This window comes from Arthrobacter sp. AG367, assembly GCF_007828995.1.
GTDB lineage: Bacteria > Actinomycetota > Actinomycetes > Actinomycetales > Micrococcaceae > Arthrobacter.
Window position 1 is genome coordinate 1 of record NZ_VIVE01000010.1, and the last position, 83,954, is coordinate 83,954.

Genomic DNA, 83,954 nt, shown 5'->3' on the forward strand with positions numbered 1-83,954 from the left:
CGGGGTCGGTGGTGGTGGCTGCGGTGGTGAGGTGCTCTTCGATCCGGTCCAGGGTGTGGGGGGTGGTGTGGTGTTGGAGCCGGTCCAGGGTGGCGTTGATGAGGGTCGCGGCGTGGGAGGACACGGCCGGTGCCTGGAGGCTCCCGGTGGGCGGTTGCGTGGTGGTCCCGTCAGTGGCGGGGTGGGGTGTGAGGGCGGTGGCGAGGTGGGGCCGGGTTGGCGGGAGTGGTTCGCCGGTGAGGCTGGTGCGGGGCAGGGTGTGCTGGGCGAGGGTGAGGCGGCGGCGTGCTTCGCGGATGGGGATGCGGAGCCTGAGGCGTAGGAACTCTGCGGTGTTGCGGCAGCCGTCATCGGCAGGGGAGGGCACGGCAGGGTGGGTGGTCCTGGCCGCGGCCTGGGTGATGGCTTGGGTGCGGGTCCGGTCCACAGTCAGGGCTGAGATGAGTTGCAGGTACTCCACGGTGCGGGCAAGGTTCTCGACCCGGACGGCGTAATCGGCGGCCTCGACATAGGTGGCTGCTGCCAGGAGGTCCGGGGCGGCCAGGGCGGCGGTGGCGAGTTCTTCGGCAAGTGCCCCGAGGATGGCAGGGCCGGATCCCTCCCCGCCGGGGACGGCGCGAAGGCGGGCCGGACTCGTCCGCCGGCTGCCGGCGTCGTCAGCGTTCCCGCCGAACAACCCACCGAACAACCCGCCGAACGGCCCGTCCAGCTGCTCCCCAATGGCCTCCATAACCCAACTCTGCCAGCCACCACCGACACTCAAGAGCCCCCAAAACCCCTATGTGGAAAACCCAACCCCGGGTGCTCAGCTGGGGGCGGCGGCGGAGCCGGTACGAGCCGCGGCCGGCTCCTTTTGCCAGGGCCAGCGCCCCGTGATTTCCAATTCCAGGGAGAAGCTGAGGAACGTCCTGATCAGCACGATGATGGCCAGCACCCCAACGCTGGCGAACGTGGGTGTGACGGCAACGGTGCGGATGATGTCGGCGGCGACGAGCAGTTCAAGGCCCAGCAGGATGGACCGGCCCAGCAACTGGCGGTAGGACCGGTAGAAACCCAGCTTCCCGGCCCCCGGCGGAAGCTGGCGCGGCTGATGGCCACGGATCGCCAGCGGGAGGGACACCACGGCCCCGATCACCATCACCGCGACTCCCGCAAAGTCGACAAGCTGCCCAACTGCCTCAATGACCTGCCGAAATTCCATGCCCCGCCTTAGCTCGGGCCAGGCATCCCGCGGCCAACCTGGCTGTAACCCATTGGACGGCGGCCTTCGTCACGGATGGCGGATGCCGTTCCCTGCTATGACGTCCCTGTACCCTTCCCGGAACGTGGGAAACGTGAAGGTGAACCCGGTGCTTCGGAGCAGGTGGTTACGGCAACGCTTGTTGCCTCCACGAGCGGGACCGGCGTCACCCACCCGGGGTTCTGGAAGCCCAAGTTCGGCTGCAAGGAACCGCAACACGGAACCCAGCTCGGCCGGCTCATCATCCACGCCGATATATGCCGGCGCGGGCGCAGCCTCCATGGTGGCAAGGTGCACAATGGCGGCCGCTGCATCGTCACGGTGGATCCGGTTGGTGTAGCGCACGTCCTCGGGAACCACGGCCGAGCCTGTCTTCACCTGGTCAATCAGCCGCGTCCGGTCCGGCCCGTAGATGCCTCCCAACCTGAGCGCAATACCGGTGGTCCCGGTTCCCGCAAGCCTGTTGTGCAGGAGATCCTCGGCTTCCACCAGCACCCGTCCGGAGAAGCCGCCCGGATCCGGCGCCGTGGATTCGTCCACCCAGCCGCCACCCGCATCGCCGTAGACGGCCGTGGAGGAAACAAATAACACCCGGTCCGGGTGCACGCCGTCACGCTCGAGCGCATCCAGGACATGTGCCACACCACGTACATACGCCGTCCGGTATGCCTCTTCCGAGGGGGAATCGGCAGCGACGGCAATGACGACGGCGGTGGTGTCCGCAGGGACTGGCGGCAGTTCGGGCGAGCCCAGGTCCGCCGCAGCACCTTCAATGGCTGCCGGAAGCTTCGCAGGGGACCGGCGCCAGCCCACAACCCTGTGCCCCGACGCAGCGAACCTGAGCCCCGCTTCGGTACCCAGGTCGCCGCACCCTGCCAAAAGAATCGTCACGACCTACGGCGCCTCAACCGGGAAGAACACGCGCGGATCCTGCAACAGCGCCGGGTACGCGAACGCGGAGCGGTCAATGATCTCCATGACCTCGAAATTCCTGCCAAAGCGGCCGTCATCGAGGGTGATGGGGCGCCCCACGACCTGTCCCACGGCGAACCTGGCTCCGTTCTCGAACGGAACCGCAACCGGCGTCTTCCCCGGGAGGGTCCGGAACGCCTCCTCCTGCGCCGCGCGCTTGCGGGTGGGCTTCTTCTCCTGAGGCTTCGGGGGCGCCTTCTTGGGCGCCCGTGACGGCCGGCGGGACCCGTCGTCCACGTAGACAGGGGAGTAACCGTCATCTCCGGCCGACATCGCGGCCGCGGCAGCAGCGCTCCGGTTCACCGGCGGAAGCGCAACGGTCCTGAGCGACTGGGGGTCGACGTCGTCATGCGGCTCCCGCAGGATCCAGAGAATGTCCCCCTCCGGTTCCTGCGGCAGGAATTCGTGCCGGGGTTCGGGCCAGACGTAGTCCATGTCCGGAATGGCGTCCGGGAAAACGGACGTGTAGAACTTCGGTTCCTTGTGCACCAGCTTGGAACGGTGGCTCAGGTGGAAGTCGGGGTCCCCGAGCCAGGGCGGCAGGATGATCTTGGCGGCGTAGTCCGGATGGGCAGCCTGCGGCGCAAACTCGGCGATGTTCGCCCGGGTGTTGTCCGGGTGGCCACGTTCGATCCATTCGTCCACCATCGCCAGCCCATACATGGTGAGGGCCGGCACGTGGCCCATCCACATGCGGATCGCGGGGTGGGTCTGCCAACCGTACCCGGGAATCACCAGGGCGCGGAGGGTCTGCAGCGCTTCAACCCGCTGCTTGCCCAGCCGTGCAGTGTCCAGGGCTTTGGCGCTTTGGCGGAAGTCAGGGTACGGGAGGAAGGTTTGCATCTATTCAGTCTGACGGTCCCCGGCGGAAGTGCCAATTGCTGTGCCAACGGCCACATCGCGGAAAGGTTAATGTCCAAATAGTGGACGCATGCATACGACGTTCAGGTTAAACCACTAAGATCACCGCAACCCCAACCGCGTTTCGGAAGCTCTCTCATGACATCTACACCTGACAAAGCAGTCGCCCACGCCCGCACCGCCCTGCCCCGTTTCGGGCAGATGCTGGCCCCGGAAGCCCAGGGAATCCTGGTCCTCGACGAGTTCACCATCGATCCCGCCGCCGCGCGCAAGGACCAGCACCGGTTCCGCGACGGCATGGCCACCGTGGCCAGGACGGTCCGGCGGATCGCCGCCCTTCGCGTGGTCATCGCGCTTGTGGCCATTGGCAACCTGCCCCTGTTCCTGCTGTCCAGCGGCGTGTGGATCTACGGAGTCTCACTCGCCCTGGTCGTTGCGGTCCACGCAGCAGTGACGCTGCTCAACCGGCACGAACCGCGGCTCAAGCAGCGCTCCGCCCTGGAACTGCACATGCACCGCGAACGCAGCGCCAACTACCGCAAGGTGCGCGACGCCGTGAAATACATGATCGACACCCCCAGCCGCATGAACGAGCACCTCTACCTGGAGTTGCTGGCCGTCAAGCGTGTCGCCCTGAACCTTGCGCACGGCACGGTTGCCCTGCTGGACACCAGCGACGACTCCGCCTGGAAGGTGCGGATCGTCCGCGAACTGCCGGCCAGCTGACCGGCGGTTCCCTGCCGACTCCGGCAGCGGCCCGGGAATTAAAAGAACGACGCCGGCACATCCCTTGTGGGGGTGTGCCGGCGTCGTCTTTTGGTCAACGGAATTTGTCTATCGCCGACCTGTCTGTGTCGCCTTCCAAAAGGCGGGCGGCCAGGGGGCCGCTGGTGATGCCGCCTCAGGCGTTACGCGGGAAGCTGGATAACCTGTCCCTCGAACACGAGGTTCGGATCCGAAATAGTGTCCAGGTTGGCGTCGGCAAGATGCTGCCAGCCGCCCTGGATGCCCAGCTTGTCGGCAACAATGCTCAGGGTATCCCCGGCCTGCAGCGTGTAGGTCTCGCCGCTAAGGGCAACCGACGTAGCATGCCGCGGCGCCGGTGCCTGCTTAACCGGAGCACTTTGAGCCGGGGCACTTTGAACTTGGACGCTCTGCGTGGGAGCAGCCTGGACGGGCGCGCTCTGGACCGGGGCTCCGCCGCCACCGCTCAGGCCGAGCTGGGACGCGCAGGAGGGCCAGGCACCCCAACCCTGGGAGGCCTGGACCCGCTCCGCTACCGCGATCTGCTGTTCACGGCTGGCATCCGCGGGGGAGCCGGTTCCGCCGTAAGCGGCCCAGGTGCTGGAGGTAAACTGCAGGCCGCCGGAGAAGCCGTTACCGGTGTTGATGGACCAATTGCCGCCGCTCTCGCACTGGGCGAGTGCATCCCAGGTGGAGGTCGGGGTGGCTGCGTTGGCCGCCGTGGCTGAGAGGGCCAAACCTGCCGCGGAGACGGCGGCCAGGGTGACTCCACGGCGTGCGGCAGTACGGAATTTGGTGTTTTTCATGATGGTGATGCTCCTGAAGGCCACCAGCGCTGGTTCCGTCCCCGGAGATCGTCGCGCCACTGCCCGCCCCTGACAAATAGAGGTCACTGTCGGTGGCTGCCGCTGGGCAGTTCTGGTGGAGGCAGCACCGGGCAATCAAAGAGCCCGCCGGGCGGGCATGCATTTCACGCTAGGACATCGCTTTGGCGTTATCAAATCGAGATTCCAGCAGGGGTGTCGGGTAGGTGCAGTGCATCTGCGGGGAGCCGGCGGTCTTTAAGGCGTCGAAGTCCCGGGCAGGCGCAAAACCGGGAGGGGCACTATCCTGACCGGATGGACAACTTTGCCGGCGGCAGCACCATGCCCGAAACCGAAACGGACCCTGCGGAACCCGCAGCCCCTGCCAAGCCCCTCCCGGTGGCAGAACTGCACCTGCACATCGAGGGCACGCTGCAGCCCGAGCTCATCTTTGCCTTGGCCGAGCGCAACGGTATTGCGCTGCCGTATTCCGGTCTGGACGAACTCCGCGAGAAGTATGAGTTCACGGATCTGCAGTCCTTCCTTGACCTCTACTACGCCAACATGGCGGTGCTGCGAACCGAGCAGGACTTTGCGGACATGACCCGGGCCTACCTGGAGCGGGCTGCTGCCGCCGGGGTCCGGCACGCGGAAATCATGATGGACCCGCAGGCGCACCTCTCCCGCGGCATTCCCCTTGAGGCGTGCGTCAGGGGTGTGGCATCGGTGCTGGAGACCTCGGAGGAGGACTACGGTATCTCCACCATCCTGATCGCGGCATTCCTCCGGGACCTGCCGGAGGACTCCGCGCTGGAAGTCCTCGGCCGGCTGCTGGCCATGAATGCGCCCATCGGTGCCATCGGCCTGGATTCGGCCGAAGTGGGAAACCCGCCGTCCAAGTTTGAGCGGCTGTACGCGAAGGCGCGTGAAGCAGGCCTGCGGTTGACGGCGCACGCGGGGGAGGAGGGCCCGGCGTCGTACATCATCGAAGCCCTGGACCTCCTGGGCGTGGAGCGGATCGACCACGGGATCCGCTGCATGGATGACCCCGACCTGGTGGAGCGCCTGGTGGACGAACGCATTCCCCTGACGGTCTGTCCCCTGTCCAACGTCCGGCTCCGTGCCGTAGACACCCTGGCCGACCATCCGTTGCCCGCGATGCTGGCCGCCGGACTCAACGTCTCGGTCAACTCAGACGATCCCGCCTACTTCGGCGGCTACGTGGATGACAACTTTGCGCAGCTGACTTCGGTGTTTGAACTCTCTGATTTCGACAGGGCACGCCTCGCAGCGAACTCCATCCATTCCTCGTTCGCGTCAGAGGAGCGGAAAGCGGAGCTGCTGGCGGAATTGAACGGCAGGGAAGTGTCCGACTGACCGCTGCTGTGTCGGGGGCAACAGCCGGTCTTTCTGCCCGGTAAACTAAGTGCCGCAGGCGTGTCTGGGGAGTGCAGGGCAGCATCCATGCCAGCACTTGAGGGTTATGCAGACAGCCCTTACCCGAGACCTCCGCCTCACTTGCGGCACAATCCGCTTCATAGTCGGTCACGACACGCAGAATTTACCAATTAAAGTCGCGCGATTTAATGGGCTGTTGGCAAGATGCCTAAGACCGATCGCTTTTATATAAGGGGAATCATGGCCAAGTCCACCGCAGAAAACACCTACCTTCGACTCAAGACCGTGCTCGATGTCCTGACCGAAGGCGTGTGGTCCGGCGATGCACTGAATGCAGGCCAGGTCCTGGCGGAAGCAACTGCCCGCGTGCCGTTCAACGAGCATGAGGCAGAACTTCTCAGCGGCGGAATCCCGCGCGGCCACAAGACCCTCACCTCCGCCACCGCCAAGCTGGTCAAGGCCGGCTGGCTGATCAAGGGCCGCTCGGGCTGGACCATCACCGAGGACGGCATGCGCGCTACCGTCGCCTTCCCCGACGCTGATTCCTTCGCCGCAGCGCTCGACGCCGGCACTCCCGTCCCTGCCGATACTCCCGTTCCCACGGCTCCCGAAGGCTTTGTCCGCCCGGTCTCCGCCGCCGCGGCGACGCTGGAGGTTCCGGCCAAGGAGGAGGCTCCGAAGAAGACCGCCAGGAAGGCTCCCGCGAAGAAGGCCGCCTCGGCGGTGGGCAAGGCAGCCAAGGCGATCGAAGACGCCGTCGAACCCGTAGTGAAGGCAGTACGCAAGGGCAAGGCTTCGGCCAAGGACAAGGCAGCAGCAGCCCCCGCTGCCGAGACCTCCGCCGCCACCGAGCCGTTCGAGGGCCCGGACGTTGAAACCCTTCCGCAGCCCGAAGCTGTGGCCTTGGCTGGTGACTTCAACACCATCCTGGGTGCCCCGGAGAACTGGGCACCGCAGTACGACGAAGCGCAGATGGAATTCGATTTCCTGGACCAGCTGTGGAAGAAGAGCGCCGAGCTTCCCGCCGGGTTCTACACCTTCAAGATCGCCCTCAACCGATCCTGGACTGAGAACTACGGTGCCTTCGGCACGTTCGACGGTCCCAACCACGAGTTGCACCACGCCGGCGGCAAGGTGACCATCCGCTACAACCACGCCACCCGCGACATCACCATCAACTAAGGGATGCATCCGCCCGGCCGGGCCGCGCTGACTGTCGTTTCCAAACAACGGTGACAGGTAGCGCGGCCCGGCCGGGACGGCAAGCTGCGGACGAGGAGGTCCACCATGGGTAGGCACGCAGGGCCCGCGCAGGAAAACCCGGCGCAGGCCAATATCCGGCTGGACGCGCGCGTGTCCGGCATGGTGCAGGCTGTGGGCTTCCGCTTCCGGACCATGGGCCAGGCTGAGGACCTTGGACTTTCCGGCGAAGTGAAGAACCTCGACGACGGTTCGGTTTCCGTGGTGGCCGAGGGGCCCGAGCCGAAGGTGCGCCAGCTCCTGGAGTGGCTCAAATCCGGCCGCACGCCGGGCCGGGTGGACAACGTGGAGGCATCGATATCCGAAGCCTCCGGTCAATTCCGCGGCTTCCGGGCGCACTGAGTCGCTCCCGCGGCAGCGACGTTCCCGCGGCGCCGTCAGGGGGCCTGTCCCGCACTAATCCCGCGGACTAAGCCCGATGAAGGCCCCGAGTTCCTCCAGCCCCGCGGGCTTGTGCGGCATGTAGCTGGTGAGGTCGGGGGAACGGATGATGACCGCGCGCCACTGGCCGCGGGACACCGCCACGTTGATGCGGTTCCGGTTGAGCAGGAACTCCGCTCCCCGCGGAGCCTCTGAGACGGCCGAGCATGCCATGGAGACCAGCACTACGGGAGCTTCCTGGCCCTGGAACTTGTCCACGGTGCCCACCCGGACATCGGGCAGTCCGGCCTCCGCCAGGTGCCTGCGGATCAGGTGGACCTGGGCGTTGTAGGCGGCCACCACCAGCAGGTCCTGCTGCCCGAGGGGGCGGGATTCGGTGTCCGGGCCGCAGGTCCATTTCAGGCCCAGGTGCCGGCGGGCCTGGCTTACCACTTCTGTAGCTTCTTCTTTTGACGCGGTGGCGTTGCCGGTGTGGTTGACGAACACCGTCTCCACCCCGGGCGCCAGGACCTCCAGTTCGCGAAGGGACGCGGCCGGAGCCGATGCCAGCCTTCCCTCGTAGCCGAGGTTCGACACTGCCCGGCACAGGTCCGGATGCATCCGCCAGGTATCGGCGAGGAAGTAGCCCAGGCTTACGGGAAGGGTGGCGTGGCCGGCCGCGAGCCAGCCAAGCGCGGACTGGTCCACTGGTTCCGGGTGCGCGCCCTGGGTGACTTGCGGGAGCTGCTGGGGGTCGCCCAGCAGGAGCAGCCGCGTACCCGCGACGCTGACCGCCAGGGTGTTGGCCAGCGAGAACTGCCCGGCCTCGTCAATGACCAGGAGATCGAGGGACCCGGCGGGGACTTCCTTGCCGGTCATGGTCCACGCGGTGCCGCCCACCAGGCATCCGCCCGGGGATGCCAGCAGGCGGGACACGTCGCCTTCTGAGGTGAGGTTCCAGGGGACAGGATGGGGTGCGGCCAGTTTCTTGCCCACCACCTGGGGGTCCACTCCGCCGGTTTCGATTGCCCGGCAGAGCAGGTTTTCCACCACGTTGTGGGACTGGGCAACCACCCCGACCTTCCAGCCCTCGGCCACCAGCCTGCCGATGACGTGGGCACCAACGTAGGTCTTGCCTGTCCCTGGCGGACCCTGGACGGCCAGATAGGAGTGGTCCAGGTCCCGCAAAGATTCGGTGATGGCCCCCGCGTAATCGGCTGAACCATCGTCGCCATGCCGGACGTCCGCCGGCCCTGGCAGCGAGTGGAACCGCGGCGGCAACTTGCGCAGGATGTCCAGGCCCGGTTGCGCGGGGAGGGACGGCACCGAAGCCCCGACAGCGCTGGCGATGTCCGCGATGGCTGCTTCAATGCTGGCGGTGGCCAGGGGCTGGTCCTCCGTGAGTGCCACCGGAAGGTGCGGATAGGCGCGAACTTTGCCGGTCTCCCGCTCGGCAATGGTCACGAAGTGTTCCGGGCTGTCCGGTGCCGGCTCCAGTTCGCTGATCCTGGTCCCGAAGGAGTAGGCCCTGGTCCCCGGGGCAGCGTCCGGGGCGGTCATGCCATCAGGTCCCGGGGCGTCGTACAGCCGGCACCAGTTGGAGTCGGCGCGGAAATCGGAGCCCTCCGTCATGGTGCCTCGGAGCTTCAGGACGCGGGTTTGCATCCGTTCCCGGGGCTTGGCCAACGCCCAGTCCGAGACGACTTCCGCTGACGATACAACGAACACGTTCCGTTGGTCGGACCAGTTTTCCAGCGGCGCCTCGACCCGGTCGAAGTGTTGCCACCAGAACTGCTTGCGCTCACGCCGGTGATATCCGGTGGCTGCCGCAACCATGGCGATGGCACGCTCGTCGTCAGTCCACGGGCGGTTGTCCGGCAGGCCGGCAAGATACTCGCGGAGCCGACGTTCTTCGGCGGTTTCGTCCTGCGCATCCTGGCGTCCGTCGACTGCGGGATCTGTCGGGGGAGCAACGGTCAAAGCAGCCACCGCAGGGGCGTCCCCTGACGCTTGGGCGTCCGCAGGGGCCACGGAAGCGATTCGAAGCAACCAGTCACGCAGCCGAAGGGTGGAGAGGCAGTCGTACCGGTTGTAGTCGGAAATCGACGCCAGGATGGTGTCGGCCTCGTCCTGCCGCCCTTCATCGCGGGCGGCACAATAGGCGGCGTAGGCAACCACCGAAGCGCCGGCGTCCTTGACGTCCCCGGACCGGAGGTTGTCTCCCATGTACAGCGGTTCAAGCTTCTTGATGGAGTACGACGCCTCCGAGATCCGAAGGGAATGCCGCACCGTGGCGTACAGGTCCACCAGCAGCCCCTGCCGGAGCCAGTCATCCACCGTGTCCTCGCCCGCCTGGTGCGCAAGCGAAAGGTTCCGCAGCGCGGTCTTTTCGTACGGGGCGTAGTGGTAAACGTGCATGTCCGGGTACCGGGCGCGCCGCTTCTCCACGTAGTCCAGGAAGTCCAGGAAGGCGCGGCGCTCCCCGGAACGGGAGTGCGCCCAGAACGGGCGGAAGACGGGATCGCCTTCCGCACCAGGCACCGGGGCCTCGATGACGCCAAAGAGGTATTCAATGCCCCACGCGCCGGTGGCCGGGTCCTGCCACAGCGGATCGCCCTCGAAGTCGAAGAAGATGTCCCCGGCACTGGGGGCGGGCAGCGATCCGATGGTGTTGTCCGGAAGGACCGTGTAGGAGACCGTGTGCGGCTGGCCATCCTTGGTAAATGTCCTCGAGCCTGCGGGCTGGTCCAGGCCCAGCTGCATCCTCGCCTGGGCGCGGAGCCGGGCCACGGAGTTCCTGGCTTCGCCGGCCGGCATGGCTGCCAGTTCATCGATGCTGGTGATCTTCGCAGCATGAAGTTTCCGTCGCTGGACCACGGACATGCCCGCCACCATCAGCAGATCCCTGTGCAACTTCACCTGCTCGGCGCAGTAGTCGCAGCGCCCGCAATGCACGACGCCGGGCTGCTGCCACTGGACGGGACCATCGGCCGCCCGGTGGGTGGCTGTGAGTTGGCGGAAGCGCCGCCGTCGTTCACGGAAAACGGGCAGCAGGTCCGGCAGGGAATGGCTGCTCCGCAGCCAATCGTCGCCGACGCGGGTGCCGAGGACCAGCGTGACGGCGGGGGAGGGATCCAGCCCCATCCCGAGGAGCTGGTCGCCGTAGGCAGCCAGCTGCAGCAGGGCCCCCACCTTGGCGTGCCGGGCAAGTTTGGTGTCCCAGACCTCGTACCGGCCGGGGTTCCCGGTGCCTGCCGCCTCATTGACCAGGAAATCCGCGTAACCAAGGAACTCGCCGTCGAAGAAGGTGGCCTGGAACACGACGTCCGCCCCGGACCGCAGGGCAAGTTCGGTCTCTGCGTGTTTCGCCTGAAGCTCGCCCCGGAGGTTTTGGCCGCGGTCCAGTGAGTAGACGCCGGACCCGCGGCCCGCGTCCCATTGGCCGTACTTGGCCACCAGGCTGGCCAGCACGGTCTGTTCATGCCGGTCGCCCAGTTCGCCGGCGCGCTTCTGCATCTCATCGACCGGGAACTCTGCCTTGGGAGTACGCCCCAGCTTTTCGTCCAGGATTCGCAGCGTGCGGTACTCACACTCGGAAGCTGCCACAAGGTCGCTGGCGGAGAAGACCAGGTCCGGCGGCGCAGCGGATCCGGCATGATGACCGGCAGCGTCCAGCAGAAACACGGGGCCTCCCCAACTGTTTGCGGGCCCGGAGACGGTTTCCCTGGCCTGGAATCAAACCTAGCAAGAGGCACTGACAAACAGATGCCGGGTCAGTGGAATGGGTTTCTTGATCCGGGAGGAAACGGCGTGGGACGCCCGTTAAGTCAGGCGGGCAACGCTCCGCCGTGAAGGACGCCGGGCAGCCGCGTCGGAGAACAGCTCCGGGGTGGATTCCTGGATGCGCTGGACGTCCTCGAAGACGGCGCGAAGGTGAAGGCGCAGGCGGCTGTCCGCATCGGAAAGGTCGTTGGCTTCCAGTGCGTCCACCACGGCCGTGTGCTGCTCGATCAAGGTGGAAACGGGCCGGGTGTCCAGCAGGCTCATCCGGCGCGCCCGGTCCAGGTGTGCCTTGGCGGAGTTGACCGCACTCCAGGCGGATTCGTGTCCGGCCAGGCGCAGGAGTTCCCGGTGGAAATCCTCGTCCAGCCGGAAGAATTCCTCCACGTCGCCGCTGGCGTCAGCATCCGACTGCGCCTTGAGAATACCCCGCAGGACGCCGATGCCTTCCGCGTCCACGGCGAGATCCCGGAGCGACGCGCACTCGATGGCTTCGCGGATGAACTGCGCTTCGGAGACCCGCGCCAGGTCCACCAGCGAGACGAACGAGCCGATCTGGGGAAAGACCTGCACCAGTCCTTCCTCGCGGAGCAGGATGAGGCTCTCGCGTACCGGCGTGCGGCTGACGCCCAGCTCCTGCGCCAGCTCGTTCTCGGATAGGGGCTCGCCCGGCGGGAGTTGCAGCGAGATGATCCTGCTGCGGAGCGTCTCGAGGGTTTGGTCGCGCACCGAAAGCCGGGGGGAAGCACCTCTTTTGTCCGTTGCCATGCCATTAGTCTAGCCCGTTGACACACTAGAATGGTAGTGCTTGTATGGTAGTAGAAATCGAAGTGCTGCCGGTTCACTGATGCCCATCCGAGGGGCCCGGCCGGGCAGTCCACAGCTTTCCGCTGTTCAATCCCCTTCAACGTTTTTCCTCCCCCTAGACAGCATCACCTGCAAAGGAGCAACTGATGACCGAAAGCATTGCACCGCCTACCAGCAGCAAGGTTGAAGCCCGGAACACCCGCGACCTCGCAAAGGTGGCCGTCTCCGGCTGGCTTGGCACGGCCATGGAATTCATGGACTTCCAGCTGTACTCCCTGGCAGCCGCCATCGTCTTCAACAAGATCTTCTTCCCGGACGTCAGCCCCGTCATCGGCCTGATCGCCGCGATGGCCACCTACGGCGTGGGGTACGTTGCCCGCCTCTTCGGTGCTGTCTACTTCGGCCGCATGGGCGACCGCATCGGCCGCAAGAAGGTCCTGTACATCACCATCGCCCTGATGGGTGCCTCCACCACCCTGATCGGCGTACTTCCCACCTACGCCATGGTGGGCATCTGGGCACCCATCCTCCTGGTGGCCCTGCGCCTCATCCAGGGTTTCGGGGCCGGCGCGGAAATCGCGGGTGCCACGGTGATGCTGGCGGAGTTCGCTTCGGCTCGCCGACGCGGCATCATCTCTTCCCTGGTCTGCCTGGGCACCAACTCCGGAACCCTGGGCGCCTCGGCATTGTGGGCCATCCTGGTCAGTTCCCTTTCGCAGGAGGACCTGCTGAGCTGGGGCTGGCGCGTCCCGTTCCTTGCCAGCTTCGTGATCATGCTGTTCGCCGTCTGGATCCGCCGCTCCATCAAGGAAAGCCCGGTCTTCGAACAGCGTGCCGACGTGGTTGACGGCGTGGCACTCACCAAGGACAAGATCAAGAGCGCAGCCGCAAAGGCCCCCGAACTCGCGGGAACCAGCACCATCGAAGCTGCCCTGCACCAGAAGAAGGGCAAGGCGTTCCTGATCGCACTGGGCCTGCGCTTTGGCCAGGCCGGCAACTCCGGACTGGTGCAGACCTTCCTGGTGGGCTACCTGGCCACCGTCCTGATGACGGACAAGAGCGTGGGCACCAACGCGATCATGTACGGCTCGATCCTCGGCTTCGTCACCATCCCCTTGATTGGCCTCCTTGGTGACCGCTTCGGCCGCCGCCCCCTGTACCTGGTGCTCAGCGCCCTCACTGCCCTCTACGCCATCCCGATGATGCTCATGATCACCAGCGGCAATTCGGCGCTTATCACCATCGCCATGGTCATCGGCCTGAACCTGGGCGTGCTGAGCCTCTTCGCCATGGAAAGCGTCACCATGGCCGAGTTCTTCGGTGCCCGCACCCGCTTCACGCAACTGGCGCTCGCCAAGGAGATCGGCGGCATCCTGGCCACAGCCATCGGCCCGCTGCTGGCGGCAACGCTTACCGCAGTCACCGGACACTGGTGGCCGCTCGCCGCCATGGTCATCGGCTACTCGCTGATCACCCTGGTCTCCGCAGCTGTTGGCCCCGAGGTCCGCGGCCGCGACATGGTCCGCCTGGAGGACGCAGTATGAAGGCAGTCGTCGTCCACGGTGCCAACGACCTCCGCATCGATGACCGGCCCGAGCCCGTCGCCGGGCCCGGAGAGGTAGTGCTCGACGTCGAATGGGGCGGCATTTGCGGCAGCGACCTTTCGTACTGGCGCCACGGAGCGTCGGGTACCGCGGCGCTGAAGTCACCGCTCGTCCTGGGGCACGAGGTGGCGGGCCGGATCGCCAAGCTGGGCGCCGGCGTCGAACATCTCGAAGTGGGCCAGCCCGTCACGGTGCATCCCGCCGAACTGGTGGGGGACGGCGCGCTGCCGGAGCGGCTCCGGGGCCGGACCAACCTCTACCCGCAGATCCGCTACTTCGGCTCGGCGGCGTTCGACCCCCACACCGACGGTGGGTTCAGCGAACGGAAACTCGCCAAGGCATTCCAGGTCCGGCCGCTTCCGGACGGGGTGGACACCCTCCGTGGGGCACTGGCGGAGCCGCTCGCCGTCGCCATGCATGCCGTCAGCCGCGCCGGCAGCCTGCAAGGCCGGGACGTGCTGGTCAACGGTGCCGGTCCCATCGGGTCGCTGGTCACGGCGGCCGCCAAGTACGCCGGAGCCCGGACCGTGATTGCCACCGACATCAGCGACGCGTCCCTGCGGATTGCCAAGGCCATGGGCGCAGACGAGGTACTGAACGTCTCGGACACTGCGCTCCCCACGGACATGGAGCTCGTCTTCGAGGCCACCGGGATCCCTGCCGTTTTGGGCGGAGTCCTGCGCGCCACGGCCCGCGGCGGCACCGTCGTCCAGGTGGGCAACCTGCCCGGCACCCCTGCGGCCTCCGCGCTGGGGGACCTGGTCACCCGGGAAATCACCTGGATCGGGTCCTACAGGTTCGTGGATGAAATCACCGATGCCTTGCAGGCCATGAAGGACGGCCTGGACGTCTCGCCCATCATCACCCACAAGTTCGCCATCGAGGACGCGGCGCAAGCCATGCAAACGGCCGCGGACCCCGCGGCCGGCAGCAGCAAGGTCATGCTCCGCCTCAGCTCGGACTGACACCCACCCCCACCAAAACAGCGGTAAGTGCCCGTTCTGAACCCTCACAGCGGGCACTTACCGCCACCGAACATTGCATACCACCATGAGAAGGACTCCCAGTGAAGATCACCGACGCACGGGTTGTGGTTTCGTCGCCCGGACGGAACTACGTCACGCTCGTAATTGAAACCGAGGACGGCATCACCGGCATCGGCGACGCCACCTTGAACGGTCGCGAGCTGGCTGTAGCCTCCTATCTCTCCGAGCACCTCTGCCCGTTGCTCATCGGCCGCGATGCCCGCCGCATCGAGGATGCCTGGCAGTACTTCTACAAGGGCGCCTACTGGCGCCGCGGCCCGGTGACCATGACGGCCATCGCAGCCATCGACGTCGCACTCTGGGACATCAAGGGCAAGGCGGCCGGCATGCCGGTCTATGAACTCCTGGGCGGCGCGGCCCGCGAGGGCGTGATGGTCTACGGACACGCCAGCGGCACCACCCTTGAGGACCTCAGCGCAGACTTCCAGCATCACCTGGACCTTGGCTACAAGGCCATCCGCGCCCAGGCAGCCGTGCCCGGCCTGGACAAGACCTACGGGATCGCCCCCGTGGACGGCAGACTCTACGAGCCGGCCAGCGGCAACGTGCCCCAGGAAGACACCTGGGAGACCACCGCCTACCTGGACTTCGCACCGAAAATGATGGCCCACGTCCGAGGGGAGTTCGGCTACGGCGTCCACGTCCTGCACGATGTCCATCACCGGCTCACGCCCATCGAAGCAGGCCGGCTTGGCGCCTCCCTTGAGCAGTACCGGCCGTTTTGGATCGAGGACCCGACGCCGGCCGAAGACCAGTCGGCATTCCGCCTGATCCGCCAGCACACCACCACGCCCGTGGCTGTGGGCGAGGTGTTCAACTCCATCTGGGACTGCCAGCAGCTCATCACCGAACGCCTGATCGACTACATCCGCACCTCCGTCTCGCACGCCGGCGGCATCACGCACCTGCGCCGCATTTTCTCCCTCGCGGACCTCTACGGCGTCCGCTCCGGCTCGCACGGCGCGGGTGATCTGTCGCCGGCCTCGTTCGCAGCCGCACTGCACGTTGACATGAGCATCCCCAACTTCGGCATCCAGGAATACATGGGCCACCGCGACCCCGCCGGGGAAGTCTTCACCACCTCCTACACCTTCAGCGACGGCTACATGCACCCCGGGGACGCTCCCGGCATCGGCGTAGAGTTCAATGAGGAAGCCGCCGTACGCTTCCCCTTCGACCCCAAGTACCTGCCGGTGAACCGGCGCCTGGACGGATCGGTGCACGACTGGTGAACACTGCAGCCCACCAACCCTTTGACGTGGTGGTGATGGGGGAGATCCTCGTCGAAGTCGCCACCGACCTTCCCTTTGCCCACGGCGTTCCCGCGCAGCTTGGCATCTCCGGCGACGCCCTCAACGTCGCAGCCTCCGCCGCCGCCGCAGGCGCCACGGTAGGCCTGTTGTCCGTGCTGACCGATGACGAATTGGGCCACGCCATTGCCGCCCGTATCGCCGAACTGGGCGTTTCGACCGACCTTCTAAAGTTCCGGCGCGGCCAGCAGGGCGTTTACCTCGTCCACAGCGATCCTGCCGGCGAACGCGAGTTCTCCTACGCCCGCAGCGGCAGCGTGGGTTCCACCCTGGGCCCGGAGGACGTCGATCCCGAAGTTGTCGCGGCAGCCGGGGCCCTGGTGGCGGGCGGCATCGCCTGCGCCATTTCACCAACGTCGCGCGCCGCCGTCGTCAAAGCTGCCGGCCTGGCCACACGCTTTGTCTACGATCCCAATTACCGCCCCCGCCTCACCACCGTGGAAGAGGCGACGGCGGCACTCACCGCCCTGGCGCCGCAGGCCTTCCTGGTCACGCCGTCATTCCCCGGCGAGACGGATGCCCTGCTGGGCGTTGCCTCTCCGCAGGAGGCCGCGGCCAAGCTGCGCTCGCTGGGTACCGCCAACGTTGCCGTCACCTGTGGGGCGGAAGGGGTCCAGCTCGAATGGAGCGGCGACGCCGCCCAAGGTGCCGGCTCTGCGTGGGTGCCGGCGGTTCCCGCCCCCGCCGTGGTGGACCAGACCGGTGCCGGGGACGCGTTCGTTGGGACGCTCACCGCGCGTCTGGTGCTGGGCGACGACTTCCCGACGGCGGCACGTTTCGGGGCTGCCGCATCGTCGCTGGTGGTGGGCGGCAAGGGCGGTACCGGTTTCATCCCTACATTCGAACAGACCAGGGCGCACGCCTCCGGGAACTTCTCCGAAGGAGCGCAGCCATCGAACGCCTGACTATATCTTCCCTGGCAACCAGCGGACACCACGCCGGCATCAAGCGGGACAAACTGCAGCCCGGCATCGTCCACCTGGGCCTGGGAGCCTTCGCCCGCGCCCACACCGCGGTCTTCACGGAAGACGCAATGCTTGCCGCCGGCGACTTCGAGTGGGGGATCATCGGGGTCACCCAGCGTTCCAGCACCGTGGCCCGGCAACTGGCGCCCCAGCATGGCTTGTTCACCGTGGCAGAACGGGGAGGCAACGCCGCCCCGCTGCGTGTGGTCTCCAGCATCGTCGACGCCATATCCGGGCGCGACAACCCCGAACTGGTGGTCGAGCGGATCGCCGCACCGGCCACAAAGATCGTCACCCTCACCATCACGGAAAAGGGATACCGGTTCGATCCGAAAACCCGCACCCTTGACCTGCAGGACCCGGAAGTCCAGGCGGACCTCTCGGGACGCCCGCCGCGTACCGCCATCGGGCAAATTGTCCGTGGCCTGCAGCAACGGCCACTCACGGGTGCCGGAGCCATCACCGTGGTGTCCTGCGACAACCTGCCCGGCAACGGCGAACTGACCGGAACCCTGGTCCGGAATTTCGCGGCCGCCCTGCCCGCACCTGAAAGCGAACCCCTGCTGGCCTGGTTGGCAGGAAACGCAACCTTCCCCAGCACCATGGTCGACCGGATGGTGCCGGCCAGCACGCCAGGCGACCTGGCCGGCGTCGAACGTGAACTTGGCCTTCGGGACGAAGCCGCCGTGGTGGCCGAACCCTTCAAGCAATGGGTGATTGAGGACAATTTCGCCGCCGGCAGGCCGCGCTGGGAGGATGCCGGGGCGGTGTTCAGCACCGACGTCGCCGCGTGGGAGGCAGCAAAGCTGAGGCTGCTGAACGCCAGCCATTCGATGCTGGCCTATCTGGGGCTCGCCGCGGGCAAGGAAACCATCAGCGACGCCGTGGCCGTGGACGCGTTCCACACCGCCTGCCGGCGCATGATGCTCCAGGAAGCGCTGCCCACCATCACCCTCCCGGCCGGGCTGGGCGGGGAGCAGTACTGCGACGAGGTGCTCCGCCGCTTCGCCAACCCCGCCCTGGGCCACACCACCGCGAAAGTGGGCAGCGACGGTTCCCAGAAGATAGGGCTGCGCCTGCTGCCCACCATCAAGGGAACGCTCGACGCCGGCCGCGAACCCCGCTGGGCTGGGCTCGCCATTGCCGCGTGGATGCACCATGTGGCCACCACCCTGGAAACCGACCTCAACGATCCGCTGGCCGCGGAGCTGAACGCAACACTGCCGGCCGCCAGGGACGCCGACAGCGTGGTGCCTGCACTGCTGGGCTTCCGGCCCGTTTTTGACCAGGACCTGGCGGAACATGGCGGCTTCCGCAACCTGCTCCTGCACTGGTACCGCATCATCGAAACCAACGGGCCGGACGGCCTGGGAAATGAGATCAACCATGGCTGACGCATCAGGCGTCCTTGGCGTTTCACCTGTCATCCCGGTGGTCACCATCGACGACGCCCAGGATGCGGTGCCCCTGGCCCGTGCCCTGGTGGACGGCGGCGTGAAGACCATCGAGCTGACGCTGCGCACCGACTCCGCGCTGACCTCGCTGAAGCTGATCGCCGAGGAGGTGCCGGACATCCTGGTGGGCGCCGGCACCATCCTCACGCCGGGCCAGGCCGACGCCGCCGTCCAAGCGGGTGCCACATTCCTGGTCAGCCCCGGTGTCACCCCGGCCCTGCTCAAGCACATGCTGTCCCTGGACGTCCCGGTGCTGCCCGGCGTCGCCACCGTGGGCGAGGTAATGGCCGTCCTGGAAGCCGGATTGGATGCGATGAAGTTCTTCCCCGCCGGGCCTGCAGGCGGTCCGTCCTATCTGGCGGCCATCGGGGCGCCCCTCCCGCACGTGCAGTTCTGCCCCACCGGCGGCATCAGCCTGGCCACCGCCCCGGATTACCTTCGGCTGCCGAATGTGGCCTGCGTGGGCGGCAGCTGGCTCACTCCGGCGGACGCCGTCGCGGCCAAGGACTGGGCGCGGATCACCAGCCTGGCCAGCGGCGCGGCCGCGCTGGGCCGGTAACCCATCCCCGCAAGCCGGCCGGGCGTCAGCTCTCGGCTGCGGCAGCCCGGACCTGGGCCTTGTCGTGCTCCGCGTGGGCGTTGCGCAGCAGCTCCATGAACTCGGTTTCGTTGCGGACCAGCCGCTTGTACTTCTCGGGAAGCTTGCGGATCTGGTTTTCTTCGCGGCACATCTTGGCGAAGATCTTGTCGCGTTCGGCCATGTCCGTCTCGTAGTTGAGGTCCATGTATTCCGTGGCGTGGCGCCGCGCCCCGGACACCGCGTTCTTGGCCTTGCCCTTGGGGCTGAAGATGGACGCCAGGATGGTCACCACCAGGACACCCAGGATGACGCCCAGCGAGACAACGGTGCTGACCTCCACCACGTTGACGTGCTTGCCGTCGTTGATGAAGGGAAGGGTGTTCTCGTGCAGGGCGTGCAGGATGAGCTTCACGCCGATGAAACCCAGGATGACCGCCAGGCCGTACGAAAGGAAGATCAGCCGGTCCAGCAGGCCGTCAATCAGGAAGAACAGCTGGCGCAGGCCCATCAGCGAGAACGCGGTGGCGGTGAACACGATGAACACGTTCTGGGTGAGGCCGAAGATGGCCGGAATTGAATCCAGGGCGAACAGGATGTCCGTGCCGCCGATGGCCACCATCACCAGCAGCATCGGCGTCAGGACCCGCTTGCCGTTCTCCACTGTGAAGAGTTTGTCGCCGTCGTAGTGTTGCGACGCCGGCAGGAGCTTCCTGGCAAGCCGGACCACCAGGCCTTCGGAGTCGTCGTCGTGGCTGTCGGGTTTGAGCAGGTTGCCGGCGGTGAGCAGCAGGATGAGCCCGAAGATGTAGAACACCCAGGCAAAACTGTTGATCAGTGCCGCGCCCAGGAAGATGAACGCCGTGCGGGCGATCAGGGAGAACACGATGCCGAACAGCAGCACCTTTTGCTGGTCCGCGCGGGGCACCTTGAAACTGGCCATGATGATGAGGAAGACGAAGAGGTTGTCCACTGACAACGCCTTCTCCGTCACGTAGCCGGCAAAATATTCCGTCCCCATGTCGGGTCCGCCGAACACCAGTACGGCCAGCCCGAACAGCACGGCAATTCCCACGTAGATCGCGGACCAGGTGGCGGATTCCTTGAGGGAGGGCGTGTGGGCCTTACGGACGTGGAAGAAGAAGTCGAAGGCCAGCAGCCCCACGATTCCCGCAATGGTCAGGGTCCAGATATAAGCAGATACTTCCACGCGGCGGGCCTTTCGTCGGAGGGTCCCTCCAGCCTACCTAAGCGGGCTTCAGGAGTTCGTGCTCCATGACGGCGGTCCGGGACAGCGTCTTGTACCCCTCCTGTTCAAAGAGCACCGTGATGACGTCGTCCTCGTGCCGCATCACCAGGCCGGGCCCCCACTCCTTGTGCACCACCGCGGACTGCAGCGGGAAAGGCTCGGCGGCGGCGGAAGCCGGCCCGCCGCCGTCGGACGCCTTGCCCGGCTGTTTCTTCCCCTGCTTTTGCTTGGCGTGGGACTTCTTTCCCGCCTTCCCCTTGTCCGGCTGCCCCGCGTCCCCCGAAGCGGCAGCAGCGCACCCGTCGCAGTTTCCGCACGGCTCCGGCAGGTCCTCGCCGAAGTAGCCCAGCAGGAACTGCCGCCGGCAGCCGTCCGTCTCCGCGTACGCACGCATCATGGTCAGCCGGGACTGGTCCACGCGCTGCCGGGCTTCGGCGAGTTCGACGGCGTCGTCCACCAGGGCGGGCAGCTTGGCTTTGGAGGTCAGCCGGATGCCCCGCTTGCCTGTGCTGACGGCGCCAACCTCTTCCAGCTGGTTGATGAGTCCCGTGATGCGGCGGGCGGGTAACCCGGTGAGCTCGGCCAGGGACGCCTTCGGCGCGGGAGCCTTGGCGGCCTTGAGAATCTTCAGCACGGCCAGGAGGGAACCGGGGTCGGGGGAGTGGGTGCCGAAGAACTTCCGCAGGCCGAGGTCCTCGGAGCGGTAATGCAGCACGGCGGATGCGGGTTCGCCATCCCTGCCTGCCCGTCCGATCTCCTGGTAGTAGGAGTCCAGCGACTCCGGAATGTCGGCATGCACCACGAACCGGACGTTCGGCTTGTCGATGCCCATGCCGAACGCCGTGGTGGCAACCACGACGTCCAGCTGGTCAGCCAGGAACAGCTCATGGATGTGTTCCCGGTCCCTCGCGGAACGGCCGGCATGGTAAGCCTCCGCGCGCAGCCCCTCCTTGACAAGCTTGGCCGCGTATTTCTCCGTGTCCTTCCGGGTGGCCGCATACAGCAGGCCTCGACCCTTCCCGGCCAGCTCCGCCACCTGCTCAAGGACGGCCTTGCGCTTGCCCTTGTCCTCATGGTGGCGGACCACATCGAGGCTGATGTTGGGCCGGTCGAAGCCATGGACCAGGACCAGTGGCTGGTTCATGCCCAGCCGCTCCACGATCTCGTCCCTGACCGGCGGGGAGGCCGTAGCGGTCAAGGCAGCCACGGGCGGATTGCCCAGCTGTTCCCGGACATTGCCGAGGGCGAGGTAGTCAGGTCGGAAATCGTGGCCCCAGGAGGAAACGCAGTGGGCCTCGTCCACCACGAAGAGGGAGATGTTTAGGGCTTTGATCCGGTCCACGGTTGACTGCTTGGCCAGCTGTTCGGGGGCGAGGAACAGGAACACGGCCCGGCCATCCTCGGCGGCCTGCCATGACGCCTCGACTTCGGCGTCTCTGTGCGAGGAGTTGATGGCCACAGCGGCATCCGGCCCGAGCGCCTGGGCCAGGCCGTCCAACTGGTCCTCCTGCAGGGCAATAAGCGGTGAAACCACGACGGCGGGACGTCCGGTGGTCCTGTGCAGGTGCAGGGCGGCGACCTGGTAGATGGCGGATTTGCCATATCCGGTGGGCATCACGGCCAGGACGTCGCGGCCGTCCGCAAGGGCTGCCATGCCAGCCAATTGGCCGTCCCGCAGGTGGGGCAGCGAGAAGGGTGATTCAGCAAGGGCCCGGAGGGCTGGTTCGTCGGCCATGGAATGCGGCTCCGCACAGAAGAAAACTGCGGCCGCTTGCTTCAGCCGTAGGAACCACCCTACGCCAGCCCCGCGCCGCCGTCGTAAACCTTCGGGCGTATGTGGAAAAGCAGGCCGGACAGGGTGTCAGCCCACGGGCCTGCCGGCCGGCGGCCGTCCTTGACTTCAGGGGCAGCCTCAACAACTGTGGAAATTACCGAAACGGCTGGGCAGCAGGCGCATCTGGGACCGGCAAGCAAGGAGAACCCAACGTGGCGCGCGAAAACCCGAAGGTCGAAGAACCCGACGAATCCGAACTTGAGGTGAGCGGCCATCCCAAGACCTGGGCTGCCGGCGTGCCCGGCGTCTACCACTCGATGCAGCCTGCCCTCAAGCACATGGGCGTGGAGCGCTCGCGCAAGACCCTGCTGGCGCTGAACCAGAAGGACGGCTTTGACTGCATGAGCTGCGCGTGGCCGGACCCGGGCCACCGCAAGACCTTCGAATTCTGTGAGAACGGGGCCAAAGCGGTCACCTGGGAAGCCACCCCTGTGGTGGTCGGAAGCGAATTCTGGGCCGGGCATCCCGTCAGCGAACTGCGCCGGCGCACCGAGTACTGGCTGGGGATGCAGGGCCGGCTCACCGAACCGGTGTACAAGCCCGCGGGGGAGGACCACTACCGTCCGGTCAGTTGGGAGGATGCCTTCACGATCATCGCGGACAAGCTGAAGTCCTTGCCCAACCCCAACCAGGCAACGTTCTACACCAGCGGCCGCACCTCCAACGAGGCCGCCTTCCTGTACCAGTTGTTCATCCGGGCCTACGGCACCAACAACCTGCCCGACTGTTCCAACATGTGCCACGAGTCCTCGGGCTGGGGCATGGGCCAGACCATCGGCGTGGGCAAAGCGACCGTCTCCTACGACGACTTCGGCAAGGCCGACCTGATCATCGTCATGGGCCAGAACCCGGGCACCAACCACCCGCGCATGCTGACGGCACTGGAAGAAACCAAGGAGGCCGGCGGCCACATCGTCGCCATCAACCCGCTGCCCGAGGCCGGACTGATGCGGTACAAGAACCCGCAAAAGGTCAAGGGCGTCATCGGCCACGGCACCCAGATTGCCGACCAGTTCCTGCAGGTGCGGATCGGCGGGGACATGGCCCTGTTGCAGGCCGTTTCGAAACGGGTGCTGGATGCCGAGGATGCCAATCCGGGCAACGTCCTGGACCACGCCTTTCTCCAGGAACACTGCGAGGGGCTGGCAGAACTCCGGGCGCACCTGGCCAACCTCGACGAAGCTGCGGTCCTCGAAGCCACGGGTCTGCGCAGCGGGGAAATCGATGAACTGGCGGCCCGCTACCTGGCTGCGGACAAGGTCATCATCACCTGGGCCATGGGCATAACCCAGCAGAAAAAGGGCGTCGCCACCATCAAGGAGATCATCAACCTCCTGCTGCTGCGCGGCAACATCGGAAAACCCGGCGCCGGGGCTTCCCCAATCCGCGGCCACAGCAACGTCCAGGGTGACCGCACCATGGGCATCTGGGAACAGATGCCGCCTGCCTTCCTGGACGCCCTGGGCAAGGAGTTCAGCTTCGAACCGCCCCGGGAACACGGCGCGGATGCCGTGGAAACCGTCCGGCAGATGCGCGACGGTGGCATCAAGGTCTTTGTGGGGCTTGGCGGCAACTTCGTGGGCGCCATGTCGGACACCTCAACGGCCGAGAACGCCATGGAGAACACCGAACTTTCCGTGCAGATCTCCACCAAGCTCAATCACTCGCATGGAGTCACCGGGGCTGAAGCGCTCATCCTGCCAACCTTGGGCCGGACGGAGATCGACCGCCAGGAAACCGGGCCGCAGTTTGTTTCAGTGGAGGACACCGTCTGCGCGGTGCACTCTTCCCACGGCACGGTGGAACCGGTGGGACCCAACCTGCTGTCCGAGGTGGCGATCATCTGCCGGCTGGCCCAGGCGACGCTGGGAGACACCATCAACGCCGACTGGGCCGGCTTCGAGAAGAACTACGACCTCATCCGGGACCACATCTCCCGCGTTGTCAACGGGTGCGGGGACTACAACCGCAAGATCCGGCAGGACGGCGGCTTCGTGCTGCCCAACGGCCCGCGGGATTCACGGACTTTCCACACTCCCACCGGCAAGGCCATCCTGACGGTCAACGAACTTGAGCACGTGGAACGCCCCGCCGGCACCCTGATCCTGCAGAGCATGCGCTCGCATGACCAGTTCAACACCACCATCTACGGCAACAACGACCGTTACCGTGGCATCAGGAAGGGCCGCGAAGTGGTTTTCGTCAACCCGGCAGACCTTGCCGAACTGGGGCTGGCCGACGGGCAGCGCGTCGACATCCGCGGCGTAGACAGGGACAACGTGGAACGGGTCCTCTGGAACTACCGCGTGGTGTCCTATCCGTCCGCGAAGGGCTGTGCCGCGGCGTACTACCCCGAGGCCAATGTCCTGGTTCCGCTGGACAGCGTGGCCGAGGGCAGCCAGACACCCGTGTCCAAGGCGGTCATCGTCCGACTGGAGCCGGTGAAGGTACTGGAGGACGAGCCCACCGCCGCGGGCTGACTGTCCTCGCCGGCTATTGACCGGTGTCCGCCCACCCGCTGCCCGCCGGCCCGCCGCGGGCGCCGTCGTCGATCAGCTGGAACGCCACCTTGGCAGCCTTCTCGATGGCTGCACCAGCGGCTTCCCGGTTCCCGGCGCTGCCCGTGCCTGCCTCCAGCGCTGCGGCGTAGCCCACCAGGAACGTGGTGACGGGGGCGGCGGCATGGATTACGTTCTCGGAGGATTTGCGGGCCAGGTCAAGGAGCAGCTCCTGGTCCACGTTGAGGTCAAGGATCTGCAGTGCCTGGGCCAGCCGGTGGCTCCACTGGTCCAGCACCCGTGCTTCGTCGTCGTTCATTGCCATGGTTCTCCTTAGCGCCGTTGGTGCGTTTACGTGTCGATGGTGGACATATTGGGGTAGCGGGCGCCGGCAGTTGCCCCGGCCGGTGCCAGCTGGTCCAGCAGCTCAAGCTCGTCCTGGCTGAGCTCGATGTCCACGGCGCCCAGGTTCTCGCGCAGCCGTTCACGTTTCTTGGTGCCCGGGATGGGGACGATATGTTCCCCCTGCGCCAGCAGCCAGGCGAGGGCCAGCTGGCCGGGAGTGCACTGTTTTTTGTCGGCCAGCTCCCTGACCCGGTCCACGAGTTCCAGGTTGCGGGTGAAGTTGTCGCCCTGGAAACGCGGGGAGTGGCGGCGGAAGTCGTCCTCGGCGAAATCGTCCACGCTGCGGATCTGCCCGGTGAGGAACCCACGGCCCAGCGGGCTGTAGGGCACAAAACCGATGCCCAGTTCCGCGAGCACGGGGAACACCTTGGTTTCAGGCTCCCGCTCCCACAGCGAATACTCGGTTTGCAGGGCGGTGATGGGGTGCACGGCGTGGGCCCGCCGGATGGTCGCGGCGGATGCTTCGGACAAGCCAAGGTGCCGGACTTTTCCGGCCTGGACCAGTTCCGCCATGGCGCCAACCGTGTCCTCGATGGGAACGGTCTTGTCCACCCGGTGCTGGTAGTACAGGTCGATGTGGTCCACGCCCAGGCGCTGGAGGCTGGCGTCGCAGGCGGACCTGACGTATTCGGGGCGGCCGTTGATGCCCACCCAGGAACCGTCTTCGCGGCGCTCGTTTCCGAACTTGGTGGCCAGGACCGCTTCTTCGCGGCGGCCGGCGATGGCGCGGCCCACCAGTTTTTCGTTGGTGAAGGGGCCGTACATGTCCGCTGTGTCCAGCAGGGAGCCGCCGGCGTCCAGGAACTCGTGGATGGTGGCGATCGACTCCTGCTCATCGCCGTCGCCGTAAAATTCGCTCATGCCCATGCAGCCCAGGCCCAGGGCGGACACTGTGAGTTGTCCAATGGTGCGCGTTTTCATGGGTGCTCCCCAACGGTAGAACGTGTTCGGAAAACCAGCTGGCCTGCGCCGTTTCCAGGGCAGCGGAACCGGTTGGTGCAGCGTACGCCACTATAGGGGTTTCCCTCATGGATTGCTCCCCTAAACAAGGGGCTTCATACCCCTAGACCCCTTGGTGGGCCGTGCCTAGACTGGGCGAATCCCCACCCGGAACCGTTGCCTGACCACTTCACATATCAGGACGCACCAATCGGCCAGGGCTGTTCCCCTCGCGGGATGTGCCACCCAACCAGATCACGGCCGTCCCACCGGACGCCTGACTACAGGAGCGATAGATGACAGGGAACAAAGCCGTTGCCTACAAAGAAGCCGGCAAGGTGGAAGTAATCGACATTGACTATCCGACGTTTGAGCTCAAGGACGGGCCAGGTGTCAACCCCGCGAACGTGGGACGCCCGGTCAACCACGGAGTGATCCTCAAAACGGTGGCCACCAACATCTGCGGATCGGACCAGCACATGGTGCGCGGCCGTACCACGGCTCCGCCCAACCTGGTGCTGGGCCACGAGATCACCGGCGAAGTGGTGGAGGTGGGCCGCGATGTCGAGTTCATCAAGGTGGGCGACCTCTGCTCGGTGCCGTTCAACATCGCCTGCGGCCGCTGCCGGAACTGCAAGGAGCGCAAGACCGGCATCTGTTTGAACGTGAATCCCGCGCGCCCCGGAGCCGCGTACGGCTACGTGGACATGGGCGGGTGGGTCGGCGGCCAGGCCAACTACGTTCTGGTGCCGTACGCAGACTGGAACCTGCTGAAGTTCCCGGACAAGGACCGGGCCATGGAGAAGATCATGGACCTGGCCATGCTTTCGGACATCTTCCCCACAGGGTTCCATGGCGCAGTCACGGCAGGGGTGGGCGTCGGTTCCACCGTGTACATTGCCGGGGCCGGTCCCGTGGGTCTTGCGGCAGCCACCAGCGCGCACCTGCTAGGGGCCGCCGTCGTCATCGTGGGCGACATGAACGAAGACCGGCTGGCACGGGCGCGCAGCTTCGGCTGCGAAACCGTGGATCTGACCAAGGGCGATCCGAAGGACCAGATCGAGCAGATCCTGGGCGTCCCGGAGGTGGACTGCGGCGTCGACGCCGTGGGATTTGAAGCGAAGGGCCACGGCCACGATGCCAAGGAGGCGCCGGCAACGGTCCTGAACTCCCTGATGGAGCTCACGGCCGCTGGTGGAGCCCTTGGTATCCCCGGCCTGTACGTCACGGGCGATCCGGGCGGCATCGACGAGGCCGCCAAGAAGGGCGCACTGTCACTGAGCCTCGGCACCGGCTGGGCAAAATCGCTGAGCTTCACCACTGGCCAGTGCCCGGTGATGAAGTACAACCGGCAGCTGATGATGGCCATCCTGAATGACAGGGTCAACATCGCCAAGAACGTCAACGCCAAGGCCATCCCGCTGGAGGAGGCACCGAAGGGCTACGCGGAGTTCGACGCCGGCGCAGCCACCAAGTACGTCCTCAATCCCAACGGCTACTTAAGCTGACGCGGCGGCGGGCGGGGATGCCACCAAGGGCCCCTTGCTTGCGGAAATAACTGTTGCCCGGGCCGGGTTAGGCTTTGCACGGGCAACACAAACCGCAAACGAAGGAGTTTCCCTTGAGTGACATCACCGTCCGCCACAATCCCGGGCGCGAACGCTTCGAGATCCTCGACGCCGGCAACGTGATCGGCAAGGCGGTGTACAAGGAGTACGACGGCGGGGAGTCGCCGCAGCGGATTTTCTACCACACGGTGATCAACGAGGAATACGGCGGGCAGGGCCTTGCCGGGCGGCTGGCCACGGCTGCCCTGGACAGCACGGTCCAGGCCGGGAGCAGCATCATCCCGGTATGCCCGTTCATCAAGAAGTTCCTTGCAAAGCACCCGGAATACTCGGCCAACGTGGTGCCTGTGGCGCCGGCGCACCTGGAATTCCTGGACAGCGCGTTGTCCGCCCGCGCCCGCGGCTAGCGCATCCCTATTACAGCCGGCGGAACACCCCGCAAGCCTTCAGGAAGCTCCCAACCGCCGGTGATTTAATCAGCATCTGTCAGCGCGGCTCACCGCCGCGCTGGTGTTGTTTTTGATTGCCGAGGCGGGACAGGAGCCCTTGTATGTCCGTGCACCCCATGGTGCCCACACCAGGCCGCGGTGCTCCGCTGCAACCGCCGGGCAGGCCATCAAACGGCAAGCCAGCTCCGGGCAGGAACCGGGGCCACAGAAGGCTGCTGTGGCTGGCCCTTGCGGTAGTACTGGTCATCGTCGGGACCATCACCCTGGCCGTGGTCCGGTCCGAGCCACCCACCGGTGCCGTGGTCCCCACCCAGCCGGCCGTACCCGCAGCGCCGGTGGCGGCAGCTCCGCCGTCGTTGCAGGACAGCGTGGACGACATCCTCAGTGACGCGGCCGAATACCGGATTGGGCTGGCGCTCGCCGATGTGTCCGGAGGTGCGGAACGGACGTTCGGCGACCAGGACACGTTCACCGCGGCCAGCACGGCCAAGATCCTCACTGCTGCCGCCTACTATCACCTGGTGGAAAACGGGCAGGCGGGCCTGGAGGATCCCATGGGCGACTACGACGCCGCGTTCCAACTCAAGGCCATGGTCAACGACAGCAACAACGACTCCTGGCTGTTGCTGATGGATGCCGTGGGGTACCCGCAGTTGATCGCCTACGCGGGCTCCATCGGCGTCACCTACGACCCCGAAGAAAACCTCCTGACCGCGGCGGACATGGCCCTGATCCTGAAGAAGCTCTATGCAGGCGAACTCCTGGATAAGGACAACACGGCGCAGCTGCTCAGCTACATGCAGGACACCAACAACGAGGACCTCATCCCGGCGGGATCACGGTCCGGAGTGGACGTGTACCACAAGTACGGGGAAGTGTCCGGGGAACTGCACGACGCCGCGCTCCTGAGCTACCGCGGTTCGACCTTCGCCCTGGTCATCTATACGGAGAACCCCGCCGGCGGGGCGGATGAGGGCCAGGCCGAGGTGATCCGGGACCTGACCAGGGCGGTGGAGGACGCACTCTTCCCGGTGGGAGTGGCAGGAAAATAGCGCACGCCACACCGCCCGGGAGCCCGCCGAGTCGCCTGCGGTGGAAGCTTTAGGCCAGACTGTTACCGTGAGCAACAACCCCCGGACTGCCCTGGCCGTCGCCGGACTCAGCCTGGGCACGGCACTGAACCCACTGAACTCCTCCATGATCGCCGTGGCCCTGGTGGTGCTGCGCGCCGACTTCGGGCTCGACGTTGCTGCCGTCACCTGGGTGGTCACCTCGTTCTACCTGGCCTCCGCAGCCGGGCAGCCGGTGATGGGCCGGCTCGCCGACCGGTTCGGCCCGCGGCGGATGTTCATGCTGGGCATGGGGCTGGTAGCCGTCACCTGCGCGCTGGCCCCGCTGGCCCCGAACTTCGCGCTGCTGTGCGTGGCACGGGCGGTCATGGCTCTGGGAACTGCCACCGCATATCCCAGTGCCGTGGTGATGGTGGGCGCTCTGGCGCACCGGGCCAAGGTGGACTCGGCCCGCCCGCTGGGCCGGCTGCAGATGGCCAACACGTCCGCAGCCGCGGTGGGCCCGGTGGTCGGTGGCCTGCTGGTGGGCTTCGTGGGCTGGGAGTCGCTGTTCCTGGTCAACGTCCCGCTGGCACTCGCGGCGTTGCTGACCGTGCGGAAGGCCGCACCGCCGGACCAGGTCCGGGAGCGCGGCAGCGTGGCGGAACTGGTGCGGGACTCCGACGTCCCGGGGATTGCCGGGTTCATCGCCGCCCTTCTCCTGGTCATGATGGCTGCGCTGAACGTCGCGCCGGACTACCGGTGGTGGATGCTGGCCGCCGGAACCGTGGTCGCGGGGCTGTTTGCCTGGCGGGAGCTGCGCTTCGCCAAACCCTTCCTGAACCTGCGGCTGCTGGGCCGGAACCGGCCGCTGATGCTCGTGTACCTGGCGTTCGCCGTGTTCAGCAGCGTGTACTACTTCGTCTTTTTCGGCCTCCCGCAGCTGCTGCAGGAAGCCGGCGGTTACGACCCCGGCGTGGTGGGGCTGCTGATGCTGCCCCTGGCCGGCATGTCCGTGGTAGCCACCCCGTGGGCAGTCTCCGCCATGGGAAGGTTCGGTGTCCGGCGGGTGCTGCTTGCCGGCGTCGTCCTTTTGACCGTGGTGGCGGCGCTCATGTGGCTGCTGACCGGCACGCTGGCCATCCCCGTTGTGGTGGTACTAACCGCGTTGATGGGCATCCCGTACGGCACGGTCAGCATCGCCTCCAACCAGGGCATGTTCGTGTCCACCCGGCCGCAGGACCGCGGGGTGGCGGCCGGGATCTACCAGACCTGCCGCTACGTGGGCGCGATCACCGCCACCGTGATGATCGGCGTGTTCGCATCAAGCGGGGTGCACCAGGACAGCTGGATGCGGATGGTGCTGGCCATGCTGGTGCTCTGTGCCGTGACGTTCGGGATCTCCGTGTTCTGGCGGCAGCAGAAGGCCTAGGTGCCTTGCGCGGGTGCCCCCGGAAAGGTGTGTCCAGCCTGCGCTCACCTGCAGTAATACACCTCGCGGTTGTACAGGAGCCGGTCCCTGACCTGTTGGCTGTCTTCCCGGTCGGTGCACCGCCCGGTGGTCTGCGCGTAGTGCTGGCCCACTTCGATGGACTCCCCATTCCGATCGAGGCTATGGGTATTGATCCGGGTCCGGACGGTGGAACCGGCTGACTGATCGTCCGGATAGGTGCTGGAGGAGTTGTACGACGACGATTCCAGGCCGCTGGGTGTGGAGACGTCAGTGCTGACTGTGACACCTGAATGGCAGAACCGGGGATCGCTGTAAGTGCCGCATTCGCCGGGCTTGCTGACTTGCGCGCCATCGCTGCTTGCTGCCTGTGCCGGTCCCGCAAAAGCCGCAGCGGCCAGCGCCACTGCGGTGCCAATAAGGGCGGTGCGTTTCGTGAACATCGTGATTCGTCCTGCCTGCCGGGGGTATGGAGAGCTCCAATTCTGGCCGCCGCCCCATCCGCCCCCTAGGGCCATTGGTCCCCGATGCCGGCCCTTGGCGCAGGATCAGGCTGGGGTGAGCAGTCAGGGGCTAAGTGGGTGCCACCGGCGTGACCCGGATCCGGGCAATCCGTAACCGGTCCATGCTGAGGACCGTCAACACGTACCCCGGTATCTGCACCCGGTCGCCTGCCTTTGGGAGGCGGCCCAGGCGGTCCATCACGAACCCGGCCACCGTTTCGTAGTGCCCCTCCGGGAGTTCGATTCCGGCGGCGGCCTTGAACTCCTGCAGGATCAGGCCGCCGTCCACGTCGATGGTTCCGTTGGCCACGTTGACCCGGTCCTCGTGCTCGGCGCCGGTGTCGTATTCGTCGTAGATCTCGCCCACCAGTTCCTCCACCAGGTCTTCGAGCGTGACCACGCCGTCGGTGCCCCCGTACTCATCCACCACCAAAGCGATGTGCTGGTTGGTCTTGCGCATCCGGGAGAGGGAGGGGAGCACGCGGTTGGTGCCGGGCAGGGGCAGGATCTCCCGGGCGATGTCCCGCACGGGCGAATGGTCCTGCACCTCGTCGCGGGGCATCAGGTCGCGGATGTGGACGAAGCCCAGGACGTCATCCGGGCTGCGCCCGATCACCGGAAACCGTGAGTACGGGCCGTCCCTGACCATCCGGCGGGCGTCCGCCACCGTCATGGCACCGTCGATGAAGGTCACCTCCGTGCGCGGGCGCATCACCTCCTGCAGCGTCCGGTCCCCGGCGCCGAACACGTCGGCCAGGATGTGGCGGCTGCTCTCTTCGAGGAGTTCGTTCTCGGCCACCATGTCCCAGAGCTCTTCGGAACTGATGCTTTCCCGCTTGACGCGCGGGTCGCCGCCAAAGAGCCTGACCACGGCGTCCGTCGAGACCGACAGGAGCCAGATGACCGGCCGCATGGCATGCGACAGGGCAATCAGCGGCGGGGCCAGGATGCGGGTGAAGGCAACAGGGCTTTGCAGCGCCAGCCTCTTGGGGGCGAGTTCGCCCAGGACCAGGGAAAGAAAAGCCACCAGCAGGGTCATGCCGATGAAGGACACGGGCCCGGCAGCCGCACCAAGTCCGAGGGCTTCAAGGAGGGGTACGACGGCGGGAGCGATCGCCGAGGCCCCATACGCCGCCGAGAAGAATCCGGACAGGGTCACGCCGATCTGGACCGTGGAGAGGAAACGGTTGGGGTTGCGGGCAAGGGCGGCAGTCCGGGCGCCGGTGTCCCCGGATTTCTCGATGCGGCGCACCTGGCTTTCGCGCAGGGAGACCAGTGCGATTTCCGCCGCCGCGAACACCCCGCCCAGCAGCACGAAACCGAGAACCAAAGCGATATTAACCAGGGTGCCGCTGTCCATGACACGACCTTACCCAGCCGCGGACCCGCCGGCGCCTGCCTTCGTGTCGAAGTCAGGACGCCGCGGGGCGGGGCCGAAGCCGGAGTGCCTGCATACCGCCGTCAACAGCCAGGTCCACTCCCGTGGTGGACCCGGCGAGGGGGCTGGCCAGGTATGTGACGGCTGCAGCGACCTCTTCCGGGCAGACGAGCCGGCCGTGCGGCTGACGGGCCTCAAGGGCGGCCCGCTCGGCCTCGGGGTCTGCCGCTGTGGACAGCAGGCGAGCGATCCACGGAGTGTCAGCGGTACCCGGGTTTACGCAGTTGACCCTGATCCCTTCCTGAAGGTGGTCGGCAGCCATGGCCAGGGTGAGTGACAGCACAGCACCCTTCGTTGCGCTGTAGAGGGCGCGTTGGGGCAGGCCTGCGGTAGCGGCGACGGAGCAAGTATTGACGATCGCCGCGTGGGAGGACCGGCGCAAGTACGGAAGGGCGGCCCTTGAAACGCGGACTATACCCATCACATTGATATCAAACACACGGTGCCACTCGTCGTCGTCGTTGGATTCAATGGTGCCCTGTGCGCCCACTCCGGCGTTGTTGGCCAGGATGTCGATCCCGCCCAGCTGCTCTGCTGCCTGCCGTACGGCCCGCCGGACAGAGCTGTCATCCGAGACGTCGCACTGAATTGCTGTGACCCCTTTCGGCGCCTGCTCGGGGCGGAGGTCCAAAACCGCCACTGCTGCGCCGCGCTCCTGCAGCAATTGGGCCGTTGCGGCCCCTATTCCGGAGGCTCCGCCGGTGACGATTGCCTTAAGTCCCGCAAACTCCATTGTCTGGTCCTTTCGTGGTCGGGCTACCTAGCCCTGGAAGAATTCCTGGCGCTGGCGGCCGAGTCCCGCTACTTCAATTTCGACGACGTCCCCGGCCTTCAGGTAAGGAAAGCGCCCGGACAGGGCGACCCCCTCCGGAGTGCCGGTGCAGATCAGGTCCCCTGGCTCAAGGACCAGGAACTGGCTGAGATCGTAGATCACCTGCTCCACCCCAAAGATCAGGTCACGGGTGGAGGAGTCCTGGCGGATTTCACCGTTGACCCAGCTCCGTAACTGCAGGTCGCTGGCGTCCACTTCATCCGGGGTAACCAGGTACGGGCCGGTGGGGCAGAATCCGGCGCAGCTCTTTCCCTTGGACCACTGGCCGCCGGACACCTCCAGCTGGAATGTGCGCTCGGACAGGTCATTGACGGTGACGTAGCCGGCGATGTGGTCGCGAGCCTGTTCGGGGGACTGCAGATAGGAAGCCTGCCGCCCGATGACCACTCCCAGCTCGACCTCCCAGTCGGTCTTGGTGGACCCGCGGGGAATCGCCACAGCATCGAACGGGCCTGCCACCGTGTTTGGGGCCTTATGGAAAATGATGGGCACCGACGGAGGAGCGGCCCCTGACTCGGCCGCATGGGCCGCATAGTTCATGCCCACGCATATGACCGATGACGGCCGGGCGATCGGGGCGCCGATCCGGGCACCATCAACTGCGATCTCTGCCAGTTCCCCGGCGGCTAGCGCTGCCGCTGTGCGCACCGGTCCGTCGGATTCCCAGAAGCCGGCATCGATGTCCGCCGCCACCTGTTCGAGGGAGTAGTACTTCTGGTGGTGCAGGACGGCTGGTACTTCCTTGCCTGGCTCGCCAATTCGTGCGAATTGCATGGTCCTTCTTTCGCTAATTGATGCTGCTGGGTTGGGGGAACTACGTGATGAGGCCGCGGTTGCGCAGCTCGGCCCATAGCTGGTCCGGGACTGCCTGCGATGCCAGATCGAGGTTTTGCTTCACCTGTTCGGGCGTCCGCATGCCCAGGACCACGCTTGTCACGGCGGGGTGCTGGTACGGGTACCTCAAGGCGGCGGCAGGGAGGGTGGTTCCATGCGACTCGCAGATGTCGGCCAGCAGGTTTGCCCGGTCTAAAAGCTGCGGGGGCGCGGGTTGGTAGTTGTAGGTGGCGTCGCGCGCCGGACGGTCTTTGGAGAGCAGGCCGGAGTTGAAGACTCCGACGTTCACTACTCCCACTTTCCGCTGAAGGCACGCCGGCAGCAGATCCGCTGCTGCTCCCTGCTCCAGCAGCGTGTACCGGCCCGCCAGCATGATCACATCGATGTCCGTTTCGGTGACGAAGCGGGCGAGCATTTCGGACTGGTTCATGCCTGCGCCCCAGGCACCGATGACGCCCTCATCCCTCAAGGCGGACAGGGTGGGTGCGGCACCGTCGACAGCCTCGCTCCAGTAGTCGTCCGGGTCGTGGATGAAGACGATGTCGATCCGGTCAGTCCCGAGCCGCTGGAGGCTTTCCTCGATGGAGCGCAACACCCCCTCGCGTGAGTAGTCGCGGACCCGGACCAGATCATCGGGCACGTCGAACCCCTCGGTGTCCTTACCGTTCGGGGATGGGTTGGGTCGCAGTAGGCGCCCCACTTTGGTGCTGAGCACGTAGCTGTTGCGGTCCTGGCCGGCGAGTGCTTTTCCAAGGCGGAGCTCCGAAAGTCCCAGCCCGTAGTGTGGGGCTGTGTCGAAGTACCGGACGCCACCCTCCCAGGCTGCTTCAACGGCGTCGATCGCTTCCTGCTCCTGCACCTGCCGGTACAGGTTGCCGATGGGGGCGCCCCCGAACCCGAGGACGGGCAGTTGGATTGCGGTGCCGGGGATGGTGCGGGTTTCTGTTTGCATGGTTAGTCTTTCTCCTCTTCCGGGTGTGCCGGACCCCGGACTGCCTTGAGTCCGTAAGCGCGAACTGCGGTTCCACGGGCGACGTTTTCGCGTTCGTAAGAGGAGGCGTCGGACATCGCCTGCTCCACAGTGAGAATCCAGTCCTGGTACGCGGCCGGCTCCGTCAGAGAGACCGGCCAGTCACTGCCGATCATGCACCGATCGGCCCCAAAAACGTTTAGGGCTTCCAGGATGAAGGGCAGCGCCTGCGGCCCAAGTGGACGCGTGGGGTCAGCTTCCGCGCCCCCCCCTGAAATCTTCACGACGACGTTGGGCAGCCTGGCCAATCGACGCATCGCTGTGCTCCATTCGCTGAGGCTGCCGGCTGCAATGGGTGGTTTGCCCATGTGGTCCAGCACTATGCGCAGTTCCGGTATCCGGGCAGCAAAAGCTGCAAGTTCCGAAAGCTGCCACGAGCGGACGCAGGCGTCGAAGGCAAACCCGGCCCTCCCTACATGGCGGCCTCCGGCCAGTGTTTCCGCCGTCAGCATGAAACCGGCCTCCCTGTCCTGGAACAGCTGGCGCACCCCGCGGACCAGGGGCCGCTGACACAGCTCCGCAAGGTCTTCGGACACGCCGTCCCCGCGGTTGATGGGGGCATAGGCCACAATCGCCGCCAGCTCCGGCCAGGTGGCCCGGAGGCTCGCCACCCAGTCAACTTCCTTCAGCGCCTGGTCATCACGGCAATCGGCCTGCACAAAGACGGCCTGCGTCCCGGGCGCGTGTGGAAGTTCCCGTGGAAGGAAGGGCCGGTTCAGGGAAGGGGCACGGTTCAACCAGTCATAACTGAGCACGGAAGGGTCCCAGATGTGGACGTGTGAGTCTATTACCTGAAGCAACTGTCAGCCCTCATGCCTGTCCGTCGGGCCGAACGCCGATGGTCAGGAGCAGGTTCGCGTAGTGCCGGGTGTCCCCACTGGCGATGACGACGGCGACGTTCGGCGACCGCGCGGCATCGTAGAAGTCGAAGCGCTGGTGCGAAGTGATGGGAATTGCGGTGCCCAGCGCTCGTTCGTAGCCTTTGACTGCCTCCGTCCAGTTTCCGTCCGGAGGCGTCATTACCGCGGCGGCTTCGAGCGGAACGGCGTCGATCAGCACCTCCAGTACCTGGTCAATGGTCAGCAGGCCGGGCCGCAGATTCAGGGCTATCCGCCTCGCGGCTGCAGGGGCGCCGGTGTTGTGCGGGTAGTTTGCGTCCGCCAGGAGGATCTGCGAGCCGTGGCCGGATTCAGCGAGGGCTGCGAGCAGGCCCGGGTGGGTAAGTGTGTAGTTGATCATGCCTGTTCCCCTACCCTTTCCCCGGTCCCTGCCCGAGCGAAGGCGACACCGCGCTCAGCGCGGGCCGATTCCCATGCCTGTTCGGCTTGGCCGGCGTCGGTGCCGGCCCAATAACTGCCCCGGGGAAAGGAATACGCCTGCAACGTCTGCTCCTTCAGTTCCGACGAGTACCCAGGGTTCGCCGGCATGATGTAGGCGCCGTCCCGGATGATGCACGGATCCACAAAGTGTTCGTGCAAGTGATCCACGAATTCGGTGACCCTGCCGGCCAGGTCTCCGGAGACGGCAATGAAGTCGAAGATGGACAGGTGCTGGACGAGTTCGCACAGACCTACCCCGCCGGCATGTGGGCACACCGGGACACCGAACTTGGCGGCCATCAACTGGACGGCCAGCACTTCGTTGACGCTGGCGAGCCGGCAGGCATCCAACTGGCAATAGTCGATCGCCCCGGCCTGGAAGAGCTGTTTGAAAAGGACGCGGTTCATGCCGTGCTCGCCGGTGGCCACCCCGATCGGTTGGACGGCCCTTCGGATCTCGGCGTGGCCCAGGACGTCATCCGGGCTGGTGGGTTCCTCGATCCACAGCGGATTGAATTCAGCCAGCTGCTTGATCCAGTCGATGGCCTGCGGAACATCCCATACCTGGTTTGCGTCGATCATGAGGTTGCCCTCTGGCCCGATGACTTCGCGGGCGATCCTCAGGCGGCGAATGTCGTCCTCGAGGGATGCGCCAACCTTGAGTTTGATGTGGCGGTAGCCCTGGTCCACGGCCTCCTGGCAGAGCCGCCGTAGCTTCTCGTCCGAGTAGCCCAGCCAACCGGCCGAGGTGGTGTAGCACGGGTAGCCGTCCCGGGCCAGCTGGTGGATGCGCTGATCCCGGGTGGGGTCGAGTCGTTCCAGAAGCGCCAGGGCTTCCTCCCGGGTGAGGGCGTCTGAAAGGTAGCTGAGGTCGGCCGCGTCCACGATCTGTTCGGCGGTCATGTCCACCAGGTAACGCCACAGGGGCTTTCCCGAGCGGCGGGCGGCAAGATCCCAGACGGCGTTCATCACGGCTCCGAGGGCAAGGTGCTCCACGCCTTTATCGGGCCCCAGCCAGCGAAGCTGGGAATCACGTTTCAAGCTTCGGTACGCCTCGCCAAGGTTGCCGCAAAGGACATCCAAGTCTTGGCCTATGAGGGGCCTGGCGCGCAGTTCCATCGCGGCGGAGCACACCTCATTGCCCCTGCCGATGGTAAAGGTGAAGCCGCAGCCATAAAGGTCTGGGTCGTCCGTTTTCAGCACGATGTACGCAGCGGAGTAGTCTGCGTCATGATTCATGGCATCTGAACCGTCTGCGGAAAGCGACGTGGGAAACCGCACGTCGAAAATATCGAAACCGGTGATTTGTGGCAAGGTGAGCCCTCCAGGTTCAGGCCGTGAAGACGGCGCTCCAGCAACATCGCGAGCGTCATCTGATGTATGTGGAAGTATTTGATGAGAATATCGGAAGAAGCATCCCTTTCCAAGGGATACATCTGATGAAAGTGAATTGTGCGTTCAGCGTCACTAGACGATGCACTGGGAAAGGCGGCTGCGATGACCAACAGCAACTCCACTGGGTCGATGTCCCAAACCGACGTCGTTATTTCGGGCGTGAAGCAGATGCTGTCGTCCCGCAGGCTTCGGCCCGGCGACCGGCTGCCCATTGAGAAGGACCTGGCAGCAGAGCTGCAGGTTTCCCGGGGTTCGCTTCGGGAGGGCGTGCGGGCATTGTCCACTATGGGCATTCTGGAGACGAGGCAGGGCGCCGGCACCTTCGTGACCAGGCTGGAGCCGTCGGCTTTGCTCTCCGCGATGGAATTCTGGGTGGGCCTGCAGGATGGAGAGCGGGCAAACCAGGTGCACACTGTGCGGCGGGCCCTTGAGACAGAGGCTGCTGCCGCGGCGGCGGTTTGTATCGAAAGCTCGCAACTCGACGAGGCCGAAAGCATATTGGAGCGGGCGAACGCGGCCATTCAAGCATCGCCCATAGACCATGCCGGCGCCATGCAGTGTGACATCGAATTCCATCGGCTCATCGCCCATGCCTCAAGGAATCACGTGCTGTCAGCGCTGATCGAAACCGTCTCCACCAACACCATCCGCGGCCGGATGTGGCGGTCCATTCATGACAATGAAGGCCTGCTGGCCACGCATCGGGAGCACTTGGGAATCCTGGAGGCGCTCAGGCGGAATGACGTGGACAGGGCCAGAACCCGCATGGCGAACCACCTGTACGCGGTGGAGGACTACGTGACAACCATTCCCGCTCCCGAGCTTGAGGAACAGACGTAGGATTCGTCAGACCTTGTATTGACTATTTCCGACAAATAGCCGGTTTAGGGTCGATCCAGGAATTTTGGAGTCAAAAAGATCAGATGATTCCTTGACTTTCCAAACTGGGGCGGGTCATGCTGTTGGGGACAAGGGTTGCGGGAATTACAGCGGGCAGGCCACGAGGACGTCGCCGGGCAGCCTTTGTCCCCAGCTATTGAAAGGACGTTCGTTGTGTCGACTAACCGTGTTACCGGCAAGCTGCTGACAGCTGCAGCGGTTGCAGCCCTTGCCGTCGGAAGCCTTACCGCATGTGGTTCCTCAAGCGGGAGTTCATCATCGGGGGAGAGCAAGGAAGCCTCCGCCATGTACACCTGGATCACCAATGAAAACGACAGGGCCCAGTGGCAGGCCTTTGTGGACGCAGCCAAGAAAAAGGACCCTGCATTCAACCTCACTTTGGAGGGTCCGAGCTTCAACGATTACTGGACCAAGGTCAAGACCCGCCTCTCCAGTTCCGGAGCGCCGTGCATCATCACAACGCAGGCGGCTCGTGCCCAGGAGCTTAAGGACCTTACGGTGCCGCTGGACGACATGGTTAAGAGCAACAACATTGACGTGTCCATGTACAACAAGGCAATGATCGACGGCCTGACCGTTGATGGCTCGCTGCGGGGGATACCTTATGACGCCGAACCGGTGGTTCTTTACTACAACAAGGATCTCCTGGCCGCGGCCGGCGTGGCGCCGCCTACCACCAAATACACCACCAGCCAGTTCGCGGCCGACCTTAAGGCGCTGACAAAAGGCGGCGTGATGGGCCTCGCAGTGCCGCCGGGATTCGGCTCGGGCCCGGGGCTTCCCATGGCATTCGCCAACGGCAATGAACCGGTCAAGGATGGAAAGCTTGACCTCACCAACCAGGGCCTCGTCAACGACCAGCAGTTTGCCTTCGACCTTGTGGCAAAGGCGCAAGTAGCGAACCCGCCGCAGGCGTCGGACGGGACCGATGTGCCGGAGCAGCAGTTCATGAGCGGCAAGGCGGCGATGATCATCGACGGTCCCTGGATGTACGACACCCTGACCACCAAAACGCAGGGCAAGGTGGGCATCGCCGTCGTCCCTTCCACCTCGGGAGAGAGCATCGGCATGATCCAGGGGTCCGCGTTTGCCATCGCAGCGTCCTGTAAGGACAAAGAAGCTGCCTTCAAGAACATCATGAAGATCACCACCCCTGAGGTCATCGGCGCTGTTGGGGCCGCCCGTGGAACCGTTCCATCTGTTGAGTCCGCGGTGAAGGACTGGGCCGGGACCAAGCCGGCGGCTGACGTGGCAGTTGTCCAGGCCCTTCTGAAGAGCGGGCGTCCGCTGGTTACCACCCCTAGCTGGAACCAGGTGGAGACCAACTTCACGCAGTACTCCGGAGAAGGCTTCCGCGGCAGCAAGACCGCGCAGGAACTCCTCTCCACCATCATGAATTCAGCCAAGTAAACTCCCCGGGGGCAGGCTCCCGCACTGGAGCCTGTCCCCTTCATGGAACAGGTCAACGATGACTGCTTTACCCACACTTGCTGTCAAAGACGTGAAAAGGACCCCCGCCAGGGGCGGGCAGGGCCGGCTCGCAGCGGCTTACCTCGCTCCCGGGATGCTCGGGTTCCTGATTTTTATCGTGCTTCCGCTGGTGGCTTCGCTGGTCATCAGCCTGTTCGACTGGCCCTTGTTCGGGGCACCAAAATTCGTGGGGCTGGACAACTACGTTCGGCTGCTCACTGGTGACCCGGTGTTCTGGACGGTTCTGGGCAACACCCTCTTTTTTGCCGTCTCCTACACCGTGGTCAACCTGATCGCTGCCCTGGCTGTTGCCATCTGGCTTCACAACCTGGGCAGTTGGGGCCCGTTCTTCCGGGTGCTGTTCTTCATTCCGGTGGTGACCCCCATGGTCGCCAACGCGTTGGTTTGGCGCCTGATGCTGACCGATGACGGCGTCATCAACAGCTTTCTGGCCAACTTTGGCATACACGGGCCTTCCTGGCTCAGTGACAGCCAGCTCGCCATGGGGTCGTTGATCGCAATGTCTGTCTGGCAGGGGATCGGCTACAACATCATCGTTCTCGGCGCAGGGCTCAGCGGCATCTCGCCGAATTTGCTTGAGGCCGCCCGCATCGATGGGGCAGGAGCCTGGCAGCGGTTCTTCCGGGTGGTGCTGCCGATGCTGTCGCCGTCGCTCTTCTTCTGCACGGTCATGACCATCATCGGCTCTTTCAAGGTATTTACCCAGCCTTACCTGCTGACACTCGGCGGGCCGGGCGATTCCACCAACACGATCGTTCTGTACCTCTACCGCAACGGTTTCTCCTTTGACAAGCTCGGCTACGCGTCGGCACTCGCTTGGGCGTTGTTCGTCATCGTCATGCTCATCACCGCACTGCAGTTCTCGCAGCAAAAGAGGCTGGTCAACTATGACAACTGAAACTCTCGCCCAACCGGAAATCGACAAGGGCCTCGCGCACCGTCGGCACGCAACAGCGTCGCGGAAGAAGAGGCGGGCCGGCCGCCTCGTCAGCCGCATCGGCGTTGTCCTGGTCGGCGCTGCGTTCTTCTTCCCGTTCCTCTGGATGTTCGCCACATCGCTGAAGCCCACCTCCGAAATATTCTCCACCGGTGCCAGCTTCCTTGCCTCCCGCGTGGAGTGGTCGAACTACCAAACAGTGTGGACCGCTATTCCCTTCGGACGGGTCATCATCAACAGCTTCTTGGTGGCCGTCTCCGGAGCGGTGCTGACAACGGTCGTGTCATTGCTGTCCGCCTACGCTTTTGCCCGGCTGCAGTTCAGGCACCGGGAGAAGTTGTTCCTCGTTTTCCTTGGCACGCTGGTGCTGCCCCAGGAAGTCCTGGTAATTCCGCTCTACATCATGATGGCAAAGCTGGACATGATTAACTCCCTGCCGGCGCTCATCGTCCCTTTTGCTTTCGGTGCCTTCGGTGCCTTCCTGATCCGACAGTTCCTGCTGTCCCTGCCCGTTGAGTTTGAAGAGGCAGCCCGTATCGACGGAGCAGGTTCGATCAGGATCCTGTGGAGCGTGATCCTTCCGCTTGTCCGTGCGCCGCTGGCCGTGGTGGCTGTCTTCAGTTTCATCGATTACTGGAGCAGTTTCCTGTGGCCGCTGATCGTCATCAACGACGTCTCGCAGGCAACCATTCCACTGGGGCTCTCCATGTTCTCCGGTGAACGCGGAACGGACTGGGGACCGCTCATGGCGGCCGCTACTTTGGCGGTGATTCCCAGCCTGCTCGTCGTCATCCTCCTGCAGCGCCAGCTCGTGAAAGGCGTCAGCATGGGCGGCTTCGGCGGCCGCTGAGCACCGCCCTGACCCCTGGAATTCCCAAAATCAACCATCTGGAAATTGGAGTGCATTATGACTGACAGCACAGCTATGCCTGAAGACTGGAACAAATTGGCCAGGCCCGTGCCGGAGTGGTTCCAGAACGCGCCGTTCGGCATCTTCATCCACTGGGGCGCCTACTCCGTTCCCGCCTGGGCCGAACCCATCGGCGCCCTGGGCACCATCGAGGACCGCGAGTGGTTTACCCACAACCCTTATGCGGAGTGGTACTACAACACCATCCGCATTGACGGCAGTCCTGCCCAACAGCACCACCGGGACGTGTTCGGAGGCGAGGACTACGACGCCTTCCTGGACCAGTGGAAAGCAGAACAGTTCGATCCGGGGGACTGGGTGGAGCTGTTCAAATTCGCCGGTGCCGATTACGTGGTGCCCACCACGAAGCACCATGACGGCATCGCGCTCTGGGACGCTCCGGGAACAGGCGAACGGAACACGGTCCACCGCGGACCGCGCAGGGACCTGATCGGCGAAATCGCCCGGGCCGTGGGTGACAAGGGCCTGAAGCTGGGCCTGTACTATTCCGGCGGACTGGATTGGCATGTACGCCCCTTCCCGCCGCACGTCACCAGCGAAAGCGTCCACGACACTTCCCGCCCCAAGGACGCCGGCTACGCCGAATACGCCTACAACCACGTGGTGGACCTGGTGGACAAGTATCGTCCAGACGTCCTGTGGAACGACATCGAATGGCCCGACGCCGGCAAGCACTTTGGCGAGTACGGGCTCGGCCGGCTGTTCGAGCACTTCTACTCGATCAGTCCGCAAGGCGTGGTGAACGACCGGTGGGGCGCCACCCACAAGGACTATGCCACCAGCGAGTACGAAGCGGCCAGGGAGAACGAGTCCGAATCCGAGTGGGAGAACTGCAGGGGCATCGGATTCTCCTTCGGCTACAACCAGGTGGAAGGACCGGAGCAGTCGCTGACCGGCCAGCAGTTGGCCCGCCAGCTCACGGACGTGGTCTCCCGCGGTGGCCACTTCCTGCTGAACGTGGGACCGCGGGCGGACGGCACCATTCCTGAGATCCAGCGCCAGGCCTTGACCGATCTTGGCCACTGGATGGCTTCCGCCAAGCAGTACCTCGTGGGTGCCCGTCCGCTTCAGGATGGAACCGTGGCAAGCAGCGACGACCCCTGGATCCGCTGGGTTGACCGCGGAACGGAAGCCGTGGCCTTCGTTGACTTGCTAGGCGGGGGAACGGAAGCCGCCTTGAAGCTGGACGCGGGCAGGTTCTCATTGTCACAAGCGTCAGCGGCGGGTGACGGCGGAACGGTCGAGGCCACCGTGGATGGACTCAAAGTCACCCTGTCGCCTGACCGAACCGGGCCGGCCATCGTCCGCGTCCCCAAGGCATAGTCCCGGAAGTGCATCGACGGCGGCGGGCAGCACCCGCCGCCGTCGTGCGTTACCTCAAAATCAATGGCTTAGGTGTACATCAGCGAGCCGGGCGTAGTGAGTTTTTCGCCGGTTTCCAGCCATGTCTTCAGGCCGGAGAGGATCATCGGCCAGCCGCCGTAAAGCTGTTCGTTGGCACCCTCGCGCAGGTCGCTGTGGGTGACGGTGAGGTGGCAGGAATCGCCCACCGGTTCGATCTCCCAGGTGATGGTGGACGTGCCCTCGGCCTTGACGTCCTCGCCCCACAGGGCGCGCATGGTCTGGACCAGGCGGCGCGGCGGGTCCACCTCCAGGTTTTCGCCTTCGCCGAGGGCCTCCCCGGCCTTCGGGTTGCCCATCACGAAGCGTCCGCCCGGTGACCAGTCGGAATCGATGGTGTTGCCGAACTGGTACTTGCTGCGGATGTCGCTGTCCGTGATGGCTTCCCAGAGCCGTTCGGGCGTGGTCTTGATGTAGATCTCGAAGATTTTTTCCATGGGACTTTCCAATCTGGATTTGAGGTCGCTGAGGGCAGCGGCCCATGGTTCTGCGTATTTGCTGACCCAGCGGTCGTGGACCAGGCGGATGGGGACAGGATTGAGGAAGTGCAGCTTTTCCCGCCCCCGACGGCGGGTCACCACCAGGCCTGCGTCCTCCAGGATGCGGAGGTGCTTGGCGATCCCGAACCGGCTCATGCTGAACCGGGCTTCAAGGGCGCTCAGGGTTTGGCCGTCCTCGCGGTAGAGCTCATCGAGCAGGTCCCGGCGGGTGGGGTCGGAGAGTGCCTTGAACACGTCGTCCATGACAGCAATGATATGTGACCTAATGGTCACCTATCAAGGGGTCTTGCCTGCCTCAGTTGCGGGAGGCAAGGTTCCGGTCCCGCTCCTCGAACACTTCCTCACCGGGCCCGGTGAACGCGCGCGACCTCTCCACTGCCTCGATGGAGCCGGTGAACAGCTGCGATTCGTGCGGGTCCGCCGGGGGACGGGCACCGGCGGCCGGGGGCGACCCCAGCCCGCGCAGTGGTGCCCTGCGCCGTGCGGCCGTGCCGCCGTCGTCCGCTGCCTGCTCCCAGCGCTGGTGCGGCAGGGCCTCCGGATGGTTCTGCTGCAGGAACATGACCATGGTTTCCCGGACCAGGCAGCGCAGGTCGAAGAGCGCGGCACTGTCCGCCGCGCTGACCAGGATCCGGACGCGGACAAAGCCGCCGGTGGCGTCGGTGATCTGCAGGACGCCCACGCGCTCGTCCCAGAGCTCGGAATCCGCCAGGACGCGGCGCAGTTCGGTGCGCATGTCCTCCACGGGGGCGCGCCAGTCCAGGTCGAACTCCACGGTGCCCATGACCTCGGACTGGCGGCGGGTCCAGTTCTCGAACGGCGTGGTGGTGAAGTAGGTGGACGGCAGGATGAGCCGCCGGTCGTCCCAGAGGTGCACCACCACGTAGGTGAGGGTGATCTCCTCGATCCGGCCCCATTCCTTCTGCACCACCACCACATCGTCCACACGGATGGCATCGGTGAACGCCAACTGCATGCCGGCGAAGACGTTCACCAGCGACGTCTGCGCGGCGAGGCCCGCAACGATGGAAATCACCCCGGCGGACGCCAGCAGCCCCGCGCCCAGCGCCTGGATGGCGGGGAAGGTCAGCATCGCGGTGCCGACGGCGAGCACCACCACCAGTGCCACGGCGATGCGCCGTGCCAGGATCATCTGCGTGCGCAGGCGCCGTGCCCGCCGGTTGTCCGCCACGTCCACGCTGTGCCGGTTCAGCACCACGGCTTCCACGATGAGCAGCACCGCGACGGCGAGCCAGGCGACCGCGCCGATGAGGGCGATCAGCAGGAGATGGTCGACGCCGGCGTGCCAGCTTTCGTTGTTGGCCGTGAGCCTGAGGGCAGCACGGACGCCCACCAGGCACAGTGCCAGCCGCAAGGGCTGGCGGGCCACCCGGGAGGTTGCCTGCAGCTCGGGCCGGTTCCGGTTCAGATGGAGGACCACCTTGCGGAGCAGCCAGGACAGGACCAGTCCGGCGGCCACCGCCACGGCGACGGCAAGGAAGGGCATGGCGCGGTTAAGTAGGTCTGGCATCCGTTAACCACTACCAACTTCGGCGGCAGGACCGAAATCGCGCCGGCGCCTTGGCGTGCCCCGCTTATGGCCCCAGCGGCAGCAGGAGCAAGGCAACGAGTGCCGGGACGGTGGCCGCGAGGGTTCCCGGCACACTCTCCCATTTACTTGGGTAGTGGCCCTGGATGTCGGCGAGCAGCATGGTGGGGGCGGTGAGGACCATGTTGGCGCAGCAGTAGACCACCAGTGTGTAGCCCACCACGAGCTGCCCGGAGTTGGCGGCAACCACTCCGGCGATCACCCCCAGCGCAATCACCAGGTTCCTGTAACCGGTGGGGATGGCCCACATCATCACTGCACGCACATTTTCCGGCGGCGTACTCAGGAACTTCTGAGCCCACCGGTGACGGCGGAGGAGGAAGCTCTCCACTGGAAACACGACGATGTAGATGGCTGCGGCGAGTACCGCGAAGACCTGCGCTGCGGTGTTCATGCTTGCAGCGTAGGGCTGCGCCTGCGGGCTGCTCCATCCCCGGATTGGGGGATCTTGGACGCCCACGCCGACGCTGGCGCCCGCGCTCGCACCGGAAGGCCGTTTGGCACGTGTTCATCTCCCCACCACGTGGGTAGCCTTGGGCCCATGCAGAAGATATCGATTGACGCGCTGGCCCGGCAGCAGCTCGAAGCAGCCATCGGCTCCCCGAACGGAAGGGCTGCGGACACGGTGTACGGGGGCCACGAAAAGATCCTCCGGCAGACGGTCATGGCGATGACCGCGGGAACGCAGCTGAGTGAGCACCAGAATCCGGGCGACGCCACGGTGTTCGTGATCCGGGGCTGCGTCAGCCTCCGCGCTGGCGGGGAATCCTGGCAGGGCAAGTCCGGCGACCTGCTGATCGTCCCGCCCGGTCTGCACAGCCTTCACGCCGAGGAGGACTCCACCTTCCTGTTCACGGTGGCCAAGCACCGGGACTGACCCAGGGTCAGGCCGGGTCCTTGACGGTGTCCTTCACCGGCCGGGGCTCCAGCCAGATGCGTTCACGGGGGCCTGGTGGGTAGGCGTAGCGCTTACCGGCAAGGGTGATCACCAGGGCGGCAACCACAGGAATCGCCGCCGCCGCCGGGACCAGCAGCGGGCCGCCAACCACCAGGGCCGCGGAGCCGTAAAGTGCCCCGACGGTGATGCCCAGCTGGATGGTCAGGACGGTGAGCCCGTTCGCGGCCTCACTGTATTCGCCGCCGGCCCGGAGGATCGCCGACTGGTTGTAAATGCCGATCGCGCCCAGGCCGGCTCCCCAAATGGTCATCAGCACCAGGGCCGCGGGCAGGTTCCCCACGGCGAGGGGCAGGAGGAACATCGATGCTGCGATGGCCGCCGTCGTGATGAGCAGCGAGCGGCGGGGACGCGAGTCCACGGTGAGTCCAGCGATCCAAATACCCAGCAGTCCGGACCCGCCCAGTACCGTGAGCGAGAGGCTGATGGCGTAGTCCGGCAGGGCCGCCTCGCGGATGAACGGCGCGATATAGGTGAACAGCGCGAAGTGGGCCAGGACCAGCAGCGGCCAGGCGGTGGCCACCGACTTCACGCCGGGCTGGCCGATGGCCTTGCGCAGTGACGGCCGGACCGAATCGGTAATGCGCCGGACGCGGGGAAGCAGCCAGAACGCCAGCACGGTCAGGACCACGCCGAACCCGGCGAGCACCAGGAACGCTGCGCGCCAGCCCAGGAATACGCCCAGAGCCGTACCCACCGGAGCGCCGATGGCCAGGCCCAGGCTGTTGCCGCTGAACACGATGGCCAGGGCCTTGCCCACCTTGTCCGCCGGGACCACGCGGGATACGAACGGCGCCATGGTGGTCCACAGCAGCCCATGCGCCAGCCCGCCCACCAAACGCGCGATCATCGCGGCGGTGAAATCCGGTGCGAGTCCCACCATCGCGTTGCTGAGCGCGAAGGTCAGGACCAGCCCAACCAGCAGGGCGTGGCGGGGAATCTTCCCCAGCAACCGGGCGGCCGGAACCACCGTGACAACAATGACGGCGGCGTAGGCGGCGGCAAGGTAGCCGGCCACCGGCTCGGACACTCCCAGGCCGGTGCTGATCTGGGGCAGCAGGCCGGACGGCAGGAGTTCAGTGGAGATGGCCGTAAAAGCGATGGTGGCGAGGACCACCATCGCGGCATACGGAAAACGGGCAGGTTCCGGCGCAGGGATCGCGGAAGACATGGGGGAAGCGTCCATTCAAGGGGGAGGGTGTGGAATGCGGCGCTGCTCGCCTGACAATTCCTCCCTTAAATTTACCGGATCGAAGGGTCTGTCACAGACATGACACGTTGTCCGGATCGTGCTCCCGCTCCTGCCGTGCGGGACCCGCTGCCAGGCTCCCCGAACCTGGTCCCCGGCCGTGATCCCCGAACCGTGATTCCGGTCTGGAAGTCCTACCTGCGGCCGAAATCGGTGTCCGTGTACGACCCCGGCCGGCCGGACGCACTGCCTTGGCAGGTACAGGTGCCCTGCACTTCGATGCGCACCGCCGTCGGCCGCGCGGCGTCCAGGTGCAGGGTCACGGGCTCATGGTCCGCAGCGGCGACGCGCAGGAGTGATTCTTCGGGGGAGATGGCAGACATCGCTGTCCTTTCGGAAGGGGGTCGTTTTAGGGGGATTGTTCAGGAGGACTGTTTCCGGGGGCAAGCCGGGGGCGTGCCGCCCGGGACGAAGTGCCGAATCAGCGGCCGGCTGATTCGCTGGCCTGCAGGGTTTGGTTAAGGCGTATGTCCAGCAATCCTGCCGCGACCGCCGGTGCCAGCCCGGGGGCCAGCGGAAGGCGGGGGACCACCAGGCAGTGCCACAGGTGGTAGATGTCCGCCTTGCCTGACCATACGGTGGAGGAGACATTGCCGTTCTCGTCGAGTTCCTGCTTCCAGGACCCATGCTCGTAGTCGATGAACCAGTCACGGGCATGGTCCCAGATCCGCTCATACCAGTCCGCGTACTTCTGGTCCCCCGTGGCGATATAGAGGGCTGCCGCACCCCCGATTGCCTCGGCGGGCACCCAGCGGATGCGGGTGGTGACCACCGGCTTGCCCTCCCAGTCAACGGTGTACACAAAGCCGGGGTGGCCGTCCGGTTCCCAGGCGTCGCGGATGGCGGCGTCAAACAGGCCGCGCGCATCGTCGAGCAGCCAGGCCGGGACGTCCAGGCCGCGGGCTTCGAGCCCGGCACGGAGGTGGAGGAGCAGGCGCGCCCACTCAACCCAGTGGCCTGGGGTGCCGCCGTACGCCCGGAACTGGCTGGCCCGGTCATCGGTGTTGTACTCCGGCATGGGGTTCCACTCCGGGTCGAAGTGCTCGAACACCCGGTAGTTGTTGTTGCGGGCAAAGTTGTGGATGAGCACTTCGGCGATGTGCAGGGCCCGTTCGAGCCAGCGGTTCTCCCCGGTCACATCGGCCACAATGAGGTATGCCTCCACGGAATGCATGCTCGCGTTTCCGCCACGGTATGCCTCGGTTTCCGTGAATTCCCGGTTCCACGAGTCGAAACACATGTTGGCCTGGTGGTCCCAGAATTTGGTGTCAGCCACCCGGAGCGCCTCGTCCAGCAATTCGCGGGCCCCTGGCCGCCCTGCGGCGACGGCACTGGCAGCGGCGAGGAGCACGAAGGAATGCTGGTAGCCGGACTTCGTATCGTTCACGGGGCCGTTCGCGTCCACCTCGGCGTACCAGCCGCCGAACTCATCGTCGTGGAGGGGGCCGTTGAGCGCAGCGATGCCGTGGTCCACAAGGAGCGCGGCACCCGGCCTGCCCATCAGCGCGGCGACGGCGAAACTGTGCGTCATCCGGGCGGTGATCCACAGATGGGTGGGCTTGTCGGCGAACACCTTGCCGTAGTTGTCCAGCCAGCCGAATCCGGTGGGGACCTTGGAGGCCTCGGCAAAGCGGACCAGCCGGTCCGTCTCCGCCTCAAGCCATCGTGCGTGGGCGGCACTGTCGAGCCACGTCATGTTAATTCCTCTCTCTGGTGCTGGTGCAGGTGAAAATGTCGGATCAGGCGACGGCATCGGATATGCCGCGGATGATGGTGGCGGCCGCGCCCAGGTAGGCCAGGACGATCAGCAATATCTGCGCGGCGCGGGTGGGGACGTGCTTGGCGGCGAGGTCGCCAAGAACCAGGCCAGCCAGGCAGGCGACGGCGACGGCGAGCCACATCGCCAGGGGCATCACGGGGAACGTCTGGGGCGCGGTGATCGCCTTGGAGATGAGCGAGAAGACGCCGATGGTGAAGAAGTACGGTTGCATCGTGGCCGCGAAGGACTTGTGCTGCCACCGGGTGGCGATGGAATACATGCTGACGGCTGGACCGCCCACTCCTGCCGCTGTGTTCATGAACCCGCTCAGGCTGCCGGCGGTGAGCAGGTACCGCCGGCGCGCCGGCAGCGTGGCGGACTTCAGGGCCAGCAGGATGGTCAGTCCGGCGGCGAGGATCACCCCGATGGAAATTTCCAGGACCGCCGCCGGGACCAGCCGGATCAGGAATGCGGCCGGGACAATGCCGAGCAGCGCCGAGGCCGCGAGCATTAGGTACCGCTTCCAGTCGATGTCCCGCACCACCCGGAAGATGATGGCGCCCGCCGTCACGGCGCCGCACACATTCACCAGCACTACTCCTTCCACCGGGCCCAGGAGCAGGACCAGGAAGGGCGCGGCCACCAGGGCGAAGCCCATCCCGGTGATCCGCTGCATCCCGGCGCCCATGACGACGGCGCCCAGCACCAGTCCGGTGGTCAGCACTTACGGCCGCCAGGCCACGTACTGGACCTCCTCGAACTCTTCGAGGCCCAGGCTTGATCCTTCCCGGCCCAGGCCCGACTGCTTGGCGCCGCCCATGGGAGCGAAAGCAACGGAGGGCAGGGGATCGTTGACGCCCACGATGCCGGCTTCGAGGCGTTCGGGAATGTCCCAGCCGCGCTTGGCGCTGCTGGTCCACACGTAGGCAGCCAGGCCCATCTCGGTGGCGTTCGCCTTCCTGATGGCGTCCTCTTCGGAGGAGAAGGTGACGACGCCGGCCGCCGGGCCAAAGACTTCCTCGGTCACCAGGCGTGCGTCGTCCGGGACGTCCGCCAGCAGGGTGGGTGCCAGGAAGGACCCCTTGGCCGGGACGTCGGTGCGCTGGGTGACCTGCCGGGCGCCCCGGCTGAGTGCGTCGTCCACCAGGGACTGAACCGCGGCCACCCTTTCGGCGTCGATAACGGGACCGAGCTCCGGAACCGGTGCGCCGCCGTCGGGAACGCCGTGGCCGATGCTCATCGCATCAAAGCGGGCGCCCAGCCTCTGTGCAAACTCCTCCGCGATGCCCTCCTGGACCAGGAACCGGTTGGCGGCAACGCAGGACTGGCCCGTGTTGCGGAGCCGGCCCAGGACGGCACCGTCGACGGCGGCGTCCAAATCGGCGTCCTCGAACACGATGAAGGGTGCGTTGCCGCCCAGCTCCAGCAGTGGCCGGACCACGCGTTCCGAGGCTGAGGCCATGATCTGCCGGCCCACGCCGGTGGATCCGGTGAAACTGACGGCCCTGACCGCGGGGTGGGACATCAGGGCGGCGGTGATGTCACGGGAGGGGCCGTGGACCACGTTGACCACGCCGGCGGGGAAGCCGGCGTCGTGCAGGACTTCGAACAGTCCCGTGGCAGCCAGCGGCGCCTTCTCAGACACCCGGCCCACCACCGTGCAGCCTGCGGCCAGCATCGCGGCGAGCTTCCGCGCCTGGATGGAGACCGGGAAGTTCCAGGGGGTGAGGCTGAGCGCTACTCCGATGGGTTTGCGCAGGCTCAGATGGCGGCGGCCACGCAGTTCAGGCGGGCTGACGGTGCCGGTGGCCCGGCGCGCCTCCTCCGCGAACCAGCGGAAGTACTCCACGGAGAAGTCCACCTCCCCCTGCGCTTCGGGAAGCCGTTTGCCGGCTTCGAGTGCCAGGGTGTGGGCCAGTTCGTCGCGGCGTTCTGCCAGGAGGTCGGCGGCGTTGCGGAGCAGGTCTGCCCGGTGGCGGACGGTGGAGCCGGACCAGGAATTGAAGGCCTCCGCGGCGGCGCCGGCGGCCTTGGTGGCATCGTCGGCCGTGCCCCAGGCCACCTCTCCCACGGTGGTGCCGTTGCCCGGGTCAATCACGTCCTTGGCGGTTCCGGAGGTGTGCCAGGTGCCGTTAATGAGGTGCCGGGCGGATTTGAGGTTCATGGATTGTGCCTTTCGTAGGGCTGGGAAAAGATTCGACAGTTCCGGGCGGCCGCCAAAGCCGGGCCCGGGCCTGGTTCCTTATCCCTTGCTCGCGCCGGCGGTGATGCCGGCTACAAAGTAGCGCTGCAGGAAGACGTAGGCGATGACGACGGGCAGGGATGCCAGGATCACGCCGGCGAACAGCAGCGGGTAGTTGGTTTGGAACTCGCCCTGGAAACTCAGCAGAGCCAGCGGCAGGGTGCGGTTGCCGGGGGACTGGATGAACAGCAGCGGGTACAGCAACTCGTTCCAGTGGATGACGAACAGGAAGATGGCGGCTGCGGCGATGGAGGGCGCCGAGAGCGGCAGGGCGATGGAGAAGTAGGTCTTCCACGGTCCGCTGCCGTCGATGGAGCTGGCCTCGTAGAGTTCCTTGGGCAGGGTCCGCATGAACCCGCCCAGGATGAACACGGCGATGGGCAGCGTGGAGACCACGTTGGCCACGACCAGGCCGGCCAGGTTGTCCAGCAGGCCAAGCCGGCCGAAGAGCACATAGAGCGGCACCATGTTGGCCTGCGCCGGGATGGCCATGCCCAGGACCAGGAACCCGAAGATGGCCCAGGCCATAAATCCCTTCAGCCGGGACACGGCGTAGCCGGCCAGGCTGGCAAGGAACAGGGTGAGCGGCACGGAGATACCCGTGACGATCGCGCTGTTCATGAAGGATGAGCCCAGGTTCTGGCCGCCCACCACTTCCGCGAAGTTGTCGGCGGAGAGGGAGTGCGGCAGGCTGAATGGCCCGGCGAACAGTTCCTGCGTGGACTTGAAACTGCCGAACGCCACCACGGTCAGTGGAACGATGATGATGACCGCATAGATGGCCAGGATGGCGCGGCGGCTTAGTGAGGCGAGCATGCTGCTATTCCCCCTTCGGGGTCAGCCGGAGCAGTCGGCGCTGAAGCCAGGTGACCAGGGCGATCATCGCCATGAAGATGATCGACTGGGCGGCGGCGTAGCCGAACTCCGAGTTGGCAAAGGTGCTGTAAATGCGGGTGGACAGGATGTCCAGGGCAGCCTTGGGCGGGTTGCCCGCGATACCGAGGATCAGGTCGAATGCCTTGAACGATTGGACGGTGGTGTAGGCCACCACAATGGACGTGGCCGGGGCCACGAATGGCCAGGTGATGGACTTGAACTGCTGCCACTTGTTGGCGCCGTCCATTTCGGCTGCTTCGTAGAGTTCCCTGGGGATGGCCTGCAGCCCCGCGATATAGACCACCATCATCTGGCCGGAATGGAACCACACCTGGGTGACAGCAACCCAGTAGAGGGCCTGGGCGTCATTGCCGAGGTAGGCCCCGCCGTCCACCCCCACGGTTCTGAGGACCGAGTTGGCCAGGCCGAAATTGGGGTCGTAGATGAACTTCCAGATGAAGGCCACGGACACCGAAGACAGGATGGTGGGGAAGAAGAACAGGGCGCGGAGCAGGATGCTGCCGCGTGAGTTCCGGGTGAGGAGCAGTGCCAGGACCAGCGAGAACGCCGTTTGGGCGATGACCACCAGCAGCACGAACTTCAGGTTGTTGGTCAGGGCATTGGTGAACAGCGAGTCCTTGGTGAACGCACGGATGAAGTTGTCCAGGCCCACGTAGTTGAAGGCCGCCGAGAAGCCGTTCCAGTCCGTGATGGCGTACTGGAAGGCCTGCAGCGTGGGCATCACCAGGAAGAAGGCGACGACGGCGACGGCGGGCAGTGGGAAGAGGTACAGTGCCGGATTCACCCGGGTGGGGGAGCGCCGGCGCACCTTGGGGGCGTTGGCGGAGGTTTGGCTCTCCGGCGCCTTGCCCTTGGCTGCGGTTCCGGGATGGATGCTCATAGCCGTTCATCAACAATCTTCTGGGCGGCGGCGGCTGCCTGTTCCGGGCTGGTGCCGGAGATGACGGCCGTGGCACTGGCCTCCACCGCATTGCGGACGTCGAGGTTCTGGAACTGGAAGCGGGCTGCGAGCGCCGTCTTCTTCTGCAGCCAGGGGCTCAGCCGCTTCAGGTCCGGGTTGGTGTACTCCACCTTGTCCACGGACACGTGCTGGGCGGTCTGGTTGGCGTAGTAGCCGGCGTTTTCGGGCTCGGAGAGGAAATCGATCCAGGCTGCCGCGGCGGCCTGGTTCTTGCTGGCCGAGTTGACGCCGAGGATGAACGTGGCGTTGTAGGCGCCCTCGTATTTGCCGTTGCCGTCGGAAGTGGTGTTGGGGAACACCAGGTCGATGGGGAACTTGGCGCCGAGTCCCCGCACGGCGGCGATGTGGTAGGAGCCGGTGGCCAGCATGGCAGCCTTGCCCTGGGAGAACAGGTTCTGGGCCGGTTCCACGGCGGTGCCGGTGGCGTTGGGCTGAACGAAGGGCTTCAGGTCCTTGTACTGGTTAAGCATCTTGATGAACCAGTCGTCGGTGCACTTGAGCTTGCCCTGTTCGATTTGGGCGCACATGTCGTCAACGGGGGCGTTGTTGGCAATCATGCAGTTGAACAGCTGGCCGCCGTTTCCGACATCGCCGCCCGGCCAGGAGATGGGGATGACACCGGCGGAGGCCAGCTTCTCGCACATGCCCAGGAACGCATCCCAGTTCTTGGGGGCGATCTCCGCACCGGCCTTGTCAAAGAGATCCACGTTGGCCATGGGCATGGGGAACACCACCTGGTAGGGCAGGCCCAGTTGGCTGTCGCCGTTCCGGCCCGCGGACAGCAGCCCCTTCTGGTAGTTGCCCACCGCCTTGCTGTCCTTGAGGTCGGTGTAGATGCCGGCTTCGGTGAAGTTCTTGAACTGGGCGCCGCGGAAGGTGGCAAAAGCGTCGCCGATCGAGCCGCCGCGCAGCTTCTGGAGGGCCTGGGCGTTGTAGTCGTTGGAGGTGGAGATGTCCTGGGCAACCTCCACGCCGTTGTGCTGGGCGGCGAAGCGCTTGATGAGTTCGTCGAACACGGCCTTGTCCTCGCCGCGCCAGTGGGCGAACGACACCCTGCCGGTCACGGCGCCGGTGGAGGGTGCCGCCGGTCCGGTGGCACCGCCGGGTTTGGTGGAACCGCCGGGCCCGGCGCACGCTGCCGCAGCGGCGCCGAAGCCCATGGCTCCCAGAAGGGCGACTGCCTGCCTGCGTGAAATCTGACTCACAATAATCTCCTCGTTGAGTGTTTGGTGTGCCTTGTTTGCTTACTGCGGAAAGGGTGTGCCCCGGTCAGGACGTTGGTGCGCGCCACTTATGGCTACGCGTGCGTCCTCTGCGCGGAGACGACGTCGTCAACGACGGCGCAGAGGCGCTGCAGCCGGCGGACGGCGTCGGTGGAGAGGGATTCGACGACGTCGGGGGCGCCGATGCAGGATGCCCAGACGGCGCGTCCGGAGAGGAAGCCGCTGGCGCCTTCCAGGCAGGCCCACCGAACGGCATCCGGGAAGACGTCCTCGGGGACGCCGGAGGACAGGACCACCCACGGGCCGTCGATGGCCTTGGTCAGTTCGGCGCAGGCGGCGCGGACCTGGTCTTCGGGGGCTTGGCCGTGGAAGGGGACCTCCGCTTTGTAGAGGTCGGCGCCCAGGCTTCCGAGTTCCTTGGCTGCGGCCAGGATGCCGGCATCCCAGTCAAAGTCGCCGCCGGCCAGGGGCTTGCGGGAGACGGGCTCGATGATGCTGATCAGTCCGGCGGACCGGCAGCTTTCCACGAATTCACGGACCATGGCCACACGGCCTTCGGCGGGCTCGTCCGGGCGGTAGAGGACCAGCAGCTTGAGGGCCTTCACCCCCAGGGCCGCGTACTTCTGCGGATCCACCAGCCGGTCGATGGTGACCTCGCCAACGAGCTCGCCGTGGGCGGATTCGAAGTGGTCGGCGGAGGCGATGAGCCCGCAGCTGGGGTCCACGACGCCGGCCTCGATGGCCTGGTCCAGGGCGAACTGACGGTCGATCAGGATGCCGGAGGCGTACGGGGTCAGGATCCGGGCTGCTTCAAGCTTGAAGTCGCGCAGGTCCTGGTCCGTGACGGGCTGGTCGGTGTGTTCGGCGAACATGTTCCGCATGGCTTCGCGCTGGTCCACGGCCAGCATGGCGAAGGCGCCGGAGGGGCGCTGGAGCGGGGAGAGGTCGGTATGGCTCATGGGGTGGCTTCTTTCGGTGGTCAGTTGGAGGCTGGGACAAGATTGACGGTTTGGTGCGGGATGGCGGACCGGCCGTCCAGTCCGCCGCAGGAGGCGGAGGCGGTGCGCCCGGCGAATACGGCGGCTTCCACCAGTGGAAGCCCGGCAGCGACGGCGGCGAGCAGGGCGCCGTGGTAGACGTCGCCGGCACCGAGGGTGGACACGATGGTGGCGGGCGTGGCCGGGACGTGGACGGGTTCGGCGCCGCGTTCCAAAACCCAGGCACCTTCGGAGCCGGCGGTGGCGACGACGGCGGAGGCGCCGTCGTCAGTTGCCTTCCGGAGCAGCGACTCAGGGGAGAGGTCCTCGCCGTATTCTGCGCGGAGCCTTTCGATGGTGGGGACGTACAGGGCCACGCCGCGGGGGCTGAAGGCGGGGATGGGGTTGCCGGCGTCCACGCTGATGGCCAGGCCGGCCGGCCGCGCGGGGGCATTGGCCACCGCGTTCCAGCCCAAGTGGTCCGTGTGGACCCAGGCCGCTGACTGGAGCAGTTCGGAGAAGCGGCTGTCCCCGGGGAAGCTGACCGGCGGGACCGGACGGGTGACGATGGCCCGGCTTTCGGTGGCCCTGCTGACCACGATCACGCTGGCACCGGTCTTGACGCCGGCGTCGCGGATCACGGCGGAGGTGTCCACGCCTTCTGCCTGAAGGCCGCTGACGATGCGGTCCCCTTCTTCGTCGGTTCCCAGGACGCCGGCAAAGGCCGTCCTGGCTCCGGCGCGGGCGGCCGCTACGGCTGCCGTGGCGGCGGGTCCGCCGCCCGCCGTGGCAAAGTCCGTGGCTACGGTGCGGCTGTCCGCGGCAGGGTAATCCTGCACCAGGGCGATGGCGTCAAGAGTGGCGCAGCCTACGAAGAGCAGGGTTCCGGTTGACGGTTGGGGCACGTTCCACCTCGTTGTAGTTCCGGCTGATACTGAAGAAATATACACATAGCATGTTGGAAAAACAACACTTTCTGTATAGTTGTGTTTGGGATGCAACGCCGCGGTCCCGCCCACTCAACGTAGAGAAACGGAGCAGCTCATGTCATTGCCTACTGCGGAATCGGTCCGGACCATCCGGTATGGCCTCATTGGAGCGGGCCATATGGCACGCGAACACGTCCGGAACCTTGCCCTGATCCCGGGAAGCCGCATCACCGCAGTCTCGGATCCCACACCCTCTTCACTGGAAGAGACGGTGAAGGAGATCGGCCATGAGGTGCGGACTTTCCCTTCCCACCAGGAGTTGCTGGCCTCGGGCCTGGTGGACGCGCTGGTGATCGCCAGCCCCAACGACACCCACCTGGGCATCCTCAAGGACATCTTCGCCAGCGGGACCAACCTTCCGGTCCTCGTGGAGAAGCCCGTGTGCACCACGGCGGAGCAGGCGGACGAACTGGAGGCGCTGGCCGGCAGCTACCCGGCCCCGGTGTGGGTGGCCATGGAATACCGGTACATGCCGCCGGTCCAGGAGATCATCCAGGCGGCGCATGGCGGCAAGCTGGGCAACATCCACATGCTCTCCATCGTGGAGCACCGCTTTCCGTTCCTGCACAAGGTGGATGCGTGGAACCGCTTTGCGGAACGGACCGGCGGGACGCTGGTGGAAAAGTGCTGCCACTTCTTCGACCTGATGCGCCTGATCCTGCAGGACGAGCCCGTACGCGTCTTCGCCAGCGGCGGCCACGACGTGAACCACATGGATGAGGTCTACGACGGCCGGGTGTCGGACATGCTGGACAACGCCTATGTAATCGTCGATTTCAAGGGCGGCCGCCGCGCCATGCTGGAGCTGTCCATGTTCGCCGAGGGATCCAAGTTCCAGGAACGCATCTCCATTGTTGGGGATGCTGCCAAGATTGAAACCCTCATCCCGGTGGCCGCCAACCACTGGATTCCCGGTGACCACGCTGAAGCGACGGTTGAATTCAGCCCAAGGTCCCCGCTGGGTCCCGAAAAGCACGAGGTTCCGGTGGATGAGGCTGTCCTGGCGGCCGGCGCGCACCACGGCTCCACCTACTATGAGCACCAGGGCTTCCGGAAGGCCATCCTGGGCGAGGGGCCGGTGGAAGTCACCGTTGCGGACGGACTGCAGTCCGTACGCATGGGCCTGGCCGCCGAACGCTCTATTACGGAAGGACGCCCCGTTGAGCTTGGCAATGCCGCCCTCGGGGTACGTTCATAAGAAGATACATGTTGGAATTGCAACATCCCGCCAGGCTCCTGCCCGGCGCACGGGGGAGGGAGAACAGCCAATGGGCACCGCAGATAAAGAGGCGCCGCTGACACCCCGCCAGCGCACCATCCTCGATGAGCTGGGCCGCCGGGGGTTTATTTCAACAAATGATCTGGCGGAGACCTTTGCCGTCTCCGACATGACGGTGCGGAGGGACACCCGGGTGCTGTCCAAGCGCGGACTGGCCCGGGTGGTCCACGGCGGCGTCAGCGCCGTGGACGGTCATGGCCAGAACGCGAACTTCGCCGCGCGCGTCCGGGAGGACGCGGACGCGAAGCTTCGGGTGGCCAGGGTGTGCCTCTCGATGATTGGCGAACGGGATGCCATCATCCTTGATGCCGGCACCACGACGTACCAGATCGCGCAGGAACTGCCCACGTCGTTCACCGGCACCATCATCACGCACTCCGCGCCCGCCATTCAGCGCTGCCTGCAGCTGACGGCGGCGCGCACCATCTGCCTGGGCGGGGAGCTGCTGCTGGACAGCCAGGCGTTCAACGGACCGATGACCGTCAGCGCCGCCTCCGGGCTCCGTGCCAAGACAGCCTTTATTGGCGTCAGCGGCATCCATGACGAGGCGTTCTATATTGAGCGCGACGTGGAGCGCGCCACTAAGATCGCCCTTATGAATTCAGCGGAACAGGTAGTGGTGGTGGCAACCCACCAGAAGATGCTGCGGTACGCGCTGGCGCGGCTGGCGGCGTTCGACGCGGTGGACATCCTGGTCACGGACGCTCCGCCGCCGCGGGAGATCGAGACAGCCCTGCGCGCCGCCAACGTCAAGCTGATGGTTGCCGCATGACGGCCCGCCTGCGCGTGTGCCTGCCGTCCCGGGACCTGCTGGACGCACTGGCGCCGATTGACGGCGTCGACTTTGTCCTGTGGGACCTCACCGGGCCGGCGCCGGACGGCCGGCTGGACCTGCTGGTGCCCGGCTACATGGGCAAACCGGCGGCGCTCGCCGCACTGGAGGGCGTGGACGTCGGCCTGGTGCAGAGCCAGTCCATCGGGTACGACGGCGTCGCCTCGGTGCTGCCCGCCGGCGTCACCTTCGCCAACGCGGCGGGAGTCCATGAAACCTCGACGGCGGAGCTCGCCGTGGGGATGATGGTTGCTTCCCAGCGCGGCATTCCGGACTTTGTCCGGAACCAGGAAACCGGTACGTGGGACAACAGCCAGCGGCCCAGCCTGGCGGACCGGCGCGTGCTGCTGGTGGGTTACGGGGGAGTGGGCAAGGCCATCGAGGCCCGGCTCCTGCCGTTCGAAACCGACGTCACCCGGATGGCCAGCCGCGCCCGGGACGATGAGCGCGGGACCATCCTCGGGATCGATTCGCTGTACCAGCAGCTGCCGCTGCACGAGATTGTGGTGGTCAGCGTCCCCCTGGGCGAAGACACCAAGCAGTTGGTGGATGCGAAGTTCCTGGCGGCCATGCCGGACGGGGCCCTGCTGGTCAACGTGGCCCGCGGCCCGGTGGCGGATACCGGGGCCTTGCTGGCAGAGACCGCAAGCGGACGGCTCCGGGCCGCGCTGGACGTCACCGATCCGGAGCCGCTGCCCGCCGACCATCCGCTCTGGACCACTCCCGGCGTGCTCATCACACCGCACGTGGGCGGCGCCAGTTCGGCCATGTTCCCCCGGATGGTCCGGTTGCTCAGGAAGCAGATCGGGCTGCTGTTGGAGGGCAAGGACCCGGTGAACGTGGTCCTCCCTTAACCGCGGCGGTTCCCGCCCCTATGCTTGGCCCATGTCCACTTTTGAAGTCCGCCGCAGTTCCGTCATCCCTGCCGCCGCCGAAGACATCTTTCCGCTCGTCAACAACTTCCACGAGTGGACTGCCTGGTCCCCCTGGGAGACCATCGACCCCCGCATGAGCCGCCGCTACTTCGGCACTGAAGCAGGCACGGGGGCCGGGTATGAGTGGAGCGGCAACCGCAAGGCGGGCAGCGGCACCATGGAGATCGAGGAGTCGGTGCCGTCGAATCTGGTCCGGATCCGGCTGCAGTTCACCAAGCCCTTCAAGGCCCTGAACCCCACCACCTTCACGTTCACCCCTGCCCCGGGCGGCACCGAAGTGACCTGGCGGATGACCGGCGAGAACAAGGGCCTGGGGAGGGTGTTCGCACTGTTCATGAACATGGACAAGATGGTGGGCGCCGATTTCGAACGCGGCCTGGCCGCGTTGGCTGCCACAGTGGCGGCACGAAAGAGCTGAGGCCGCCACATGGGTGTCGTTGACGAAGCCCTGGACAGGATTGGCGGACCGGACCGCAGTTGCCTCCAGCACGTGGTGGAGATTGCGCGGTCCCTGGCTCCCGACGCCACGGAGGGCATGAGCTACGGCATGCCCGCCCTCAAACTGGACGGCAAACCGCTGGTGGCGGCCGTGGCCGCAGCAAAGCACCTCTCGGTTTTCCCGTTCTCCTCCGCGGTGGTGGAGGCAGTGGCCGCCCGGCTGGAGGGGTACTCCCTGTCCAAGGGGACCATCCGCTTCACGGCGGACCATCCAGTGCCGGACGACGTGCTCGCTGACATCGTCCGGCTGCGGATGGCGGAAATACGGAAATAGGGCGCAGGACGACGGCGGGACCTATGGTCCTTCCAGCCGGCCGCGCCAGTGCATAGCGTGGTGCCATGGCTGATACTCTCTCCTCCCTCGCAGACTCCTTCAAGAACATGGGCGTTGCCCGCGCGTACGGCTCTCCCGTGAATGTGGGCGGGGAGGACATTGTGCCGGTGGCGCTGGTGTCCTTCGGTTTTGGCGGCGGCACGGAATCGGACCAGGGGGCATCGGGCGGCGGGGGCGGCGGTTTCGTTGTCCCGTTGGGCGTGTACCGGACCGTGAATGGGCGCGCGGTCTTCCGCCCCAACACCATCGCCATGCTGGTGTGCCTTGTCCCATTGGTTTCTGTGGCCGGCGCGGCGTTCCGAAAAGCGGCGCGCTCGGCCCGGAAATAAGCGCCGGCCGGCGGCCCGGCATTCCATAAAATTCCCCTATTTCGTCCCCGGTAATTCGGTTCCATAATGGCCTCGTAGACTTCGGGAACCTCCCGCCGCTGTCCTATGCCACGGCGGAACCAGGGGTTCCAGGTGGCCGCCCCGGCAATCGGCGGGAAGGACGGCCACGAGGCCCGGCCGGGACGGCCGGACTGTTTCAGGGGGAGAGCAACGCCACTAAATGCACAAGGAGAATTGTCATGCTCAAGGATAGGGAAATCATGGCTGTGCTGCCGGCCAAGGATATTGACCGGGCACGGGAGTTTTACCGGGACAAGTTGGGACTGGAGCCGGTCCAGACGGTCGAAAACGACAACCTTATCTACCGCTGCGGCAAGGGAACGGGCTTCCTGCTCTACCAGACGGACAACGCCGGTTCCGCCAAGAACACCCAGATGTCCTGGGGCGTCGATGACGTCGAAAAGGAAGTGGAGGAACTGCGGGGCCGCGGCGTCGTCTTTGAGGAGTACGACATGCCGGGACTCAAGACCGAGAACGGCATCGCAACGATGGAAGGCATGGGCAAGGGTGCGTGGTTCCTCGACAGCGAGGGCAACATCCTGAACATTTCCTCGATCCCCGTCACGTAGCCATCCCCCTTGCACAGGCGCATACTCAATCACCTGGCAGCAAAGCCATAAGTACGACGCCGGCACGTGCCGCCCAAAGCACCCGCACCCGGGTGCGCGGCAGCGGCAGGCCGGCGCCGCCGTCGTAAGCGGCCTGAAAGGAAGGCGCGGGAATGGGCGCGGAAGAGATGGTTCCGGAGACAAATGGCGTCTCGGTGGAGTTGCTGGCGGCCGTAGACCTTGATGGTGAGATTGACGGGATGGAAGGCCGGCAGCTGCGGATGCGGAGGGTGACGATCGACCCCGGCGGGGTCTTCGGGCCCCTCCATGACCATGTGGGGCGTCCGGGAACCGTCTTCATCCTGCAGGGAACCATCACCGACCACCGCGACGGCGCCGCCACGGACTATGGGCCCGGAGTGGGCTGGCCGGAGGACCGGAACACCACCCACTGGCTGGAGAACAGGGGGACGGTCCCGGCGGTGGAAGTCTCCGTGGATATCGTCACCAAGCTTCCGTCATAAATCCACGTGCTGTGGAAACCGGTGGCTTATCCGCCGTGTTCTGGGTATCTTGTGCATACCCGTGGTTGAGCAGTCAGCTGGCAAGTTACTCACGGGAGCCACTGATGGACGCCGCTGCTGACCAGCCACCTTCCGGGAGGATCCGTCCCGGCACCAGCTCACAGGACAGGGTGTTCCATGCCTTCCGGCGCTGGCCGCTCGTCCCGGCCGCCGACCTGCTCCTGCTGCGCCACGCGCTCGTCGGCCAAGACTCCTCCACCGAACCGGACCACGCGTCCGCTCTCCGTTGCCTGGTCGACGACGAACTCACGCGCCGGCTGGCCCTCCCGCCCGCTTCTGGGGACTAAGACTGCCGTGGGTCGGTAACGTGTGACATTGGGGGACCGGCCCACGGCCCAAATAAGCCGTCTGTTCCTTCCCCCGCCAGCCAATTCAAACGGCGGGCTGGCGCCGCCCCAGTGCCAGCCGCATGGCGGCGCGGAGGGTGAGCCGGTTCCGCCTGGTTACCGCGATGACGGCTGCGACACCCGCCAGCAGCACCACGATCCCGCCCGCGGCCACGGACCAGCGGGCGCCGAACTGGCTCCCGATCCAACCGACCAGCGGTGAACCCAGGGCGGTGCCGCCCTGCAGGATGGCCAGGTACAGGGCCAGCACGCGACCGCGGAACTGTGGCTCCACGGACAGCTGGATGCTGGTATTGCAGCTGTTCAGGAACGTGATGGACGCCAGCCCCACGGGAATGAGGAGGGCAGCGTAGGCCCAGAAAGACGGCGCGACGCTGCCCAGGATGGTGAAGACACCCAGGCCCAGCGCCCCGCCCAGCAGGAACCTCAGCCGAGGACGGGACCTGCGGGCCGCCAGGAGGGCGCCGGCCAGGGTGCCCACCGCCATGATGGAACCGAGAAGCCCGAATTCACCCGGGCCCATGCGGAATTCGGTGGTGGCCATCAGCGAGTTGATGACGGGAAAGTTCATGCCGAACGCGCCCAGGACGCCCACCAGGACCATGATCAGCATCAAGTCCGGCCTTCGGCGCACGTAGCGGATGCCCTCAACCACCTGGTGCTTGTTCCGCTCGCCCTTTGCCACCGGGGCGGGCTGGGTAATGCGGATCCTGAACAGCGAGACCAGGACGGCCGCGAAGCTCGCCGCGTTGAGCAGGAACACCGGGCCCGTTCCCACCCAGGCGATGAGCACCCCGGCGATCGCGGGGCCTGTGAGCCGGGCGGTGTTGAAGGAGGCCGAATTCAGGGCCACCGCATTGGAGATGTTCTCCTGCCCCACCAGTTCCGAGACGAAGGCCTGGCGCGCCGGTGCGTCCACGGCGCTGGCAACGCCCAGGCAGAAGGCCGCCACGTACGCATGCCACAGTTGGGCGGTGCCGGTCACCACCAGGAGGCCGATGGCGAGGCCGGTGGATGCCATGGCCAACTGCGTCCACATGAGGATGATGCGCTTCCGGTACCGGTCAGCCAGGACTCCGCCGTAAGGGCCGAACAGCAGCATGGGCAAAAACTGCAGGCCCGTGGTGAGGCCGACGGCGGCGCCTGAGTGGTCGGTGAGAACGGTCAGGACCAGCCAGTCCTGGGCCACGCGCTGCATCCAGGTGCCGATGTTGGAAACGATCGCACCGCTGGCCCAGATGCGGTAGTTGGGGTTTTCGAGGGCCCGGAACATCGCGCTCATTTGCCGCTCATTTCCTGCATGATGCGGGCCGCCCGGCTGAGGGTGAGCCTGTCGTCCTCGCTGAGCCCGGCCACGCGCTGGGCCAGCCAGGCCGTCCGCTGGCTCCGTGCCTCGGCGAGGACCGTCCTTCCCGCATCCGTGATGTCCACGCGGACCTGCCGCCCGTCGTCGGGGTCTGCGCTCCTGGTGACGAAGCCCTGGTCGGCGAGCGCGTTGACGATCCTGGTCATGGACGGGGCCTGGACGTGCTCACTCTCGGCAAGTGCCCGGAGCGTGCTGGGGCCGCTGCCGTTCAGCAGGGCCAGGACCGTGTATTGCCCGGGGGTGATGATGTCGCCCGTTGCCTCAACGCGGAGCCGGCGTGAAGTACGCATCACGGCGGTGCGGAGCTCGATGGCGAGGGTATCGGGCGTGGTGGGGTCTGCGGTTGCTGTGTTCTTCGTTTGGGTGGGTGACATGTATGCGGGTGCGCCTCCTGCTGACGTTCCTTAGCAGTGCTAATTAGTTCTGCTAACTATTATGGTCTGCTTGCTTATCAATGGGCAACAGCCTGCGGTGTGGGTTTGGTGACATGCTCCGGCAGAATAGGAGGCGTGACTGGGGGCAGAGCTGATGTAAAGCGCAAATCCGCGTTGTCGTGGAAAGGAAAAGCGACCCTTGCGGTGGCCGTCCTGGTCATCTGCCTGGGCCCGATCCTGATTGGCGTGGGCAGTTTCATGATCAACGCCGACGAGGAGCTTGCGCGGACCGGGACACAGGCCACCGGAACGATCGTCCACTTCAAGGACGTCGCCAAAGCCTCCTCGCGCAGGATGCAGGTTGAATTCACGGCGGCGGACGGGCTGCCCCACAGGACGTTCGCGGCCGTTGACCACGACCAGCATCCCGTCGTCGGCAGCGAAGCCACGGTGGTCTATGCCGAAAATGACCCGGCAAGGGCCGTTGTGCTGGGTTATGAGAGCGACGGTGTGTGGTTCCGTGGCGTGGGCATTGTGCTGACCGTCATCTTCGGCGGGCTGGGACTGCTGCTCTGCCTTGGGGTTGGCACCGCGGCCCTCCGTGCCAAATTCCGGAAACCCGCCACAAACCATGTGGTCTGAGACTGTCGCGGCTCTTGGGTCTGGCCGCTGCGGCTCGGCGGGCGTAGGCTCGGTCCACCATGACCGAGCAGCAGCCCTTTGAATTGATCCGGCGCTATCCGCATTTCGAGCTGCGCCGGTATCCGGACTACGTGGTGGCCGAAGTGACGGTCACCGCGGATTTTGACCGCGCCGGCAATGCCGCCTTCCGGCATCTCTTCAACTACATCAGCGGCAGCAATAATGCCCGGCAGAAACTGGCCATGACCGCTCCGGTGCTCCAGTCCGGTCCGGTGCCGGGGTCGGGGGAGCCTGCCGAATATTCGGTGGCGTTCGTCCTTCCGGCCGGCGTGACAGCTGACGGCGCTCCGGTCCCTGCCGATCCCATGGTCAGGATCCGCGCGGTGCCAGGTTCCCTTGCCGCAGTGCTGGGATTCTCCGGCAGCGGTTCGGCATCGGCTTTCCAGAAGCGCAACGACGGCCTGCACGCTGCGCTCACCCTGGCCGGGCTGACTCCCGTGGGGACGCCGAGATTCGCCCGCTTCGACCCGCCGTTCAAGCCGTGGTTCCTGCGCCACAATGAGGTTGTCCAGGATGTCCTGGAACCCCAGGCGGGTGGAACGGCACCGGGCGCTTAGCTGGAAGCAGCGCCGTAGGTTTCTTTCCCCCTCCCCACCCGATACTTTCCTGCCTGCCCGGAAAGATCCCTATTCGGGCAACCATGCATAAAGGATGGCCAGTCCGCACTCCGCTGCCCCATTCTCTGGGTATTGCCGCCCTTATGGATGGTTGCAGGGGACGCGGAGTCTCCTCCCACTTTCCCTTTTCTGTTGTTATTGCTGAAACTTTACGATAGTTTCTCACTGTGATGCAGGTCGCACTGGTGGGAGCCCGCGGCCATGATGCCAACAAAAGGACGATGATGACCCGCGAGCACAGCACCAGCACCTCCGAACACCGCTTCAAACGCCTGCACGAACGTCTGGGCGGCATCGCCTACGGGGGTGACTACAACCCCGAACAGTGGCCCCGCGAGGTGTGGGACCAGGATGTCCGGCTCATGAAGCAAGCGGGCGTCAACCTGGTTACCCTGGCCGTCTTTTCCTGGAGCCGGCTCGAGACAGCCGACGGTCTTTACGACTTTGGCTGGCTGGACGAGGTGATGGACCTGCTGCACCGGAACGGCATCGGCGTGGACCTGGCCACTCCGGACGCCGTCCCGCCGGCCTGGTTGATCGCCCAGCACCCGGACATCCTGCCCGTCCTGGCCGACGGCTCTACGTTCGGCTTCGGCTCCCGACAGCACTTCGACGTCTCCCATCCTGCTTACCGGGAAAAATCGCTGGCCATGGCAGAGAAGATGGGGGAGCGCTACGCTGCCCACCCGGCCCTGCGCATGTGGCATGTAAACAACGAGTACGGACCGGTCTCGTACGGCCCGTACGCCGACCGCGCCTTCCGGGCATGGCTGCAGGAAAAATACGGCGACCTGGAGAACCTGAACCAGGCATGGAGCACCGACGTATGGGGACAGCGCTACTCCGACTGGTCACAGGTGAACGCACCCGCCCAGCCGCGCACGTGGTCCAACCCGTCCCGCCGCCTTGATTACCACCGGTTCACTTCGGACAGCATGCTGGAGCACTACAAGGCCGAGCGGGACATCCTGCGCCGGTACACGCCAGATTTGCCGATTGTCACCAACTTCATGCGCTTCTACAAGAACAACGATTACTGGGCCTGGGCTGCTGAGGAGGACGCCGCGGCCCTGGACATCTACCCGGACCCGCGCGAGGAAGACGCCCACGTGGCCGCGGCGCTCAACTTCGACCTGATGCGCTCGCTCCGCCGCGGCCAGCCATGGCTGGTGATGGAACAGGCTACCGGCGCCGTCAGCCAGTGGTCCGTCAACGTCTCCAAGCTGCCCGGCAAAATGAGGCTTGGCTCCTACCAGGCCATCGCGCAGGGCGCCGATTCCATCCTCTTCTTCCAGTGGCGCCAGGCCAGGGGCGGCACCGAACGCTTCCACTCCGGCATGGTCAACCACGCCGGGCCCAATACGCGCATTTTCCGGGAAGTTTGTGAACTGGGCCAGGAACTCAAGGGCCTGGCCGGCCTCACCGGCACACGCTCCAGCGCCAAGGTCGCGCTGGTCTTCGACTGGGACTGCTGGTGGGCCCTGGAACTGGGGAACTCCCCGCGCTCGGACCTGAACTACGCCCAGGAAGTCCTCCGCCTCTACCGCCCCTTCTTCGACGCCAACATATCCGTGGACTTCGTGAACACCACCAGCGACCTCAGCCAGTACGGCATGGCGGTCCTGCCGGCGTCGTACCTGCTCACCGACCAGGCCGCCGGGAACATCGAGGACTATGTGGCCCGCGGCGGGCATCTGGTGGCCAGCTACCTCTCCGGCATCGTGGACCAGGACAACACCATCCTCCTGGGCGGCTACCCGGGCGCGCTGCGCAACGTCCTGGGAGTGTGGAGCGAGGAGATGCATCCGCTGGCCGGGGAGGGCGAGGCAGTCAAGCTTTCAACGGCCGACGGCGGTACGGCCTCAGCCGATTACTGGACCGAGCACCTGCACACCACCACGGCTGACGTTGTTGCGAGCTATGCCTCCGGCCGGCTGGAAGGCTCGCCCGCCGTCACCCGCAACAGCTTCGGCGCCGGCACTGCCGTGTACCTGTCGGCCAGGGTGGACAGCTCCTTCCTTGCGGAACTGCTCTCAACTGAACGTGCCGCTGCGGGAATCCGCGCGGAACTGGACGCGCCGCTGGGAGTGCAGGTCCGCCGTCGTGCCGGCAACGGACGCAGCTACCTGCTGGTCCTGAACCACAACGATGCACCCGCCAGGGTGGACGTGGGGCAGGGCGGCACAGACCAGCTCACCGGAGCCAATGTCACCGGCACGGTGGAGCTCGCCGCCAACGGCGTGCTGGTGCTGGAGGAAATACCCACTAAAGACTCAACCGCAGAAACGGGCCGGTAGGAGGCAGTCATGGCCATGCGATTGGAAGTACCTCCCGAGGCGGTCCCCACGGACGCCGATGCGCGAACTGAAAAACCGCGGAACAAACCCGGAGGCTGGAAGCTGGCCTTCAGGCGGGACTGGCGGCTCTACACCCTGGTGCTGTTGCCGCTGGCCTACTTCGCCATCTTCCGGTACCTGCCCATGGCAGGCAACGTGATCGCGTTCCGGCAGTTCCAGCCCGGCGGCAGCATCTTCGGCGAGAAATGGGTGGGCCTGAAATACGTCACCCTCTTCATCAACGATCCCAGCTTTTGGCAAGCGTTCCAGAACACCATCATCCTGGGCGTGCTGACACTGCTGTTCTGCTTCCCGATGCCCATCATATTCGCGCTGATGCTGAACGAACTGCGTTCGCAGAAGTTCAAGAAGTTCGTCCAGACCGTGGCCTACCTGCCGCACTTCATGTCCGTGGTGATCATCGCCGGCATGATCCTGCAGAACTTCTCCATGACAGGCACCGTAAACCAAATTGCCAACTCGCTGTTCGGCACCACGGTTAACTTCACCCAGGACGCCGCGTGGTTCCGGCCCATGTACATCAGCTCCGAGGTGTGGCAGACCATGGGGTGGGGAGCCATCCTCTACCTGGCCGCCCTGACCCGGGTGGACGAATCGCTGTACGAGGCAGCCCGGATCGATGGCGCCAACCGCTGGCAGCAGACCTGGCATGTGACCCTGCCGGCCATCCGGCCCACCATCATCACACTGCTGATCCTCAACATCGGCACGTTCATGGCCGTGGGCTTCGAAAAGATCCTACTGATCTACAACCCGCTGAACTACCAGACCTCGGATGTCATCTCCACCTACCTGTACCGGGTGGGCCTTGAATCGTCGAACTTCAGCTACGCGGCGGCGATCGGCATGTTCGAATCCGTCATCGGCCTCACGCTGATTCTCTCCGCCAACGCCATATCCAAGCGGCTCGCCGGAACGAGCCTGTGGTGAAGGGGACAACTGTGAAAGGGACAGCCGTGAAAGAACCCGGCGCGAAAGCAGCACCAAAGGACACAGGTGTCCTGGTCAAGGACATGAAGGTTTCACGCAGCATGCGGCTGTTCCGGGTGGTGAACCTGGCCTTCCTGCTGGTGGTGGTGTTCCTGACCTTGTATCCGTTCCTGAACATCCTGGCGCAGAGCTTCTCAAGCGAAGGATTCATTAACGCCGGCAAGGTCAACCTGTTCCCCATGGGCTTCAACACCGAGACTTACCAGCTGATCCTGGCCGACTCGGTCTTTTGGCGGAACTACGGCAACACGATTCTGTACACCGTGGTGGCCACGGCTATCTCCATGGTGCTGACCACCAGCTTCGCGTATGCCATCGCGAGGAAGGACCTGAAGGGGCGCAGCCTGTTCATCGGCATCGCGGTGTTCACCATGTTCTTCAATGGCGGCCTGATCCCCAACTATGTGCTCATCACCTCGCTTGGAATGCGGGACACCTTATGGGCCGTAGTGCTGCCCAACGCCATCAGCGTCTTCAACCTGCTCATCATGAAGTCGTTCTTCGAGAACATGCCGCGTGAACTGGAGGAAGCGGCCGCCATTGACGGACTTACCCAGTACGGGGTGCTTTTCAAGGTGGTCCTGCCGCTGAGCAAGGCAATCGTTGCCACCATGGTCCTGTTTTACGCAGTAGCCAACTGGAACTCCTGGTTCCAGGCGTTCCTGTACCTGGACAACCCCGATCTGTTCCCGGTGACCATCTACCTTCGCAACATGATTGCCGGCGTCACCACGGCAGGCTCCGCCGGCGGTACGGCGGAGAACGTGGGCCAGATTGCCGCGAACATCCAGTCCGTCACCATCGTCCTGACCGTGATCCCCATCCTCTGCGTCTACCCCTTTGTCCAGAAGTACTTCTTTTCGGGCGTCATGCTCGGCTCCGTCAAGGAATAACCCTTATGAAAGGAAAACCCATGATCCGCAGACGAGATTTCCTCGGCCTGTCCGCGCTCGCAGCCTTCGGCCTGGTGATGGCGGGATGTGACTCTGACTCCGGCAGCAAGGCCGATACCTCAAAGGCCCGCAATGGTGCGATGGACAGCTTTGGGGTTGGGGACACGTTCAAGGCGACGGCGCCGCTGAGCTTCACCTTCCTGTTCAGCGATCAGCCCACCTATCCATACAAGAAGGACTGGCTCCTGTTCTCCAAGATGGCCAGCGACAACAACGTCACCCTGGAACCGACCATCGTTCCCAGCAGCGACTACGAGCAGAAGCGCAGCCTGTTGATCAGTTCCGGCAAGGCCCCGGAGATAATTGCCAAGACCTACCCGGGGCAGGAGAGCGCGTATGTATCCTCCGGCGCCGTCCTTCCCGTCAGCGACTACGTGGACCTCATGCCGCACTACCAGGACAAGATCAAGAAGTGGAAGCTGGAGCCTGAGATTGCAGGCCTCACCCAGGAGGACGGCAAGTACTACGTCCTGCCCGGTCTGCACGAGGAACTCTGGCCGGACTACACGCTGGCGTTCCGGACCGACGTGCTGGAGAAGGACGGGATCGCGGAGCCCAAGACCTGGGACGAGTTCCGGGAGGTGCTGCGCAAACTCAAGAAGAACCATCCCGATGTGGTGCCCTTTTCCGACCGGTTCAACGGCAACAGCGTGCTGAACATTGCCGGCACCGCCTTTGGCACCGTGGCAGGCTGGGGCCTGGTGGACGGACTGACGTTCGATGAAGGCAAGAAGGAGTTCGCCTTCGGTGCCGGCAGCGGCCAGTTCAAGGATCTTGTGACCTACTTCAACTCCTTGGTCTCGGAGGGGCTGATGGATCCGGAAAGCTTCACGCAGACCGATGATTCGGCCATCCAGAAGTTCACCTCGGGCAAGTCGTTTGTGATCAGCGCCAACTCCCAAAACATCATCACGTACCGCACATCAATGGAGCAGTCTCTGGGGAAGGGCAACTTCGCCGTCCGAAAGATCACGGTTCCCGGCGGCCCCGCAGGCGACGTCATTGGCGGTTCCCGGCTGGAAAACGGCATCATGCTGAACGCGTCCGTGAAGGACAAGGACAGCTTCGTGGCGCTGATGCAGTACATCGACTGGCTGTTCTACAGCGACGAAGGCCAGGAGTTCGCCAAGTGGGGGGTGCAGGGCACCACCTACAACAAGGAAGGCGGCAAACGCATCCTGGCCAAGGACATCAACTTCCAGGGCCTGAATCCGGGCGGCACCAAAGACCTGCGCGTGGATTACGGCTTCTCCGGCGGCAACTTCGCCTACGGGGGCACCACGGACCTGCTCCAGTCCACCTTCAATGAGGAAGAGCTGGCCTTCCAAAAGGCCATGAAGAGCAAGAAGCCCAGGCCCGTTGCCCCGCCCGTGCCGTTCAGCGACACCGACCGGGAGCAAGCCACCCTGACTCTCACGCCACTGAAGGACCACGTCAAGCAGAACACCTTGAAGTTCATCACCGGCCAGCGCAGCCTCTCGGAGTTCGACGCCTACGTCAAAGAGCTGGACAGCAAGGGCATGGGCAAATACGTAGAGTTGGCCAACAAGGCCTACAAGGCATACGCCGAAAAGAAGTAGGGCGTACGACGGCGGCCGCGGGCCTTCCGCGGTGACCGAAAGGCAGTCAGTGGTTCAGAAGAAGGCGGAGTACGGAGCCGGCCCCCTGTTCAGGGCGGCCGGCACCGTTGCGGGCGTGATGATGGGCTCGGTCCTCCTGGGGCTGGCCAATATCCTGCTGCTGCCGGCCCTGGTGGCGGCACCCATCGCGGGGGCCTGGGCCCTTGTGGTGGCACTCGTTCCGGCGGGGCCGGCCCTGGTGGCGTGCATGTACGCATTCAACCGAATGGCCGCCGGCCATGAGGGCGGGGTTTACCAGGACTTCGTCCGCGGGTACCGGATGAATCTGGGGCAGGCCCTGCAGGTTTGGGTGCCGTACCTTTTGGTTCTGGCCGTCATCGCGGTCAACCTGGCCGGGCTGTCCTCGCTGCATCCGGGCAACCCGGCCACGCCCGCGCTCAGGCCGGCGATGCTGCTCCTCGCAGTGCTCGTGGCCACCGCCGGCCTGAATGCTTTGCTGCTGCTGTCCAGGTTTTCGTTCCGGACCCGGGACCTCTACCGGCTCTCCCTGTACAGCTTCAGTGCCCGGAAGCGGGTTTCACTGGGCAACGCCGGGATCCTGTTCGTCGCGGGAACCCTGCTGCTGGTGACCACTGCGTACCTGCTGCCGGTTCTCGCCGGCACCGTAGTGTTTCTGGTGTGCCTGAACTCCCGGCCGCTGCTGGCGCTGGTTGAGGAGAAATTCACCGCCGCCTGACCGGTCATGGGTGCAGTTCAGCTGGTTCGGGAAGCCGCTGACTGGATGGTCCCGGCGAGGTCGCGGGGACGGCTCCACATGGGCCAATGCCCCGTTGGGAGGTCGATGACGTCGAGGTGTTCAATGTTCGCCACTTCGGCAAACATGGCATGCCCGGAGCGGGCGAGCTCCAGCACCTGCGCGCCCGGGATCGAGCAGCACACCAGGGTGGTCCGGACCTTGTGGCGGGCATCGTTCGTGAGCTCGACGGCCTGACGAAGCACAGGGCCGGGTTCAGGGACAGCCCGGGCCCGAAAACGCTCGAGGACTTCTGGGCTCAGGCCGTCGAGGCTCGCCTGCTCGGCCAGGACATCGAAGGGCGGCAGCGGAAGCTCCGCCAACTCCTCCGGGATGCCCGGGCCGAAGGCGCTTCCCGGTGCCACAGGGCCGGAGTCGACCCACACCACTCGATGGACAAGCTCAGGGTGTCGGTCCAGGACGAGGCTGACGGGGGCGTTTGCCCCGCTGTGGGCGACGAGAGTGGCGGGCTGGTCCCCAGAGGCCCCGAGCTGGCTGATGACGTCCAGGACCGCCGCGGCCTGGTCGTCGAGGGTCTTTGCCGCACGCCCGGGATCGTCCCCGTCGAGACCGGGCAGCGTCATCGCGACGGCGCGGGATTGGTCGGTTGCCAGGTGTTCCAGCACTTCATCCCACGCCCAGGCGCCCAGCCAGTGGCCGGCGATGAGAATGATGATGGGACGGCTTGCAGTAGTTGTCATGCCAATACCCTCGCAGCCGCCTTGGACAAGGGTGTGTCACTATTTATGTCATGAATCTGCCCGGGCTTAAACGGTGAAGCGGGTCGAACGGCTCCATGCCCTCTCCGAGATATTGCGCCGCAGCGGCAGGCAGGGGGTTTCTGCCGGGCGGCTGGCTGCAGAACTTGAGGTATCTGTTCGCACCATCAAGAGGGACCTCGATGCGTTGGAGAACAGCGGTGCGCCGGTATGGTCCCGCCCAGGTCCGGGCGGTGGCTATGGGTTGGCTGCAGGCGGGTCCCTGCCGCCAGTCAGCCTGTCCCCGGCGCAGGCCGTGGCGCTCATGGCAGCGGTGTCCGCTGCGTCGGATGCCCCCTACGCCGATCTGGCAGCAGCAGGTGTCCGGAAGATCATGGATGTCCTCGATCCCAAAACACGGGCACGAGCTGACGCATTGGCCCACCGTGTCTGGGTCAACGCCCTTCCCTCCTCGTCACGGGCCATCAAGTCGGTACTGGAGGAGGCGATGGCCGAGCAGCGCGTGATTCGCCTTCGCTACACATCCGGGGACGGGACCACCACCACCCGCGACGTCGAGCCGGTGCTGTTCGCAGCCACCAACGGCCAGTGGTACCTGGTTGGGTGGTGCCGGCTGCGCAACGCCATGCGGTGGTTCACCGTTTCGCGTATCGAGCGGGCCAGCGTCACCAAGACGGCCTGCAGTGGCCATGGCATCCATGAGGTTGGGGAACCCCCGGCAAACGCCAGGCCGGTGCACGGCCGGGGGTGAGTCCTCAATCAACCTCTCGGGTCAGTACACGCCCGGACCGGCGCCACCGTTGCCGGTGTCAGCATGTCCCGGTCAAAACCCACGACGCGGCGGCCGCCCTGCAGGATGAGTTCGTGGCTGTGGGTGTCCCGGCTGCTGGAGGTCGACACGTGCAGCTTCACCAGGCCCGGCGTCACCACCCGCTTCAGATCCACCCCTGTGAAGGACGTCCGGTCGGCGTGCACCGTGAACTCGACCCTCGCCGATGCGCCGGCGGCAAGGTCCACCCGGGCGTAGCCAATCAGTTCGCGGAGGGGCCGCACCACCTCGCCCACCGGGTCCTCGAGGTACAGCTGCACCACTTCGGCGCCGTCAACGGGGCCGGTATTGGTCACGGTGCATCCCACGGTGACGGCATCCGCTGTGGACATTGCGTCCGCACTGGCCGAGTGGCAGGAAAAGTCGAAGGTCGTGTAAGACAGGCCGTGCCCAAAGCTGAACAGTGGCGAGGGGTCCAGCGCGCTGACGCCGGACGGCCCGGCCAGGCGGCTGTGCAGGTAGGTGCCGGGTTGTCCGCCGGAAGTTCGGGGTACGGAAACGGGCAGTTTGCCGGACGGGTTGACGGCCCCTGTCAGGATGTCCCAGAGCGCCTCCGCGCCCTCTTCGCCGGGAAAGAAGCCCTGGACGATCGCCCCGGCCCGGTCCGCGAAGTCGCCCAAGGCGTAAGGCCGGCCGCTGAGGACCACGACGACGGTGCGCGTTCCGGCGGCCTCGGCCGCGGTGAGCACCTGGTCGAGCATGCGGTGCTGGTCCCCGGGCAACTGAAGGTCAGCTGCGTCGTTGCCTTCCCCGGAGGTGCCGCGGCCGAAGAGGCCGGCGTTGTCGCCCACCACGATTACGCAGGTGTCCACCGACGCGGCAGTCCGGCAGGCCTCCGCGATCTGTTCGTCCGTGATGGCCTCGCAGGTGCCGGTCGCAGCGCTGCGCAGCGATCCGAAACGGTTTCTGCCTGCCGAGGCCACGGTGGGAACGTGGACACCCATGGGAACGTCCGGGTGTGATGCGCCCACATGCGCGTCAAATGAGTAGCAGCCCAGCATTGCGAATGGATCCTCTGCCAGGGGCCCCACCACGCCAAGCGAGGCCAACGCCGTAACGGGCAGCGGGAGGCTGGCGCCGCCGTCGTGCATCCCGTTGGTCAGCAGCACCAATGACTGGGCGGCGATCTCGCGGGCCAAAGCCCGGTTCCCGGCTGGATCCAGGTCGACGGCTCCGGCGCTGAGGACCGGGGGCGCGGGGTCAAAATCCGGCGCGAGCAGCCCGGCCTCCTGCTTCTGCCGCAGCACCCGGCGAAGGGCGGTGTCCACCAGGGATTCGGGGACCTCGCCGGAGCGCACGCGCTCAAGCAGGGGCGTGCCATAGCAGTTCACTGTAGGCAACTCCACGTCAACGCCCGCTCTGAGTGCCAGGGCTGCTGCATCGCCGGAATCGGCAGCAACGCCGTGGGTGACATGCAGGAAGGCGACGCCGAAGTAGTCGGCAACCACGGTGCCGGCGAAGCCCCACTCGTCGCGCAGCAGCGAGGTCAGCAGTGCGCGGTTGGCGGCTGCAGGAATGCCGTCGGTGTCCGTGTACGCATGCATCACGGAGCGGGCTCCGCCGTGTTTAAGCGCCATTTCGAACGGGGGCAGCATCACGTCCGCCAACTCGCGCGGGCCCATGGACACCGGTGCATGGTTGCGTCCGGCGCGGGACGCAGAGTAGCCAACGAAGTGCTTGAGCGTGGCCACGATTCCGGACCCTTCCAGCCCGGAGACGTAGGCGCTGGCTACCGTGCCCACCAGGTAGGGGTCCTCGCCGATGGTCTCCTCCACCCTGCCCCAGCGCAGGTCCCGCACAACGTCCAGCACGGGAGCCAGCCCCTGGTGGACGCCGAGTGCCCGCATCTGCCCACCAATGAGACCCGCCATCCGACGGATCAGCGGAGGGTTAAAGGTCGCGCCCCACGCCAGGGGGACGGGGAAAGCCGTGGCCTTCCACGCAGCCAAGCCGGCGAGGCATTCCTCATGGACCTGCGCCGGAATCCGGAAGCGTGAGGCCGCCATGATCTGTTCCTGCGCCGCGGCCAGCCGCCGGGCGCCCTCGAGAGGCTCCAAGGGCACCGTGCCGTACATGCGGGTGATCTGCCCCAGTCCGGAGGCAATCATCTCCTCCCAGGAGCGCGCGTCGCCGGCCATCTCATTCTGCAGCGGCGCTACGGAGTCTCCGTCCGTGGACGCATTGACCCACACACCTGCCAGTTGGGCCAGCTTCTCTTCCAGGGTCATGTGCCGCACCAGCTCATCAATGGAGAGGCGTTCGACGGCGTCACGGGAGCCGTTGCCGGCGGCCGGGGAGGTGATGGCTTGCTTTTCGGCGGCACCGCTGGTCACGGGCGTCTCCTGGGATCGTAGGAAGTTTCTAAGAAACTATCAGAAACTATCGTTTACTTTCTAGGTCCTAAAGCATTGACTCTTCAAAGATAATCCTCCTACGGTTGACAATGGGAGTGGGATAAGTCTGCGACGGAACCCACGAAACTTCGTGAATGGAATAGAAACTTTCCATTGACTTTGGGACCAGGCGCCCGGAGGCCCTTCGGACCACTTCGAAGCCCTGGGGCGCTACCTACATCACTGCAACGACGGAGAAAACATGCGGACGTACAGAGTGGCCATCGTGGGAACCGGCGGGATCGCGGCGGTCCATGCTGACAACCTGACCCGGACAAACGGCAGGGCGGAGCTGGTGGCGGCATGCGACGTGGACCAGGGCCGGCTGGATGCCTTCGCGGAGAAGCACAGCATCCCTGGTATGTACCTGAGCCTGGCCGATCTTCTGGCAGAGGCCAAACCGGACATTGTCCACCTCTGCACGCCGCCCATGTTCCACATCGGCCAGGCCATCGAATGCCTCGAAGCAGGCGTCCATGTCCTCTCCGAAAAACCCCCGGCGCTAAGCCTCGCTGACTTCGACCGGCTGGAGACCGCCCAGGCAAAGGGCGGCGCCCAGTTCTCTTGCGTCTTCCAGCACCGGTTCGGGGATGCGGCAGCCGCGGCCCGCCGGCTGATTGGCGGCGGTGACTTCGGCCGTCCCCTGGTGGCCCGGTGCGACACCCTCTGGTACCGGCCGGACAGCTACTGGGAACTTCCCTGGCGCGGAACCTGGGAAGCCGAGGGCGGCGGGCCCACCATGGGTCACGGCATTCACCAGTTCGATCTGCTGTTGCACCTGCTGGGTCCGTGGGAGGAAATCACCGCCATCGCCAGCCGGCAGGCACGGCCTACTTCCACTGAAGACTTGTCCGCCGCCCTGGTCCGGTTCAGTAACGGAGCCGTGGCCACCATTATCAACTCGCTGCTCTCGCCGCGGGAAACCTCGGACATCCGAATCGACTGCGAATTTGCCACTGTGGAGCTGAGCCACCTCTACGGCTACAGCACGGACAACTGGACCATTACGGCAGCGCCCGGCCACGAGGACCAGGTAGGAACAGCGTGGAACGGCGAGCCCTTGGATCAGGGAAGCGGACACGCGGCCCAGTTCCTGGCCATGTATGGCGCGCTCGACGCCGGCCGCCCTCTTCCGGCCGGGGCAGACTCCGCACGGCAAACTCTGGAGTTCGCTGCCGCCCTCTACGCCTCCGCCTTTACCGGAAAATCCGTGCACCGCGGCGAGATCGTCACCGGCCACCCCTTCTACGGGGGCATGGACGGCGAAGGGCTGGGCGCGAAAGTCCTCGAGGAGACAGCATTCAACCTGACCGCCCTCAAAGCCACCAGCGTCTGAGCCCATACCCAAGGAGGCACCACCATGACCACCCCCACAGCAGCGTCCCTTTCCGCTGTGTCCGCGGCATCACTCAGTTTCCACGACGATGGAGCGGCCCTCACCTTCACAGCCAAAGGCAGGCCTATCGCCACCTATACCTACAAGCCCACGGACGACCAGTACGAGAGTCCGCGGCCGTTCTTCCATCCGCTGACCACCCTGGGCGGGGACGAGGTGACAATTTCCCGCCCGTGGGACCACGTCTGGCATAAGGGACTTTCCTGGGCGCTGCCCAACGTGGGCAAGCACAATTTCTGGGGCGGAGCCACCTACACACGCGCCACGGAGTACGCCAACCTGGACAACAATGGTGCCATGACCCACGGATCCTTCACGGGCATCGACCAATCCGGCCCCGGCATCACGGCGTCGGAATCCCTGACCTGGACCTCGCAGGAAGGGGAACCGGTCATTGCGGAGAGCCGCCGGTTCAGCCTCCGGTTGGTGGAAGACGCTGCCACGGAGAACAGCGAAACCGAGGGGGCATACGCCATCCTCTTTGAGACCAGGATGAGCAATATCTCCGGCGAAGAGATCCGCATCGGCAGCCCCACTACGGAAGGCCGGCACAACGCCGGATATGGTGGCCTCTTTTGGCGCGGCCCCAGGTCCTTTACAGGCGGCGTGTTCCGCAACCAGGAGGATGCGGGTACGGACGAATTCATGGGCACCCGCTCGCCGTGGATCGCCTTCACCGGTACGCATGACGTCACCTGCCGGGCCTCCACCATCGCGTTCGTGGAGGACGGAAATAACCCCGGTGCACCCAACCAGTGGTTTGCCAGGTCGTCCATGTTCGCGTGCCTGGGCTCAGCCCCCTTCTTCAGCGAGGAGGTGCCCCTCCGTGAAGGTGCGCCGCTTACCTACCGCTACGCCGTGGTGATTGCCGATGGCGGTGTGGACGCCGAACGCGCCCAGGCGCTGGCGGATGCTGCGCAAGCAGCGCTTCGCGATTGGGCGTAACGGATGGCCTCAACGTTTCCAGGCGCCACTGGGCTCTCCGAAATCAGCATCTACGACTGGCCGGGCGCCGACGGTGCAGCCGGCGGGTCGCCGCACGTGCACACCGCTTCCACGGAGGCGTACGTGGTGCTCCAGGGAATCGGCAGGCTGGAGACACTTGACTCGCGCGGCTTCACCTCAACACCGTTGGCGCCTGGGGTGGTGCTTTGGTTTACCCCCGGCACCGTGCATCGCGCCATCAATGATTCGGGTGACCTGAAGGTCCTTGTAGTCATGCAGAATGCCGGGCTGCCCGAACACGGCGATGCCGTGATGACATTTCCGCCCGAGTACCTTGCGCACGCGGAAAAGTACCGGAGCGCAGCGGCGCTGGAACACAAGGACGCCGACGCTGGGCCGGACGCGGGCGAGCACGCCGCGCGCCGCCGTCGTGATTTGGCCCTGGAAGGCTACTTTGCGCTTAAGCAAGCCGTGCTGGTTTCCGGCCCGGCAGCACTGGCCGACTTCCATGCTGCCGCTGCCCGTCTGGTCTCGGACAGGACCTGCGCCTGGGCAGACGTTCTGGCGGAGGGAGCTGCCCGCCAGGCGGAAGTCACCCGGCAGCAGCTGGCCTCTCTGGACACGGCAGAAAGTATCTATCTGGCCGGTGCGCGAACTACGATGGGAAAACGGGAAAACCGCAGAATTTACGGCATGTGTGGCCGGATCCAGACGTGGGAACTTTCCGATACATAGCACCGGGCGCGTGACCCGGGTGAGAGGGCGGTTTCCGTGGTGAGCAAGCAGGACACCAGGCGCGCGACGATCAGTGAGATTGCCCGTGAAGCCGGGGTTTCGGTTCCCACCGTGTCCAAGGTGCTGAACGGGCACGCGCACGTGGCGGCAGAGACGCGTGCCCGGGTGGAGGAGATCATTGCCCGGCGCGATTATGCGCGCCGCCCTGCCAAACGCAGGCAAAAGGCCGGCCTGGTGGACCTGGTGTTTCCGGGGCTGGGCTCGGAATGGGCCCTGGAGATCATCGAGGGCGTAGAACGTGTGGCACAGGACGCCGGCTACGGGACTGTGGTCAGCAGCCTGAGCCTGGACGGCTCGCGCATCCGGCCGTGGCTGGCCAACCTCGCGGAGCGGAAATCGGATGGGCTGCTCATGGCCGTCTACCAGTTGGATGCCAAGCAAATCCAGCGGATCAAGTCCTTGGGGATACCTGTGGTGCTGATCGATCCTGTGGGCCAGCCTGGCCCGGACCTGATGACAGTGGGGGCGGCGAACTGGGAGGGTGGCTATTCGGCCACGGAACACCTTTTGCAGTTGGGGCATAAGCGGATCGCCATGATCGGCGGCCGCGAGGACCTGCAGTGCAGCAGCGCCCGAGAGGATGGCTACATCTCGGCACTGCGCCGCGCGGGCATAGCCCTGGACACGGCGTTGATGGTTCCCGGCGACTTTTCCATCGAAGCGGGCGAGGCTGCAACCCGCAAGCTGCTGGAGTTGCCGGACCGTCCGACGGCGATCTTCACCGGCAACGACGACCAGGCCTTGGGTGCGTACCGGGCTGCGCGTTCCGCCGGGCTCCGCATTCCCGAAGACTTGTCCGTCATTGGGTTTGACGACATTCCGGCGGCCGAGTGGATCGAGCCGGGGCTGACCACGATCCGGCAGCCGGTAGTGCAGATGGCCGAAACTGCCATGCGCGCCCTGCTCCGGCATCTGGATGGTGACGAGGAACTGCCGCAGCGGATCGAGCTCGGCACCGAGCTGGTGGTCCGGGGTTCCACTGCCCCGCCGGCTAAAAAGTAGTCCGCACCCTCCGACGCCCGCTCCCTTTTAGCAGCTTCTTTTAGGGTTTGTGCGCGTCCCGGATGTCCGCAGGGGTCTGGCCCTGCATCACCCAGCGGTTGCCGTCGGGATCGCTGAAGTAGGCGAAAAGGACGCCGCCCAGGTCCTGGATTTCGCTGATGTCCGCGCCCCGCCTGACCAGTTCGGCCCGGACCTCCGTGATGTCCGGAACCACCAGTTGCAGTCCCTCCAGGCTGCCCGGCGTCATGGCGGTCATCCCGGTGCCGATGACTACTGATGTGGGCGAACCCGGGGGAGTCAGCTGGACCACCCTCATGCCCGGAATGTGTTCCACGTCGTGGTCCAGGACGAAGCCAAGTTTTTCGGCATAGAACGCTTTCGACCTGTCGACGTCGGAAACCGGGACCTGGACAACCTCAAGACGCATCTGCATCCGGCCACTCTATCTTTGCGGCTCACGCAAGGGAATGGGAGCCGAACAGACGGGTTCAGCCACGCGAAACCGCGAATTATGAAGCACTCACACGGTATTGCGTCGGGCTTTCCTCAAGGTCCGATCAAGACTTGCTGAATGTTGGCCGAGGACGCGCAGGACGCCCGTTTTCGGTTTCGGTTGGACCATAGGCTCATGACGATGAGTTTGTCGGGCTTAGCAGCAGGCCCGCCAAATGTGGGGGACCCATATGGGGACCCCGTGAAAATGGGGAAAGAATGCCCGACCACGACACCCTTTTCGGGTTTGTTCCACCTGCGGCGGCACCGAAGCCGCCGCGGAAACCACGCATTTCAACGTTTATTGTTGCCGGCATCACCGCACTGTTCATGCTTTTGGGCGCGCTGAGCGGCGGAGTGGGCGGAGCCCTGATTTTCCTGGGCGTTTCAACCGCACTCACCGGCCTTTACGTCCTGCTTACAGGGCGGCGCTCCTGGGCCTGGCTCCCGGCGCAACGCAAGGCCGGCGCCATCGCGATCGCCGCGTCCCTCGCCCTCTTCATCGGCGGGGCCGTCGCCTTGCCGCACGTTGCCAGCGCAGACCTCGAGGCAGCCTCCTCGGAGAGCACCGCCAAGGTGGCGTCCGCCAAAGCGAGCCCAACCGCCACAGCGACGGCTTCGCCGTCGTCCACGCCCACTCCCACCGCTGACAGCACTGGTGAGCCGCTGGACCCGGAGAACCCGGCCGTCCTTGCCGCCGGCGTCACCGCCACCGCCCCCAACGCGCAGCCGGCCTACGCCACAAAGGCGGTCGATCTGTTGGCCACCCTTTCCATCAAGGGCCGGGCGCCGAAAACGGGGTATGACCGGGCGCAGTTCGGCCAGGCGTGGCTGGACGTGGACCGCAATGGCTGCGATACCCGCAACGACATCCTCCGGCGGGACCTCACCGGCATCACTTACACGAACAGTGTTCCCTGCAAAGTCCAGACAGGGACCCTGGCGGATCCCTACACGGGCAAGACCATCAGTTTTGTCCGTGGCTCGGGGACCAGCACTGCCGTGCAGATCGACCATGTGGTGGCGCTGAGCGACGCGTGGCAGAAGGGCGCGCAGCAGCTGACCACCGAGCAGCGGACGGCGTTCGCGAATGATCCGCTGAACCTGCAGGCAACGGACGGACCCACCAACCAGCAAAAGGGCGACGGCGACGCGGCCACCTGGCTGCCCCCGAACAAGCCCTTCCGGTGTGAGTATGTGGCCCGGCAGATCTCGGTGAAGGCGACATATGGGCTGTGGGTGACACAGGCGGAGCACGACGCGATGGCCCGCATCCTCGGTGACTGCTCCGGACAGTTGGCTCCGACCAGCCAACAGTCCCCGGCTCCCGCACCGGCGGTGGCTGAACCGGCGCCTGCCGCGGCTGCTCCTGCTCCGGCGGCGGTTGCCCCCGCACCGGCACCGGTCGCTCCGGCGCCCGCGCCCGTTGTCCCGGCGGCACCTGCGCCGGCTGCACCCGCACCTGCTCCCGCCGCACCGGCACCTGCCGCCGTCTACTACGCCAACTGCACTGCGGCGAGGGCTGCGGGAGCTGCGCCGCTCTACGCCGGCCAGGCCGGCTACCGGTCCGCACTGGACCGCGACTCCGACGGCATCGCCTGCGAGTAGGCCCGTTCTTGTCCGGACTCTCCGGACGCGATTTCAACACCATCACACGCATTCCTAGGGGGAATCATGAAAACAAGTCCCATGCCTGCCGCCGGCAGGTTGAAGAAGGCGCTGGCTCTGGCTGTGCTTGCCGGCCTCATGCTGACTGGCTGCGGCGGCAAGCAGGCGGCGACGCAGCCTGCAGCAGCCGCAACCGCTGTTGCGCAAACGATCGAGACCGTCACCGTTCCGTCCGTGACGGGTTTGGCCCTGGACAAGGCCACGGACCAGCTGAAAGACCTTGGGTTTGAAGTTGATGCCAAGGACACGGCCCACGGCAAGTCGATCATGGTCAAGAGCAACTGGCAGGTGACCACCCAGGACCCAGCCAACGGTGCAAAGGCTGACAAGGGGTCCACGGTGCATCTCGGCGTCAAGAGCCTTGACGATATTGCGGCGGAGAAGGCTGCGGCCGACAAGGCGGCAGCTGACAAGGCCGCGGCCGAGAAGGCGGCTGCTGCTGCGAAGGCGGCCGCTGAGAAAGCCGCTGCCGACAAGGCCGCCGCCGATCAGGCAGCCGCTGCGAAGGCTGCCGCCGACCAGGCTGCGCGGGATGCAGCTGCCAAGCAGGCCGCGCAGGCTCCCGCACCTGCTCCTGTAGTTCCCAATAGTGGGGGAGCCATTATCTGCAGCGACGGCTATGTCTGGCCCGGCACCACGCGGCAGGGGGCCTGTAGCAGGCACGGTGGCATTGCCAAGTAGCCCACGCTGGCTCGGTTGGGTAGGTCGTTGTCCCAGGGCTGACTCGTCCACCATTCTGGGCAACAAGACGAGCCGCGGATCCTCCTTTCCGGAGGTATCCGCGGCTCGTGGCTTTAAGGGCCAACCGAGGGAATTGAGGTCGGGGCCGGAGATGGGGGAGGCCAGACAGCATGTGCGGCAGCACACACCAGGGAATTACGACGGCGGGAGGCCGCTTGGGTGCCCCGACGGCCGTTCCTGCCCCGGGATTCCGCGGATCTTCACCCGCTAGGGGGTCGATTTGCGGTTGGGTGTGGGGGCGGGTATTGTTTTCTGAGTCGCCGCCGCTGAAGCGGAAAGATAGCGGCCAAACCCCTTACTGAACGGCCTGAAAACGGTTCGCCTCTTGGCGTGCCGGACGCGGGTGGGGCTGGTTTTCGAGTGGAGTGGATCGCGGTAACGCTGATTTGCGAAGCTTGTTGGAACCGGGTAAGTTTGGAAAGTTGCTCCGGAGCGAGCCTGGACGTTGGTTTGGGTGGTGCCGGGTGTGTCTGTTGTTTGAGAACTCAATAGTGTGCCAAGT

80 protein-coding genes and 1 pseudogene are annotated in these 83,954 nt (G+C 65.5%); 44 read left to right on the forward strand and 37 right to left on the reverse strand.

Annotated features, from left to right (window positions below):
- From FB478_RS18845 to FB478_RS18860, 4 genes and pseudogenes are all read right to left on the reverse strand, one after another.
- Positions 1 to 730: pseudogene (locus FB478_RS18845) on the reverse strand (HNH endonuclease); the annotation flags it as partial.
- 75 nt (positions 731 to 805) lie between these two features.
- Positions 806 to 1,201, reverse strand: coding sequence for a DUF1622 domain-containing protein (locus FB478_RS18850; protein ID WP_134165874.1), 396 nt, complete (start codon positions 1,199 to 1,201; stop codon positions 806 to 808).
- A 69-nt stretch (positions 1,202 to 1,270) separates the two neighbouring features.
- Positions 1,271 to 2,131 (reverse strand): SDR family oxidoreductase, encoded by an 861-nt coding sequence (locus FB478_RS18855; protein ID WP_144601316.1) that lies wholly within the window; start codon positions 2,129 to 2,131, stop codon positions 1,271 to 1,273.
- Positions 2,132 to 2,134: 3 nt separating this feature from the next.
- Positions 2,135 to 3,055 carry an MSMEG_6728 family protein gene (locus FB478_RS18860; protein ID WP_142068461.1) on the reverse strand — a complete coding sequence of 307 codons (921 nt, stop codon included), beginning with the start codon at positions 3,053 to 3,055 and terminating at the stop codon, positions 2,135 to 2,137.
- A 156-nt stretch (positions 3,056 to 3,211) separates the two neighbouring features.
- Between FB478_RS18860 and FB478_RS18865 the strand changes: the two genes are divergently transcribed.
- Positions 3,212 to 3,799, forward strand: coding sequence for a hypothetical protein (locus FB478_RS18865; RefSeq protein ID WP_018771396.1), 588 nt, complete (start codon positions 3,212 to 3,214; stop codon positions 3,797 to 3,799).
- A gap of 182 nt (positions 3,800 to 3,981) precedes the next feature.
- Here FB478_RS18865 and FB478_RS18870 read toward each other — a convergent pair whose 3' ends face one another.
- Complete coding sequence (locus FB478_RS18870) at positions 3,982 to 4,623, reverse strand: transglycosylase family protein (RefSeq protein WP_056389450.1); 642 nt, start codon at positions 4,621 to 4,623, stop codon at positions 3,982 to 3,984.
- Positions 4,624 to 4,935: 312 nt separating this feature from the next.
- Between FB478_RS18870 and FB478_RS18875 the strand changes: the two genes are divergently transcribed.
- The 3 genes from FB478_RS18875 (at position 4,936) to FB478_RS18885 (ending at position 7,620) form a co-directional block, all read left to right on the forward strand.
- The gene (locus tag FB478_RS18875) at positions 4,936 to 5,997 is read left to right on the forward strand and encodes an adenosine deaminase (protein WP_186447840.1); all 1,062 of its coding nucleotides are present in this window, start codon (positions 4,936 to 4,938) and stop codon (positions 5,995 to 5,997) included.
- A gap of 261 nt (positions 5,998 to 6,258) precedes the next feature.
- Positions 6,259 to 7,200 carry a glycosidase gene (locus FB478_RS18880; RefSeq protein WP_018771393.1) on the forward strand — a complete coding sequence of 314 codons (942 nt, stop codon included), beginning with the start codon at positions 6,259 to 6,261 and terminating at the stop codon, positions 7,198 to 7,200.
- A 105-nt stretch (positions 7,201 to 7,305) separates the two neighbouring features.
- The gene (locus FB478_RS18885) at positions 7,306 to 7,620 is read left to right on the forward strand and encodes an acylphosphatase (RefSeq protein WP_056389332.1); all 315 of its coding nucleotides are present in this window, start codon (positions 7,306 to 7,308) and stop codon (positions 7,618 to 7,620) included.
- A gap of 54 nt (positions 7,621 to 7,674) precedes the next feature.
- Here FB478_RS18885 and FB478_RS18890 read toward each other — a convergent pair whose 3' ends face one another.
- Both FB478_RS18890 and FB478_RS18895 read right to left on the reverse strand, forming a co-directional pair.
- Positions 7,675 to 11,322, reverse strand: coding sequence for a TM0106 family RecB-like putative nuclease (locus FB478_RS18890; protein WP_056389335.1), 3,648 nt, complete (start codon positions 11,320 to 11,322; stop codon positions 7,675 to 7,677).
- A 138-nt stretch (positions 11,323 to 11,460) separates the two neighbouring features.
- Positions 11,461 to 12,186 (reverse strand): GntR family transcriptional regulator, encoded by a 726-nt coding sequence (locus FB478_RS18895; protein ID WP_056389338.1) that lies wholly within the window; start codon positions 12,184 to 12,186, stop codon positions 11,461 to 11,463.
- Between the two features lie 185 nt (positions 12,187 to 12,371).
- On the opposite strand from FB478_RS18895, the gene FB478_RS18900 reads away from it, so the two are divergent.
- The 6 genes from FB478_RS18900 to eda all read left to right on the forward strand — a co-directional run bounded on the left by FB478_RS18900 (position 12,372) and on the right by eda (position 19,163).
- Positions 12,372 to 13,769, forward strand: coding sequence for an MFS transporter (locus tag FB478_RS18900; RefSeq protein WP_018771388.1), 1,398 nt, complete (start codon positions 12,372 to 12,374; stop codon positions 13,767 to 13,769).
- Positions 13,766 to 14,794 (forward strand): L-idonate 5-dehydrogenase, encoded by a 1,029-nt coding sequence (locus FB478_RS18905; RefSeq protein WP_144601317.1) that lies wholly within the window; start codon positions 13,766 to 13,768, stop codon positions 14,792 to 14,794. The genes FB478_RS18900 and FB478_RS18905 overlap by 4 nt, the downstream gene beginning before the upstream one ends.
- 101 nt (positions 14,795 to 14,895) lie before the next feature.
- The gene (manD, locus tag FB478_RS18910; protein WP_144601318.1) at positions 14,896 to 16,107 is read left to right on the forward strand and encodes a D-mannonate dehydratase ManD; all 1,212 of its coding nucleotides are present in this window, start codon (positions 14,896 to 14,898) and stop codon (positions 16,105 to 16,107) included.
- Positions 16,104 to 17,090 (forward strand): PfkB family carbohydrate kinase, encoded by a 987-nt coding sequence (locus FB478_RS18915; RefSeq protein WP_018771385.1) that lies wholly within the window; start codon positions 16,104 to 16,106, stop codon positions 17,088 to 17,090. The genes manD and FB478_RS18915 overlap by 4 nt, the downstream gene beginning before the upstream one ends.
- A 74-nt stretch (positions 17,091 to 17,164) precedes the next feature.
- Entirely contained in the window at positions 17,165 to 18,544 is a 1,380-nt protein-coding gene (locus FB478_RS18920; RefSeq protein ID WP_261377461.1) for a mannitol dehydrogenase family protein, read from the forward strand.
- Positions 18,537 to 19,163 carry a bifunctional 4-hydroxy-2-oxoglutarate aldolase/2-dehydro-3-deoxy-phosphogluconate aldolase gene (gene eda, locus FB478_RS18925; RefSeq protein WP_056389346.1) on the forward strand — a complete coding sequence of 209 codons (627 nt, stop codon included), beginning with the start codon at positions 18,537 to 18,539 and terminating at the stop codon, positions 19,161 to 19,163. Before FB478_RS18920 ends, eda begins: the two co-directional genes overlap by 8 nt.
- A 25-nt stretch (positions 19,164 to 19,188) precedes the next feature.
- On the opposite strand, the gene FB478_RS18930 is transcribed toward eda, so the two are convergent.
- On the reverse strand, positions 19,189 to 20,391 hold the full coding sequence (locus tag FB478_RS18930) for a TerC family protein (RefSeq protein ID WP_018771382.1): 1,203 nt from the start codon (positions 20,389 to 20,391) through the stop codon (positions 19,189 to 19,191).
- Between the two features lie 37 nt (positions 20,392 to 20,428).
- Positions 20,429 to 22,165, reverse strand: a complete 1,737-nt coding sequence (locus FB478_RS18935; RefSeq protein WP_144601319.1) for an ATP-dependent DNA helicase RecQ — start codon at positions 22,163 to 22,165, stop codon at positions 20,429 to 20,431.
- A 251-nt stretch (positions 22,166 to 22,416) separates the two neighbouring features.
- Here FB478_RS18935 and FB478_RS18940 point away from each other — a divergent pair, with 251 nt between their 5' ends.
- Positions 22,417 to 24,744 (forward strand): FdhF/YdeP family oxidoreductase, encoded by a 2,328-nt coding sequence (locus FB478_RS18940; RefSeq protein ID WP_144601320.1) that lies wholly within the window; start codon positions 22,417 to 22,419, stop codon positions 24,742 to 24,744.
- A 13-nt stretch (positions 24,745 to 24,757) separates the two neighbouring features.
- On the opposite strand, the gene FB478_RS18945 is transcribed toward FB478_RS18940, so the two are convergent.
- Together FB478_RS18945 and FB478_RS18950 are read right to left on the reverse strand one after the other, a co-directional pair.
- Complete coding sequence (locus FB478_RS18945) at positions 24,758 to 25,087, reverse strand: DUF6457 domain-containing protein (protein WP_144601321.1); 330 nt, start codon at positions 25,085 to 25,087, stop codon at positions 24,758 to 24,760.
- Positions 25,088 to 25,113: 26 nt separating this feature from the next.
- Positions 25,114 to 26,088 carry an aldo/keto reductase gene (locus FB478_RS18950; RefSeq protein WP_018771378.1) on the reverse strand — a complete coding sequence of 325 codons (975 nt, stop codon included), beginning with the start codon at positions 26,086 to 26,088 and terminating at the stop codon, positions 25,114 to 25,116.
- Between the two features lie 314 nt (positions 26,089 to 26,402).
- On the opposite strand from FB478_RS18950, the gene fdhA reads away from it, so the two are divergent.
- The 4 genes from fdhA to FB478_RS18970 all read left to right on the forward strand — a co-directional run bounded on the left by fdhA (position 26,403) and on the right by FB478_RS18970 (position 30,604).
- Positions 26,403 to 27,614 (forward strand): formaldehyde dehydrogenase, glutathione-independent, encoded by a 1,212-nt coding sequence (gene fdhA / locus FB478_RS18955; protein WP_018771377.1) that lies wholly within the window; start codon positions 26,403 to 26,405, stop codon positions 27,612 to 27,614.
- A gap of 113 nt (positions 27,615 to 27,727) precedes the next feature.
- Positions 27,728 to 28,081, forward strand: coding sequence for a GNAT family N-acetyltransferase (locus tag FB478_RS18960; RefSeq protein WP_018771376.1), 354 nt, complete (start codon positions 27,728 to 27,730; stop codon positions 28,079 to 28,081).
- A gap of 143 nt (positions 28,082 to 28,224) precedes the next feature.
- Entirely contained in the window at positions 28,225 to 29,175 is a 951-nt protein-coding gene (locus FB478_RS18965) for a serine hydrolase (RefSeq protein WP_144601322.1), read from the forward strand.
- Positions 29,176 to 29,242: 67 nt separating this feature from the next.
- Complete coding sequence (locus FB478_RS18970) at positions 29,243 to 30,604, forward strand: MFS transporter (RefSeq protein WP_144601323.1); 1,362 nt, start codon at positions 29,243 to 29,245, stop codon at positions 30,602 to 30,604.
- A 44-nt stretch (positions 30,605 to 30,648) separates the two neighbouring features.
- Here FB478_RS18970 and FB478_RS18975 read toward each other — a convergent pair whose 3' ends face one another.
- The 8 genes from FB478_RS18975 to FB478_RS19010 form a co-directional block, all read right to left on the reverse strand.
- The gene (locus FB478_RS18975) at positions 30,649 to 31,065 is read right to left on the reverse strand and encodes a hypothetical protein (RefSeq protein WP_056389367.1); all 417 of its coding nucleotides are present in this window, start codon (positions 31,063 to 31,065) and stop codon (positions 30,649 to 30,651) included.
- A 130-nt stretch (positions 31,066 to 31,195) separates the two neighbouring features.
- Positions 31,196 to 32,485, reverse strand: a complete 1,290-nt coding sequence (locus FB478_RS18980; protein ID WP_134165901.1) for a hemolysin family protein — start codon at positions 32,483 to 32,485, stop codon at positions 31,196 to 31,198.
- A gap of 52 nt (positions 32,486 to 32,537) precedes the next feature.
- Positions 32,538 to 33,296, reverse strand: coding sequence for an SDR family NAD(P)-dependent oxidoreductase (locus tag FB478_RS18985; RefSeq protein ID WP_018771372.1), 759 nt, complete (start codon positions 33,294 to 33,296; stop codon positions 32,538 to 32,540).
- A 27-nt stretch (positions 33,297 to 33,323) separates the two neighbouring features.
- Complete coding sequence (locus FB478_RS18990) at positions 33,324 to 34,169, reverse strand: fumarylacetoacetate hydrolase family protein (protein ID WP_056389373.1); 846 nt, start codon at positions 34,167 to 34,169, stop codon at positions 33,324 to 33,326.
- Positions 34,170 to 34,209: 40 nt separating this feature from the next.
- Positions 34,210 to 35,181, reverse strand: a complete 972-nt coding sequence (locus FB478_RS18995) for an aldo/keto reductase (RefSeq protein WP_144601324.1) — start codon at positions 35,179 to 35,181, stop codon at positions 34,210 to 34,212.
- A 2-nt stretch (positions 35,182 to 35,183) separates the two neighbouring features.
- Entirely contained in the window at positions 35,184 to 36,059 is an 876-nt protein-coding gene (locus FB478_RS19000) for an amidohydrolase (RefSeq protein WP_144601325.1), read from the reverse strand.
- 10 nt (positions 36,060 to 36,069) lie between these two features.
- Entirely contained in the window at positions 36,070 to 36,498 is a 429-nt protein-coding gene (locus tag FB478_RS19005; protein WP_134165909.1) for an RbsD/FucU family protein, read from the reverse strand.
- Positions 36,495 to 37,892, reverse strand: coding sequence for an L-fuconate dehydratase (locus FB478_RS19010; protein WP_018771367.1), 1,398 nt, complete (start codon positions 37,890 to 37,892; stop codon positions 36,495 to 36,497). The genes FB478_RS19005 and FB478_RS19010 overlap by 4 nt, the downstream gene beginning before the upstream one ends.
- A 183-nt stretch (positions 37,893 to 38,075) precedes the next feature.
- On the opposite strand from FB478_RS19010, the gene FB478_RS19015 reads away from it, so the two are divergent.
- The 5 genes from FB478_RS19015 to FB478_RS19035 all read left to right on the forward strand — a co-directional run bounded on the left by FB478_RS19015 (position 38,076) and on the right by FB478_RS19035 (position 43,555).
- A complete protein-coding gene (locus tag FB478_RS19015; RefSeq protein ID WP_018771366.1) occupies positions 38,076 to 38,813 on the forward strand; it encodes a FadR/GntR family transcriptional regulator in 738 nt (245 codons plus the stop codon).
- Positions 38,814 to 39,026: 213 nt separating this feature from the next.
- Complete coding sequence (locus FB478_RS19020) at positions 39,027 to 40,283, forward strand: sugar ABC transporter substrate-binding protein (RefSeq protein WP_051081442.1); 1,257 nt, start codon at positions 39,027 to 39,029, stop codon at positions 40,281 to 40,283.
- A 91-nt stretch (positions 40,284 to 40,374) separates the two neighbouring features.
- Entirely contained in the window at positions 40,375 to 41,262 is an 888-nt protein-coding gene (locus tag FB478_RS19025) for a carbohydrate ABC transporter permease (RefSeq protein WP_223993986.1), read from the forward strand.
- Positions 41,252 to 42,151: a carbohydrate ABC transporter permease gene (locus FB478_RS19030; RefSeq protein ID WP_018771363.1), complete on the forward strand. Its 900-nt coding sequence runs from the start codon at positions 41,252 to 41,254 to the stop codon at positions 42,149 to 42,151. The genes FB478_RS19025 and FB478_RS19030 overlap by 11 nt, the downstream gene beginning before the upstream one ends.
- Positions 42,152 to 42,208: 57 nt before the next feature.
- Positions 42,209 to 43,555 carry an alpha-L-fucosidase gene (locus FB478_RS19035; RefSeq protein WP_056389382.1) on the forward strand — a complete coding sequence of 449 codons (1,347 nt, stop codon included), beginning with the start codon at positions 42,209 to 42,211 and terminating at the stop codon, positions 43,553 to 43,555.
- A gap of 68 nt (positions 43,556 to 43,623) precedes the next feature.
- Here FB478_RS19035 and FB478_RS19040 read toward each other — a convergent pair whose 3' ends face one another.
- The 3 genes from FB478_RS19040 to FB478_RS19050 form a co-directional block, all read right to left on the reverse strand.
- Entirely contained in the window at positions 43,624 to 44,376 is a 753-nt protein-coding gene (locus tag FB478_RS19040) for a metalloregulator ArsR/SmtB family transcription factor (protein WP_056389385.1), read from the reverse strand.
- A 52-nt stretch (positions 44,377 to 44,428) separates the two neighbouring features.
- Entirely contained in the window at positions 44,429 to 45,640 is a 1,212-nt protein-coding gene (locus FB478_RS19045; RefSeq protein ID WP_018771360.1) for a mechanosensitive ion channel family protein, read from the reverse strand.
- Between the two features lie 88 nt (positions 45,641 to 45,728).
- Complete coding sequence (locus tag FB478_RS19050; RefSeq protein WP_056389388.1) at positions 45,729 to 46,136, reverse strand: DUF1304 family protein; 408 nt, start codon at positions 46,134 to 46,136, stop codon at positions 45,729 to 45,731.
- A 147-nt stretch (positions 46,137 to 46,283) separates the two neighbouring features.
- Here FB478_RS19050 and FB478_RS19055 point away from each other — a divergent pair, with 147 nt between their 5' ends.
- The gene (locus FB478_RS19055) at positions 46,284 to 46,619 is read left to right on the forward strand and encodes a cupin domain-containing protein (RefSeq protein ID WP_018771358.1); all 336 of its coding nucleotides are present in this window, start codon (positions 46,284 to 46,286) and stop codon (positions 46,617 to 46,619) included.
- 7 nt (positions 46,620 to 46,626) lie between these two features.
- On the opposite strand, the gene FB478_RS19060 is transcribed toward FB478_RS19055, so the two are convergent.
- The 10 genes from FB478_RS19060 to FB478_RS19105 form a co-directional block, all read right to left on the reverse strand.
- Complete coding sequence (locus tag FB478_RS19060; RefSeq protein WP_056389391.1) at positions 46,627 to 47,868, reverse strand: MFS transporter; 1,242 nt, start codon at positions 47,866 to 47,868, stop codon at positions 46,627 to 46,629.
- A gap of 212 nt (positions 47,869 to 48,080) precedes the next feature.
- Complete coding sequence (locus tag FB478_RS19065; RefSeq protein ID WP_018771356.1) at positions 48,081 to 48,269, reverse strand: hypothetical protein; 189 nt, start codon at positions 48,267 to 48,269, stop codon at positions 48,081 to 48,083.
- A 98-nt stretch (positions 48,270 to 48,367) separates the two neighbouring features.
- A complete protein-coding gene (locus FB478_RS19070; protein ID WP_056389393.1) occupies positions 48,368 to 49,642 on the reverse strand; it encodes an AGE family epimerase/isomerase in 1,275 nt (424 codons plus the stop codon).
- Between the two features lie 43 nt (positions 49,643 to 49,685).
- Positions 49,686 to 50,429, reverse strand: a complete 744-nt coding sequence (locus FB478_RS19075; RefSeq protein WP_018771354.1) for a sulfite exporter TauE/SafE family protein — start codon at positions 50,427 to 50,429, stop codon at positions 49,686 to 49,688.
- On the reverse strand, positions 50,430 to 51,869 hold the full coding sequence (locus FB478_RS19080) for an NAD-dependent succinate-semialdehyde dehydrogenase (RefSeq protein WP_056389395.1): 1,440 nt from the start codon (positions 51,867 to 51,869) through the stop codon (positions 50,430 to 50,432). It lies immediately after the preceding gene.
- Between the two features lie 78 nt (positions 51,870 to 51,947).
- Positions 51,948 to 52,763 (reverse strand): carbohydrate ABC transporter permease, encoded by an 816-nt coding sequence (locus FB478_RS19085; protein ID WP_018771352.1) that lies wholly within the window; start codon positions 52,761 to 52,763, stop codon positions 51,948 to 51,950.
- A 4-nt stretch (positions 52,764 to 52,767) separates the two neighbouring features.
- Positions 52,768 to 53,724 carry a carbohydrate ABC transporter permease gene (locus tag FB478_RS19090; RefSeq protein WP_018771351.1) on the reverse strand — a complete coding sequence of 319 codons (957 nt, stop codon included), beginning with the start codon at positions 53,722 to 53,724 and terminating at the stop codon, positions 52,768 to 52,770.
- Positions 53,721 to 55,010, reverse strand: a complete 1,290-nt coding sequence (locus tag FB478_RS19095; protein WP_144601326.1) for an ABC transporter substrate-binding protein — start codon at positions 55,008 to 55,010, stop codon at positions 53,721 to 53,723. Before FB478_RS19095 ends, FB478_RS19090 begins: the two co-directional genes overlap by 4 nt.
- Before the next feature lie 92 nt (positions 55,011 to 55,102).
- Entirely contained in the window at positions 55,103 to 55,987 is an 885-nt protein-coding gene (locus FB478_RS19100; RefSeq protein WP_144601327.1) for an aldolase, read from the reverse strand.
- Positions 55,988 to 56,007: 20 nt separating this feature from the next.
- Positions 56,008 to 56,910 carry a PfkB family carbohydrate kinase gene (locus tag FB478_RS19105; protein ID WP_144601328.1) on the reverse strand — a complete coding sequence of 301 codons (903 nt, stop codon included), beginning with the start codon at positions 56,908 to 56,910 and terminating at the stop codon, positions 56,008 to 56,010.
- Between the two features lie 139 nt (positions 56,911 to 57,049).
- On the opposite strand from FB478_RS19105, the gene FB478_RS19110 reads away from it, so the two are divergent.
- The 9 genes from FB478_RS19110 to FB478_RS19150 all read left to right on the forward strand — a co-directional run bounded on the left by FB478_RS19110 (position 57,050) and on the right by FB478_RS19150 (position 62,680).
- The gene (locus FB478_RS19110) at positions 57,050 to 58,192 is read left to right on the forward strand and encodes a Gfo/Idh/MocA family protein (RefSeq protein WP_142068396.1); all 1,143 of its coding nucleotides are present in this window, start codon (positions 57,050 to 57,052) and stop codon (positions 58,190 to 58,192) included.
- Between the two features lie 70 nt (positions 58,193 to 58,262).
- Complete coding sequence (locus FB478_RS19115) at positions 58,263 to 59,045, forward strand: DeoR/GlpR family DNA-binding transcription regulator (RefSeq protein WP_018771346.1); 783 nt, start codon at positions 58,263 to 58,265, stop codon at positions 59,043 to 59,045.
- Positions 59,042 to 59,959 carry a 2-hydroxyacid dehydrogenase gene (locus tag FB478_RS19120; protein ID WP_018771345.1) on the forward strand — a complete coding sequence of 306 codons (918 nt, stop codon included), beginning with the start codon at positions 59,042 to 59,044 and terminating at the stop codon, positions 59,957 to 59,959. Before FB478_RS19115 ends, FB478_RS19120 begins: the two co-directional genes overlap by 4 nt.
- Before the next feature lie 31 nt (positions 59,960 to 59,990).
- The gene (locus FB478_RS19125; protein ID WP_018771344.1) at positions 59,991 to 60,458 is read left to right on the forward strand and encodes an SRPBCC family protein; all 468 of its coding nucleotides are present in this window, start codon (positions 59,991 to 59,993) and stop codon (positions 60,456 to 60,458) included.
- A 9-nt stretch (positions 60,459 to 60,467) separates the two neighbouring features.
- Positions 60,468 to 60,812, forward strand: a complete 345-nt coding sequence (locus FB478_RS19130; RefSeq protein ID WP_144601329.1) for an iron chaperone — start codon at positions 60,468 to 60,470, stop codon at positions 60,810 to 60,812.
- Between the two features lie 65 nt (positions 60,813 to 60,877).
- Entirely contained in the window at positions 60,878 to 61,201 is a 324-nt protein-coding gene (locus FB478_RS19135; protein WP_026266086.1) for a hypothetical protein, read from the forward strand.
- Positions 61,202 to 61,440: 239 nt separating this feature from the next.
- Positions 61,441 to 61,830 carry a VOC family protein gene (locus FB478_RS19140; protein WP_018771341.1) on the forward strand — a complete coding sequence of 130 codons (390 nt, stop codon included), beginning with the start codon at positions 61,441 to 61,443 and terminating at the stop codon, positions 61,828 to 61,830.
- Between the two features lie 152 nt (positions 61,831 to 61,982).
- Entirely contained in the window at positions 61,983 to 62,333 is a 351-nt protein-coding gene (locus FB478_RS19145; RefSeq protein WP_144601330.1) for a cupin domain-containing protein, read from the forward strand.
- A 104-nt stretch (positions 62,334 to 62,437) separates the two neighbouring features.
- Positions 62,438 to 62,680 (forward strand): hypothetical protein, encoded by a 243-nt coding sequence (locus FB478_RS19150; RefSeq protein WP_144601331.1) that lies wholly within the window; start codon positions 62,438 to 62,440, stop codon positions 62,678 to 62,680.
- An 85-nt stretch (positions 62,681 to 62,765) separates the two neighbouring features.
- On the opposite strand, the gene FB478_RS19155 is transcribed toward FB478_RS19150, so the two are convergent.
- Together FB478_RS19155 and FB478_RS19160 are read right to left on the reverse strand one after the other, a co-directional pair.
- Entirely contained in the window at positions 62,766 to 64,022 is a 1,257-nt protein-coding gene (locus tag FB478_RS19155; protein WP_144601332.1) for an MFS transporter, read from the reverse strand.
- A complete protein-coding gene (locus FB478_RS19160; RefSeq protein WP_018771337.1) occupies positions 64,019 to 64,480 on the reverse strand; it encodes a MarR family winged helix-turn-helix transcriptional regulator in 462 nt (153 codons plus the stop codon). Before FB478_RS19160 ends, FB478_RS19155 begins: the two co-directional genes overlap by 4 nt.
- A 135-nt stretch (positions 64,481 to 64,615) precedes the next feature.
- Here FB478_RS19160 and FB478_RS19165 point away from each other — a divergent pair, with 135 nt between their 5' ends.
- The 7 genes from FB478_RS19165 (at position 64,616) to FB478_RS19195 (ending at position 72,415) form a co-directional block, all read left to right on the forward strand.
- Positions 64,616 to 65,122, forward strand: coding sequence for a DUF3592 domain-containing protein (locus tag FB478_RS19165; RefSeq protein ID WP_261377459.1), 507 nt, complete (start codon positions 64,616 to 64,618; stop codon positions 65,120 to 65,122).
- A gap of 59 nt (positions 65,123 to 65,181) precedes the next feature.
- Positions 65,182 to 65,739, forward strand: a complete 558-nt coding sequence (locus FB478_RS19170; protein ID WP_144601333.1) for a heme-binding protein — start codon at positions 65,182 to 65,184, stop codon at positions 65,737 to 65,739.
- A gap of 230 nt (positions 65,740 to 65,969) precedes the next feature.
- A complete protein-coding gene (locus tag FB478_RS19175) occupies positions 65,970 to 68,096 on the forward strand; it encodes a beta-galactosidase (RefSeq protein ID WP_261377462.1) in 2,127 nt (708 codons plus the stop codon).
- A 9-nt stretch (positions 68,097 to 68,105) separates the two neighbouring features.
- A complete protein-coding gene (locus tag FB478_RS19180) occupies positions 68,106 to 69,086 on the forward strand; it encodes a sugar ABC transporter permease (RefSeq protein WP_018771333.1) in 981 nt (326 codons plus the stop codon).
- A gap of 83 nt (positions 69,087 to 69,169) precedes the next feature.
- Positions 69,170 to 70,039, forward strand: a complete 870-nt coding sequence (locus FB478_RS19185) for a carbohydrate ABC transporter permease (protein ID WP_026266084.1) — start codon at positions 69,170 to 69,172, stop codon at positions 70,037 to 70,039.
- 5 nt (positions 70,040 to 70,044) lie between these two features.
- On the forward strand, positions 70,045 to 71,679 hold the full coding sequence (locus tag FB478_RS19190; protein ID WP_056389425.1) for an extracellular solute-binding protein: 1,635 nt from the start codon (positions 70,045 to 70,047) through the stop codon (positions 71,677 to 71,679).
- Positions 71,680 to 71,728: 49 nt separating this feature from the next.
- On the forward strand, positions 71,729 to 72,415 hold the full coding sequence (locus tag FB478_RS19195; protein WP_056389466.1) for a DUF624 domain-containing protein: 687 nt from the start codon (positions 71,729 to 71,731) through the stop codon (positions 72,413 to 72,415).
- A 17-nt stretch (positions 72,416 to 72,432) separates the two neighbouring features.
- Here FB478_RS19195 and FB478_RS19200 read toward each other — a convergent pair whose 3' ends face one another.
- The gene (locus tag FB478_RS19200) at positions 72,433 to 73,173 is read right to left on the reverse strand and encodes an alpha/beta fold hydrolase (RefSeq protein ID WP_144601334.1); all 741 of its coding nucleotides are present in this window, start codon (positions 73,171 to 73,173) and stop codon (positions 72,433 to 72,435) included.
- A gap of 73 nt (positions 73,174 to 73,246) precedes the next feature.
- On the opposite strand from FB478_RS19200, the gene FB478_RS19205 reads away from it, so the two are divergent.
- Entirely contained in the window at positions 73,247 to 73,942 is a 696-nt protein-coding gene (locus FB478_RS19205) for a YafY family protein (RefSeq protein ID WP_144601335.1), read from the forward strand.
- An 8-nt stretch (positions 73,943 to 73,950) separates the two neighbouring features.
- Here the strand turns inward: FB478_RS19205 and FB478_RS19210 are convergent, their stop codons facing one another.
- A complete protein-coding gene (locus FB478_RS19210) occupies positions 73,951 to 76,353 on the reverse strand; it encodes a glycoside hydrolase family 3 N-terminal domain-containing protein (RefSeq protein ID WP_056389433.1) in 2,403 nt (800 codons plus the stop codon).
- Between the two features lie 262 nt (positions 76,354 to 76,615).
- Between FB478_RS19210 and FB478_RS19215 the strand changes: the two genes are divergently transcribed.
- The 4 genes from FB478_RS19215 to FB478_RS19230 are packed head-to-tail and all read left to right on the forward strand — an operon-like array spanning position 76,616 to position 80,551.
- Positions 76,616 to 77,749, forward strand: coding sequence for a Gfo/Idh/MocA family protein (locus FB478_RS19215; protein WP_144601336.1), 1,134 nt, complete (start codon positions 76,616 to 76,618; stop codon positions 77,747 to 77,749).
- Positions 77,750 to 77,773: 24 nt separating this feature from the next.
- Positions 77,774 to 78,754 (forward strand): PmoA family protein, encoded by a 981-nt coding sequence (locus FB478_RS19220; RefSeq protein WP_144601337.1) that lies wholly within the window; start codon positions 77,774 to 77,776, stop codon positions 78,752 to 78,754.
- A gap of 3 nt (positions 78,755 to 78,757) precedes the next feature.
- Positions 78,758 to 79,489 (forward strand): cupin domain-containing protein, encoded by a 732-nt coding sequence (locus FB478_RS19225; RefSeq protein WP_144601338.1) that lies wholly within the window; start codon positions 78,758 to 78,760, stop codon positions 79,487 to 79,489.
- A gap of 36 nt (positions 79,490 to 79,525) precedes the next feature.
- Positions 79,526 to 80,551, forward strand: coding sequence for a LacI family DNA-binding transcriptional regulator (locus FB478_RS19230; RefSeq protein WP_142068363.1), 1,026 nt, complete (start codon positions 79,526 to 79,528; stop codon positions 80,549 to 80,551).
- A gap of 40 nt (positions 80,552 to 80,591) precedes the next feature.
- Here the strand turns inward: FB478_RS19230 and FB478_RS19235 are convergent, their stop codons facing one another.
- The gene (locus FB478_RS19235; RefSeq protein ID WP_144601339.1) at positions 80,592 to 80,984 is read right to left on the reverse strand and encodes a VOC family protein; all 393 of its coding nucleotides are present in this window, start codon (positions 80,982 to 80,984) and stop codon (positions 80,592 to 80,594) included.
- A gap of 278 nt (positions 80,985 to 81,262) precedes the next feature.
- Between FB478_RS19235 and FB478_RS19240 the strand changes: the two genes are divergently transcribed.
- Positions 81,263 to 82,651: a DUF1524 domain-containing protein gene (locus FB478_RS19240; protein ID WP_144601340.1), complete on the forward strand. Its 1,389-nt coding sequence runs from the start codon at positions 81,263 to 81,265 to the stop codon at positions 82,649 to 82,651.
- 66 nt (positions 82,652 to 82,717) lie between these two features.
- Positions 82,718 to 83,392 (forward strand): PASTA domain-containing protein, encoded by a 675-nt coding sequence (locus FB478_RS19245; RefSeq protein WP_261377460.1) that lies wholly within the window; start codon positions 82,718 to 82,720, stop codon positions 83,390 to 83,392.
- The last annotated feature ends 562 nt before the right edge of the window (positions 83,393 to 83,954 follow it).

Bases quoted from the DNA above. Each gene is read 5' to 3' on its own strand.
- FB478_RS19190 (WP_056389425.1), top strand. From the start codon at position 70,045: ATGAAAGGAAAACCCATGATCCGCAGACGAGATTTCCTCGGCCTGTCC.
- fdhA (WP_018771377.1), top strand. From the start codon at position 26,403: ATGACAGGGAACAAAGCCGTTGCCTACAAAGAAGCCGGCAAGGTGGAA.
- FB478_RS18870 (WP_056389450.1), bottom strand. From the start codon at position 4,623: ATGAAAAACACCAAATTCCGTACTGCCGCACGCCGTGGAGTCACCCTG.
- FB478_RS19005 (WP_134165909.1), bottom strand. From the start codon at position 36,498: ATGATCAACTACACACTTACCCACCCGGGCCTGCTCGCAGCCCTCGCT.
- FB478_RS19015 (WP_018771366.1), top strand. From the start codon at position 38,076: ATGACCAACAGCAACTCCACTGGGTCGATGTCCCAAACCGACGTCGTT.
- FB478_RS18995 (WP_144601324.1), bottom strand. From the start codon at position 35,181: ATGCAAACAGAAACCCGCACCATCCCCGGCACCGCAATCCAACTGCCC.
- FB478_RS19145 (WP_144601330.1), top strand. From the start codon at position 61,983: ATGGGCGCGGAAGAGATGGTTCCGGAGACAAATGGCGTCTCGGTGGAG.
- FB478_RS18900 (WP_018771388.1), top strand. From the start codon at position 12,372: ATGACCGAAAGCATTGCACCGCCTACCAGCAGCAAGGTTGAAGCCCGG.
- FB478_RS19215 (WP_144601336.1), top strand. From the start codon at position 76,616: ATGCGGACGTACAGAGTGGCCATCGTGGGAACCGGCGGGATCGCGGCG.
- FB478_RS18980 (WP_134165901.1), bottom strand. From the start codon at position 32,485: ATGGACAGCGGCACCCTGGTTAATATCGCTTTGGTTCTCGGTTTCGTG.
- FB478_RS19085 (WP_018771352.1), bottom strand. From the start codon at position 52,763: ATGCTCGCCTCACTAAGCCGCCGCGCCATCCTGGCCATCTATGCGGTC.
- FB478_RS18880 (WP_018771393.1), top strand. From the start codon at position 6,259: ATGGCCAAGTCCACCGCAGAAAACACCTACCTTCGACTCAAGACCGTG.
- FB478_RS19035 (WP_056389382.1), top strand. From the start codon at position 42,209: ATGACTGACAGCACAGCTATGCCTGAAGACTGGAACAAATTGGCCAGG.
- FB478_RS19135 (WP_026266086.1), top strand. From the start codon at position 60,878: ATGGCTGATACTCTCTCCTCCCTCGCAGACTCCTTCAAGAACATGGGC.
- FB478_RS18860 (WP_142068461.1), bottom strand. From the start codon at position 3,055: ATGCAAACCTTCCTCCCGTACCCTGACTTCCGCCAAAGCGCCAAAGCC.
- FB478_RS19055 (WP_018771358.1), top strand. From the start codon at position 46,284: ATGCAGAAGATATCGATTGACGCGCTGGCCCGGCAGCAGCTCGAAGCA.
- FB478_RS19125 (WP_018771344.1), top strand. From the start codon at position 59,991: ATGTCCACTTTTGAAGTCCGCCGCAGTTCCGTCATCCCTGCCGCCGCC.
- FB478_RS18875 (WP_186447840.1), top strand. From the start codon at position 4,936: ATGGACAACTTTGCCGGCGGCAGCACCATGCCCGAAACCGAAACGGAC.
- FB478_RS19070 (WP_056389393.1), bottom strand. From the start codon at position 49,642: ATGACGTGGCTCGACAGTGCCGCCCACGCACGATGGCTTGAGGCGGAG.
- FB478_RS19140 (WP_018771341.1), top strand. From the start codon at position 61,441: ATGCTCAAGGATAGGGAAATCATGGCTGTGCTGCCGGCCAAGGATATT.
- FB478_RS19235 (WP_144601339.1), bottom strand. From the start codon at position 80,984: ATGCAGATGCGTCTTGAGGTTGTCCAGGTCCCGGTTTCCGACGTCGAC.
- FB478_RS19170 (WP_144601333.1), top strand. From the start codon at position 65,182: ATGACCGAGCAGCAGCCCTTTGAATTGATCCGGCGCTATCCGCATTTC.
- FB478_RS19160 (WP_018771337.1), bottom strand. From the start codon at position 64,480: ATGTCACCCACCCAAACGAAGAACACAGCAACCGCAGACCCCACCACG.
- FB478_RS19080 (WP_056389395.1), bottom strand. From the start codon at position 51,869: ATGAACCTCAAATCCGCCCGGCACCTCATTAACGGCACCTGGCACACC.
- FB478_RS18895 (WP_056389338.1), bottom strand. From the start codon at position 12,186: ATGGCAACGGACAAAAGAGGTGCTTCCCCCCGGCTTTCGGTGCGCGAC.
- FB478_RS19240 (WP_144601340.1), top strand. From the start codon at position 81,263: ATGCCCGACCACGACACCCTTTTCGGGTTTGTTCCACCTGCGGCGGCA.
- FB478_RS18950 (WP_018771378.1), bottom strand. From the start codon at position 26,088: ATGAAAACGCGCACCATTGGACAACTCACAGTGTCCGCCCTGGGCCTG.
- FB478_RS19045 (WP_018771360.1), bottom strand. From the start codon at position 45,640: ATGCCCTTCCTTGCCGTCGCCGTGGCGGTGGCCGCCGGACTGGTCCTG.
- FB478_RS18935 (WP_144601319.1), bottom strand. From the start codon at position 22,165: ATGGCCGACGAACCAGCCCTCCGGGCCCTTGCTGAATCACCCTTCTCG.
- FB478_RS19120 (WP_018771345.1), top strand. From the start codon at position 59,042: ATGACGGCCCGCCTGCGCGTGTGCCTGCCGTCCCGGGACCTGCTGGAC.
- FB478_RS19200 (WP_144601334.1), bottom strand. From the start codon at position 73,173: ATGACAACTACTGCAAGCCGTCCCATCATCATTCTCATCGCCGGCCAC.
- FB478_RS19040 (WP_056389385.1), bottom strand. From the start codon at position 44,376: ATGGACGACGTGTTCAAGGCACTCTCCGACCCCACCCGCCGGGACCTG.
- FB478_RS19185 (WP_026266084.1), top strand. From the start codon at position 69,170: ATGAAGGTTTCACGCAGCATGCGGCTGTTCCGGGTGGTGAACCTGGCC.
- FB478_RS18885 (WP_056389332.1), top strand. From the start codon at position 7,306: ATGGGTAGGCACGCAGGGCCCGCGCAGGAAAACCCGGCGCAGGCCAAT.
- FB478_RS19030 (WP_018771363.1), top strand. From the start codon at position 41,252: ATGACAACTGAAACTCTCGCCCAACCGGAAATCGACAAGGGCCTCGCG.
- FB478_RS19155 (WP_144601332.1), bottom strand. From the start codon at position 64,022: ATGAGCGCGATGTTCCGGGCCCTCGAAAACCCCAACTACCGCATCTGG.
- FB478_RS18850 (WP_134165874.1), bottom strand. From the start codon at position 1,201: ATGGAATTTCGGCAGGTCATTGAGGCAGTTGGGCAGCTTGTCGACTTT.
- FB478_RS19225 (WP_144601338.1), top strand. From the start codon at position 78,758: ATGGCCTCAACGTTTCCAGGCGCCACTGGGCTCTCCGAAATCAGCATC.
- FB478_RS19065 (WP_018771356.1), bottom strand. From the start codon at position 48,269: ATGTCTGCCATCTCCCCCGAAGAATCACTCCTGCGCGTCGCCGCTGCG.
- FB478_RS19090 (WP_018771351.1), bottom strand. From the start codon at position 53,724: ATGAGCATCCATCCCGGAACCGCAGCCAAGGGCAAGGCGCCGGAGAGC.
- FB478_RS19130 (WP_144601329.1), top strand. From the start codon at position 60,468: ATGGGTGTCGTTGACGAAGCCCTGGACAGGATTGGCGGACCGGACCGC.
- FB478_RS18945 (WP_144601321.1), bottom strand. From the start codon at position 25,087: ATGGCAATGAACGACGACGAAGCACGGGTGCTGGACCAGTGGAGCCAC.
- FB478_RS19220 (WP_144601337.1), top strand. From the start codon at position 77,774: ATGACCACCCCCACAGCAGCGTCCCTTTCCGCTGTGTCCGCGGCATCA.
- FB478_RS19100 (WP_144601327.1), bottom strand. From the start codon at position 55,987: ATGAGCCATACCGACCTCTCCCCGCTCCAGCGCCCCTCCGGCGCCTTC.
- FB478_RS18865 (WP_018771396.1), top strand. From the start codon at position 3,212: ATGACATCTACACCTGACAAAGCAGTCGCCCACGCCCGCACCGCCCTG.
- FB478_RS18975 (WP_056389367.1), bottom strand. From the start codon at position 31,065: ATGTTCACGAAACGCACCGCCCTTATTGGCACCGCAGTGGCGCTGGCC.
- FB478_RS19115 (WP_018771346.1), top strand. From the start codon at position 58,263: ATGGGCACCGCAGATAAAGAGGCGCCGCTGACACCCCGCCAGCGCACC.
- eda (WP_056389346.1), top strand. From the start codon at position 18,537: ATGGCTGACGCATCAGGCGTCCTTGGCGTTTCACCTGTCATCCCGGTG.
- FB478_RS19180 (WP_018771333.1), top strand. From the start codon at position 68,106: ATGGCCATGCGATTGGAAGTACCTCCCGAGGCGGTCCCCACGGACGCC.
- FB478_RS18985 (WP_018771372.1), bottom strand. From the start codon at position 33,296: ATGGAGTTTGCGGGACTTAAGGCAATCGTCACCGGCGGAGCCTCCGGA.
- FB478_RS19150 (WP_144601331.1), top strand. From the start codon at position 62,438: ATGGACGCCGCTGCTGACCAGCCACCTTCCGGGAGGATCCGTCCCGGC.
- FB478_RS18905 (WP_144601317.1), top strand. From the start codon at position 13,766: ATGAAGGCAGTCGTCGTCCACGGTGCCAACGACCTCCGCATCGATGAC.
- FB478_RS19060 (WP_056389391.1), bottom strand. From the start codon at position 47,868: ATGTCTTCCGCGATCCCTGCGCCGGAACCTGCCCGTTTTCCGTATGCC.
- FB478_RS19050 (WP_056389388.1), bottom strand. From the start codon at position 46,136: ATGAACACCGCAGCGCAGGTCTTCGCGGTACTCGCCGCAGCCATCTAC.
- FB478_RS18965 (WP_144601322.1), top strand. From the start codon at position 28,225: ATGTCCGTGCACCCCATGGTGCCCACACCAGGCCGCGGTGCTCCGCTG.
- FB478_RS19175 (WP_261377462.1), top strand. From the start codon at position 65,970: ATGCAGGTCGCACTGGTGGGAGCCCGCGGCCATGATGCCAACAAAAGG.
- FB478_RS19110 (WP_142068396.1), top strand. From the start codon at position 57,050: ATGTCATTGCCTACTGCGGAATCGGTCCGGACCATCCGGTATGGCCTC.
- FB478_RS19245 (WP_261377460.1), top strand. From the start codon at position 82,718: ATGAAAACAAGTCCCATGCCTGCCGCCGGCAGGTTGAAGAAGGCGCTG.
- FB478_RS18990 (WP_056389373.1), bottom strand. From the start codon at position 34,169: ATGCAATTCGCACGAATTGGCGAGCCAGGCAAGGAAGTACCAGCCGTC.